Annotated in this window: 113 protein-coding genes (2 of these 113 running past the window's edge); 36 read left to right on the top strand and 77 right to left on the bottom strand. The window is 68.7% G+C overall.

Going from position 1 to position 114,054, the window contains the following annotated elements; all coding sequences use genetic code 11:
- The 3 genes in view from G6N35_RS03185 to G6N35_RS03175 are tightly spaced (each overlapping or abutting the next) and all read right to left on the bottom strand, a layout consistent with a single transcriptional unit that may run on beyond the window.
- Positions 1-238 carry the 5' end (the start) of a winged helix-turn-helix domain-containing protein gene (locus G6N35_RS03185; protein WP_163802929.1) on the bottom strand. It extends 971 nt beyond the left edge of the window, so the window shows 238 of its 1,209 coding nt (coding positions 1-238); its start codon is at positions 236-238; its stop codon lies beyond the left edge, outside the window.
- Positions 235-726, bottom strand: a complete 492-nt coding sequence (locus G6N35_RS03180; RefSeq protein ID WP_163802928.1) for a dihydrofolate reductase — start codon at positions 724-726, stop codon at positions 235-237. The genes G6N35_RS03185 and G6N35_RS03180 overlap by 4 nt, the downstream gene beginning before the upstream one ends.
- Positions 723-1,523, bottom strand: a complete 801-nt coding sequence (locus G6N35_RS03175) for a thymidylate synthase (protein ID WP_163807443.1) — start codon at positions 1,521-1,523, stop codon at positions 723-725. The genes G6N35_RS03180 and G6N35_RS03175 overlap by 4 nt, the downstream gene beginning before the upstream one ends.
- 55 nt (positions 1,524-1,578) lie before the next feature.
- On the opposite strand from G6N35_RS03175, the gene G6N35_RS03170 reads away from it, so the two are divergent.
- A complete protein-coding gene (locus tag G6N35_RS03170) occupies positions 1,579-2,319 on the top strand; it encodes a dienelactone hydrolase family protein (protein WP_163802927.1) in 741 nt (246 codons plus the stop codon).
- Here G6N35_RS03170 and G6N35_RS03165 read toward each other — a convergent pair.
- Together G6N35_RS03165 and G6N35_RS03160 are read right to left on the bottom strand one after the other, a co-directional pair.
- Positions 2,308-2,763 (bottom strand): hypothetical protein, encoded by a 456-nt coding sequence (locus G6N35_RS03165; RefSeq protein WP_163802926.1) that lies wholly within the window; start codon positions 2,761-2,763, stop codon positions 2,308-2,310. The genes G6N35_RS03170 and G6N35_RS03165 overlap by 12 nt on opposite strands.
- A 51-nt stretch (positions 2,764-2,814) precedes the next feature.
- Positions 2,815-3,273: a flavodoxin family protein gene (locus G6N35_RS03160; protein ID WP_163802925.1), complete on the bottom strand. Its 459-nt coding sequence runs from the start codon at positions 3,271-3,273 to the stop codon at positions 2,815-2,817.
- A 79-nt stretch (positions 3,274-3,352) separates the two neighbouring features.
- Between G6N35_RS03160 and G6N35_RS03155 the strand changes: the two genes are divergently transcribed.
- Positions 3,353-4,702: a WS/DGAT/MGAT family O-acyltransferase gene (locus G6N35_RS03155; RefSeq protein ID WP_163802924.1), complete on the top strand. Its 1,350-nt coding sequence runs from the start codon at positions 3,353-3,355 to the stop codon at positions 4,700-4,702.
- A gap of 13 nt (positions 4,703-4,715) precedes the next feature.
- Here the strand turns inward: G6N35_RS03155 and G6N35_RS03150 are convergent, their stop codons facing one another.
- From G6N35_RS03150 to dapB, 3 genes are read right to left on the bottom strand one after another with little or no spacing between them, the layout of a single operon-like run.
- Complete coding sequence (locus G6N35_RS03150) at positions 4,716-5,105, bottom strand: PPOX class F420-dependent oxidoreductase (RefSeq protein WP_163802923.1); 390 nt, start codon at positions 5,103-5,105, stop codon at positions 4,716-4,718.
- 42 nt (positions 5,106-5,147) lie between these two features.
- Positions 5,148-5,606, bottom strand: a complete 459-nt coding sequence (locus tag G6N35_RS03145) for a hypothetical protein (RefSeq protein WP_179967310.1) — start codon at positions 5,604-5,606, stop codon at positions 5,148-5,150.
- Entirely contained in the window at positions 5,603-6,337 is a 735-nt protein-coding gene (gene dapB / locus G6N35_RS03140) for a 4-hydroxy-tetrahydrodipicolinate reductase (RefSeq protein ID WP_163802922.1), read from the bottom strand. The genes G6N35_RS03145 and dapB overlap by 4 nt, the downstream gene beginning before the upstream one ends.
- 36 nt (positions 6,338-6,373) lie before the next feature.
- On the opposite strand from dapB, the gene G6N35_RS03135 reads away from it, so the two are divergent.
- Positions 6,374-7,330, top strand: a complete 957-nt coding sequence (locus G6N35_RS03135; protein WP_163802921.1) for a haloalkane dehalogenase — start codon at positions 6,374-6,376, stop codon at positions 7,328-7,330.
- A gap of 46 nt (positions 7,331-7,376) precedes the next feature.
- Positions 7,377-8,321: a PE-PPE domain-containing protein gene (locus G6N35_RS03130; protein ID WP_163802920.1), complete on the top strand. Its 945-nt coding sequence runs from the start codon at positions 7,377-7,379 to the stop codon at positions 8,319-8,321.
- A gap of 65 nt (positions 8,322-8,386) precedes the next feature.
- On the opposite strand, the gene G6N35_RS03125 is transcribed toward G6N35_RS03130, so the two are convergent.
- Positions 8,387-8,899, bottom strand: coding sequence for an HTH-type transcriptional regulator AldR (locus G6N35_RS03125; protein WP_163802919.1), 513 nt, complete (start codon positions 8,897-8,899; stop codon positions 8,387-8,389).
- A 94-nt stretch (positions 8,900-8,993) separates the two neighbouring features.
- Between G6N35_RS03125 and ald the strand changes: the two genes are divergently transcribed.
- Positions 8,994-10,109: an alanine dehydrogenase gene (gene ald, locus G6N35_RS03120; RefSeq protein ID WP_163802918.1), complete on the top strand. Its 1,116-nt coding sequence runs from the start codon at positions 8,994-8,996 to the stop codon at positions 10,107-10,109.
- Positions 10,110-10,191: 82 nt separating this feature from the next.
- Here the strand turns inward: ald and G6N35_RS03115 are convergent, their stop codons facing one another.
- The 3 genes from G6N35_RS03115 to G6N35_RS03105 all read right to left on the bottom strand — a co-directional run bounded on the left by G6N35_RS03115 (position 10,192) and on the right by G6N35_RS03105 (position 15,973).
- Positions 10,192-10,992 carry a VOC family protein gene (locus G6N35_RS03115; protein ID WP_163802917.1) on the bottom strand — a complete coding sequence of 267 codons (801 nt, stop codon included), beginning with the start codon at positions 10,990-10,992 and terminating at the stop codon, positions 10,192-10,194.
- A gap of 86 nt (positions 10,993-11,078) precedes the next feature.
- Positions 11,079-13,958, bottom strand: coding sequence for an aminotransferase (locus G6N35_RS03110; protein ID WP_246224186.1), 2,880 nt, complete (start codon positions 13,956-13,958; stop codon positions 11,079-11,081).
- Positions 13,955-15,973 carry an amidase gene (locus tag G6N35_RS03105; RefSeq protein ID WP_163802915.1) on the bottom strand — a complete coding sequence of 673 codons (2,019 nt, stop codon included), beginning with the start codon at positions 15,971-15,973 and terminating at the stop codon, positions 13,955-13,957. The genes G6N35_RS03110 and G6N35_RS03105 overlap by 4 nt, the downstream gene beginning before the upstream one ends.
- 135 nt (positions 15,974-16,108) lie before the next feature.
- Here G6N35_RS03105 and G6N35_RS03100 point away from each other — a divergent pair, with 135 nt between their 5' ends.
- Both G6N35_RS03100 and G6N35_RS03095 read left to right on the top strand, forming a co-directional pair.
- The gene (locus G6N35_RS03100; RefSeq protein ID WP_322790635.1) at positions 16,109-16,756 is read left to right on the top strand and encodes a TetR/AcrR family transcriptional regulator; all 648 of its coding nucleotides are present in this window, start codon (positions 16,109-16,111) and stop codon (positions 16,754-16,756) included.
- 92 nt (positions 16,757-16,848) lie between these two features.
- The gene (locus G6N35_RS03095; RefSeq protein WP_163802913.1) at positions 16,849-17,877 is read left to right on the top strand and encodes an agmatine deiminase family protein; all 1,029 of its coding nucleotides are present in this window, start codon (positions 16,849-16,851) and stop codon (positions 17,875-17,877) included.
- Between the two features lie 7 nt (positions 17,878-17,884).
- On the opposite strand, the gene G6N35_RS03090 is transcribed toward G6N35_RS03095, so the two are convergent.
- The 6 genes from G6N35_RS03090 to rpsO form a co-directional block, all read right to left on the bottom strand.
- The gene (locus tag G6N35_RS03090; protein ID WP_163802912.1) at positions 17,885-18,274 is read right to left on the bottom strand and encodes a YchJ family protein; all 390 of its coding nucleotides are present in this window, start codon (positions 18,272-18,274) and stop codon (positions 17,885-17,887) included.
- A gap of 5 nt (positions 18,275-18,279) precedes the next feature.
- Positions 18,280-19,203 (bottom strand): class A beta-lactamase, encoded by a 924-nt coding sequence (bla, locus tag G6N35_RS03085; RefSeq protein ID WP_407664501.1) that lies wholly within the window; start codon positions 19,201-19,203, stop codon positions 18,280-18,282.
- Complete coding sequence (locus G6N35_RS03080; RefSeq protein WP_163802910.1) at positions 19,200-20,222, bottom strand: nitronate monooxygenase; 1,023 nt, start codon at positions 20,220-20,222, stop codon at positions 19,200-19,202. The genes bla and G6N35_RS03080 overlap by 4 nt, the downstream gene beginning before the upstream one ends.
- A gap of 3 nt (positions 20,223-20,225) precedes the next feature.
- Positions 20,226-21,566, bottom strand: a complete 1,341-nt coding sequence (locus G6N35_RS03075; protein WP_163802909.1) for a M16 family metallopeptidase — start codon at positions 21,564-21,566, stop codon at positions 20,226-20,228.
- The gene (locus G6N35_RS03070) at positions 21,544-23,802 is read right to left on the bottom strand and encodes a polyribonucleotide nucleotidyltransferase (RefSeq protein ID WP_163802908.1); all 2,259 of its coding nucleotides are present in this window, start codon (positions 23,800-23,802) and stop codon (positions 21,544-21,546) included. The genes G6N35_RS03075 and G6N35_RS03070 overlap by 23 nt, the downstream gene beginning before the upstream one ends.
- A 293-nt stretch (positions 23,803-24,095) precedes the next feature.
- The gene (rpsO, locus tag G6N35_RS03065) at positions 24,096-24,365 is read right to left on the bottom strand and encodes a 30S ribosomal protein S15 (RefSeq protein WP_059020502.1); all 270 of its coding nucleotides are present in this window, start codon (positions 24,363-24,365) and stop codon (positions 24,096-24,098) included.
- Between the two features lie 163 nt (positions 24,366-24,528).
- Here rpsO and G6N35_RS03060 point away from each other — a divergent pair, with 163 nt between their 5' ends.
- Positions 24,529-24,882, top strand: a complete 354-nt coding sequence (locus G6N35_RS03060; protein ID WP_163802907.1) for an ArsR/SmtB family transcription factor — start codon at positions 24,529-24,531, stop codon at positions 24,880-24,882.
- Positions 24,883-24,885: 3 nt separating this feature from the next.
- Complete coding sequence (locus G6N35_RS03055; protein WP_163802906.1) at positions 24,886-25,371, top strand: SRPBCC family protein; 486 nt, start codon at positions 24,886-24,888, stop codon at positions 25,369-25,371.
- 20 nt (positions 25,372-25,391) lie between these two features.
- Here G6N35_RS03055 and G6N35_RS03050 read toward each other — a convergent pair whose 3' ends face one another.
- Positions 25,392-26,366 (bottom strand): bifunctional riboflavin kinase/FAD synthetase, encoded by a 975-nt coding sequence (locus G6N35_RS03050; protein ID WP_179967309.1) that lies wholly within the window; start codon positions 26,364-26,366, stop codon positions 25,392-25,394.
- Positions 26,367-26,428: 62 nt separating this feature from the next.
- On the opposite strand from G6N35_RS03050, the gene mntR reads away from it, so the two are divergent.
- Positions 26,429-27,154, top strand: a complete 726-nt coding sequence (gene mntR, locus G6N35_RS03045; protein WP_179967308.1) for a manganese-binding transcriptional regulator MntR — start codon at positions 26,429-26,431, stop codon at positions 27,152-27,154.
- Positions 27,155-27,215: 61 nt separating this feature from the next.
- Here the strand turns inward: mntR and G6N35_RS03040 are convergent, their stop codons facing one another.
- Positions 27,216-28,532: a cytochrome P450 gene (locus G6N35_RS03040; RefSeq protein ID WP_163802903.1), complete on the bottom strand. Its 1,317-nt coding sequence runs from the start codon at positions 28,530-28,532 to the stop codon at positions 27,216-27,218.
- A 73-nt stretch (positions 28,533-28,605) separates the two neighbouring features.
- On the opposite strand from G6N35_RS03040, the gene G6N35_RS03035 reads away from it, so the two are divergent.
- Complete coding sequence (locus G6N35_RS03035) at positions 28,606-29,640, top strand: AraC family transcriptional regulator (RefSeq protein ID WP_163802902.1); 1,035 nt, start codon at positions 28,606-28,608, stop codon at positions 29,638-29,640.
- Here G6N35_RS03035 and truB read toward each other — a convergent pair.
- The 3 genes from truB to G6N35_RS03020 are packed head-to-tail and all read right to left on the bottom strand — an operon-like array spanning position 29,621 to position 32,111.
- The gene (truB, locus tag G6N35_RS03030) at positions 29,621-30,514 is read right to left on the bottom strand and encodes a tRNA pseudouridine(55) synthase TruB (RefSeq protein WP_163802901.1); all 894 of its coding nucleotides are present in this window, start codon (positions 30,512-30,514) and stop codon (positions 29,621-29,623) included. The two genes, G6N35_RS03035 and truB, sit on opposite strands and share 20 nt — an antisense overlap.
- A complete protein-coding gene (pptT, locus tag G6N35_RS03025; protein WP_163802900.1) occupies positions 30,511-31,179 on the bottom strand; it encodes a 4'-phosphopantetheinyl transferase PptT in 669 nt (222 codons plus the stop codon). The genes truB and pptT overlap by 4 nt, the downstream gene beginning before the upstream one ends.
- Positions 31,176-32,111, bottom strand: coding sequence for an ACP phosphodiesterase PptH (locus G6N35_RS03020; RefSeq protein ID WP_163802899.1), 936 nt, complete (start codon positions 32,109-32,111; stop codon positions 31,176-31,178). The genes pptT and G6N35_RS03020 overlap by 4 nt, the downstream gene beginning before the upstream one ends.
- A 65-nt stretch (positions 32,112-32,176) precedes the next feature.
- Between G6N35_RS03020 and G6N35_RS03015 the strand changes: the two genes are divergently transcribed.
- A complete protein-coding gene (locus G6N35_RS03015) occupies positions 32,177-33,892 on the top strand; it encodes a CocE/NonD family hydrolase (protein WP_246224183.1) in 1,716 nt (571 codons plus the stop codon).
- Here the strand turns inward: G6N35_RS03015 and G6N35_RS03010 are convergent.
- Both G6N35_RS03010 and G6N35_RS03005 read right to left on the bottom strand, forming a co-directional pair.
- Positions 33,851-34,396, bottom strand: coding sequence for a DUF1802 family protein (locus tag G6N35_RS03010; protein WP_163802898.1), 546 nt, complete (start codon positions 34,394-34,396; stop codon positions 33,851-33,853). The genes G6N35_RS03015 and G6N35_RS03010 overlap by 42 nt on opposite strands.
- Positions 34,393-34,659: a DUF2277 domain-containing protein gene (locus G6N35_RS03005; protein WP_163802897.1), complete on the bottom strand. Its 267-nt coding sequence runs from the start codon at positions 34,657-34,659 to the stop codon at positions 34,393-34,395. The genes G6N35_RS03010 and G6N35_RS03005 overlap by 4 nt, the downstream gene beginning before the upstream one ends.
- A 75-nt stretch (positions 34,660-34,734) precedes the next feature.
- Here G6N35_RS03005 and G6N35_RS03000 point away from each other — a divergent pair, with 75 nt between their 5' ends.
- The 3 genes from G6N35_RS03000 to G6N35_RS02990 all read left to right on the top strand — a co-directional run bounded on the left by G6N35_RS03000 (position 34,735) and on the right by G6N35_RS02990 (position 37,820).
- Positions 34,735-35,340 (top strand): TetR/AcrR family transcriptional regulator, encoded by a 606-nt coding sequence (locus G6N35_RS03000; RefSeq protein WP_163802896.1) that lies wholly within the window; start codon positions 34,735-34,737, stop codon positions 35,338-35,340.
- 184 nt (positions 35,341-35,524) lie between these two features.
- Positions 35,525-36,904 (top strand): hypothetical protein, encoded by a 1,380-nt coding sequence (locus G6N35_RS02995; RefSeq protein ID WP_163802895.1) that lies wholly within the window; start codon positions 35,525-35,527, stop codon positions 36,902-36,904.
- 157 nt (positions 36,905-37,061) lie between these two features.
- Positions 37,062-37,820 (top strand): enoyl-CoA hydratase, encoded by a 759-nt coding sequence (locus tag G6N35_RS02990; RefSeq protein ID WP_163802894.1) that lies wholly within the window; start codon positions 37,062-37,064, stop codon positions 37,818-37,820.
- A gap of 7 nt (positions 37,821-37,827) precedes the next feature.
- Here the strand turns inward: G6N35_RS02990 and G6N35_RS02985 are convergent, their stop codons facing one another.
- From G6N35_RS02985 to rimP, 8 genes are all read right to left on the bottom strand, one after another.
- Positions 37,828-40,500: a Calx-beta domain-containing protein gene (locus G6N35_RS02985; protein ID WP_246224182.1), complete on the bottom strand. Its 2,673-nt coding sequence runs from the start codon at positions 40,498-40,500 to the stop codon at positions 37,828-37,830.
- A 482-nt stretch (positions 40,501-40,982) separates the two neighbouring features.
- Entirely contained in the window at positions 40,983-42,311 is a 1,329-nt protein-coding gene (locus G6N35_RS02980) for an MATE family efflux transporter (protein WP_163802893.1), read from the bottom strand.
- 101 nt (positions 42,312-42,412) lie between these two features.
- Entirely contained in the window at positions 42,413-43,411 is a 999-nt protein-coding gene (locus G6N35_RS02975) for a DHH family phosphoesterase (protein WP_163802892.1), read from the bottom strand.
- Positions 43,386-43,883, bottom strand: a complete 498-nt coding sequence (gene rbfA, locus G6N35_RS02970; protein ID WP_163802891.1) for a 30S ribosome-binding factor RbfA — start codon at positions 43,881-43,883, stop codon at positions 43,386-43,388. The genes G6N35_RS02975 and rbfA overlap by 26 nt, the downstream gene beginning before the upstream one ends.
- 36 nt (positions 43,884-43,919) lie before the next feature.
- Positions 43,920-46,721 carry a translation initiation factor IF-2 gene (gene infB / locus G6N35_RS02965; protein WP_163802890.1) on the bottom strand — a complete coding sequence of 934 codons (2,802 nt, stop codon included), beginning with the start codon at positions 46,719-46,721 and terminating at the stop codon, positions 43,920-43,922.
- Between the two features lie 80 nt (positions 46,722-46,801).
- Positions 46,802-47,044, bottom strand: a complete 243-nt coding sequence (locus tag G6N35_RS02960; protein ID WP_407664598.1) for a DUF448 domain-containing protein — start codon at positions 47,042-47,044, stop codon at positions 46,802-46,804.
- A 165-nt stretch (positions 47,045-47,209) separates the two neighbouring features.
- Positions 47,210-48,244 (bottom strand): transcription termination factor NusA, encoded by a 1,035-nt coding sequence (nusA, locus tag G6N35_RS02955; RefSeq protein ID WP_163802889.1) that lies wholly within the window; start codon positions 48,242-48,244, stop codon positions 47,210-47,212.
- Complete coding sequence (gene rimP, locus G6N35_RS02950) at positions 48,241-48,774, bottom strand: ribosome maturation factor RimP (RefSeq protein WP_246224181.1); 534 nt, start codon at positions 48,772-48,774, stop codon at positions 48,241-48,243. The genes nusA and rimP overlap by 4 nt, the downstream gene beginning before the upstream one ends.
- A 73-nt stretch (positions 48,775-48,847) precedes the next feature.
- Between rimP and G6N35_RS02945 the strand changes: the two genes are divergently transcribed.
- Together G6N35_RS02945 and G6N35_RS02940 are read left to right on the top strand one after the other, a co-directional pair.
- Positions 48,848-49,384, top strand: coding sequence for a hypothetical protein (locus G6N35_RS02945; RefSeq protein ID WP_246224180.1), 537 nt, complete (start codon positions 48,848-48,850; stop codon positions 49,382-49,384).
- The gene (locus G6N35_RS02940; RefSeq protein WP_163802887.1) at positions 49,381-49,848 is read left to right on the top strand and encodes a ferritin-like domain-containing protein; all 468 of its coding nucleotides are present in this window, start codon (positions 49,381-49,383) and stop codon (positions 49,846-49,848) included. Before G6N35_RS02945 ends, G6N35_RS02940 begins: the two co-directional genes overlap by 4 nt.
- A gap of 1 nt (position 49,849) precedes the next feature.
- Here G6N35_RS02940 and G6N35_RS02935 read toward each other — a convergent pair whose 3' ends face one another.
- Positions 49,850-51,604 carry a proline--tRNA ligase gene (locus G6N35_RS02935; RefSeq protein ID WP_163802886.1) on the bottom strand — a complete coding sequence of 585 codons (1,755 nt, stop codon included), beginning with the start codon at positions 51,602-51,604 and terminating at the stop codon, positions 49,850-49,852.
- A 25-nt stretch (positions 51,605-51,629) separates the two neighbouring features.
- A complete protein-coding gene (locus G6N35_RS02930) occupies positions 51,630-52,301 on the bottom strand; it encodes a 4a-hydroxytetrahydrobiopterin dehydratase family protein (protein ID WP_163802885.1) in 672 nt (223 codons plus the stop codon).
- A gap of 195 nt (positions 52,302-52,496) precedes the next feature.
- Here G6N35_RS02930 and G6N35_RS02925 point away from each other — a divergent pair, with 195 nt between their 5' ends.
- From G6N35_RS02925 to G6N35_RS02900, 6 genes are all read left to right on the top strand, one after another.
- On the top strand, positions 52,497-53,150 hold the full coding sequence (locus G6N35_RS02925) for an ATP-binding cassette domain-containing protein (RefSeq protein ID WP_246224541.1): 654 nt from the start codon (positions 52,497-52,499) through the stop codon (positions 53,148-53,150).
- Positions 53,151-53,153: 3 nt separating this feature from the next.
- A complete protein-coding gene (locus tag G6N35_RS02920; RefSeq protein WP_246224179.1) occupies positions 53,154-55,160 on the top strand; it encodes a YhgE/Pip domain-containing protein in 2,007 nt (668 codons plus the stop codon).
- 82 nt (positions 55,161-55,242) lie between these two features.
- Complete coding sequence (locus G6N35_RS02915) at positions 55,243-56,577, top strand: purine-cytosine permease family protein (RefSeq protein WP_163807436.1); 1,335 nt, start codon at positions 55,243-55,245, stop codon at positions 56,575-56,577.
- Between the two features lie 165 nt (positions 56,578-56,742).
- The gene (locus G6N35_RS02910; RefSeq protein WP_246224178.1) at positions 56,743-57,687 is read left to right on the top strand and encodes a metal ABC transporter solute-binding protein, Zn/Mn family; all 945 of its coding nucleotides are present in this window, start codon (positions 56,743-56,745) and stop codon (positions 57,685-57,687) included.
- Between the two features lie 17 nt (positions 57,688-57,704).
- Positions 57,705-58,526 (top strand): metal ABC transporter ATP-binding protein, encoded by an 822-nt coding sequence (locus tag G6N35_RS02905; RefSeq protein WP_163802883.1) that lies wholly within the window; start codon positions 57,705-57,707, stop codon positions 58,524-58,526.
- Positions 58,523-59,452: a metal ABC transporter permease gene (locus G6N35_RS02900; protein ID WP_163802882.1), complete on the top strand. Its 930-nt coding sequence runs from the start codon at positions 58,523-58,525 to the stop codon at positions 59,450-59,452. Before G6N35_RS02905 ends, G6N35_RS02900 begins: the two co-directional genes overlap by 4 nt.
- Here G6N35_RS02900 and G6N35_RS02895 read toward each other — a convergent pair.
- The 8 genes from G6N35_RS02895 to mqo all read right to left on the bottom strand — a co-directional run bounded on the left by G6N35_RS02895 (position 59,449) and on the right by mqo (position 69,737).
- Entirely contained in the window at positions 59,449-60,942 is a 1,494-nt protein-coding gene (locus G6N35_RS02895) for an MFS transporter (protein ID WP_163802881.1), read from the bottom strand. The genes G6N35_RS02900 and G6N35_RS02895 overlap by 4 nt on opposite strands.
- 86 nt (positions 60,943-61,028) lie before the next feature.
- Positions 61,029-62,606, bottom strand: a complete 1,578-nt coding sequence (locus G6N35_RS02890) for an MFS transporter (protein ID WP_163802880.1) — start codon at positions 62,604-62,606, stop codon at positions 61,029-61,031.
- 33 nt (positions 62,607-62,639) lie between these two features.
- Positions 62,640-63,848 carry a uroporphyrinogen-III C-methyltransferase gene (cobA, locus tag G6N35_RS02885; protein ID WP_163802879.1) on the bottom strand — a complete coding sequence of 403 codons (1,209 nt, stop codon included), beginning with the start codon at positions 63,846-63,848 and terminating at the stop codon, positions 62,640-62,642.
- Positions 63,845-65,218 carry a cobyrinic acid a,c-diamide synthase CobB gene (locus tag G6N35_RS02880; protein ID WP_163802878.1) on the bottom strand — a complete coding sequence of 458 codons (1,374 nt, stop codon included), beginning with the start codon at positions 65,216-65,218 and terminating at the stop codon, positions 63,845-63,847. Before G6N35_RS02880 ends, cobA begins: the two co-directional genes overlap by 4 nt.
- Complete coding sequence (gene cobO / locus G6N35_RS02875) at positions 65,215-65,829, bottom strand: cob(I)yrinic acid a,c-diamide adenosyltransferase (RefSeq protein ID WP_163802877.1); 615 nt, start codon at positions 65,827-65,829, stop codon at positions 65,215-65,217. Before cobO ends, G6N35_RS02880 begins: the two co-directional genes overlap by 4 nt.
- Positions 65,830-65,848: 19 nt before the next feature.
- Positions 65,849-67,672, bottom strand: coding sequence for a magnesium chelatase subunit D family protein (locus G6N35_RS02870; protein WP_163802876.1), 1,824 nt, complete (start codon positions 67,670-67,672; stop codon positions 65,849-65,851).
- On the bottom strand, positions 67,669-68,139 hold the full coding sequence (locus G6N35_RS02865; protein WP_163802875.1) for a GNAT family N-acetyltransferase: 471 nt from the start codon (positions 68,137-68,139) through the stop codon (positions 67,669-67,671). Before G6N35_RS02865 ends, G6N35_RS02870 begins: the two co-directional genes overlap by 4 nt.
- Entirely contained in the window at positions 68,136-69,737 is a 1,602-nt protein-coding gene (mqo, locus tag G6N35_RS02860) for a malate dehydrogenase (quinone) (protein ID WP_322790634.1), read from the bottom strand. The genes G6N35_RS02865 and mqo overlap by 4 nt, the downstream gene beginning before the upstream one ends.
- Positions 69,738-69,819: 82 nt before the next feature.
- Between mqo and G6N35_RS02855 the strand changes: the two genes are divergently transcribed.
- Complete coding sequence (locus G6N35_RS02855) at positions 69,820-70,845, top strand: alpha/beta hydrolase (RefSeq protein WP_163802873.1); 1,026 nt, start codon at positions 69,820-69,822, stop codon at positions 70,843-70,845.
- An 8-nt stretch (positions 70,846-70,853) separates the two neighbouring features.
- Positions 70,854-72,263 carry a mycothione reductase gene (gene mtr, locus G6N35_RS02850; RefSeq protein ID WP_163802872.1) on the top strand — a complete coding sequence of 470 codons (1,410 nt, stop codon included), beginning with the start codon at positions 70,854-70,856 and terminating at the stop codon, positions 72,261-72,263.
- A gap of 78 nt (positions 72,264-72,341) precedes the next feature.
- Here mtr and G6N35_RS02845 read toward each other — a convergent pair whose 3' ends face one another.
- The 5 genes from G6N35_RS02845 to G6N35_RS02825 all read right to left on the bottom strand — a co-directional run bounded on the left by G6N35_RS02845 (position 72,342) and on the right by G6N35_RS02825 (position 75,334).
- The gene (locus G6N35_RS02845; protein ID WP_163802871.1) at positions 72,342-73,082 is read right to left on the bottom strand and encodes an energy-coupling factor ABC transporter ATP-binding protein; all 741 of its coding nucleotides are present in this window, start codon (positions 73,080-73,082) and stop codon (positions 72,342-72,344) included.
- Complete coding sequence (cbiQ, locus tag G6N35_RS02840) at positions 73,079-73,855, bottom strand: cobalt ECF transporter T component CbiQ (RefSeq protein WP_163802870.1); 777 nt, start codon at positions 73,853-73,855, stop codon at positions 73,079-73,081. The genes G6N35_RS02845 and cbiQ overlap by 4 nt, the downstream gene beginning before the upstream one ends.
- A gap of 5 nt (positions 73,856-73,860) precedes the next feature.
- Positions 73,861-74,202 carry a PDGLE domain-containing protein gene (locus tag G6N35_RS02835; RefSeq protein ID WP_163802869.1) on the bottom strand — a complete coding sequence of 114 codons (342 nt, stop codon included), beginning with the start codon at positions 74,200-74,202 and terminating at the stop codon, positions 73,861-73,863.
- Entirely contained in the window at positions 74,199-74,885 is a 687-nt protein-coding gene (locus tag G6N35_RS02830; protein WP_163807434.1) for an energy-coupling factor ABC transporter permease, read from the bottom strand. Before G6N35_RS02830 ends, G6N35_RS02835 begins: the two co-directional genes overlap by 4 nt.
- A gap of 116 nt (positions 74,886-75,001) precedes the next feature.
- Positions 75,002-75,334 carry an ArsR/SmtB family transcription factor gene (locus G6N35_RS02825; RefSeq protein WP_163802868.1) on the bottom strand — a complete coding sequence of 111 codons (333 nt, stop codon included), beginning with the start codon at positions 75,332-75,334 and terminating at the stop codon, positions 75,002-75,004.
- A 78-nt stretch (positions 75,335-75,412) separates the two neighbouring features.
- On the opposite strand from G6N35_RS02825, the gene G6N35_RS02820 reads away from it, so the two are divergent.
- Positions 75,413-76,117, top strand: a complete 705-nt coding sequence (locus G6N35_RS02820; protein WP_163807433.1) for a zf-HC2 domain-containing protein — start codon at positions 75,413-75,415, stop codon at positions 76,115-76,117.
- Positions 76,118-76,340: 223 nt separating this feature from the next.
- Here the strand turns inward: G6N35_RS02820 and G6N35_RS02815 are convergent, their stop codons facing one another.
- Positions 76,341-76,619, bottom strand: a complete 279-nt coding sequence (locus G6N35_RS02815) for a hypothetical protein (RefSeq protein WP_163802867.1) — start codon at positions 76,617-76,619, stop codon at positions 76,341-76,343.
- A 17-nt stretch (positions 76,620-76,636) separates the two neighbouring features.
- On the opposite strand from G6N35_RS02815, the gene G6N35_RS02810 reads away from it, so the two are divergent.
- Positions 76,637-77,239 (top strand): hypothetical protein, encoded by a 603-nt coding sequence (locus G6N35_RS02810; RefSeq protein ID WP_163802866.1) that lies wholly within the window; start codon positions 76,637-76,639, stop codon positions 77,237-77,239.
- 60 nt (positions 77,240-77,299) lie between these two features.
- On the opposite strand, the gene G6N35_RS02805 is transcribed toward G6N35_RS02810, so the two are convergent.
- Positions 77,300-77,959, bottom strand: a complete 660-nt coding sequence (locus G6N35_RS02805) for a DUF5134 domain-containing protein (RefSeq protein WP_163802865.1) — start codon at positions 77,957-77,959, stop codon at positions 77,300-77,302.
- A gap of 110 nt (positions 77,960-78,069) precedes the next feature.
- Between G6N35_RS02805 and G6N35_RS02800 the strand changes: the two genes are divergently transcribed.
- Positions 78,070-80,013, top strand: a complete 1,944-nt coding sequence (locus G6N35_RS02800) for a cytochrome c oxidase assembly protein (RefSeq protein WP_163802864.1) — start codon at positions 78,070-78,072, stop codon at positions 80,011-80,013.
- 7 nt (positions 80,014-80,020) lie between these two features.
- Here the strand turns inward: G6N35_RS02800 and G6N35_RS02795 are convergent, their stop codons facing one another.
- The 5 genes from G6N35_RS02795 to G6N35_RS02775 all read right to left on the bottom strand — a co-directional run bounded on the left by G6N35_RS02795 (position 80,021) and on the right by G6N35_RS02775 (position 83,864).
- Positions 80,021-80,284 (bottom strand): hypothetical protein, encoded by a 264-nt coding sequence (locus G6N35_RS02795; RefSeq protein WP_163802863.1) that lies wholly within the window; start codon positions 80,282-80,284, stop codon positions 80,021-80,023.
- Positions 80,285-80,311: 27 nt separating this feature from the next.
- Positions 80,312-80,923, bottom strand: a complete 612-nt coding sequence (locus G6N35_RS02790) for a superoxide dismutase (RefSeq protein ID WP_163802862.1) — start codon at positions 80,921-80,923, stop codon at positions 80,312-80,314.
- A 127-nt stretch (positions 80,924-81,050) separates the two neighbouring features.
- Positions 81,051-81,359 (bottom strand): WhiB family transcriptional regulator, encoded by a 309-nt coding sequence (locus tag G6N35_RS02785; protein WP_163802861.1) that lies wholly within the window; start codon positions 81,357-81,359, stop codon positions 81,051-81,053.
- A gap of 39 nt (positions 81,360-81,398) precedes the next feature.
- Complete coding sequence (locus G6N35_RS02780) at positions 81,399-81,611, bottom strand: heavy-metal-associated domain-containing protein (protein WP_163802860.1); 213 nt, start codon at positions 81,609-81,611, stop codon at positions 81,399-81,401.
- Between the two features lie 3 nt (positions 81,612-81,614).
- Complete coding sequence (locus tag G6N35_RS02775) at positions 81,615-83,864, bottom strand: heavy metal translocating P-type ATPase (protein ID WP_163802859.1); 2,250 nt, start codon at positions 83,862-83,864, stop codon at positions 81,615-81,617.
- A 191-nt stretch (positions 83,865-84,055) separates the two neighbouring features.
- Between G6N35_RS02775 and sigC the strand changes: the two genes are divergently transcribed.
- Together sigC and G6N35_RS02765 are read left to right on the top strand one after the other, a co-directional pair.
- Positions 84,056-84,610 carry an RNA polymerase sigma factor SigC gene (gene sigC / locus G6N35_RS02770; protein WP_163802858.1) on the top strand — a complete coding sequence of 185 codons (555 nt, stop codon included), beginning with the start codon at positions 84,056-84,058 and terminating at the stop codon, positions 84,608-84,610.
- 32 nt (positions 84,611-84,642) lie between these two features.
- Positions 84,643-85,179 (top strand): hypothetical protein, encoded by a 537-nt coding sequence (locus G6N35_RS02765; RefSeq protein ID WP_163802857.1) that lies wholly within the window; start codon positions 84,643-84,645, stop codon positions 85,177-85,179.
- Here G6N35_RS02765 and G6N35_RS02760 read toward each other — a convergent pair.
- The 5 genes from G6N35_RS02760 to G6N35_RS02740 are packed head-to-tail and all read right to left on the bottom strand — an operon-like array spanning position 85,124 to position 90,164.
- Positions 85,124-85,846 carry a FadR/GntR family transcriptional regulator gene (locus G6N35_RS02760; protein WP_163807432.1) on the bottom strand — a complete coding sequence of 241 codons (723 nt, stop codon included), beginning with the start codon at positions 85,844-85,846 and terminating at the stop codon, positions 85,124-85,126. The two genes, G6N35_RS02765 and G6N35_RS02760, sit on opposite strands and share 56 nt — an antisense overlap.
- 47 nt (positions 85,847-85,893) lie before the next feature.
- Positions 85,894-86,679: a 3-oxoacyl-ACP reductase gene (locus G6N35_RS02755; protein WP_163802856.1), complete on the bottom strand. Its 786-nt coding sequence runs from the start codon at positions 86,677-86,679 to the stop codon at positions 85,894-85,896.
- Positions 86,676-88,040, bottom strand: coding sequence for an aldehyde dehydrogenase family protein (locus tag G6N35_RS02750; protein ID WP_163802855.1), 1,365 nt, complete (start codon positions 88,038-88,040; stop codon positions 86,676-86,678). The genes G6N35_RS02755 and G6N35_RS02750 overlap by 4 nt, the downstream gene beginning before the upstream one ends.
- Entirely contained in the window at positions 88,037-88,774 is a 738-nt protein-coding gene (locus G6N35_RS02745) for a gamma-glutamyl-gamma-aminobutyrate hydrolase family protein (RefSeq protein ID WP_163802854.1), read from the bottom strand. The genes G6N35_RS02750 and G6N35_RS02745 overlap by 4 nt, the downstream gene beginning before the upstream one ends.
- Before the next feature lie 7 nt (positions 88,775-88,781).
- Entirely contained in the window at positions 88,782-90,164 is a 1,383-nt protein-coding gene (locus G6N35_RS02740) for a glutamine synthetase family protein (protein ID WP_281356960.1), read from the bottom strand.
- Positions 90,165-90,365: 201 nt separating this feature from the next.
- Between G6N35_RS02740 and G6N35_RS02735 the strand changes: the two genes are divergently transcribed.
- Positions 90,366-91,937, top strand: coding sequence for an amino acid permease (locus G6N35_RS02735; protein ID WP_163802852.1), 1,572 nt, complete (start codon positions 90,366-90,368; stop codon positions 91,935-91,937).
- Between the two features lie 80 nt (positions 91,938-92,017).
- Here the strand turns inward: G6N35_RS02735 and G6N35_RS02730 are convergent, their stop codons facing one another.
- The 6 genes from G6N35_RS02730 to G6N35_RS27060 are packed head-to-tail and all read right to left on the bottom strand — an operon-like array spanning position 92,018 to position 97,232.
- The gene (locus G6N35_RS02730; RefSeq protein ID WP_163802851.1) at positions 92,018-92,872 is read right to left on the bottom strand and encodes a sulfurtransferase; all 855 of its coding nucleotides are present in this window, start codon (positions 92,870-92,872) and stop codon (positions 92,018-92,020) included.
- A gap of 5 nt (positions 92,873-92,877) precedes the next feature.
- On the bottom strand, positions 92,878-93,786 hold the full coding sequence (locus G6N35_RS02725) for an ABC transporter substrate-binding protein (RefSeq protein ID WP_163802850.1): 909 nt from the start codon (positions 93,784-93,786) through the stop codon (positions 92,878-92,880).
- Positions 93,783-94,340 (bottom strand): nucleoside/nucleotide kinase family protein, encoded by a 558-nt coding sequence (locus G6N35_RS02720; protein WP_163802849.1) that lies wholly within the window; start codon positions 94,338-94,340, stop codon positions 93,783-93,785. The genes G6N35_RS02725 and G6N35_RS02720 overlap by 4 nt, the downstream gene beginning before the upstream one ends.
- Positions 94,337-95,155, bottom strand: a complete 819-nt coding sequence (locus G6N35_RS02715) for an energy-coupling factor transporter transmembrane component T family protein (protein WP_163802848.1) — start codon at positions 95,153-95,155, stop codon at positions 94,337-94,339. The genes G6N35_RS02720 and G6N35_RS02715 overlap by 4 nt, the downstream gene beginning before the upstream one ends.
- A complete protein-coding gene (locus G6N35_RS02710; RefSeq protein ID WP_170313109.1) occupies positions 95,155-96,621 on the bottom strand; it encodes an ABC transporter ATP-binding protein in 1,467 nt (488 codons plus the stop codon). Before G6N35_RS02710 ends, G6N35_RS02715 begins: the two co-directional genes overlap by 1 nt.
- 2 nt (positions 96,622-96,623) lie before the next feature.
- Positions 96,624-97,232: an ECF transporter S component gene (locus tag G6N35_RS27060; RefSeq protein WP_170313108.1), complete on the bottom strand. Its 609-nt coding sequence runs from the start codon at positions 97,230-97,232 to the stop codon at positions 96,624-96,626.
- Positions 97,233-97,726: 494 nt separating this feature from the next.
- Between G6N35_RS27060 and G6N35_RS02705 the strand changes: the two genes are divergently transcribed.
- The gene (locus G6N35_RS02705) at positions 97,727-99,526 is read left to right on the top strand and encodes an N-acetylglutaminylglutamine amidotransferase (protein ID WP_163807431.1); all 1,800 of its coding nucleotides are present in this window, start codon (positions 97,727-97,729) and stop codon (positions 99,524-99,526) included.
- Positions 99,523-101,262 carry an N-acetylglutaminylglutamine synthetase gene (gene ngg, locus G6N35_RS02700; protein ID WP_163802846.1) on the top strand — a complete coding sequence of 580 codons (1,740 nt, stop codon included), beginning with the start codon at positions 99,523-99,525 and terminating at the stop codon, positions 101,260-101,262. The genes G6N35_RS02705 and ngg overlap by 4 nt, the downstream gene beginning before the upstream one ends.
- Before the next feature lie 2 nt (positions 101,263-101,264).
- Here the strand turns inward: ngg and G6N35_RS02695 are convergent, their stop codons facing one another.
- The 5 genes from G6N35_RS02695 to G6N35_RS02675 form a co-directional block, all read right to left on the bottom strand.
- Positions 101,265-101,828, bottom strand: coding sequence for an alpha/beta fold hydrolase (locus tag G6N35_RS02695; RefSeq protein WP_163802845.1), 564 nt, complete (start codon positions 101,826-101,828; stop codon positions 101,265-101,267).
- Positions 101,829-101,888: 60 nt separating this feature from the next.
- Positions 101,889-102,560 (bottom strand): hypothetical protein, encoded by a 672-nt coding sequence (locus tag G6N35_RS02690; RefSeq protein ID WP_179967306.1) that lies wholly within the window; start codon positions 102,558-102,560, stop codon positions 101,889-101,891.
- Between the two features lie 9 nt (positions 102,561-102,569).
- Positions 102,570-104,075 (bottom strand): cobyric acid synthase, encoded by a 1,506-nt coding sequence (locus G6N35_RS02685; RefSeq protein ID WP_163802844.1) that lies wholly within the window; start codon positions 104,073-104,075, stop codon positions 102,570-102,572.
- 73 nt (positions 104,076-104,148) lie between these two features.
- Positions 104,149-105,009, bottom strand: a complete 861-nt coding sequence (gene map / locus G6N35_RS02680; RefSeq protein ID WP_163802843.1) for a type I methionyl aminopeptidase — start codon at positions 105,007-105,009, stop codon at positions 104,149-104,151.
- Positions 105,010-105,018: 9 nt separating this feature from the next.
- Complete coding sequence (locus tag G6N35_RS02675) at positions 105,019-105,594, bottom strand: DUF1707 SHOCT-like domain-containing protein (RefSeq protein ID WP_163802842.1); 576 nt, start codon at positions 105,592-105,594, stop codon at positions 105,019-105,021.
- A gap of 61 nt (positions 105,595-105,655) precedes the next feature.
- Here G6N35_RS02675 and G6N35_RS02670 point away from each other — a divergent pair, with 61 nt between their 5' ends.
- A complete protein-coding gene (locus tag G6N35_RS02670; protein ID WP_163802841.1) occupies positions 105,656-106,042 on the top strand; it encodes a QcrA and Rieske domain-containing protein in 387 nt (128 codons plus the stop codon).
- A 3-nt stretch (positions 106,043-106,045) separates the two neighbouring features.
- Here G6N35_RS02670 and G6N35_RS02665 read toward each other — a convergent pair whose 3' ends face one another.
- Positions 106,046-106,612, bottom strand: coding sequence for a TetR/AcrR family transcriptional regulator C-terminal ligand-binding domain-containing protein (locus G6N35_RS02665; protein WP_163802840.1), 567 nt, complete (start codon positions 106,610-106,612; stop codon positions 106,046-106,048).
- A 68-nt stretch (positions 106,613-106,680) separates the two neighbouring features.
- Here G6N35_RS02665 and G6N35_RS02660 point away from each other — a divergent pair, with 68 nt between their 5' ends.
- Positions 106,681-107,334 (top strand): TetR family transcriptional regulator, encoded by a 654-nt coding sequence (locus tag G6N35_RS02660; protein ID WP_163802839.1) that lies wholly within the window; start codon positions 106,681-106,683, stop codon positions 107,332-107,334.
- Here the strand turns inward: G6N35_RS02660 and G6N35_RS02655 are convergent.
- The 5 genes from G6N35_RS02655 to dxr form a co-directional block, all read right to left on the bottom strand.
- Complete coding sequence (locus tag G6N35_RS02655; RefSeq protein WP_163802838.1) at positions 107,322-109,145, bottom strand: penicillin-binding transpeptidase domain-containing protein; 1,824 nt, start codon at positions 109,143-109,145, stop codon at positions 107,322-107,324. The genes G6N35_RS02660 and G6N35_RS02655 overlap by 13 nt on opposite strands.
- Before the next feature lie 119 nt (positions 109,146-109,264).
- A complete protein-coding gene (locus G6N35_RS02650) occupies positions 109,265-110,119 on the bottom strand; it encodes a GNAT family N-acetyltransferase (RefSeq protein WP_163802837.1) in 855 nt (284 codons plus the stop codon).
- A gap of 46 nt (positions 110,120-110,165) precedes the next feature.
- Positions 110,166-111,305, bottom strand: a complete 1,140-nt coding sequence (gene ispG / locus G6N35_RS02645; RefSeq protein ID WP_163802836.1) for a flavodoxin-dependent (E)-4-hydroxy-3-methylbut-2-enyl-diphosphate synthase — start codon at positions 111,303-111,305, stop codon at positions 110,166-110,168.
- Positions 111,306-111,352: 47 nt separating this feature from the next.
- On the bottom strand, positions 111,353-112,591 hold the full coding sequence (locus G6N35_RS02640; protein ID WP_163802835.1) for a M50 family metallopeptidase: 1,239 nt from the start codon (positions 112,589-112,591) through the stop codon (positions 111,353-111,355).
- Entirely contained in the window at positions 112,588-113,754 is a 1,167-nt protein-coding gene (gene dxr / locus G6N35_RS02635) for a 1-deoxy-D-xylulose-5-phosphate reductoisomerase (protein ID WP_246224177.1), read from the bottom strand. Before dxr ends, G6N35_RS02640 begins: the two co-directional genes overlap by 4 nt.
- A gap of 157 nt (positions 113,755-113,911) precedes the next feature.
- Between dxr and G6N35_RS02630 the strand changes: the two genes are divergently transcribed.
- Positions 113,912-114,054, top strand: the 5' end (the start) of a protein-coding gene (locus tag G6N35_RS02630; RefSeq protein ID WP_163802833.1) for an iron ABC transporter substrate-binding protein. 883 nt of this gene lie beyond the right edge of the window; only the first 143 of its 1,026 coding nucleotides appear in the window; its start codon is at positions 113,912-113,914; its stop codon lies beyond the right edge, outside the window.

Below are 114,054 nucleotides of genomic sequence, written 5' to 3'. Positions count from 1 at the left end.
CACTGTGGCTCCACGCGGCCTTGTCGAGCACGTCGCGGTCATACGGCCCGAGCCGGCTGAACACCGGTGCGTAGTGGGCGCGCACTGCCACCGACACCGAATCCAGTTGCAGCACCTGGATTCGCGAGATGAGCCGGCGCAGATGCGCACGGGTGACCGGTCCGCTCGGCTTCGGTTCAGCCAGACCCTGAGCCGCGACGGCGATCCGCCGGGCCTGGTCGGCGGTCAGCCGCGTCATGCCCGCAGGTAGTGATGGAACCGGTAGCGCAGACCCGAGCTACTGGTCTGCCAGTCTCCCGATGCCCCCACCCACGATTCGTCGAGCATCGGGGCCAGCGCATCTTCGTCCTCGACCCGCAGGTCGACCTCGACCTCGGTCACCTCGCAGCGGGTCGTCATCGGCAGGGCCAGGTGATAGATCTCCGACCCGCCGATCACCCACACGTTGTCCTCCTCGAGCGCCTGCTCGAGGTCGCTCACCACCGTCGCTCCGTCAGCCACGTAGTCAGCTTGCCGGGTGAGTACGACATTTTTGCGTCCTGGCAGCGGGCGCACCGCGGCAGGCAGCGACTCCCAGGTGCGCCGGCCCATCAGCACGGTGTGCCCCATGGTCAGGCCCTTGAAGCGGGCCAGGTCTTCGGGCAGACGCCAGGGGATGCCGCCGTCGCGGCCGATGACCCCGGAGGTCGACTGCGCCCAGATCAGGCCGACGCCGGAGGGCGTCATACCGCGACCGGCGCCTTGATCGCCGGGTGCGGATCGTAATTGCGGATCTCGATGTCGTCGTAGGTGTAGTCGAAGATCGAATCACGCTGGGCGAGAACGAGTTCCGGGTAGGGTCGCGGGTCGCGGCTGAGCTGCTCGGTGACCTGCTGGACGTGGTTGTCGTAGATGTGGCAATCGCCGCCGGTCCAGACGAACTCCCCCACGGCCAGCCCGGCCTGCGCGGCCATCATGTGGGTCAGCAGCGCGTAGCTGGCGATGTTGAACGGGACGCCGAGAAACAGGTCGGCGCTGCGCTGGTAGAGCTGACAGCTCAGCTTGCCGTCGGCCACGTAGAATTGGAACAGCGCGTGACAGGGCGCCAGCGCCATCTGCGGGATCTCGCCGACGTTCCAGGCCGAGACGATGTTGCGCCGGGAATCCGGATCGGTGCGCAGCAGCTCCAGTGCGTTGCTGATCTGGTCGACGTGTTCACCGGACGGAGTGGGCCACGACCGCCACTGCACACCGTAGACCGGCCCGAGATCACCTGTCGGAGAAGCCCATTCGTCCCAGATCGTCACGCCGTGCTGCTGCAGCCAGGACACGTTGGAGTCACCGCGCAGGAACCACAGCAGTTCGTAGACCACCGACTTCAGGTGCACCTTCTTGGTGGTGATCAACGGGAACCCGGCGGACAGGTCGTAGCGCAGTTGGTGACCGAACAGGCTGCGGGTACCGGTGCCGGTGCGGTCGGCTTTGGGCGTGCCCGTCTCCAGCACACGTCGCAGCAGGTCCTCGTAGGGTGTCGGAACTGGCACTGAGATCGGCACGCCGATCAGCTTACGTGCGCAGCGCAGGTGTAGAAACGATGCCATGCCGACCATCTCTGACACCGTCACCACCGCGGACGGGAGCTGCCCCGTCACCGTGGCCATCCCCGAGGGAACTGGTCCGTGGCCCGGCATCGTGATGTACCCCGACGCCGGTGGTGTTCGCGCCGCGTTCCGCGACATGGCCGCGAGGCTGGCCGGCCTGGGCTACGTGGTGCTGCTTCCCGACGTGTACTACCGGCACGGCCAGTGGGCCCCGTTCGACATGAAGACGGCGTTCAACGACGACGGCGAGCGGCAGCGGCTGTTCAGCATGCTCCGCAGCGTCACCCCTGAGGCGATGGAGACCGATGCCCGGGCCTTCTTCGACTACCTCGCGGCGCGGCCGGACGTCTCCGGTGAAGCGTTCGGCACCACCGGCTACTGCATGGGTGGGCGGACGTCACTGATCGTGGCCGGGCGGGTGCCCGAAAGGGTGGCCGCGGCGATGTCATTCCACGGCGGCGGGCTGGCCTCCGACGACGAGGGCAGCCCGCATCTGCTGGCCGACCGGATCCGCGCCGCGGTCTATGTGGGCGGAGCTGCCGACGACGCGTCGTTCACCGAGGACAACGCCGCGACGCTGGACACCGCGCTGACCGACGCTGGAGTCGAGCACACGATCGTCTGGTACCCGGCGCTACACGGCTTCGCGGTGACCGACAACGCGCCCTATGACGAGGCCGCCGCCGAGAAGCACTGGGCCGCCATGACGGATTTCTTCGGGGCGCACCTACCCCGCTGAGTCCTTCCTTCGCAGGCCACGCAGCGCGTTGATGGCGCCGCGCGCGGTGTAGAAGAACACCACGACCGACAGCAGGATCAGGAACACGAACATCGGCAGCCAGTTCGAGCGGCTGTGCGGGACATCCCACCAGACCATGGCGAACAGCACCGTACAGACGAACAGCACGACATCGCGCCAGTTGCCCTTGTAGGACACCGCGACGTCAAGCAGGTCGCGGCTCTTGTCGGTGCTGGCGATGAGGTCCCGGATGCGGCGGTCGATGCTGGCCTTCAGACTCGCGCGCAGCTCGGCGTCCTCCGGTGGGATCTTCTCGAGAAGGTCGAGATCCGAACTGATCATCCCGCGGAAGTCCGGGCCTTTCATACTGCCGGCCGCAAGACCCATCAGCGCCCCACCGGCGATCGGGGCCGCCCCAAGTGCCAGCTCAGCGATACCCGGCATCACACCGTCCTTCCGTCGCGCGTTCCCCCAGAGGGTAATGGTCGATGGGTCCTACCCCATCAGCTGCGCGGCGAGCGTCGCGCCCAGGTTCCAGCACGCCTCGAGGTCGGCCTTGGCCGGCTTTCCGGAGACCACGACAGTCTGGGCAGCCTTCTCCCAGCCCAGGCCGGTGGTGATGGCGTCGACGCCACGCTGCGCACCTTCGGTGCCCTCGTTGCCGTGTAGGTACAGCCCGAACGGCCGGCCGCGGGTGCTGTCCAGGCACGGGTAGTAGCAGACATCGAAGGCGTGCTTGAGTGCGCCGCTCATGTAGCCGAGGTTCGCCGGCGTGCCGAGCAGATAACCGTCAGCGGCCAGCATGTCGGCCGGCGATACGGTCAACGCCGGCCTGCGCACCACCTCGACCCCCTCGATGTCGGGATCGGTGGCTCCGGCGAGCACCGCCTCGAACATTTCCTGGCAGTGCGGCGACGGGGTGTGGTGGACGATCAATAGGCGCTGTACAGGCATTTTCCAGCCTTCGCAGAATGAATACATTTTCGCAGGGTTTCGCTGCGTCGGAGTCCCCGCAAGGTTACTGTGCCCAGCAGTGACGCTGTCCACGAACCACGGGGGAACGGGCGCCCACGAACCGCATGCGCCCGTCGTCACGTCACCCGACCGCCGCCGCTTGAATCGCCGTTCAGGCGAAGCGGGGCGGCGATTGGCCCCGGCCGATGCCTGGTACATCTTCGCCAAGGGCCTCAGTACCGACCAGCTGCTGGTCTATGCGTTCGACGGCATACCCGACTCGGTGGAGCACGCGGTCGAGGAGGTCTTGGCGCGGGCGCGTTCGTGTGAGGAACTTCGGCTGCGGGTTCGGCTGCGACCGGCCACCGTCGGATTCCCCTGCTGGGTGGCCGGGGAGGTGACCCACGAGCAGGTCGTGGTGCACAACGGCGCCGAACTCGACTGGTCGCACTGTCTGACAGCGGCCGGCGGAATCATCGAGGACCACCAACTGGATCCCCACCGCACGATGTGGCGGCTGCACGTCTTCGTCGGGGTCCATGGCGTTCCCGGCAGCACCGGTGGCCCCTCGACGGTGGCCATCGCGCAGATCAGCCACGCCCTGGCCGACGGCATCCGGGCTGCCGCCCTGGCCGGCTTCCTGTTCGGGCGGACCTCCGGACTGCAGCAGGTGCAACCACTGCATGTCCGATGGTCGGTATCCCGCACCATGCAGGCAATACGATTGCGGCACAGGTTGATCGAGGACACCGAGCAGGGTGAGGTACCCGCCGCAGCCGCGCCGGTTCCGGCGCTGAGTACCAACCTGAGCGCGCCCGGCCCGCCGATCCTGCACACGCTGGTACGGCATCGCTCCCAGCTGGCCGGCCCGTCGGTCACCGTCGCCGCACTGGTGGCGATCTCCGAGGCGCTGTCCGGCAATCTGCGCGAGCATGGTGAGGATCCCTCACAGCTGGCCGCGCTGGTTCCGATGGCGTATCCGGGTATGGCGCGCGCCCACAACCATTCCGGGCCCGAGTTCATCGGGCTACATCCCCATCTGGGGCGAGCCGAACGCGCCGAGCTGATCGCCACTGAGTTCGCCGACCGCAGGCGCCGCCATCACCATCCCGCGTTCGCCGCCGAGAGAGCCGCTCTCGAGTCGATGCCCGGACCGCTGCTGCGCTGGGTCGGGTCGCGGCCGAAACCCCTTGCGGTGCTGGGCAACACCGCGGTGTCCAGCGTCAACCGCGGCCCTGCTGACGTGCACTTCGGCGGCTGTCCGGTGTTCCTCAGCGCCGGGTACCCGTTCCTCACCCCCGTGATCGGACTGGCCCACGGCGTGCATGGTCTAGGCGACAGGGTGGCGATCAGCATCAACACCACCGAGTCGGCGATCGCTGACGTCGCGGGCTATCTCGACCGGCTCAACGCCGCATTGGGGCCGTGAGCCGAACGCGAGCTCAGCCCTGTGCGACGACTCGCGTCGGCCGCAAGGTCACGGCTACCCGGCCCTCGCGCGGCGCCGGGAAGGTTTCCGGATCCTGGCCATAGTGGCGGACCACCCGCTCGAACAGCTCGAGGCCGGGATCTTCACCCACCTCGACGACACCACGGATCTCCAGCGTCCGGAACGGGTTCTGCGGGTCGATGATGAACAGCGTCGCCTGCGGGCGGGCGACGACGTTCTTGTACTTCTGTCGGGCCGTCACCAACGACGTCTTCACGGTGTCACCGTCGAGGACGAACCAGATGGCAGTCACCTGCGGCGTTCCGTCGGGTCCGATGGTGGACAGGGAGGCGACGAGCGGCGCCTCGGCGAGGTCGTGGTGCGATTCGGGGATGGCGGTCATGCGGGAAACAAACCACGCCGACCGACAGTCCATTCCCACGCGTTAGGACTGTCCCGCCTGCATGCTCACCGCGGTGCGCATGGTCTCGCGGGCTCGGGTGCGATCACCGGCATAGTCGTAGGCCCGGGCCAGCCGGTACCAGCGCAGCCAGTTGTCCGGGTCAGCCTCGAGTTCCGCGCGCACCGTCTCGAACAGGGCGTCAGCGGCGTCGCGCTCGATGCGCCCGGACGGGCGCCGTGGCAGACCGCTGACGTCGAGCTCCATCCCGCTTTCGGAGGCCAGCGCCGCCAGTCGCTGGTGGGCGAAACCGGCCCGCAGCGTGGCGACCATCGCCCACAACCCCACGATCGGCAGCAACAGCACCCCGATACCCAGCGCGATGCCGGTGGCCTGGCCGGTGGCGATCAACGCCACGGCGGTGCGGCCCAGCAGCACGAAGTACACCAGCAGGGCCACGCACATCAGCCCGATGAGCAGTTGGACGCGCAGTGCGCGGTTCACAGGTCCAGCAGTGGTTCGATCCCGATGGTGAGCCCCGGCCGCTTGGCGATCTCGCGCACGCCGAGCAGCACGCCGGGCACGAATGAGGTGCGGTCCAGGCTGTCGTGGCGGATGGTCAGCGTCTCCCCCAGCGTGCCGAACAGCACCTCCTGATGGGCCACCAGTCCGGTGAGCCGTACCGAGTGCACCGGGATGCCGTCGACGTCGGCGCCACGCGCGCCCTCAAGGCCGGTACTGGTGGCATCGGGGTTGGGCGGCAAGTCTTTTCGCGCCGCAGCGATCAGCTTGGCGGTACGGGTGGCGGTACCCGACGGCGCGTCGGCCTTGTGCGGGTGGTGCAGCTCGATGACCTCCACCGACTCGAAGTACGGCGCGGCCTTCTGCGCGAAGTGCATCGAGAGCACCGCACCGATGGCGAAGTTCGGCGCGATCAGCACACCGGTGCCCGGCTTGGCGTCCAGCCAGGCCTGCACCTGCTCGATGCGCTCGTCGGTGAATCCGGTGGTGCCGACGACGGCGTGGATGCCGTTGTCGATGAGGAACGCCAAGTTGTCCATGACCACGTCGGGGTGGGTGAAGTCGATGACCACCTCGGTGCCGCTGTCGGTCAGCAGGGTCAGGTCGTCACCGGCGTCCACCTCGGCGCTCAATGTCAGATCGTCGGCGTCGCGCACCGCGCCACACATGGTGGTGCCGACCTTGCCCTTGGCACCCAGTACCCCAACTCGCATGGGGTCAGCCTAATTGCCGCAGGTTAGTGTGCGGGAATGCAGGTACTGCGCACCCCCGACGAGCGGTTCGCGAATCTCCCGGACTACCCGTTCGCGCCGAACTACCTCGAGGTGCAGGCCCGCGGGCTCCCATCCCTGCGCATGCACTATGTCGACGCCGGACCCGCCGACGGCCCGGTGGTACTGCTGATGCACGGCCAGCCCACCTGGTCCTTCCTGTACCGGCACGTCATCACCGCACTGGCCGATGCGGGTCTGCGGATGATCGCGCCGGACAACATCGGCTTCGGCCGATCCGACAAACCCGAGGACCCGACGGCCTACACCTTCGCCCGCCACGTCGGATGGGCCCGGTCCCTGGTGACCGGACTGAACCTCACCGAGGTGACGCTGGTGGTCCAGGATTGGGGCGGCCCAATCGGTTTGAGTGTGCTGGCCCGCGAACCGGATCGGTTCGCCCGCGTGCTGGCCACCAACACCATCCTGCACACCTGCGACCCGGCGCTGGCGGGCATCCTCGGCTGGGCTCACCACGGTGTGGACGGCAACCGGATGCTGCTGCAGGAGACCCTGCTGGACTACATCGCCTTCTATGCCCGCACACCCGACATCACCGCGAGCATGTTCGTCGACGCCGTCGCCGGGCCGCTGGCCGCCGGGGTGCTGGCCGGCTACGACGCGCCGTTCCCAGACGCCCGCTACCAAGCCGGCCTGCGGCAGCTGACCGCGCTGATCCCCCTGACCCGCAACGACCCCGGCGCGGCGATCGGCCGGGCAACCATGGCAGTGCTGAACGAGTGGGAAAAGCCTTTTCTGACAGCCTATTCCGACGGTGATCCGGCCACCCGCGGATGGGAGCGGGTGTTCGCCGAGCAGGTGCCCGGCGCGGGCGGACGCCGGCATCCGACGATCACCGGCGCCGGCCACTTCGTCCAGGAACAGCGGGGCCCCGAACTGGCCCGCATCATCACCGAGTTCGTCACCGAATCCTGACCCGAGCGCGCCCCTCGCGGCGTTAGGCTCGGCGCGGGGAGGTCAGATGCTCAAACACGCGGCACTGGCAACGGTGGTGAGCGCAGCCCTGATCGCGGCGGCTCCGCCGGGTCGCGCCGCTACCGTCTTGACGCTCGAGGGTGGACTCGTGGGGATGCAGCATCTGCTGCATTTCACCCCGCACCAGCTCCGGGGTGATCTGTGTGCGTCGCCCAACCGCTGCCAACCGGTCGACTACTTCGCCTTGCCCGGCGGCGCCTTCACCGATCAGGGCGCCGCCAACGTCCGAGCGGCCATCGCCGGACTTCCCGCCGACGAGCAGGTGGTGCTGTTCGGCCACAGCCAGGGCGGTCAGGTCATCTACTCCGACCTGCGGACGTGGGCTGCCGACCCGGCGCACGCCCCCGACCCCGCGCGGGTGTCGTGGGTATCGATCGGTAACCCGGAGAACCCGTACGGGGGACGGCGGCTGAGCACCGACGGTAAGGGTGTGACATGGCTGCCGCCGGACACCGCCTACCGGGGCACCGAGGTCATCCGGCAGTACGACGGCTGGGCGGATTGGCCCGATGACACCTCGAACCTGCTGGCGGTGGCCAATGCCGTCGTCGGCATGTTCACCACCCACACAGCCTATTGGAACGTCGACCTCAACGATCCGCGCAACGTCCGCTACACCCCCGACGTGAATGGCGCCCCAGGGATGGTCACCTACGTCTGGGTGCCCAACGACACGCTGCCCCTGGTCGCCTGGGCCGGACCGCTGGCACCGGCGTTGGACAACGCACTGCGTCCCATCGTCGAGAAGGCCTACCACCGTCCCGTGGAGATCCCCGATCCGACACCGCCCGCCTCGGCGGCGACGGCGACCCGATCGGCCCGGGCAGACTCGCGGCCGACGAGCCGTCCCGCCAAGGCGGCAAACGCCCACAAGGTGACCAGAGCACACACCGCCGCCCGATCAACCGGATCCTCGGCTCGCCGACAGTAACCTCACGGCGGCTTTTGGGGAGTTCGGCCGCCGTGAGGTTACTGTCGCGCCGCACCACCGCCGCACTACAGCGGGGCGGCACCTCGCAGATGCTCGAAGATCAGCGAGGTCTGGGTGCCCGCCACATCCGCGTCGGCGTTGAGGTTCTCCACCACGAACGCACGCAGATCGTCGGTGTCGCGCGCGGCCACGTGGATGATGAAGTCGTCGGCGCCGGCCAGGAAGTACACGTCCATCACCTGCGGCTTGCGCCGGATCTGCTGGATGAAGGTGCCGATCTTGCCACGGGCATTGGACTGCAGGCTCACCGAGATCATCGCCTGCAGCGACAACCCGATCGCGACCGGATCAATGTCGGCGTAGAACCCGCGGATCACCCCGAGATCCTGCAGCCGTCGCACCCGGCCGTGGCAGGTCGACGCGGCGATGCCGACGGCGTCAGCCAGGGCGCTGTTGGAAATCCGGGCGTCGGAGTGCAGCAGGGCCAGGATGCGCCGGTCGACATCGTCCAACTCGGCCCGAACATCCTTCGGCGCAACCCCAGAAGTGCTCAACGATTTCGCAGATCCTTCACCCATGGCGACACTCTAGTGAATTTTTGTCAACCTCGTTGCTTAAACTCCGCAGCTTCTTCACAATTCTTACAAGCCACCATCCGAACAAGGAGCGATCATGCGCGTCGGCATCCCGACCGAGATCAAGAACAACGAGTACCGCGTCGCCATCACCCCGGCCGGCGTGTCCGAACTGGTCCGCCGCGGCCACGACGTGCTGGTCCAGGCCGGCGCGGGTGACGGCTCGGCCATCACCGACGACGACTTCAAAGGTGCCGGCGCCCAGATCGTCAGTAGCGCCGACGACGTGTGGGCCCAGGCCGATCTGCTGCTGAAGGTCAAGGAGCCCATCGAGGCCGAATACGGCCGGATGCGCAAGGGCCAGACCCTGTTCACCTACCTGCACCTGGCGGCGTCGCGCCCGTGCACCGATGCGCTGCTGGCCTCCGGCACCACCTCGATCGCCTACGAAACCGTCCAGACTGCGGACAACGCGCTGCCACTGCTGGCCCCGATGAGTGAGGTCGCCGGTCGGTTGTCCGCTCAGGTCGGCGCCTACCACCTGATGCGCACCCAGGGCGGGCGCGGTGTGCTGATGGGCGGTGTCCCCGGTGTTGCCCCGGCCCGCGTCGTGGTGATCGGTGGCGGTATGGCCGGCGACAACGCCGCCGCCGTCGCCTGGGGCATGGGCGCGCACGTCACCGTGTTCGACCTCAACGTCAACATCCTGCGCAAGATCGACGCCGAGTACGGCGGCGCCATCGAGACCCGCTACTCCTCGCGGCTGGATCTGGAGGATGCCGTCAAGCAGGCCGATCTCGTGATCGGCGCGGTGCTGGTGCCGGGCGCCAAGGCGCCCAAGCTGGTCACCAATGAGACTGTGGCTCAGATGAAGCCGGGTTCGGTGCTGGTGGACATCGCCATCGACCAGGGTGGTTGCTTCGAGGATTCCAAGCCCACCACGCACGACAACCCGACGTTCACCGTCCACAACTCGGTGTTCTACTGCGTAGCCAACATGCCCGGCGCGGTGCCGCGCACCTCGACCTACGCGCTGACCAACGCCACCATGCCGTACGTGCTGAAGCTGGCCGACAAGGGCTGGCAGAACGCCTGCCTGGCCGACCCGGCGCTGGCCAAGGGCCTGTCGACCCATGAGGGTCAGCTGCTCAACGCCGAGGTTGCCCACGACCTCGAGCTGCCCTTCACCGATCCGGCCGGCCTGCTGGCCTGAAACCTCATGTGAGCCAACGGCTCACTGCCCCACAGCGGACCGGGACAGCTCATGGAGCGTCCCGGTTCGTTGCTGTTCGGGCTCAAGCCATTTCGGCCGGCGGATGGCCGAGGCAGATCAGCGCCCCCAACGGGTCCTTGATCGCCGCCAGGGTTCCGTAGGGGGTGTCCTCGACGGGCATCAACAGCTGTGCGCCGAGTGCTTCGCTGCGCGCCACCGTCACGGCCACGTCGTCCACCGTGATGTAGACCTGCCAGAATGACGGCACCTCGGCGGGCATGAGCGAGGCCGCGTCCATGATCCCCGAATACGCACTCTCGCCGATGAAGACCTGCCCGTAGCGGTCCGGGCCGACGGCATCCGGGTCGCCGCCCGTTCCAATCTCATCAATGCGGGCACCGAGCACGGTGCGGTAGAACGCCAGCGAGGCCTCGTAATCCTTGCTCTGGCATTCGAACCAGTAGGGCGCGCCGTGCTCACCCCAGGCGGTGAACCCCGGATGGGTGCCAGGCTGCCAGAATCCGACGGCGGCACCCGCCGGATCCACCAGCACCGTCATCGATCCCAGCTCGCCGACCGCCATCGGCGGCACGATCACCGTGGCGCCCGCGGCCTGCGCTGCCGACACGGTGGCCTCAGCGTCGCTGGCGTGCAGGTAGACCGACCACAGGTTGACCGGGCCGGTCTCCGACATCCGCGGAGCCAGCCCAGCGACCCGCGCGCCGTTGAGGGTGAAGTTCCGATACCCGCCGAACTCCGGGTGCGCGGGTTCCTCGAGCTTCCAGCCGAAGATGTCCTCATAGAAATCCGCGGCGCGCGACGGATCACTGCTGACCAGGTCGAACCAGATGGGGGCTCCGACGGGGGCGTTGTACTGACTCACGGGCTGATCCTCTCGGCGATGTGTCGATCCGTAGTGGATTGACTGCCGGGGCCCCGAGAAATCATCGCGCCCGGGAAACTTGGTGGCTACCAGCCGGTGCTCAGCACCCGATCGAGCGCATCGACGAAGTAGTCGACCGATTCCCGCGACACGCACAACGGCGGTTTGATCTTCAGCACGTTCTGGAAGTCACCGGTCGGCTGCATGATCACGCCCAATGTCAGGAGGCGATCACAGATCGCGGCCGTCTCCTCGGTGGCCGGCTCCAGGGTGGAGCGATCTCGCACGAACTCCAGGCCGAGGTACAGGCCAGTGCCGTGGACTGCGCCGACAATCGGATAGTGCTGGGCCAGCGACAGCAGGCGGTCCTTGAGGTGCCCACCGGTGACGCGGGCGTTGTCCTGCAAGCCCTCCCGCTCGATGACATCGAGCACGGCGATGCCGATGGCGCAGGACACCGGCGAGCCGCCCGTGGAGGAGAAGAAGTATCCCTGCGTGCGGTAACGCTCGGCCAGCGCACGACGGGTGATCACCACGCCGATCGGCTGTCCACTGCCGACCGACTTCGCGACCGCGACGATATCGGGCAGCACGCCCTGCTGCTGGAAGCCCCAGAACCACCGACCCAAGCGGCCGTAGCCGACCTGGACCTCGTCGGCGATCGCGACACCGCCGTGGCGGCGCACCGCCGCATAGACCTGCTGTAGGTAGCCGTCGGGAAGTGCGACGCCACCGGCGTTGCCGAAGTACGGCTCACAGATGAAACCGGCCGGTGGGGTTCCCGCAGCGGCCAGGTCGTCGATGACCTGCACGGCTTCCGGCGCATAGCGCACGGCGTCGGCGCCCCGGTGCACCCCGCGGTAGGCGTTCGCGGCGTCGACGGTGTGCACCCAGGTCGGCCGGCTGGACAGGGCGTTCGGGTTGTCGGCGATCGAGGTCGACACCGCGTCGCTGGCGAAGGTCCAGCCGTGGTAGGCCTCTCGCATGGCGACCACGTCGGAGCGCCCCGTCGAGGCCATCGCAAGCCGGATGGCGAGATCCGTTGCCTCCGAGCCGGAATTGACGAAGAAGACGGTGTCGAGCTCGTCGGGCAGCGTGGCCGAGATCCGTTCGGCGAACTCGGTGATGACGCGATAGTTGAAGCGCGAGTTCGTGTTCAGCAGCCGCATCTGGTCATGAGCTGCGGCCACCACGCGCGGATGCGCGTGTCCGACGGAGGTGACGTTGTTGACCATGTCGAGGTAGACACGGCCGTCGGTGTCGGCCAGGAATTCCCGCCAGCCCCGTTCCATCTGGGGTGGATGGTCGTAGTAGTGCTCCTGTACCTCGGCGAGCACCCGCTCCCGACGCTCCAGGGTGTCGTCGGCCGCGTCGGCTGCCACGGCCGGCAGCCCGAGAACCGGCGCGGGATCGCCGGCCACACCGCGCCAACCGTCGGCATAGCGCGGTTCCACCCGCAGCGGGACCTCACCGGCAGCCGCGTGAGTGAGCTGGACATCGATCGCGGTTCGCGCCGGCAGCACGGGTCCGGTTGCGGTGAACCCGGTGAACCGGACGACCTGCTCGCCCGACGTCACGGTCAGGCCGCTTTGGGTCCGCTGCCACATGCCATCCGCGGGAATGTCGAGGGTGGTGTCATGGGCGAACCAGACGGTGAGACCGGTCGGGACCGTGGCCGGCACCGACGGGGTCCGGGCCGGTGCACCGGCGAGTCGCGGCAACCACGCCGGCGCCACCGCCGCGACGGCCCCGCTGTCCACTGCGGCAAGCGCGGCAACGGTCAACGCCGACGGCGTGAGCCACCGCCCCTCGTCGTTGATCGACGATGTCGTGGTGGCGTCGAGGATTACCGCCGCAGCCGCCGTGGGAATCAGTGGCGGTGCAGTCCATCTCGGGCGGGACGGGGCCGGGAAACCCAACGCCCGTCGGACCACCGCCGTCATCACCTCGAGTGGAACCGAAGCAGCCTGCTCGAAGATGCGGAACTCGCGGTCCAGTGCGGCACGGGCGTAGGCATTGCCCTCGTCGACTCGAACCTGTTGGCGCCCGCTGAGCACGAGTACGGCGCCCCGCAGGACCACCAGCGGCCACAGCGCCTCGGTTTCCGCATCACTGAGTGGCCGCAGCGAATGGAAGCCGTCGATAGCCGGCAGGGCGTCGGCCGGTGCCAGACCGTCGTGATGCAGTAACGACGAGACGGTAACGGCGATCTCATTGACCGCCCAGGATTCACTGACGTCACCGAAGTCGATCACGCCGTCGGGCAGCGGGCACGGTCCGTCGGCGAGCACGACGTTGTCGTCGGTGATGTCGAAGTGCCCGATCTGCATGGGCAGCTGCGAGGAGACGGCGGCGAGCTGCGACAGAGCCGGTTCGACGGCCGCACCGATCACACCGCGGACTGTCGAATCAGGCTCGTCGTCAAGGAGTTTCGCAATTACGCGGTCGGCATGCCGCAGGTCCCACTGCAGCACTCGACCGGAGGACGCGTGCTGCACACCGCCGAGCGCGACGCTGACTCTGCCGGCCAACTCCCCCATCCGCCGCACCGTCGCCGGCGACAGATACTTCGAGCCGGTCAGGGTGGACCCGCCGATGTGCTCGATCACACGAGCATGGAGGCGGCCCTGCGAGGTGTTCCACCATGCCGACAGCGGCCCGCGGGGTCCGTCGACCACCCGGGCGATACGCAGTGTCGGCTCACGCTCGGCGACGGTTCTGGCGGCGAGTTCCTGCAGCTCGATCTCGGCTTCGGTGAACGCTGGATTGCTGAGCTTGAGCACACCGAGCGGTGCGGCGCCCCCGGCGTCGGCAATCAGGAAGTTCTGATCCTGCTGGCTGCCCAGTTCGCTGACATCGCCGGTCAATCCGAAGCTGTCGGACAACAACTGGCGCACTTCATCGACAGCGAGGGTCGGCGCCGCCAATGCGTTCTGCTGGAAGAGGTCGAAGACGTCCGTCGTCACAGCGGCGAACCCTCCGTGGTGGCGACGGCGCCGGCGACGGCGCCGTCGTGGCTGTGCACGACCGCGACGATCAACGGCCCGTAGGGCGGACGCCATTCACTGTGTGCACCGTCGCTGGCGCCCAGTACCACCCGAGCGGTCGCGTGGCCGGGTGCACCCTCCAGGGGTACCCGAACGCCGTTGACGAACGCTGCGATCTCGTCGGCCGCACCGCGGATCACCTCGACACCGAAGGTGAGCACCGCGCCGTCATCCCCCGCGCTCAGGTGCACGTCGAGGATGTCGACCGACAGCTCGCCGTCTGCGGGTGAACCGCTCTGGTGGAAGACGGTCTCGTCATCGAGCCGCGGTGTGCGGGTGGGTGCGGTGCGCCGCGGGCGTACCGCCTCGACCGCGCGGGCCAGCCGCAACAACGTGGTGTCCGAGTACGCGGCGCCGGCCAGCGTCAGCCCGACCGGCATCCCGATATCCGCCATGGTCCCCATCGGAATCGTCACCGTGGGCAGACCCAGATGACGCGGCACCAGGTTGCCGTTGGCCACCCAAACCCCGTTGCGCCACGCCAGATCCGCCGCCGCCGGGTCGACATCGGCGGTGGCGGGGCCGACGTCGGCGACAGCCGGAAAGACGACCGCATCGATGCGGTTCTCGACCAGCCACGTCTCGAAGTCGACCTGCCGGGTGTGCTCGAGGCCGCGCAACCCATCCTCGATCGACGGGATCTCATTCCAGGGCGCGACGCCCTCGCGGGCACGCGGCACATACTCGGCGAGATCGTAGGCGATGTCGAACGCAAAGACACCGTACCGGTCGGGCAACGCACCCGTCGGAGCCGGGAAAATTCGGTCCCCGTCGACGGCTGCCAAGCCGGGCAGATCAGCCTGGCCGATAGACCGAAGGAAGGTGTCGAATGCCCAGATCGACAGCTCTCCCAGCTCCCTGTCGAGGAATTCGGCTGGCACAAAACCACGTTCGACCATCGTGCGCGAGTCGGGGTGCAGCCCTTCGTAATTCTCGACGACAGGAAAGTCGGTCTCGACGATCTCGGCACCCGCGGCCGTCAGGTCGTCGCGGATGCGATTCCACAGCGCGATGACCGAATCGCGGGTGTGGATCGGATAGGCACTGTCGGGGTCACCGTTGATGTACAACCGTGGCACCGCAAGCCGGACTCCTGCCAGCGCGAGTTCGGGCAGATCCGGGTAGGACTCAGGCCGCACATCGGAGACCGCCGGCAGGTCGATCCAGTCCTGCAGGCGCCACAGGTCGCCGTCGCGGATCGGATCATCGGCGACGACGGTGTCCAGTAGCTGGAGCAGATCATCGACGGAACGGGTGTGGGGCACCACAACATCCATCGTCGGCACTAACGGCCAGTTGCCGCGCACCGAGATCACCCCGCGCGACGGGGTGTAGGCGACCAGCGCGTTGTTCGACGCCGGAGCCCGCCCCGATGACCAGGTCTCCTCGCCGAGGCCGAAGGCCGCGAAGCTCGCCGCGGTGGCGGTGCCCGAGCCGTTGGACGAGCCAGACCCGAACGCCGCGGTGAGAAAGTCCGCGTTGTAAGGGCTTTCAGCGCGCCCGTAGAGGCCACGTTGCATGCCACCGGCCGCCATCGGCGGCATGTTCGTCAGTCCCAGACAGATCGCTCCGGCCGCGCGCAACCGGCTCACCGCGAAGGCGTCGTCGTTGGCCAGCAGATCCGCGAAGGCCGGCGAACCGGCCGTCACCGGCAGCCCGCGCACCTTGTAGCTGGCTTTCGCGGTGTACGGGATGCCGTCCATCGGACCGTACGCCTGCCCCCGCGCGCGGCGCAGATCGGCCTCCCGCGCCTCCTCGAACGCCGCGGGATTGAGTACCGGGACCGAGTTCAGCAGGATGCCGGACCGGTCGTAGCGGCCAATCCGATTCAGGTAGCGCGCAACGAGTTCCACGCTGGTCACCGTGCCGTCCTCGAGGGCACGCCGAAGCTGTGCGAGATCGGCTTCCACCACGGTGAACGAGCCAGCGATCATCGATCCGCCTTGCCTGAAGGGATGAACACGGTCAAACGCGCACCCGGTGCGCAGCGTCTCCGCCGCCTAAAACATACACTGTCGGTTTGAATCCGTCGATAGACCTGCCGGTCAGCGCCCCGCGACGGCGGTACCCTGGGTAGGCCCGAGAGGAGACCGGCCATCGCTCGACCACCTCGTCCGATACTCAACCGAGATCTCATCGCCAGGACCGCACTGGCGCTGGTCGATCGATTCGGTGCCGACGGCGCGAGCATGCGACGGGTGGCACAGAAGCTGGGCGTCAACCCGACCTCGCTGTACAACCACGTGCCCGACCGAGCGGCGATGGTCGAGGACGTCCGGGCATTGGTATCCGCCAAGATCGATTCGGCTCCCCTGCGCGAATTGCCCTGGGAGGACGGCTTGCTCGCATGGGCGCGGTCCTACCGGCGGGCCTTCGCCCGGCATCCCCGGGCCATCCCGCTGCTGATGACCACCCGCGCCTCCGCGCCGGTGCTGTTGGCGGGCTACGAGGACTTCGTGATCGCGGCCGAATCCGTCGGATGGCCGAGCGCCGAGGTACTCCCGCTGCTGACGGCGTTCGAATCGTTCATCCTCGGCAGCGTTCTGGACATGTCCGGGCCCACTGTCGTCTTCGATCCGACCGGGCAGGAGGAGCACTTCCCGCGCTTCACCGCCGCGTACTCGACCTTGCAGAACGAGGACCCCGACGATCCGATTGCCACCCGGGCATTCGAGCGCGGGCTGTCCATGCTGGTGGCCTCCGCACGGCCCGCCTAGCACGCCGGCACCCAGTTGACGTAGCCGCAAGCCGCCTAGTACGTTGCGGCGCAATGGCCCACGCGGCCGACTCGGAAACGAAGCAGGTATCGATGTCCTGGCGGATGCCCTCAGAAACTGCCCCCCACGACAAGACGTGGATCGCCTTCCCCCGCGAGGGCTACACCCTGGGTGACACCGATGCCGCACGGCAGGAGGGCTATTCCGCCTGGGCGGAGGTCGCGCACGCGATCGCCGAGTTCGAACCGGTCAGCATGATCGTCGACCCCACCGAAACCGTTCGGGCACAACGGATGTTGTCGGCAGACATCGAGATCGTCGAAGCTCCGGTCGACGAGTTCTGGTTCCGCGACTGCGGACCCACCTTCGTGGTCGACGACGACCGTCCCGGAGTCCTGGGCGCGGTGGACTGGATCTTCAACGGCTGGGGATCGCCGCAATGGGCCGAGTGGACCAAGTCGGCCAAACTCGGGCGGCTCATCGCCGCACACGAGGGTGCCGAACTGGTGAGCTCGCTGCTGGTCAACGAAGGCGGGGGCATCCACGTCGACGGAGCGGGAACCGTCCTTCTCACCGAGACGGTCCAGCTGGACCCGCGCCGCAACCCGCACGCAGACAAGCAGCGGGTGGAGGCCGAGATGGCCCGCACGATCGGGGCCACCCATGCGGTCTGGTTGCCGCGCGGGCTGACGCGCGACTACCAGGACTTCGGCACCAACGGCCACGTGGACATCGTGGCGACCATCCCGTCGCCGGGCCGGCTCCTGGTGCACGCTCAGCCCAACCCCGAGCATCCCGACCACGAGATCACCCGGGCGCTGCGGGCCGTCCTGGAGACGACGACCGACGCCGCCGGGCGCAGCTGGGAGATCATCGACATCCCGGCTCCGGCAACGATCCGCGACGAGGCCGGCTTCGTCGACTGGAGCTATATCAACCACCTCGTCGTCAACGACGGTGTGATCGCCTGCGGTTTCGGCGAGCCCGAGGCCGACGCGCACGCCCGTGACCTTCTTGCCGAGGCCTACCCGGGCCGCCGGGTGGTCACCGTCGAGGCGCGCCCGATCTTCGCCCGCGGCGGCGGCATCCACTGCATCACCCAACAACAGCCGCGGGTCTAGCCGTACCTCAGTCGAACAGGTCGCCGTCGACGTAGAACCAGCGCCGGGCCCGCACGGCGAACCGGGAGCGCTCGTGCAGCGTCCCGGTCCGGCCGCCGGCGCGGTAGCGGGCGCGGAATTCGACCTCACCGGTCTGGTCCCCCGGCTGGCCGTCGACGGTGTCGAGGATCTGCAGACCGATCCAGATCAGGCCGGGATCGGAACCGAGCTCGGCGGGCCGGGTGCGCGGATGCCAGGTCTGCCAGACGTAGTCGAGATCGCCCACGGCGTAGCCGCTGTAGCGGGCCCGCATCAGCGCTTCGGCGGTCTGGGCCTGCGTCTCGCCCCGGTGCAGCGGCAAGCAGCAGCGGCCGAACGGTTCACCGGAACCGCAGGGGCAATCGTCCGTCGGGTGCACCGCCGTCAGCCCTGTCCCCGCAGGGTCGGCAGCACCAGCGTCGTCACCTCGGCGATCAGCGGCCGCAGCGCCTCGGCGTCGGCGTTGTCCGACCGGGTGCGGGTCATGACCGCCAGCAGGATGCGTTCCCCGTTGGGCCCGAACACGATTCCGACATCGTTGGTGCTGGCGAAGGCACCGCTGCCGGTCTTGTCGGCGGTGGCCCAGCCCGGCTGCAGGCCGGCTCGCATGCTCGAGGTGGTATTGCCGCGCATCCAGTCCTCCAACTGGCGGCGATGCACCTCGTCGAGCACATCGCCGGTGAGGATGGCACGGAAGCCACCGCCGAGTGCGCGCGGGGTGCTGGTGTCACGCGGGTCGCCGGGCAGTGCCGAGTTCAGCTCGGTCTCCCAGCGGTCCAGCCGGGTGCGCTCATCACCGATCGAGCGTGCGAACGCGGTGATCTCCTGCGGACCACCGATCACGGTCAGCAGCATGTTGGCGGCGGTGTTGTCACTGCGCTGCAGAGCGGCCTGGCACAGCTGCGCCAACGACAGGGCGCTGCCTGCCTTGGGACCCGTGATCGGCGAGTTGGGCAGCACCGCCGTGGGGTCAACGACCAGAGTGTCGGTGATCCGCAGTTCACCGCGCTGGGCTTTCTGCAACACCCGAGCCGACAGGTAGGCCTTGAAGGTGGAGCACATCGCAAACATGTCATTATCGCGATGTGCCACAGTGTATTTCGCGTCGAGGTTCGCACCGTAGACACCGACGACGGCGTTGTGGCGCCGCTCCAGCATGCCGATTCGCTCGTCCAGTGGCGGCGGCGGTTCGGCGGGGTCACTGTGGTTCGGCGGGGTGTAGCTGGGTTTCCCGCATGCCGCAGCGGCGGTAGTGGCCGCCACGGTGGCGGTAGCGAGCAGGAGTCGGCGACGCGAGAACGTCATCACAGCTCGTCGGTCAGGGCCGCCACGATCTGGGCGGCGCTACCCGGCGTGGTCCTCCGCCACGCCGTGCCCGCCCACAGATTGGTGCCGTCCGCGTCGCCGGCGGCCACCGCCGCGCGGCGCATGGCCCCGGTCATCTGGTTGACCTCCGGGTAGCCCAGCGGAGCGATCGGATCGAAGCGGTCCGTGAAGCCGTTGGCCAGGCCGCGGGCGTAGCGCCCGGAGAACGCGCACGTGACCACCGTGTGGGTGAACCGTGGGTCCGACAATGCTTGCCGGTGAATGGGATTGGTGCCCGCCTCGTCGCTGAGCAGGAATGCGGTCCCGGCCTGGGCGGCGTGCGCACCCAGCCTGAGTACCCGGCGTACGTCGGCGGCGGTGGCGATCGCGCCCGCGGCGATCACCGGGATGTCGTGGACCGCGACGACCGCGCTCAGCAGTGAATCCAGCGGCTGGTCACCGGGTGTTCTCGCCGGATCGAAGGTGCCGCGGTGCCCACCGGCCTCCGGTCCCTGCACCACGAGGGCGCCGGCTCCGGCGGCCACCGCGACCCCCGCCTCGTCCAGCGAGGTCACCGTCACGGCGGTCAGCACACCTCGGTCAGCAAGTGCGGCAAGGATTTCCGGCTCCGGACAGCCGAAGGTGAACGAGGCGACCTCCGGCACAAGATCGGCCACCACCTCGAGCTTGGCCTGCCAGGCGTCGTCGTCGGGGCGGGTGGCGCCGGGCTCGGCGCCGTAACTGTGCGCCAGCGGGGTCAGCTGCTCGCGGTAGCGCGCCAAGGCTTCGGCGTCGGCCACCGAGGGTTGCGGCACGAAGAGGTTGACCCCGAGCGGCCCACCGGTCAGCGCGCGAGCCGCGGCGATGGAGTCGGCAAAGGCCTGTGCGCTGAGATATCCCGCGGGCAGGAAGCCCAGCCCACCGGCACTGGACACGGCGGCAGCCAGAGCCGGCGTGCTGGGACCGCCTGCCATCGGCGCTCCGAGAAGGGGAACGGCCAGATCAGGCAGGCTGAAAGTCAAGCGCTAACTCGCAATCCGTCGAAGTGGTTTCGGCAGGGACCGTTTCGATCGTACCGGCCCCAGAACAGCGGCCCCGAAGGGACGTGAGAGCAGTTCGCGGGCTATTGCGTTGACCTCGTCGAGCGTGACGGCGTTGATCTGGTCGAGGGTGCTGGCCACGCTGCGGTACTCACCGTAGTTCAGTTCGCTACGGCCCAGCCGGTTCATCCGCGAGGCGGAGTCCTCCAGGCCCAGCACCATGCCGCCGCGGATCGACCCCTTGGCGATCCGTACCTCGGCCTCGGTCAGACCGTCGCGGGCGACAGCCTCGAGAACCTCGGTGGTCAGCCGCACCACTTCGTCGAACCGCTCGGGCAGGCAACCGGCGTACACCGATAGGGCGCCGCTGTCGCAGAAGGTGTCGATGCTCGAGTACACCGAGTACGCCAGACCGCGGGACTCCCGGATCTCCTGGAACAGTCGCGAGCTCAGCCCACCGCCGAGGGCGGTGTTGAGCACCGACAGCGCCCAGCGGTGCTGCCAGTGCCGGCCCGGCACCCGCACGCCCAGTGACATGTGGGTCTGCTCGGCGTCCCGGTTGAGCAGCACCAGTCCGGGCCGCCCGGGTAACCGGGCGCTGCCCTTGCGCGGTGGCCGCGGCGCGCGGCCGCGAATCAGCTTGGCGCCGAAGTATTCCCGTACCAGCCTGACGACCTCGTCGTGGTCGATGTTGCCGGCCACCGCCACCACCATCCGCTCCGGGATGTAGCGGCGGACGTGGAAGGAATGCAGTTGGGTGCGGGTCATCGACGACACCGAGTCGACGCTGCCGATCACCGGCCGCCCGACCGGGTGGTCGCCGAACATGGCCGACAGGAAAACGTCCCCGAGGGCGTCCTCCGGGTCGTCGTCGCGCATGGCGATCTCTTCGAGCACCACGTCGCGTTCCAGTTCGACATCGTCGACCGCACAGCGGCCGTTGAGCACCACATCGGCCACCAGGTCGACGGCCAGTTCCAGATCCTCGTCGAGCACGTGCGCGTAGTAACAGGTGTGCTCCTTGGCGGTGAACGCGTTCAGCTCACCGCCCACGGCGTCCACCGATTGCGCGATATCCACCGCGGTGCGCGTCGGAGTGGCCTTGAACAGCAGGTGCTCCAAGAAGTGCGCGGCACCGGCCACGGTGGGGCCTTCGTCGCGGGAACCCACGTTGACCCAGACTCCCACCGAGGCCGACCGCACCGACGGCACGTATTCGGTGACGACGCGAAGACCGCCCGGAAGCACGGTCCGCCGAACCGCGGCCGGCGCCTCATCGGCGTGCCGGCCGCGGCGAAGCGCGTTAGCTGCTGGCAGTCGCGGCATCGGCATCGACAGGCGCCGGTGCGTCTGCGGGAGCGGCTGCCCCTTCTTCGTCGACCAGGATCAGCGAGATCTTGCCGCGGTTGTCGATGTCGGCGATCTCCACGCGGAGCTTGTCACCGACCTTGACGACGTCCTCGACCTTGTTGATCCGCTTGCCCTTGCCCAGCTTGGAGATGTGGACCAGGCCGTCGCGACCGGGCAGCAGCGAGACGAAGGCACCGAAGTCAGTGGTTTTCACCACCGTTCCGAGGAACCGCTCGCCGACCTTGGGCAGCTGCGGGTTGGCGATGGCGTTGATCTTGTCGATCGCCGCCTGCGCCGACGGGCCGTCGGTGGCACCGACGAACACCGTGCCGTCGTCCTCGATGGAGATCGAGGCGCCGGTCTCCTCGGTGATCGCGTTGATCATCTTGCCCTTGGGCCCGATGACCTCGCCGATCTTGTCGACCGGGATCTTGATCGCCGTCACGCGCGGGGCGTACGGGCTCATCTCGTCGGGGGCGTCGATGGCCTCGGCCATCACCTCGAGGATGGTCAGCCGCGCGTCCTTGGCCTGCGCCAGCGCACCGGCCAGCACCTGCGACGGGATGCCGTCGAGCTTGGTGTCCAGCTGCAGTGCGGTGACGAAGTCCTTGGTACCGGCGACCTTGAAGTCCATGTCGCCGAAGGCATCCTCGGCACCGAGGATGTCGGTGAGCGCCACGTAGCGGGTCTCACCGTCGACCTCGTCGGACACCAGACCCATCGCGATACCGGCGACCGGGGCCTTGAGCGGCACACCGGCGTTCAGCAGCGCCAGGGTGGAGGCACACACCGAACCCATGGACGTCGAACCGTTGGAACCCAACGCCTCGGACACCTGGCGGATGGCGTACGGGAACTCCTCGACGCTGGGCAGAACCGGGATCAGCGCCCGCTCGGCCAGCGCGCCGTGGCCGATCTCGCGGCGCTTGGGCGAGCCGACACGGCCGGTCTCACCGGTCGAATACGGCGGGAAGTTGTAGTGATGCATGTAGCGCTTGGAGGTCTCCGGCCCCAGCGAGTCGATCTGCTGGGCCATCTTGACCATGTCAAGGGTGGTGACACCCATGATCTGGGTTTCGCCACGCTCGAACAGCGCACTACCGTGGGCCCGCGGAATCACGGCGACCTCGGCGGACAGCGCCCGGATGTCGGTGATGCCGCGACCGTCGATGCGGAAGTGGTCGGTGATGATGCGCTGGCGCACAAGCTTTTTGGTCAGCGAGCGGAACGCGGCGCCGATTTCCTTCTCGCGACCGGCGAAGTTCTCGCCGAGCTCGCCGAGCACCTCGTGCTTGATCTCGTCGGTGCGCTCGTCACGCTCCTGCTTGCCGGCGATGGTCAGCGCCTGCGACAGCGGCTCGGAGGCGACGTGCGCGACGGCGTCGTAGACATCGGCGGCGTAGTCGGGGAACACCGGGTAGTCGGCGGTCTCCTTGGCGGCGCGGGTGGCCAGTTCACTCTGCGCGGCGCACAGCGCGGCGATGAACGGCTTGGCGGCCTCCAGGCCTTCGGCGACCACGCTCTCGGTCGGCGCCTGCGCGCCACCGGCCACCAGCTCGATGACCTTCTCGGTGGCCTCGGCCTCGACCATCATGATCGCTACGTCTTTTTCGTCGCCATCACCGACTGTCCGGCCGGCCACGACCATGTCGAAGACGGCGTTCTCGAGCTGCTCGACGGTCGGGAAGGCAACCCAGGTTCCCTCGATGAGCGCGACGCGCACGCCGCCGACCGGGCCGGAGAACGGCAGGCCGGCGATCTGGGTGGACGCCGAGGCGGCGTTGATCGCCAGCACGTCGTAGAGATCCTTGGGATCCAGGCTCAGCACCGTGACCACGACCTGGATCTCGTTGCGCAGCCCCGAGACGAACGACGGGCGCAGCGGCCGGTCGATCAGGCGACACGTCAGGATCGCGTCGGTGGACGGGCGGCCCTCACGGCGGAAGAACGAACCGGGGATGCGCCCGGCGGCATACATGCGCTCCTCGACGTCGATCGTCAAGGGGAAGAAGTCGAAGTGCTCCTTGGGGGCCTTGCTGGCGGTGGTCGCCGACAACAGCATGGTCTCGTCGTCGAGGTAGGCGACAACCGAGCCGGCGGCCTGCTGGGCCAGCCGGCCAGCCTCGAAGCGGATGGTGCGGGTGCCGAAGCTCCCGTTGTCAATGACGGCGGTCGATTCGAACACGCCTTCGTCGATTTCTGCGACAGACATAGACGTCCGTACAGCCTTTCTGCATTCAGCTGTTTCGCGATGTCACAGATGAACCCAGAGATCTGGGTACGACGATGCTTGCACCGTGATGCGGCTACGGCCGTCGATCGAAGCGGCCGGGCACTCCCCGGGTTGAGATTGGGGCCCGGCAGCCACTACCGAAGACCGCCCGATCAGGGAAGCTTCGCTATGACACGCGGGAACGGGACACGCGGATGTGCGTGAACCGCACCCGATTGTTCGCGCCGCTAGGCGGCGCGCAACGACCCCATGTTACACGGCGGGGTATGCGCTCAGCGGCGCAGACCCAGCCGTTCGATCAGCGAGCGGTAGCGCGCGACGTCGACATCGGCGACGTACTTGAGCAGCCGGCGGCGACGGCCGACCAGCAGCAGCAGACCGCGCCGCGAGTGGTGGTCGTGCTTGTGCTGCTTGAGGTGCTCGGTGAGGTCGGAAATACGCTTGGTGAGCAGCGCGACCTGCGCCTCCGGCGAACCGGTGTCGGTCTCATGCAGACCGTAGGAGCCCAGGATTTCTTTCTTCTGCTCGGCAGTCAACGCCACGAAAACATCTCCATCAATCGGTGCCGCGTTGGGGATTCGGTCAAGGCCGCCGCGGACTGCAGCACATGCCGTGTCGCCCAGAACTGTAGCAGCGGGCCCACCGGGATCTGAAATCGCGGCAGGTCAGCGGCCAACCTTTGACAACATACAACTAATCGGTTGTATGTTGTCAGGTGTGATCGTGGACGAGGAGGACCGGGCCGACGCCCTGTTCCATGCACTGGCCGACCGGACGCGACGCGACATCCTGCGCCGCGCCCTGGCCGGTGAGCACTCGGTGTCCGCGCTCGCACTGAAATACGAGATGAGCTTCGCTGCCGTCCAGAAGCACGTTGCCGTGCTGGAGAAGGCGGGGCTGCTGACCAAACGACGGCACGGACGCGAGCAGTTGGCGCGCGGCGATGTCGACGCGGTCCGGTCGGTGGCCTCGATGCTCGGCGAGCTGGAGCAGATCTGGCGGGGACGCGTCGCGCGCATTGACGAACTCATCTCATCGGACCCGACCCAGGAGGACTGACCCATGCCCGTGACCGATGTGCAGCACGACCTCGACAACCTCAGCTTGACCATCACCGCCGATTTCGCCGCACCGGTGGCGCGGATCTGGCAGATCTACGCCGATCCCCGCCAGCTGGAGAAGGTGTGGGGGCCGCCGAGTTACCCGGCCACCGTCGTCGACCACGACCTTCGCCCCGGCGGACGGGTCACCTATGTCATGACCGGACCGCAGGGCGACCAGCACGCCGGGTACTGGGAGATCACGTCCGTCGACGAGCCGAGGAGCTTCACCTTCACCGACGGCTTCGCCGACCTGGACTTCACCCCCAACCCCGAGCTGCCGGTGGCGTGCAACGTCTTCACCTTCACCGAGCACGACGGCGGCACCCGCGCCACCTATGTCACCACCTACGCCTCAGCCGAGGCGCTGCAGACGGTGCTGGACATGGGCGTGATCGAGGGCGCCACCTCGGCGATCAACCAGATCGACGATCTGATCGCCAGCTGAATGCGCACTGAGTACGGCTACTACGACGTGGACAGGATCTGGCGAGCCTTGTCGGTGTCCTTGCCCATCGCCAGCACCAGGTCGTCGATCGAGTCGAACCGCAGCTGACCACGCAGACGGCTGACGAAGTCGACCGCCACATGCTGGCCATAGAGGTCAGCCTCGGAATCCAGGACGAACGCCTCCACAGTGCGGGTGCGACCGGAGAACGTCGGGTTGGTGCCCACCGACACCGCTGACTGGTAGCGCTCCCCCGGGATCACCGACCCCGTGATCGGGCCGTGGCCCAGCACGGTGAACCAGGCGGCATAGACGCCGTCGGCCGGGATCGCCGAATACATCGGGGGTGCGACGTTGGCGGTCGGGAAGCCAAGCCCGCGGCCCCGGCCGTCACCGCGGACCACCACACCTTCCACGCGGTGCGGGCGGCCTAGCGCCTCGGCCGCGGCCACCACGTCGCCGGCGTCGACACAGGAGCGGATGTAGGTCGACGAGAAGGTGACGGACTCGCTGCGGTGATGTTCGGAGACCAGCGACATACCCTCGACGGCGAACCCGAACCGCTCACCGGCCTTGCGCAGGCCGGCGACGTTGCCCGCGGCCTTCTTGCCGAAGGTGAAGTTCTCCCCGACCAGCACCTCGACGACGTGCAGCCGCTCGACCAGCAGTTCGTGGACGTAGCGCTCCGGGGTGAGCTTCATGAAGTCGGTGGTGAACGGCATCACCAGGAAGACGTCGATGCCGAGTTCCTCGACCAGCTCGGCGCGCCGCGCCAGCGTGGTGAGCTGAGCCGGGTGGCTTCCGGGAAAGACCACTTCCATCGGGTGCGGGTCGAACGTCATCAGCACCGTCGGCACACCGCGCTCCCGGCCGGCCTTGACCGCGCGGGCGATCAGTTCGGCATGTCCACGGTGCACACCGTCGAACACCCCGATGGTCAGTACGCACCGGCCCCAGTCCGAGGGGATGTCTTCCTGTCCCCGCCACCGCTCCACGTGGCCAAGCCTACGACCCATGGTCGCCGACCGGAGCGCTAGATCCCCAGATCAGGTAATGAATGCCTAAACTTTCGGGTGTGAGTCCTGACCAGAACCCCAACATCGGGGTGCGTGACCTGACCATGGTCGCCCAGGACTACCTCAAGGTCATCTGGACCGCCCAGGAGTGGTCGCACGAGAAGGTGAGCACCAAGCTGCTCGCCGAACGGCTCGGCGTGTCGGCCAGCACCGCCTCGGAATCGATCCGCCGGCTGGCCGATCAGGGCCTGGTGCATCACGAGAAGTACGGCGCCGTGACGCTCACCGAGCGCGGCCGCGCGGCCGCGCTGGCGGTGGTGCGCCGGCACCGGCTGCTCGAGACATTCCTGATGCGTGAACTGGGCTACGGCTGGGACGAGGTGCACGACGAAGCCGAGATCCTCGAGCACGCGGTCAGCGACATGATGCTCGATCGCATCGACGCCAAGCTGGGACACCCGACCCGAGACCCGCATGGCGACCCGATTCCGGGCGCCGACGGCCGGGTACCCACCCCGCCGGCCCGCCAGCTATCGGCGTGCTCGGACGGCGACATCGCGACCGTGGCGCGGATCTCCGACGCCGACCCGGAGATGCTGCGCTACTTCGACGCCGTCGGCATCAGCCTGGACTCTCGCCTGCAGGTCATCGCACGGCGCGACTTCGCCGGCATGATCTCGGTCTCGGTCCAGTCGGCCGACGGAGAACTGAGCACTGTCGAGTTGGGAAGCCCTGCCGCCCAAGCGATCTGGGTCGTCGCCTCCTAGGCTGCCCGATGCGCCGAGTGTGCGCTCATTGCGGTTTTGCGGCCGGCTTTTCGCAGTGGCTTCACAGTCGACGCCGGATCCGCACCGGCAGGGTGGCCGGCCCCTGCAGCGACGGCGTGGTCCCCCACCGCACCGGTCCCGCCACCTCGAGTCCGTCGACCGCGTCGAGCAGGTGGTTCACCGCGGTGATCGTCTCCAGCCGGGCCAGGTGCGCTCCGAGACAGAAGTGCAGGCCGTGACCGAACGCCAGATGCCCGGTGGTGTCGCGGTGGACGTCCAGCCGATCCGGCTCGGGGAACTTGTCCGGGTCGCGGTTGGCCGAGGCGTACAGCAGCATCACCCTGCCGCCGGCCGGAATCACCGTCCCACCCACCTCATAAGGGCGGGTGGCAACCCGCGTCACCCATTGCACCGGTGACCCCCATCGGGCGGCCTCCTCGACCGCGTTCGGCACCAGCTCGCGGTCAGCCTTGAGCGCGTCGAACAGGTCCTGATCCTGGGCCATCCGCATCAGCAGCATGCCCAGCAGGTTGGTCGTGGTCTCGTTGCCGGCCACCAACAGGATCACCGAATACAGGAAAGCCTCGCTCGCGGAGAGCTCGCCGTTGGCCCGGCCCGCCTGGAGCCTGGTGAGCAGGTCCTCAGCCGGATGGGTTGTCCGGCGCCGCATTTCGGACTCCATCAGGGCATGCATCTGCAGATACCCCTGAAGGCTCGACCCGATGGTCCGGGTCACTTCCCACAACGACCGGGGCGCGAAAACCTGGGCAAAGCGATTGGACACCTCGCGGAAGGCCGGCCACTGCCGACGCGGCACACCGAGGATGGCGGCAATGACGTTGATCGGCATCGGAACGGTGAGTGCGTCGACCAGATCCACGACCTCGCCACTGCGCAACGCCGCAATGGACTCATCGGCGAGGGTTTCGATGTCCGAGGCCAACTGGTTGACCGCTCGTTTGGTGAACGCCGGTGCCACCACCCGGCGCAACCTGGTGTGGTCCGGTGGATCGGCGAGCAACACCACCTTCGGGCTGTAGCCGCGCAGGGTGATTCCCTCCCGTGACGACAGCGCTTCGCTGTTGCGTGCGGCGGCGTGCACGTCGTCGTGGCGGCCGAGCATCCACACCCCGAGACGCTCGTTGACGACGACGGGGTGTTCGCGGATCCGCTCCAGCGCCGGATAGGGGTTGGCGATGTTGTCGGGCAGCGTCGGATCGAAGGTCGTGCGCGGCAAACCGGGCGAGGCGGCCTGAGCGCGCGGCCGGCGAATGTCGCGGTAGGCGCCGGTGGCGACGGGCCGCCACAGATCGGACACCGAGGATCGGGCAGCCGCGGCGATGGCACGGGGCGGCGTTCTCAACACGTCAGTCGACATACCGATGAGGCTAGGAACATGCCGCGGTCGAAAGAATGCCCGATTCAGACATCATCTTGATACTTTCGGACACATGGCTGCCCTGTCCGGACTCGAGATCGCGCGTCCGTCGGCAACGGGCCGCCATGTGGTCGAGGTGGCCGCACAGCACGGACTCGATGCCGCGATCTGCCTGGCCGGAACCGGCCTGTCCGCCGACGACCTGCTCGACCCGACCGGGGAGATCAGCCCGACGCAGGAACTGGCCATCATCCGAAACATCATCGCCCGCTTGGGAAATCGGGCCGGATTGGGAATGGAGGCCGGATCGCGCTACAGCCTGGCCGACACCGGGATCCTGGGCTACGCCCTGATGTCGAGTCCCACGTTCGGCGACGCCGTCGACGTCGCCTGGCGCTACAGCGCACTGTCGGCCTCCTACCTGAGCCTGGCCGCACCCGAGATCATCGGGAACGAAGCCGTCGTCGCGATCGATGACACCCAAATCCCCTCCGACGTCCGGCAATTCCTGATCGAGCGGGATTTCGCCATGGCGGTGCGACTGTTCCCGATGCTGATCGGGTCGCAGCACCCGCCGATGTCGTTTCGCGTCGAACTGACCAATCTGAGGCTGCCGGTCGACACCGTCGAGACCGGCTCGCTGACCATCCGCGTCAGGACCGGACCACGCAACGCCCTAGTGTTCCCCGCCGACCTCGTCGATCAGCCCATGCCCGCGGCCGACCCCCAGACCGCGGCCATCTGCATCCGGGAGTGCGAGCAACTGCTCGACCGGCGGCGGACCCGTCGCGGTGTCGCCGCGGCGGTGCGATCGCGAATCATCCAGAACTCCGCGCAGATTCCGTCGATGGCCGAGGTGGCCCGCGGGCTGTGCATCACCGAGCGCACCCTGCACCGCAAGCTCACTGCCGAAGGAACCAGCTTTCGCGCCCTGCTCGACGAGGTTCGCGCCACGCTGGCCGCCGAGCTGCTGGACTCCGGCTTCACCGTCGAGGAGACCGCCCGGCGGCTCGGCTACTCCGAGACGGCGGCCTTCACCCGCGCACACATCCGCTGGACCGGCCAGCCCCCGAGCCGGCGCGGCTCCTCTAGAGCGTGGCGGGCCTGATCACCACCACCGAGGTGGTGCGAGATCCCTTGTCGCGCAGCAGAGCGATCACCCGTCCGTCCGGGGCTGTCGCGGCGTAGACACCGTCGATACCCGCCGGTGGCAGCGGCCGGCCGTGGCCGGCGTCGTCGGCCTGCTCGGCGGTGATATCACGGCGCGGGAACGCCAGCAGACAGGCGTCGTCGAGGGAGTAGCTGAGCTGGGGGTCCTCGGCCAGCGCCTCGAGGGTGCGGGCGTGGTCGAGACCGTACCCGCCGACCCGGGTACGCCGAAGCGCCGTCAGATATCCCCCGACGCCCAGGCCGTCGCCGAGGTCGCGGGCCAGCGCGCGGATATAGGTTCCCGAGGAACAGTCCACCTCCACGTCGAGGTCGACGAACGGACCGTCGCGTCGGGTGTCCAGGGTGTGAAACCGGTCGATGCGCACGGGACGTGCCGCCAACTCGACCTCTTGGCCTTCGCGGGCCAATTGGTAGGCGCGCTTGCCGCCGATCTTGATCGCGCTCACCGACGACGGCCGCTGCGCAATGTCGCCGCGCAGCGCCGCGATCCCCGCCTCGATCTGCCCGTCGGTGACGTGTTCGGCGCAAACATCCTGCAGTACTTCACCTTCGGCGTCATCGGTGCTGGTGGACCGGCCCAGCCGGATGGTGGCGGTGTAGGTCTTGGAGGTGGCCGTCAGCAGGCCCAGGATCTTGGTGGCCCGCTCGATGCCGATGACCAGCACACCGGTGGCCATCGGGTCCAGGGTGCCGGCGTGGCCGACCTTGCGGGTGCCGAATATCCGCCGGCAGCGGCCCACCACGTCGTGGCTCGTCATGCCGGCGGGTTTGTCGACGACAACGATTCCGGGTGCTGGGGCGGGCGCGCTCACAGCACGATCGCCGTCAGTGCCAGGCCCCCACCCACCGACCAGCGGCCCTCGAACTGACTCAACGGCGGGCCGGACCGGGCGGCCGGGTCGATGAGGATCCGCGACACGAAGCGGCCCCGCAGGCCGGTGGCGTCGACGTCGAAGGTGATGTGGGCGTCCTCGAACCCCAGCCATCGCTGGGTCAGCGGGAACCAGGCCTTGTAGGTGGCTTCCTTGGCGCAGAACAGGATCCGGTCCCAATGCAGCCCGCCGGGCAGCGTGGCGATCTCGTAGCGTTCGGCCGGCAGGCTGATGGCGTTGAGCACCCCGTCGGGCAGCACTCCGTGCGGTTCGGCGTCGATGCCCACCGATCGCACCGACTCGCTGCGGCCGACGACGGCCCCGCGGTAGCCCTGGGTGTGGGTGAGACTGCCGACCACTCCGTCGGGCCAGCAGGGCTCGCCCTTGTCCCCCTTGAGGATCGGAACCGGTGGTAGGCCAAGTTCCGCCAAGGCCATCCGGGCGCAGTGGCGCACCGTGACGAACTCGTTGCGCCGCTTGTCCACCGACTTGGCGATCAGGGGCTCTTCCTCGGGAAGCGGCGCAAGGTCGGGTGGATCGTCGTACAGTTCCGCGTAGACCAGGCCGGTGATCTCGGGCAGTACCGCCCGCATGAGCTCGCTCATCCGCGACGGCTACGCAGCCGGTCCCGGAACTTCTCGGACTGCTCCTTCATCTCCTGGGTGATGACGAAGTGTCCGCCGAAGTCGTTGAGGTAGCCGGGCGCGTATTGCGGGTCGGGCAGGATCTGGCGCATCCATCGATAGGGCTTGCGGCGCCGCCACTCTCGTGGGTATCCCACCGAGACCTCCTCGAAGCGCACCCCGTCGTACCAGGTGGTGCGGGGAATGTGCAGATGGCCGTATACCGAGCAGACCGCGTTGTACCGGGTGTGCCAGTCGGCGGTCTCGACGGTGCCACACCACAGCGAGAACTCCGGATAGAACATCACGTCACACGGTTCGCGGCGCATCGGGAAATGGTTCACCAGCACCGTCGGCGTCATCCAGTCCAGATCTTCCAGGCGTTTCCTGGTGTAGGACAACCGATCCCGGCACCATGCGTCGCGGGTCGCGTACGGCTCGCTGGACAACAGGAACTCGTCGGTAGCCACGATGTTGGCGGCCTTGGCGATCGCCAGTCCCTCGGCCTTGGTGGTCGCACCGGCCGGCAGGAATGTGTAGTCGTAGAGCAGGAACATCGGCACGATGGTCGCCGGGCCGCCCTGTTCGGTCCAGACCGGGAACGGGTGCTCGGGTGTGACGACACCCATCTCGTCGCACATGTTGACCAGGTAGTCGTAGCGGGCCCGGCCGAAGATCTGCATCGGGTCCTTGCCGGTGGTCCACAACTCGTGGTTACCCGGCACCCAGATCACCTTGGCGAACCGGCGGCGCAGCAAGTCCAGCGACCACCGGATCTCGTCGGTGCGCTCGGCGACGTCACCGGCGACGATCAGCCAGTCATCCGGTGACGACGGGTACAGCGATTCGGTGACCGGCTTGTTGCCGGTGTGACCCGTGTGCAGGTCACTGATCGCCCAGAGTGTGGGAGCCACGACAGTCCAGCCTACTGGGCGCAGCGGCAGACGGCCGTGGCCGGGCGCTCCCTATTCTTGACACCGTGACCAACCCCGTCGCCCGCGCCAACTTCCGGCCGGCCCGCACCCGAGTCCGCCAGTTCGCCGACCGGGCCGTCGGGCGGGCGCTGAAGTTGCCACCGCCCAGCACCGACTACGTCGTGCACCGCGGGGTCGGGATCCCGATGCGCGACGGCGTGACGCTGCGGGCCACCCGCTACGCCCCGCTGACCACCGCCCCGCGGGGCACCATTCTGGTGCGCGGGCCCTACGGCCGTTCCTTCCCGTTCTCGCTGATCTACGCACAGCTGTATGCCGCCCGCGGCTACCACGTGCTGTTGCAGAGCGTGCGGGGCACCTTCGGCTCCGGCGGCCAGTTCGTGCCGATGGTGCACGAGGCTCCCGACGCCGCCGACACCGTGGTGTGGCTACGCGAACAGGACTGGTTCACAGGCTCTTTCGCGACCATCGGGTTGTCCTATTTGGGCTATACCCAATGGGCGCTGCTGGCCGACCCGCCGCCCGAACTGGCCGCGGCGGTGATCACCGTCGGCCCGCACGATTTCCACGCCTCGTCCTGGGGCACCGGCTCGTTCTCCCTCAACGATTTCCTCGGCTGGTCGGACATGGTGGCGCACCAGGAGGCGCCACCACTGCAGCGGCTGGCCTACCAGGTGATCGCCGGGCGCCGGCTGGAACGCGGTGTGCTCGGCCTGCCGTTGGGCGGGGCCGGCCGGGAGTTCCTGGGCGCGGGCTCACCGTGGTACGAGTCGTGGATCGAGCACCCCGAGGTGGACGACCCGTTCTGGGAGACCATGCGGATGACGACCGCGCTGGATCGCTGCGAGGTGCCTGTGCTGTTGCTCACCGGCTGGCAGGACCTGTTCCTCGAGCAGACCATTCACCAGTACCGGCACCTGCGCGCCCGCGATGTGGACGTGGCGCTGACGATCGGGCCGTGGACCCATTCGGACATGGTCACCAAGGCGGCCGGGCAGGCGGCCAACGAGACCCTGACCTGGCTGGGTGCCCACCTGGCCAAGACACCGACGCGACAACGGCCCGGCCGGGTGCGGATCTACGTCGACCACCACGGCTGGGTGGATCTGCCGGACTGGCCACCGGCCACCGGCGAGGGCGTGATGTACCTGCAGCCGGCGGGCCGGCTGGCCGCCGCACCCCCGCCCGGGGACGGCACTCCGTCGACGTTTCGCTATGACCCGGCCGATCCGACTCCGACGCTCGGTGGGCGGCTGCTGGCCCGCACGAGCGGTTACCGGGACGACACCGCCCTGGCTCAGCGTGGTGACGTCCTGAGCTTCACCAGTGGGCCGCTGGATTCCGATCTGTATGTGTGTGGCAATCCGGTGATCGAATTGGCCCACGAGTCCGATATCGCGCACTTCGACCTGTTCGTGCGGATCAGCGAGGTCGACGCGCGCGGCCGGTCCCGCAATGTCAGCGACGGCTACCGTCGGTTCACCGCCAACCCCGACGGCCCGATCCGTATCGAACTCGACGCGATCGCCCATCGCTTCGCGGCAGGCACCCGCATCCGGGTGCTCGTCGCCGGCGGCTCACATCCCCGCTACGCCCGCAACCTGGGCACCGGCGAGCCGGCCATCAGCGGTCAGCGGATGGTCGCCTCGGTGCACACCGTCCATCACGGTGCCGGCGGCGTGTCCAGGCTGATCCTGCCTGCCTCGGATGTGCCGCCCTCAGCCGACGGCGGCACGAACCCGCGCCGCGACCGCGGCTAGCTCATCGGCGTCGTGGACGGGCTCGGCCAGCTGACCGCTGGCCGGTAATTGCACCCAACTGGTGCACCCGCCGTACTGCGGTTCACGGGCCAGCCGGATCGGCTCGACGAGCGCACACGCCTGGACCACCAAGACCGTCAGCCGGTGCTTGGGCCGGAAGTCCAGCCGATCCGCGCGCACCGATTCCGCAGTCCAGATATGCAGGTCTTCGATGTCACCGAGGCCGGCGTCCCGCATAACAGCCACGGCGGCAACGACTTTGGCGGCCGCACGAACCACGACCAGATCTTCGGTGCTGTCCGGCGCAGCCACGTCCAGCAAGTCGCGATGCTGCGGGCGAACCCGCTCGGCATGGCTGTGCGCGACCGTCGGGAACAGCAGGAACTCCTGGGCGGCAACCTCGAAGCGCTTCTCGCCGATACCGCCCTTGCGCAGCAGCACCGTCTGCCTGCCGTCGAGCAGCGCGTGCACCGCAGCACTCCACTCTTTGAGAGCCGAGGTCATCGGGCCGCCATCCGGGCCCGGACCTCGGGACGGCGCAGCGGCGGGATGGTCTTGGGCGGCTGGCGCCGCGGCGGCAGGTCGGCGAGCAGTCGGGTAGTGGCCGCCGCGACATCGGCAACCGCGGCCTCGAAGGCCTCCGACACCACGTCGGTCGGCCTGCTGATACCGCTGACCTTGCGCACATACTGGCGAGCAGTCGCGGTGATCTCCTCGGCGGTGGCCGCCGGCTCCAGGCCGCGCAGTTCGGTGATGTTCCGGCACATCACTCCAGGATGCCTCTGATTCGATTGCTAGGCCGTACACATCTGGCTCACACGTTCGCGTCTTACCGTGACCCCATGGCTTCCAGGCTGGCTCTGGCCGACGCACCGTATACACCGCAGCACCGCCCTACCGAGCGCACCCTGCGGCCGGTGCCGCCGGTGGGCACCCGCCGGGTCGGCCGCCCCCGCGGCTCGAACAGCGACGCACGCCGTCAGATGATCGTCTCGGCCGGTATCCAGGTCTTTGCCGCCCGCGGTTATGACGCGGCCACCCTCAAAGAGGTCGCCGACCTGGTCGACGTCACCCGTCCGGCGGTGCACCACTACTTCGCCGGCAAGGCCCCGCTGTACCAGGCGGCTCTGGAGCGGGCCCGCGAGATCGTGCTGTCCAACTGGTCGGGGTCGACATCCGGCCTGCTCGACGGCCGGCCCTGCGACGACGAGGTGCGCTTCGCCTGCGCGCTGCTGGGCACATCGCTGGCCCAGAGCCGCCGACTGGCTGAGATCGCACCCATGATCACCGAGATCGCCGACGAGGTCAGGCAGCTGTGCCGGTCGGCCACCACCCCGGCCGGGCTCGCCGGCAGCAAGACCAGCACCGAGATCCTGACCGCCACGATCATCGGCCAGTGGGTGCTGACCGCCGCCGCACTGCCGGAGTTGGACTCCGCCCGGTCCTGACCGAGACGGCTGTCCTGGGGTTTCAGGGATCAGTCCTGCTCAATGGCGGCAACGTTCGCCTTTTGTTCGCCCTTTTTATCTGTCGCACGTGTAGATTTATCGCCGACTGTCTTTTCTACGAGGCTGGAGGCGCAGATCTGTGGATCCGGCACGGGTGGGCCCCCGACAGCGACGCGGAATCCGCGTGGTGTCGGCTGTCGCGCTGCTCGCCGGTGTCACCGCGGTGGCGCCGGGCTGCGGCGCGCCGGGCAGCCTCACCCAGGTCGCCAATGACCTGCAGGCCGCCCTGCTGTCCATGCCGGGGGTCAGCGATGCCTGGGTGTACCACGAGGAAAGCTACGCCGAGGGCGTCATCTTCAACATCGCCGTCGATGTTCCCGCCGCCACCCGCCAGCAACTGGTCGATATCGCCGACCGTATCGACACCAACCGCATCGGCCTGATCTCCAACTACACCCAGAACGTCGAGTTCTGGGTGACGCCGAACCGGCCGGTGACACTGCGGCGCCAGGCCCACTTCGACCCGAGCCAGGTCGCCGACGACGCCCAGCAGCTGCGTACGCTCGCCGCGGGCAGCGACGGGCGCATCGACTGGTTCCGCAGTGAGGACGGGTCGGCCAACCAGCTCTCCATCGAGCAGGGCCGCGGTCCCGGTGCCGCCCTGCTCGACGTCGTCCGGCAGACCGCAGGCCAGACCGGTGTGACGATGTCGGTGACACCGGCCGCCCCGTCGCGGCAGAACCCTCGGCTGGTGGTCACCTTCCCGTTCGCCGCCGACCAGCAGGCCGCAGTGGCGCAGCTGGTCAATCAGGTGCCCGTCGACGTGTTCGGCATGCGGATCGACGCCGGTGCCGTGCGTGCCATGGAGGTCATGACGCACGATCCGGCGACCGCCGAGCAGGAGCTGACCGCCGTCATCGACGCCGGCAAAGCCGTCTCAGCCAAACCCATGTGGCTGGCCTGGTACTACCCCACCTTCAACGGCGCCCCGGTCTACGGCGGCGTCGTCGAGGTGCACGACTGCTCGGTACAACCCGCGACCGGTGTGCAAAACGTCGCCGTGCACAGCGACGCCGCAGGTGGCGTCTCGACGCTGCAGACCCGGCTGCAGGCCAAGATCGACACGTGCCCGGCGCCGGCACCAGCAGCGCCTGCCGAATCCTCAAGGCCGGCAAAGACTCCCAACGAAGCGGTGCAGGTGGCGGTGCCGGAACTGCGCAGCCAGATCGCCGAAGGTACCCGCCAGACACCGTCGCCGAAGTACGCCCCGTGCATCGGTCAGCCCGGTTGCGTGACCGCCGGGCCGGGGCGGGTGGCGGTCGGCGGTGGCGGCGGCCGCCAAAGCTTCCCGTCACCGCAGCCGGTGCTGCCCGGGTCCGGGCTGCCGGTGCTGAACCTGCCGCTGCCGGCCGCGGGCCTGCCTTTCTTCCCGTTCCCGCCGACGTCCACGCCGGTGCCGCCGTCGTCGAGCGTGACCGCGGATCCCTCCACCAACTCCTCGAGCCGTACCAAGACCTCGACCCGGTCGTCCACCGGCGGTTCAGCCCGCACCTCCGGCGACTGAGCTCGGCGTTTCTCAAAGCTGACGCTTAACTAGCGTGGCTATCGTCGGCCATGTCCCCAGTGGTCCCCTCCCACCGGATCGGGGATAGAGGGCCTGGCCGTCCCCCCGAGCCAGGCCCTTTCCCGTGCCGCCGGAGTGCTGCCGATACGGTGTCGCTATGACCAGCGACGACATTCTGCTCATCGACACCACCGACCGGATTCGCACGATCACCCTCAACCGGCCGGGTGCGCGTAACGCGCTCTCCTCGGCGTTGCGCACCCAGTTGTTCGCGGCACTGGCGGCCGCCGAGGTCGACGACGACGTCGACGTCGTGATCTTCACCGGGGCCGACCCGGTGTTCTGCGCCGGTCTGGATCTCAAGGAGCTCGGCGACACCACCGAGCTGCCCGACATCTCCCCGAAGTGGCCGCCGATGACCAAACCGGTGATCGGCGCCATCAACGGCGCCGCCGTGACCGGCGGGCTCGAATTGGCGCTCTACTGCGACATTTTGATCGCCTCCGAGCAGGCCCGGTTCGCCGACACCCACGCCCGGGTCGGACTGATGCCAACCTGGGGACTGTCCGTGCGCCTGCCGCAGAAGGTCGGTGTCGGGCTGGCCCGGCGGATGAGCCTGACCGGTGACTACCTGTCGGCACAGGAGGCGCTGCGGGCCGGGCTGGTGACGCAGGTGGTGCCGCATGCCGAATTGCTCGCGACCGCGCGATCGGTAGCCGCGACCATCGCCGGCAACAACCAGAAGGCGGTTCGTGCGCTGCTGGCGTCCTACCACCGCATCGACGAGGACCAGACGAACTCCGGGCTGTGGATCGAGGCGATGTCGGCGAAGGCATGGATGGCCTCGACGAGCGGTGACGACATCGCGGCCAGCCGGGCCTCGGTGATCGAACGGGGCCGCGCCCAGGTCAACTGACCGACCGCTACACGGCTTTCGCCGCGGCTAGGATGCTCTGCCACTTCGCCAGGGTGGCAGGGTCGTTGGCGGCGATGTTGCCGATCTGGAGTTGACGCAGGGTCACCCCCTGCAGGGTGTAGGTGTGGTTGTTGCCGACCACCGAGATCACCACCGATCCGGACTGCTCGGTCACCTCGAACTCGGTCGGCTGCATCCAGACGAAGTCCAGCCTGTCGGTGGCGGGGTTGAACGCGATGACCGGATTGGATCCCCAGCCCCAGGTGATCGTCGTCGTGGAGCCCCCGGTCACCGGCGTGCCGGTGCCACCGGTGCTTCCAGTGCCACCGGCGCTTCCGGTGCTCGAGCCGTAGTTGACGACATTGATCGTTCCGTAGTCGTTGAACACCGCGCTGAAGCTGCCTGCCGGATCGCTCAACCCCGACGCACTGACCGAGGCTTGCCCGAGCGTTCCCGGCGTGTCGCGCAGCACCTGCCACATCGACAGCATGCCGATTCCCTTGGCGCGCGCGAAGTCCTCCAGCGCCTGCGCATCGGCCACCGTGAACACCTCGGTGACGATGTCGTTGACACCGAGCATCGGCGTGACACCGATCTGGCTCCAGGCGAACGTCTTCGAGTACTTGCCGTACAAGGCCGACAGCTGGGTGTAGGTCGACTGCGCGGACTGAATCGCATACGCGCCCATGGTCTTTGCATTCGACCCGCTGGTCGGTGCGGCGGACTCGCCGTAATCCATCGCCATCACGTTGACGCCGTCCAGCGTGACCCCGGCCTTGACCGCTGCGTCCACCACGTTGAGACCGTCTGCGGTCAGTCCGGTGGGCAGCACCGGCAGCGTGTACCAGATGTGCAGCTCGGGCTTGGCCTTCTGCAGCAGTGCCAGCGCTTGGCTGTTGAGCGCGATCGATGCCCGGTCGGCCACCGCAGCGCCCTCGATGTCGAAATCGATGTGGGTCAGACCATAGGTGTCGACCACCGCGGCGTAGGCGTTGGCCAGGTCCTGGGCACTCTTTCCTTTGGCCGCGTAGGCCTGCGCGATGCTGGTGCCCGAGGCTCCGCCGAACGAGACCATCACATCACCGCCGGCCGCCTTGAAGGTGGCGATCGAGGTGTTGATCGCCACCGCCTGATCGTTGGTCGAATTCGGTTCCAGCGCAGCCAATCCCGCCCAGGCCAGGGTGCCGTTCTGGTCAGCCTGCATGAAGCCCAGCGTCATCAACGACGTGCCGAAGGTCTTGGACAGCGCCAAGAGATTCGGCACCGGCCACGCCCCCATGTCGACGTAGGGAGCGAAGAAGCTCGTGCCCCACTTGGCGGTGCTGCTGGGCGGTGCCGCCGTGTCATCGTCGGTGATGGTGCCGGTTGCCGAGGCTCGGCTGATCGTGGCGCCAGATGCGTTGGACAGCGTCACCGTCACAGTCTCGCTGGGCTCGGCGGCGGTGTCGCCGAGAACCCCGACGGTGATCACCTGTGACACCACGCCGGGTGCGAATGTGATGGTGCCAGAGGTGGCGACGTAGTCCTGGCCGGCTGTCGCAGTGCCGTTGGACGTCGCGTAGTTCAGGGTGACCGGCGTCGTCGACGGCTTGGACAACGTCACGGTGAACGCCATGGTGGAGGTGCCACTGTTGCCCTCGGGCTGGGTGGCATCGGCGATCGACACCGTCGGTGGTGTGACCGGAGCGGCGTCGTCGTTCTTGATGGTTCCCGTCGCGGTGGCGCGTGCAATCGTGGCGCCGGACGGGTTCGACAGCGCGAGGGTGAACGTCTCGTCGGGCTCGTAGGTGGTATCGCCGAGCACGCCGACGGTGACCACCTGAGAGACCACGCCCGGCGCGAACGTGACAGTGCCCGAAGCACTGAGGTAATCCTGTGTCGCCGTGGCGGTACCGTTCGCGGTGGCGTAGTTGACCGTCACCGCCTTGGTGGACGCCTTGGACAGGGTGAGGGTGAACACGGCTTTAGCGGTGCCGGTGTTGCCTTCGGTCACGCTGGTATCGGCGACCGAGATGCTGGGCAGCGCGGTCTGGGCGCCGTTGATCAGCGACTGCCAGGTGGCCAGGGTGCCGGCATCCTTGGCCACGATATTGCTCATCTGCAGCTGGCCCAGGGTGACGCCCTGCAGGGTGTAGGTGTGGTTGTTGTCGACGACTCCGATCACCACCGATCCCGACTTCTCGGCGACGGTGAACTGGTTGGTCTGCATCCAGCCGAAGTCGAGTTTGTCGGTGGCCGGATTGAATGCGAGCACCGGGTTGCTGCCCCAGGCCCAGGTGATGCTCGTCGTCGTCCCGGTTGCGGCCGACGTGCCGGCCGACAGGCTGGTGGTGGTCGCTGGATGGATCAACGCCGCGATCTGGTTGACGACGTTCTCGATCTCCCGCCGGATCAGGGCCAGCGCGCCGGCCAGTAGCTGGAACGGGGCAGGCGGCTGGCCGGTGCCCGTGCCGACAGGGGCGAGCCCGAGGGCCGAGAGGAAACCGGACAGGAGGTCGGTGGGGCGCAGCGCAGCGGCCGCAGCCTGCCGGACCGGTGCCACGACGCGGCTCACCGACACCGCCGGTGCGGCGGAGGCAGCAGCGGCGACGCCACCGGGGAGGGAGTCCGGTCCGGCGTCCGGCTCGGCGGCGGTGGCGGTGTCGGAGGCGGGATGCCGGGGCTGTGTCGCCGGTTGCACGGCCGTGCCGGCCGCGGGCTCGCCGGTCGCGGTCTCGGCACGGCTCGCCGCAGCCGAGCCCGAGCGTGCGCCCGATACCGTGCTGGTGGCTTTCTTCGGACCACCGGTCGCACTGCCGGGATGTGCCTGCGCGGATCGCCGCGACGTACCGACCGAACGGGGAGCCGCCCCCGGGGCGGTGGACCCGCCGGCTGTTTCGCTCGAGTTTGACGAATTCGACGGCTGCGACGTAGATCCCTGGTCGGAGGGGTCAGCTACCGCTACAGCGGGGTTGCTGGCGACCGCCAACCCCAGCCCCATCGCAAACGCTGCGGATCCAACACGTAGGCCAAACCCATTCGAACCCATAGCTCCCCCGAATCCACGAGCTGCATCAGCAACGTCCATTAGTAGCGCATCATCAGCCCGCTCGCTGCGCAGTCAGCAAAAATTGACACCGTCGTCGACAGCTGGTCACTTCGCTAGTGCCCACATCCGTGGCGTCAGCGGGTGCCCGTCACCAGCCAGCGCCCCGAGAACGCCCGCCAGCCCACGAACACCAACCGCAGCACCATGAAGGCGCTGAGGCCGGCCCAGATGCCGAGCAGCCCCCAGCCGAACGCCAGTGACAGCCAGATCAGCGGCAGGAACCCGACCAGCGCACTGATCAGGGTGGCGCTGCGCATGAACGCGGCATCACCGGCGCCCAGCAGTACACCGTCGAGAGCGAACACCACACCGGCGATCGGCAACTGGGCGACCATAAACCACCACGGCACCCCCACCGCGTCCAGGACAGAGCGGTCGTCGGTGAACAACGCGGGCAGCGCCGAGGACCCGGCGGCGAAGACGGTCGCCAGCGCCGCCGCCGCGACCGTCGAGAACACCGTCACCCGCAACGCCACCGACTTGGCGTGCTCGGTGTGGCCAGCACCGAGGGCCGCACCGACCAACGACTGTGCCGCGATCGCCAACGAATCCAGAACCAGCGCAAGGAAATTCCACAGCTGCAGCACTACCTGGTGGGCGGCGACGGCGGCCGCGCCGAACCGGGCGGCCACCGCGGCGGCCGAGACGAAGCAGGCCTGGAACGCCAGGGTGCGCACCACCAGATCGCGGCCCATCACCACCTGCGCGCGCAGCACGGCGACGTCCACCCGCAGCGGCACCTTCTCGGCGAGCAGGGCGCCGGCGAACAACACCGCGGCCAGCCACTGCCCCACCAGGTTGGCCACCGCCGAGCCGGCCAGCTCCAGCCGTGGCAGCCCGAGCCAGCCGTACACCAGCAGCGGACACAGCACCGCCGAGGTACCGAAGCCGACCAGGACGTAGCGCAGCGGCCGCATGGTGTCCTGCACGCCGCGCATCCACCCGTTACCGGCTGCCGACACCAGGATCGCGGGCACGCCGAAGATCGCGATGTGCACCCAGGGCAGCGCGGTTGCCGCGATATCCCCGCCGGCCGACTTGCTGCCGGCAAGGGCCGAAACCAGCGGTTCCGCAGCCAGTTCGACGCCGACGACGATCACCGCGCCCATCGCGAACGCCAGCCAGGTGGCCTGCACCCCCTCACCGACGGCGGCGGCCCGGTTGCCCGCGCCGTAGAAACGCGCCGAGCGGGCGGTGGTGCCATAGGACAGGAAGGTGAGCTGCGCGCTGACCACCGACAGGATCAGCCCGCCGATCGCCAGCCCGGCCAACGCCAGCGCACCCAGCCGGCCGACGACCGCGATGTCGAACAACAGGTAGAGGGGTTCGGCTGCCAGCACGCCGAGGGCCGGCAGGGCCAGCGCCGCGATCCGCCGCGGGGACGCCGCGTCTGCGTCAGTCACTTCAGACCACCGTCATCATCGAGATCGAGTTTCACTTTTTGCACTCGAAGTGCGAGTAGATCCCTACCAAAGGTGAAATTCGATTGCGGGCGACGGCCTGGTCAGCCGAGTGCGGCGGTCAACTGCGCCACCACATCGTCGATCGGGCCAGCGGTCGAGTAGCCGGCGGCCAGCCGGTGCCCACCGCCGCCGAAGGTGCCGGCAACCGTGGTCAGGTCGAAGCTCTTGGCACGCATCGACACCGACCAGTGCTGCGGCTCGATCTCCTTGAACACCGCGGCCACCTCGGCCTCGTGCGCGGTCCGGACGATATCGACGATGCTCTCGATCTCCTCGGAGCGGTTGGTCAGCCAATCATCATGAGTGACCACGACGTACACCAGACCGTCACCGGCGGCCGCGGCCGGCACCAGCCGGGCCGTCGACAGCACCCGCGACAGCAGCGGCAGCCAGACGAAGGGATGGGTGTCGAACAGCTCGCGGCTGATCGCCGCGTTGTCGACACCCAGCTCGACGAGCCGCGCCGCCAGGCGCAGTGCCCGCGGAGTAGCCCACCGGAACGATCCGGTGTCGATGGTCAACCCGGCATACAGGCAAGACGCCACGTCCCGGTCGATCGTCTTATCCCAGGCGTCCAGCAGCTCGGCAACCAGCATGGTGGTCGAATCCGCCTTCGGGTCAACGAAATTGGCGCTGCCGAACAGGGTGTTGGACTTGTGGTGGTCGATGACCAGCACCTCGCGGTCGCCGTCGACCAGCGCAGCCAGGCCGCCGAGCCGGTTGAGGCTCGGGGCATCGACGGTCACCACCAGATCTGTATCGCGGCGCATGTCCGCCGGGGCCACCATCAGATGACCGCCGGGAAGCATCTGCAGCGACTCCGGCAACGTCGACGGCGTCGCGAAGCTCACCTCGACCTCGGTACCCGCCCGGTCGAGGATCAGCGCCAGCGCCAGACCGGCACCGACACTGTCGGCATCGGGATGCACGTGACAGATCACCGCGACCGACCGGGCGGCGGCCAGTACCTCCACCGCGCCATGGGCGTCCACCCGCCTGCCGAGGCGAGTGATCTCAGTCGTCGAGTCGATCGTCGTCACCGGTGTCCTGTGCGTCCTCTGCCCCCCGCAGTTCCCCCTCTTCTCCTACCACACGGTAGGGCTGCGCGTCTCCTGCAGGAGTCGCACCAGCTCGAATCCGGGCGACATCGGCGTCGGCGGCACGAGCCCGGGCCAGCAGCTCCTCCATCTTCAGCGCGGTGTCGGGCACCTTGTCCAACACGAACGACAGCGTCGGAGTGAACCGCACACCGGTACCGGCGCCCACCTTGCTGCGCAGCGTGCCCTTGGCACGTTCGAGCGCGGCAGCCGCGGCCGCATAGTCCGGCTCCTCGTCGAGGGTGCTACCGCGCACCGTGTAGAACACGGTGGCGTCGTGAAGGTCACCGGTCACCTTGGTGTCGGTGACCGTCACGAACGCCAGCGGCGGATCCTTGATCTCGTACTCGATCGCGGAGGCGACGATGGTGGCGATGCGCTTGGACAGCCGCTTCGCCCGGGCAGGGTCGGCCACCTTAACTCCGGCCTTCGGTCTTCTTCGCTTCGCTCATCAGACCCGCGCCTTCTCGACCAGCTCGTAGGTCTCGATGATGTCGCCTTCCTTGATGTCGGAGTACGTCAGCGTCAGACCGCATTCGTAACCCTCGCGCACCTCGGTGGCGTCGTCCTTCTCGCGCTTGAGCGAGGAGACCGTGAGGTTCTCGGCGACGACGACGTTGTCACGCAGCAACCGCGCCTTGGCGTTGCGCCGCATGATGCCCGACTGGACGAGGCAGCCGGCGATGTTGCCGACCTTCGACGACCGGAAGATCGCCCGGATCTCGGCGCGGCCGAGCTCCTTCTCCTCGTAGATCGGCTTGAGCATGCCCTTGAGGGCCTTCTCGATCTCGTCGATCGCCTGGTAGATCACCGAGTAGTAGCGGACCTCGACACCCTCGCGGTTGGCCAGCTCGGTGGCCTTGCCCTCGGCACGGACGTTGAAGCCGATGATGATCGCATCCGAGGCCGACGCCAGGTTGACGTTGGTCTCGGTGATGCCACCGACACCGCGGTCGATGACCCGCAGCTCCACCTCGTCGTCGACCTGGATGCCCAGCAGGGCCTCCTCGAGGGCTTCGACCGTACCGGCGTTGTCGCCCTTGAGGATCAGGTTCAGCTGGCTGGTTTCCTTCAGCGCCGACTCCAGGTCCTCCAGGCTGATCCGCTTGCGCGCCCGGGCGGCCAGCGCGTTGCGCTTGCGCGCGCTGCGCCGGTCGGCGATCTGACGGGCAATGCGGTCCTCGTCGACAACCAGGAAGTTGTCACCGGCACCCGGCACCGACGTGAAGCCGATGACCTGGACCGGACGCGACGGGTACGCCTCTTCGACGTCCTCGCCGTGCTCGTCGACCATCCGGCGCACTCGCCCGTAGGCGTCGCCGGCCACCACCGAGTCGCCGACGCGCAGGGTGCCGCGCTGGATGAGCACGGTGGCCACCGGACCGCGACCGCGGTCCAGGTGCGCCTCGATCGCCACGCCCTGGGCTTCCATGTCGGGGTTGGCGCGCAGGTCCAGCGCCGCGTCGGCGGTCAGCAGGACCGCTTCTTCCAGCGCCTTGATGTTGGTGCCGTTCTTCGCCGAGATGTCGACGAACATGGTGTCGCCGCCGTAGTCCTCGGCCACCAGGTTGTATTCGGTCAGCTGGGCCCGGATTTTGGCCGGGTCGGCGCCTTCCTTGTCGATCTTGTTGACCGCGACCACGATCGGTACATCCGCCGCCTGGGCGTGGTTGATGGCCTCCACCGTCTGCGGCATCACACCGTCGTCGGCGGCGACCACCAGGATCGCGATGTCGGTGGCCTTGGCACCGCGGGCACGCATAGCGGTGAACGCCTCGTGACCCGGGGTGTCGATGAACGTGATCAGGCGCTCGACACCGTCGTGCTCGACGCTGACCTGGTAGGCACCGATGTGCTGGGTGATACCACCGGCCTCGCCCTCCCGGACGCTGGCCTTGCGGATGGTGTCCAGCAGGCGGGTCTTGCCGTGGTCGACGTGGCCCATGACGGTGACGACCGGCGGACGGATCTCGAGATCGTCTTCGCCGCCCTCGTCCTCGCCGTAGCTCAGGTCGAAGGACTCCAGCAGCTCGCGGTCCTCGTCCTCGGGCGAGACGACCTGAACGTTGAAGTTCATCTCGCTGCCCAGCAGTTCGAGGGTCTCGTCACCCACCGACTGGGTGGCGGTGACCATCTCACCGAGGTTGAACAGCGCCTGCACCAGGGCCGCCGGGTTGGCGTCGATCTTCTCGGCGAAATCGCTCAGCGACGCGCCGCGGGCCAGCCGGATGGTCTCGCCGTTGCCGTGCGGCAACCGCACGCCACCGACGACCGGGGCCTGCATGTTCTCGTATTCGGCGCGTTTCGCCCGCTTCGACTTGCGGCCACGACGGGGCGCGCCACCGGGACGACCGAACGCACCGGCCGCGCCACCGCGCTGACCGGGGCGGCCACCGCCGCCACCACCGGGGCCTCCACCGCCGGGACGACCACGGAACCCACCTGCCGCGGCGCCGCCACCGGCACCGCCGCCACCGGGACCACCGGTGCGGTAGTTACCGCCGCCGCCGCCACCGGGACGACCACCGCCACCGGGACCGGGGCGAGGTCCGCCACCGGGCCGCGGGGCACCGGGGCGACCGGGCGCACCGGGACGCGCGCCCGGCGGACGCGGCGGCATGTTGCCGGGTGTGGCACCACCGGGCCGCGGCGCACCGGGACGGGGACCGCCGGCGCCGGGGCCGGGACGGGGCCCCTGCGGGCGCGGGGCCGGCCGCTCGACCGGCTGCGCGCTGGAGAACGGGTTGTTCCCGACCCGCGGCGGCCGGGGCATGCCGGGCTTGGGGGCGGCGGGCCCGGGACGCGGTCCGGGCGTGGGGCCCGGCTGCGACGGCGCGGGAGCCGCGGGGGCCGAGGGAGCTGAAGCCGGGGCGGGAGCCGCCGATGCTGCGGGAGCGGCCGGAGCCGGGGCCGGGGTGGGCGCCGGGGCCGGGGCCGGCGGCGCGGCCGGGACCGGGGCGGACGGCCGGGGACCGGGAACCGGCGGGGCGGTCACGACGGAGCCGCCGCCAGCCGCCGGGGCCGGGGTGGGGGCGCCGTTGCCGGCGGCCCTGGCCGGAGCCGGCTTCGCCGGGGCGCTCGACTTGCCGCCGCCAAACGATTCACGAAGGCGCCGTGCGACGGGAGCTTCGACCGTCGAGGACGCCGACTTGACGAATTCGCCCTGCTCACTCAGGCGGGCGAGAACTTCCTTGCTACTGACACCGAGTTCCTTCGCTAACTCGTGTACGCGAGCCTTACCGGGTGCTGCCACTGAATCTCCTACTCAAGAGGCGTCAGCGGTGGTAGGCCGCGCCTCGGGTTTAGCTACGACGCATGGTCATCGTCGGGACTTCACGGTGTGCTCATGTTCTTCGCTACCTGTTCTTCATGGGCCGTGGCGGCCGAGAGGTACTCGACCACCGCGGTGGGGTCCGGTGAACCGGTGATGCGCAACGCTCGCGCAAAAGCTCGCCGTCGAATCGCTGCCTCGAGGCACCGATCATCGGGGTGCAACCACGCACCCCGCCCCGGGAGGTTACCTGCTGCGTCAACGGTCACGGCCGATTGTCCGTTCCCGTACGACACCGCCACCATTCGGAGGAGATCGACGGCCAACTCTCGCTTCCGGCAACCGATGCATGTCCGCACCGGTCCTTCGGTACGTCGATGCCGGTTTTCGGTGACCGGAATCTCGCGTTGGATCACGGCACAGTCTACCGTCACCGCGGCACTGCTCAGTACCAACCCGGGGTGCGCCCTCTACTGTCCGGCTCCGGGCGCGCCGCCGCGATCGGCAGCCTCGTCCGCGGCGGCATCGTCGCTGCGGATATCGATCCGCCAGCCGGTCAGCCGGGCGGCCAACCGGGCGTTCTGCCCCTCCTTGCCGATGGCCAGCGACAGCTGGAAATCGGGCACGACCACCCGCGCCGCCCGCGCGGTGGCGTCGATGACGCTGACCGAGACCACCTTGGCCGGCGACAGCGCGTTGGCGACGAACCGGGCCGGGTCCTCGTCGAAGTCGATGATGTCGATCTTCTCGCCGGACAGCTCGCTCATCACGTTGCGCACCCGCTGCCCCATCGGCCCGATGCAGGCGCCCTTGGCGTTGAGCCCGGCGACCCGGGAGCGCACGGCGATCTTCGAGCGGTGCCCGGCCTCGCGGGCCACCGCGACGATCTCCACCGAGCCGTCGGCGATCTCGGGGACCTCCAGGGAGAACAGCTTGCGCACCAGGTTGGGGTGGGTCCGCGAGAGGGTGATCACCGGCTCGCGGGCGCCGCGGCTGACGCCGACGACGTAGCAACGCAGCCGCTCGCCGTGGTCATAGCGCTCGCCCGGGACCTGCTCGGCGGCCGGGATCACGCCGTCGGCGCCCTTGGCCTCGCTGCCGAGGCGCACGACGACCAGGCCGCGCGCGTTGGCGCGGGCGTCGCGCTGGATCACCCCGGCCTGGATGTCACCCTCGTGGGCGGCGAACTCGCCGAAGCTGCGCTCGTTCTCGGCGTCGCGCAGGCGCTGCAGCATCACCTGGCGCGCGGTGGTGGCCGCCACCCGGCCGAAGCCCTCCGGGGTGTCGTCCCACTCGGTGATGACATTGCCGTCGTCGTCAGTCTCCCGGGCGATCACCTGCACCGCGCCGCTCTTGCGATCGATCTCGATGCGCGCGTCGGGCTGATGTCCCTCGGTGTGCCGGTAGGCGGTCAGCAGCGCCGACTTGACGGTGTCGAGCAGCTCGTCGACCGTGATGCCGCGGTCGATCTCGATCGCGTGCAGTGCAGCCATGTCGATGTTCATGCTCCGGCCTCCGTTCCGGGAGCTCCGGCCAGCTCCAGTTCCCGTGGATTCGGTGGCGAAAACTCCACCTGCACAACGGCTTTGCGAATAGTAGTGAGCGGGATCCGGCGCACAGACCAGTCCCCGCGGGTCCGGACGACGAGTTCGACGTCGCCATCGGCGACCGCGCCGAGACGGCCCTTGACCGTGCTCTCGTCGTCGAGTTCGACCTCCACCAGCCGGGTACGGGCACGGCGGAAGTGCTTCTCTTCGGTCAACGGTCGATCCACCCCGGGCGAGGTGACCTCCAGAACATAGGGCTCGCTGCCGGTGTCGAGTTCATCGAGCAGGGCCGCAGCCGATCGGGACAACTCGGCGACGGTGTCCAGGTCCAGGGGGGTGTCGCCGTCGGCGGTCACGATGATGCGCGCCGGACGGGTGCGCGCGTTGATCGTGACATCTTCGATTTCATAGCCGGCGCGCGCGAACTCGTCATCGAGTAGCTCGATCACCTGCTGCGGGGACGGCAATCCCGTTGACCGGCCAGTCACGGCGAGCTCCTCATCTTGAGTTGTGCAGATCAGCACCCAACGATACGCCAGCGCTGCCGGTGGCAATGGCAGGATGATTCGCGTGCTCATGCAGGACGGCGGCCCCGGTGCCGCGATCAGCCGGCGACGGGTGCTCGCCGACGGCGGCCGCGGGCTGGTGCTGTTCGCGCTGCTCGGCGGGGTGTTGACCGCATGCGGATCAGGCCCGCCACCGGCCCCGGACCCACTGGAGGAACAGGCCCGCTCGGCCCGCCACGACAGTGAGTTGGCCACCGCGGCAGCCATGGGCGCCCCAGCCGCACTGGCCCGGACGCTGACCGAGGTGGCTGCCGAGCGGTCGCGGCACGCCACCGCCCTGATCGAGGAGATCGCCCGCGCGGCGCGCACCCCGGTGCCGAGCACCACATCGCCGACCACCACCACCTCGGCTGCGGCCGCCCTGGCACCGAGCGTGGACGACGTCGTCGCCGCTCTGCGCAGCTCCGCCGAGAGCGCCACCACGGTGGTGCCGACGCTGTCGGGGTACCGGGCCGGCCTGCTCGGCTCCATCGCGGCGTCCTGCACCGCCCTCTACTCGGTGGCGCTGCCGGCCCGGAAGCCGGCGTCATGACCGCGCCGACCCCGGACCCGAATCGGCCGCCGCAAGCCGACAAGGCGGCCCTGTTCGACGCGGTGGCCGCCGAGCACGCCGCCATCTACGGCTATGGCATCGTGTCCGCGCACAGCTCACCCGAGGAGAACCCGCTGGTATCCGATGCGCTGGCCCAGCACCGCGAACGCCGGGAGGCGGCGATCGCGCTGCTCACCGGCCGGTCGACGGCGGTGCCGCTGCCCGCGGTCGGCTACCGACTGCCCTTTGCCGTCATCGATCCCGACAGCGCGGCCACACTGGCCGTTCAGATGGAGGACGACTGCGCGGTGGCGTGGCGCGCGGTGATCGAGCAGGCCACGGAGCAGGACGATCGCCGGTTCGGCGGCACGGCGCTGACCGAGAGCGCCGTGCTGGCCGCACGGTGGAAACAGGTGCTCGGGGCGTGGCCGGTGACGGCCGCCTTCCCCGGCGGCAGCGAGTAGCTCAGGGCTGCGGCTCGGCCAGCGCGGCGACCACGGCGGTCGCCGCGTCGTCGATGCTGACGGTGCGGGTCTCCCCGCTGAACCGGTTGCGCAGTTCCACCACGCCGTCGGCCCAGCCGCGGCCGACCACCACGATCCACGGCACGCCGAGCAGTTCGGCGTCCTTGAACTTGACCCCGGGTGACGCGGTGCGGTCGTCGAGCAGCACGTCCAGACCCAGCCGGTCCAGGGCGGCGGCCAGCTCCTCAGCCCCGGTGCGGGCCTCGGGATCCTTGTTGGCGATCACCACGTGCACGTCGAACGGTGCCACCGAGGACGGCCAGCGCAGGCCCAACCCGTCATGGTGCTGCTCGGCGATCACCGCCACCAACCGCGATACGCCGACGCCGTAGGAACCCATCGTGAGCCGGACCGGCTTGCCGTCCTCGCCGAGCACGTCGGCAGTGAACGCATCGGTGTACTTGCGGCCCAGCTGGAAGATGTGACCGATCTCGATACCGCGCGCCGAGACCAGCGGCCCGGCGCCATCGGGTGACGGGTCACCGTCGCGCACCTCGGCGGCCTCGATGGTGCCGTCGGCGACGAAGTCACGGCCGGCCACCAGCCCGACCACATGCTTACCGGTCTCGTCGGCGCCGGTGATCCAGGCTGAACCGTCCACCACCCGCGGGTCGACCAGGTAGCGAACACCGTTGGCCAACAACGCTTTCGGGCCGATGTAACCCTTCTTCAGGAACGGGTTCCTGGCGAAGTCGGCATCGTCGAGCATCGCGTACTCGGCAGGCTCGAGCGCCGCGCCGAGGCGCTTGTCGTCGACTTCGCGGTCCCCGGGCACGCCGATGGCCAGCAGCTCCCAGTCACCGCCGGGCTGGCGGACCTTGAGCAGCACGTTCTTCAACGTGTCGGCGGCGGTGATCTCGCGCCCCAGACCCGCCGAGTTGGCCCAGTCGACCAGGGTGGCGATGGTCGGTGTGTCACCGGTGTCGTGGACCGTCGGCTCGGGCAGTCCCTCGAACGGGATCGCGTCGGGCACCGCGGTGGTGACGGCCTCGACGTTGGCCGCATACCCCGACTGCAGGCACCGCACGAAGGTGTCCTCGCCGATCTCGCTTTCGGCCAGGAACTCCTCGGAGGCACTGCCGCCCATGGCGCCGGATACCGCCGAGACGATGACATAGCGAATTGCCATGCGCGCGAACATGTTCTGGTAAGCCTCGCGGTGCGAGTGGTAGGCCGTCTTGAGCCCGCCCTCGTCGATGTCGAACGAGTACGAGTCCTTCATGATGAACTCGCGCCCCCGAAGGATGCCGGCCCGCGGACGCGCCTCGTCGCGGTACTTGGTCTGGATCTGGAACAGCGTCAGCGGGAAGTCCTTGTAGGAGGAGTACTCCCCCTTCACCGTCAGGGTGAAGAACTCCTCGTGGGTGGGGCCGAGCATGTAGTCGTTGTCCCGGCGGTCCTTGAGCCGGAACACGCCGTCGCCGTATTCGGTCCAGCGGTTGGTGGTCTCGTACGGCGCCTTGGGCAGCAGCGCCGGGAAGAGGATCTCCTGGCCACCGATGGCGACCATCTCTTCGCGCACGATCTTCTCGATCTTGCGCAGCACCCGCAGGCCCAGCGGCAGCCAGCTGTACAACCCCGGCGCGATCGGCCGGACGTAGCCCGCCCGGATCAGAAGTTTGTGGCTGGGCACTTCGGCGTCGGCCGGGTCATCGCGCAGAGTGCGCAAGAACAGCTCGGACATGCGGGTGATCACGGTGGACCAGCCTAGCCATGGGCGTTCAGTCGCGACCCTGCCAGGTGCAGATGCAGACCTCGTTGCCCTCCGGGTCGGCCAGCACCCAGAACGCCGGCGCCGCGGCGTCGGACACCAGCCGGCCACCGGCGGCCAGCGCGGCGGCCATCCGGTCGGCTGCGGCGTCGTGGGCGACGTCGAGGTCGAGGTGGATGCGATTGCGCTGCGGGCGCGGGGCGTCCATCTGCTGGAACCAGATCGCCGGACCGCGGCCCGCCGGATCGATCAGCCCGTCGCTGAGGTCAGAGGGCCCCGGCTCGTCGACGTACCCGGTGACCGCTTGCCAGAACGGCCGCACGGCGCCGATGTCGAGCGCGTCGATGGCGATCTCGATCGCCGCGACGGTGCCCGGCTGCAACCGCCAGCCCCGCCCGCCGAGCGCCGCCGCCAGCGTGCGGGCCGCGCCGATCTCCACATCGGTGACGGCACCGGCGGCCGCCGACTGCAACCGCAGCACGACGCGGTCGGTGCGGACGTCCATCCCGAGGCGTCTGTCAGCGGCGTCACCGAGCACCTCGACGGCCAGCCGGGCTACCTCGGCACCCAGAGCCAGGGTCCCCGTCTCGACCTCCCCGTAGAGCGCGCCCAGCACCAGCCGCCAGCCGATGTCACCGACGGCGTCGGAGATGTGCTGACTCGACGGCGTGGTGGGGCTCATGGCAACCGAGGGTAATGACATGCGGTGACATCTCTCTCTCCGCTCGCCGTGGCGCTGGTTTTCCGCGCGCTCGCGCATCCGCGCGTGTTGTGATGTGCGGGATACCAACGAACGGGGAGGGTCGCAGTGTCATCGGAAGTATCCGACCAATCCGAGGAGTCCAGCCCCCCGGCCGTGACCGCCCGCGGCATCCGGATGCGCGGGCCGTGGGGGCCGGTCTACGGACCGGTCGACCTCGAGATCCCGCGCGGCGGACTGACCGTCCTGGTCTGCCCGGCGGGTTCGGGTCGAACGGCGCTGCTGATGACGATCGCCGGCCGGATGGCACCCGAATCCGGCGAACTCGACGTGTTCGGCGCCCACGACGCGCGGCAGATCTTCGCCAACTCGGCGATCGCCGGTGTCGACGAGGTGGACACCGTTCCCGAGTCGGTCACCGTACGGGACCTGATCACCGAGCAAATGCGTTGGGACGCACCGTGGTACCGGATGGTGCGGCGCGCCGACGACGCCGCGCTGACGACGATGTGTCAGCGGGTGTTCGGCCCGCACCCGCTGCCGCCCTTGGACGAGTACTTCGAGGAACTCGCCGAACTCGACCGGTTACTGCTGCGCATCGCGCTGGCCAACACCAAGAGCCCGGCACTGCTCGTGGTGGCCAACCTCGACTTCGTGACCAGTGACGTCAACCGCGACCTGCTCATCGAGCGGCTCATCGATCTGGGCGCCGACCAGACGGTGGTGACCGCAACGGTCAACGGCGTCACCGGCCACGCCGTGCGATCGCAGATCGAGGTGGCCAACACCGACCGGGCCGAATTGTCCACCAGCAACCAGGAAACGGGGTAACTGATGCTCGCCGGAATGTCGCTGGGCACCGACCTCAAGCGGTACTCGCGAGGCCTGCTCCCCCGCATCGCCTTGATGACGATCGTGCTGATGCCGCTGCTGTACGGGGCCATGTATCTGTGGGCGTTCTGGAACCCCTTCGCGGCGGTGAACAAGGTGCCCGCCGCCCTGGTCAACGCCGACACCGGCGCACAGGTGCAGGGCAAGCCGCTGCGCGCCGGTGATCAGGTGGCCAAAGCGCTCAAGGATTCCGGCGATCTTCTGCTGCATGAGGTTTCGGCTGCTGATGCCGCCAAGGGACTGGCCGACGGCACCTACTACTTCACGATCACCATCCCACCGGACTTCAGCACCCACATCGCGTCCCCGTCCGGCGGCAGCCCGGCGCAGGCCGACCTGCGGTTCACGTTCAACGACGCCAACAATTACCTGGGCTCGATCATCGGGCAGAACGCCGCCCGCGAGGTGATCAACCAGGTCAATGCCAGCGTCGGTGAGCAAACCGTGGGCACGGTGCTGACCGGGCTGACCGATGCCGGTGCGGGCCTGACGGCAGCCGCCGACGGCGCCGACCGGCTGGCCTCCGGCCTGGTCACCGCGGACGGCGGCGCACACCAGCTCGCCACCGGCTCGGCCACGCTGGCCAGCAGTATGGCGACCGCCCGCGACGGTGCGGCGCAATTGGCCTCGGGCACCCGCCAGCTGAGCACCGCGGTCACCACCGCGACCGCGCCACTCGTCGACGTGCTGGCTCGTGTCGACGGACTCGGCTTGGACCCGGCCGAGGTCGGGGCGGCCGCCGAGCGACTCAGTGCAGCGGTGCGCTCCACGACCGACCGGGTCGCGGCGCTGAACATCGATCAGACGCAGGCGGCGGCGATCATCGATCAGGCGATTGCCACGTTGTCGGCAAATCCCGATCCGACGGTGCGCGACGTCGGCGGCGTGCTGGCCGGAGCGCAGCGGCTGCTGAAAGCCCAAGGGATCGATCCGGCTACCGATGACGGCCTGAACCGGTTGCGTGACAGCGCATCCCATCTCGAGAACGAGCTTGGCGATCCGAACAGCAAGCTGCGCATGCTGCTGACCCACGCGGTGGACGGCAGCTTGCGCGCCGACGTCCTCAGACTGCAGTCCGGCGCCAGGCAGCTCGACTCCGGCGCGCAGCGCCTCAGCTCAGGCCTGGTCGCGCTGACCGACGGCAGCCGCCAGCTCGCCGCCGGTGCCCAGCGGCTGGCCGACGGCACCGGCCAGCTCAGGGCGGGCAGTCAGGAACTGGCGGGCAAGCTCCGCCAGGGCTCGACCCAGGTGCCGTCGTGGACACCGCAGCAACGCCAGGCGGTGGCCAAGACGGTGGCCTCCCCGGTCAAACTCGATCTGGTCACCCACAACCCGGCCGCCACCTTCGGCACCGGCTTCGCCCCGTTCTTCCTGCCGCTGGCCCTGTTCATCGGGGCGCTGATCATCTGGATGTTGTTGACGCCGTTGCAATCCCGGCCGATCATCAACGGACTCGGCGCGCTTCGGGTGGTTCTGGCGTCGTACTGGCCCGCACTGCTGGTCGCGGTGTGCCAGGTCGTCGTCATGTATGCGGTCGTGCACTACGGTGTCGGCCTCAAGGCGCGCTACCCGCTGGCCACTGTCGCTTTCCTGATCCTGGTGATCGCCGCCTTCCTGGCGATCATCCAGGCATTCAACGCGGTGTTAGGGGTGGCGGTCGGGCGGGTGGTGACACTGGCGTTCCTGATGCTGCAACTGGTCTCGGCCGGCGGCATCTACCCGGTGGAGACCACCGCCAAGCCGTTCCAGATCATCCACCCGGCCGATCCGATGACCTACGCCGTCAACGGTTTACGCCAACTCATCAACGGCGGTGTCGACCATCGGCTGTGGGTATCGGTGGCGGTGCTGGCCGGGGTGCTGGCGGTATCGATGGCGGCCACCGCCTGGGCGGCGCGCCGCAACCGGCAGTACACCATGGAACGGCTGCACCCGCCCATCGAGGTGTAGGCGCGAGGGCAACTAGTGTGGTCGGGTGACAGCTGACACATCCTCGGGTTCGGCGCTGGCGGGTCGCAGCTACACCGGCCGGATGCCGGCCCGTGCCGGTGACATGGCGGTCGAGTCGCACGGCATCGCCCCCATCCCCGCCGGTAACCGCTACGGCAGTGCGCGCCGATTGTTCACCGTGTGGTTCGCACCGCAGGTGAATATGACGGTGGTGTTCACCGGCACGCTGGCGGTGGTGCTGGGCCTGGGGTTCTGGCTCGGGATGCTGGCGATGGTGATCGGAACGGTGCTCGGCTGCGTGGCCGTCGGCTACCTGTCCACCTGGGGCCCGCGGACTGGTACCGCCCAGCTTCCCAACGCGCGCATGGCCTTTGGCGGCACCGTGTCGGTAGTGGCCGTGATCCAATGGCTGTCGTCGATCGCGTGGGACGGCCTGGTCGGCCTGTTCGGCGGTGAGGCGCTCGCCGAACTGCTCGGCTTGCCGTTCTGGCTGGCGGTGGTGATCGTGCTGGCCGCCCAGGGGGTGGTCGGGGTGTTCGGCTACGAGGTGATCCACCGGGTGCAGGCGGTGATGACGGTGATCCTCATCGTCACGTTCGCGGTGTTCGCCTGGAAGCTGATCGCCGGGCATCAGGTGATCTCGCTGCCCACGCTGTCCGGGGCCGACCTCGGCGGTGCGTTCGTCCTTGAGGTCACCATCGCGCTGAGTCTGGCCATCTCGTGGGCCAGCTACGCCTCGGACTACAGCCGCTACCTGCCGGTGACCACCTCGCGTACCGCGGTCTTCGGCTACACCTTCGGCGGTCTGGCGGTAGCCTATATCGCCGTACAGGCCATCGGGGTGGCGGCGGCGGGAACCTTGACCGACCAGACCGCGGCCGGCGTGCGCGAGATCATGGGCGGCGGAGTGCTCGGGGCGGTAGCGCTGCTGGTGATCGCGCTCGGGTCGGTGGCCTCCAACGCGATGAACGACTACAGCGGGTCGCTGGCGTTGCAGACCGTCGGGGTGCGGGTGCGCAGGCCGGTCTCGGCGGTGGTGGTCGTGGTGATCGCGTTCGCGCTCATCATGTGGCTGCACTCCGGTGACTTGACCGCCCGCTTCCAGGGCGTACTGCTGTTCGTCAGCTACTGGATCCCCGCCTTCGTCGCGATCGTGGCCATCGACTGGCGCCACCGCAGCGCCGGCCGCGACGCGGTGAACCCCGCCCAGGAGGTCACCGGGCACCGCGACGCCGTGGTGGCACTGGTGAGTTTCTTTGCGGCATTCGCCGCGGCCGTGCCGTTCATGCACACCAACCTGATCGTCGGTCCGGTGGCCACCGCACTGCACGGGGCGGACCTGGCCTACTTCGTGAACTTCCTAGTGGCAGCGGCGGCATACGGCGGCTACCGCCGGTGGCAGGCGCGTCGCGCCTGAGGTTCGCGGCCAGCCCTGACGCATCCTCGCATGGCACGAAGACTCCTTTGCGCGCCGCATTGACAGGCCTTTCCCAGCGCCCGAGGTGTACATCCTGGGCCGCGAGGACCTACAGTACGCATAATGGTTCTCGTTTTCATTAATCCCAATGCCGAGGAGTGCTCCGTGGTCGTATCTGTCCGTCGTCGTGTTTCGACCGTTGCCATCGCGACCGCGCTGGTTGCGGCAGCAACGGCGTGCAGCTCGACATCGACACCGGCGCCGTCGTCGACCGCCGCTGCGCCGACGAGTGGGACCAGCTCCAGCCGGATCGACGTGGTGGCCAGCACGAACGTCTGGGGCGACATCGTCAAGCAGATCGGCGGCGACCACGTGAACGTGGTGTCGATCATGTCCGACCCCAACGCGGACCCGCACGAATACCAGGCCGATGCCAATACCGCAGCAGCCCTGGCGAAATCGCAACTCGTCATCGAAAATGGCCTGGGTTACGACGATTTCATGGACAAGCTGCTCTCGGCATCGCCCAACCCGGCCCGCAAGCTGATCAACGCCGCCGACGTGATGAAGTTCAGTGGAGCGGATACGAATCCGCACATCTGGTATGACATCGCCAAGATCCCGGACGTCGCCGGCGCGATCGCCTCCGAGCTTGGATCACTCGATCCGGCCGACGCCAGTGCATTTACCACCAATGCCAAGACCTTCGACGACAGCCTTGCGCCGATCGACGAGGCGATCGCAGACATCAAGACCAAGTACTCCGGAGCGCCGGTCGGCTACACCGAACGCGTTCCCGGCTACCTCGTCGATGCCGCCGGACTGACCCTGGCCACACCCGCCTCGTTCGCCCAGTCGATCGAAGACGGCAACGATCCGAGCGCCGCCGACAATGCCGCGATGGACGCCGCCCTGTCCGGCAAGAAGATCAAGGTTCTGCTGTACAACGGCCAGGTCACCAGCCCCGCTACCGACGCCGTCAAGAAGCTGGCCCAGGCCAACGGCATTCCGGTGGTCGGCGTGACCGAGACGCTGCCCCCCAGCGACAAGGACTTCCAGGCCTGGCAATCCCGCCAAATCGCTGAAATCGCTGCAGCACTGGGCAAGTGACGCTCACCAACCCGGACATGCCAGCCGCACCGGTGGTGACGCTGCGCGGCGCCGGACTGTCCTACAGCACGCGTCGACTATGGCAGGACGTCGACGTCACAATCGGGCCCGGCGAGTTCGTCGCGGTCCTGGGACCCAACGGCAGCGGCAAGACCTCACTGGTCAAAGTGCTGCTCGGGTTGACCGCCCTCACGACGGGCTCGGTTCAGGTTTGCGGCGCTCCCCCGACCCGGGGCAGTACCCGGATCGGTTACGTGCCACAGCAGAAAGGGTTCGATCGCGACGTACCGATCGAAGGTGTCGACCTGGTCCGACTCGGGCTGGATGGACATCGTTGGGGCATCGGACTTCCCAGCTTCCGGCGTCGCCAGAAGGTGCACACCGCATTGGCTGCGGTCGGTGCCACCGGCTTCGCGCATTCGCCGGTGGGCCGGTTGTCCGGAGGCGAACAGCAGCGGTTGCGCATCGCTCAGTCGCTGCTCGGCGATCCGCGCTTGTTGCTGTGCGACGAACCTCTGCTGTCCCTGGACCTGCGGCATCAACGCGAGGTGGTCGAACTCATCGACGCCCAGCGCCGCGCGGCGCAGATCGCAGTGCTGTTCGTGACCCATGAGATCAATCCGATCCTTCCGTATGTGGACCGCGTCCTGTATCTGGTCGGATCTCGGTGGACGATCGGCACCCCCGAGGAGGTGCTGACCAGCTCGACACTGTCCGAGCTGTATGGCACTGATGTCGAAGTCCTGCGAGCCGGTGGCCGGCTGATCATCGTGGGCGCTCCGGACACCGCACAGTCGCAGCCCGCTCCGGTGGCCGGAAGCCAAGGACCCCTGCTGTGACGCTCGCCGACTACCTGTCTGAATCATTCGTCCGCAATGCCCTGATCGCGGCCACGCTGGTCGCGATCACCTCGGGCCTGATCGGACCTTTCGTGATCATGCGTGACCTGGCGTTCGCCGTCCATGGCAGCGCAGAACTCGCGTTCACCGGCGCCGCCGCCGGACTGGTGGCGGCCAACGACGCGATCCTAGGCGCGTTGCTGGGGTCCCTGGTGGTCGCCACGGCGATCGGACTGCTGGGAGACCGTGAGCGAGAACGCAATTCGTCGATCGGAGTGATCCTCGCCTTCGGTATCGGGGTCGGGGTGTATCTGCTCTCGCTCTACCAGGGGTTCGCGACGACGGCCACCAACATCCTGTTCGGGCAGATCTTCGGCGTCAGTCCCGGTCAGATCACCCTGCTGACCGGCATCGCACTCGGTGTGCTGGCCACGATGGCGGTACTGTACCGGCCACTGCTGTTCGCCTCCGTCGACCACGAACTGGCGGTGGCCCGCGGAGTGCCGACCCGTCTGGTCGGCCTGTTGTTCGTCTACATCCTGGCCATCACCGTCACCGAAGCCGCCCAGATCGTGGGCACCCTGCTGGTGCTCAGCCTTGCCATCACACCGGCGGCGGCGGCCAGCCGACTCAGCGCGCGCACCCCGGTCGTGATTGCCCTGTCGATCGGATTCGCCTTGCTGGCCGCCGACGGCGGACTGCTGCTGAGCCTGGTCCACGGCAACGTCAAGGCAAGTGTGTTCATCGCGACCATCAGTTTCGTGGTGTACCTCGCGGCGCGGGTCGGGGCCCGCTGGCTGCGCCCGCGCATCGAGGCACGACGCCGGACGACGAACTCCGCGAGCCACGCGGTCGAGCACTCCGCCGAGGATCCGGTCAGACCGTCCGCCGTCATGGTCGGTGATGCTCGGGGTAGACCCGCCTAGAGTTCGCCGGCCTCGACGGCTTCCCGGGTGTGCTGGGCGGTCGCGATATCGCTGGAGGTGTAGCCGATGCCGAGCGCGGCGACACCGACCAGCACGGCAATGCCCGCCACCCACAGCAGCGAGTAGGTGTAGCCATGGCCGAGGGCGTCGAGCTGGGCCGACGTCATGTACTTCGCCGGACCGGTGGTTCCGCCCAGGTACAGGGTTCGTGAGGTCTGCACCGCCTGGATGACCACCAGCACCAGCGGACCGCCGAGGTTGAAGACCATCAGGGTGATCGACGACACCGGACCGATCTCGCGCGGACCGACATTGGCCAGCGTGCACAGCGGCAGGATCACCGAGATCACCCCGATTCCGAAGCCACCCACCACGATCGGCACGAACAGGTCCGGAAAGTACGGAATCGTGCGGGTCAGCGTCGAGCCGTACAGCATGGCCGCCAGCACCAGCAGCCCTCCGCCGAGGATCACCCAGCGCGGCGCGACACGCGGCGCCAGCCGGGTGGCGACCACATTGCCCAGCACGAAGGCCACCGCGAACGGCATGAAGCACACGCCGGCCCGCAGCGGTGAATAGCCGAGCACGTCCTGCACCAGCAGACCGATCATGACGCTCAGGGTGAGCATGACTCCACCGGCCAGGAAGTACGCCAGGAATGAGGCGACCCGGCTGCGGCTGTCGAACACCGAGAACGGCACCAGCGGGTTGTCAGCACTGCGCTCCACGATCAGGAAGGCGACGAAGAACACCACGGCGGCGACGCCGGCCCCGATCACCCAGGGATCGACCCAGCCTCGCGGTGGGCCCTGGGTGAAGACCAGCACCGCGGCGCTGCAGCCCAGCGTGGCCAGCAGCGCGCCGGTGACGTCGAGCTTGAGGCGTTCGTGGCGGGTTTCCTCGAGCCGGGTCAGGCCGATCGCGATGATCAGCACGCCGATCGGCACGTTGACCAGGAATGCGAGCCGCCAGGACAGGCCCGTCAACGCCCCACCCAGGACCAGGCCGAGCACCGAGCCGAGGCCCTGCATGGCCGCCGACACCGCCATCGCCTGGTTGCGCGCATGCCCGACGGCGTAGGTGGTGGCGATCAGCGCGAGCCCGGTCGGCGCCGCGACCGCGGCGCCGATCCCCTGCACCGCACGCGCGATGATCAGGGTCCACTGTTCGGTGGCGACCCCGCAGGCCAGCGAGGCGATGGTGAACACCCCGACACCGGAGATGAACGCCCGCTTGTGGCCGATGGCGTCACCGACCCGGCCACCCAACAGCAGCAGACCACCGAAGGTGAGGACATAGGCGGTGATCACCCAGCTCTTGCTGGCGTCGGACAGCCCGAGCTCGGCCTGCATCCGCGGCAACGCGACGATCACTATCGTGCCGTCGAGCGTGGACATCAGCTGCATACCGGTGATCGCCACGATCGCGACACCGAGTACCCGGGAGGACAGCGTTCCGGCAGCCGGTTGCGGACCGCGCGCGCCAGACATGGGTAGCTACCCTACCGAGGGGCATCCTCGCGGTGTGATTTCGGCGCGCTCATCGTCTCTGGGCGACGCCGGGCGCGCCGAAATCGCTAGATCTCGCCGGCGTCGATCGCTTCCTTGACTTCCTGCGCGTGCGCCACCTGTTCGGCGGTGTAGCCGATGAACAGCGCCACCGCGCCCACGATCACCGCGACCGCCGCCACCCACAGCAACCCGTAGGTGTAGCCCTGGTCAAGAGCGTGCAGCTGCGCGGGGTTCATGTTCTTGACCGGGCCGGTGGTACCGCCCAGGTACAGGGTGCGCGAGGTGATGACGGCCTGGATGATGGCCAGCACGACCGGCCCGCCCAGGTTCTGCAGCATGAGCGCGATCGCCGACACCGGGCCGATCTGGTCGAAGCCCACACCGGCGATGGCCGACACCGTCAGCGGCACCACGATCATCCCGATGCCGAGCCCGCCGACGGTGATCGGCAGGACCAGATTGGGGAAGTACGGAATGCCGCCGTTGAGCGTGGAGCCGTAGATCATCGCGGCCAGCACCAGCACGCCACCGGCGATCACCAGCACCCGCGGGGGGAACTTCGACACCAGCTGCGATGACACCCCCAGGCCGATGCCCAGGGCGATCACGAACGGGATGAACCCGATCCCGGCGCGCAGGGCGCTGTACCCCATGATGTCCTGCACGTACAGGCCGATCAGCACGGTCAGCGTGAACATCACCCCGCCGGCCAGGAACACCGCGGCGAAGGTCGCCAGCCGGTTGCGGTCGCGGAACAGCGAGAACGGCACCACCGGGTTGACGGCACGGCGCTCGACGAACACGAAGGCCACGAACGCGACCGCGGCGGCCCCGGCCGAGACCATGGTGACCGGCGTCAGCCAGCCGTTCTCCGGAGCCTGGGCGAAACCGAACACCGCTGCGGTACAGCCCAGGGTGGCCAGCAGCGCGCCGGCGGCGTCCAGCTTCATCCGCTCGCGTTGGGTTTCCCGCAGCGTGGTGCGCGCCAGGTAGATCATCAGTAGACCGATCGGCACATTCACCAGGAACGCCAGCCGCCAGGACACCTCCACCAGAGCGCCGCCGACGACCAGACCCATGACCGAGCCGATACCGGTCATCGCGGCGAAGATCGCCGTAGCGGCATTGCGGGCCGGCCCCTTGGGGAAAGTGGTGGCGATCAGCGCCAGGCCGGTCGGCGAGGCGATCGCCGCCCCGACACCCTGCAGCAAACGCGCGATGACCAGCGTCACCTCGTCCCACGCGATCCCGCAGAGCACCGAGGCGATGGTGAACAGCGCGACACCGACGATGAAGGTCCGCTTGCGTCCGATGGTGTCGCCAAGGCGGCCACCGAGCAGCATCAGACCGCCGAACGTCAGCACGTAGGCGGTGATCACCCAGCTGCGGCCCGCATCGGACAGGCTGAGTTCGTCCTGGATCTTCGGCAACGCCACGATCGCCACCGTGCTGTCCATGGTGGCCAACAACTGCATACCGCCGATGGCGATGACAGCGGCGATGAAGCGCCAGGATGGCAGCCAGTCCGGGTAGAACTTGCTGGTCTTGGTCAGAGCCTTGGGCTCGAGGCGCATCGGGAGGGCGCGCTCTGAACTGTCGGCGTGGCGATTCATCGCTCGCTCCGCATCGTTGAGAGCCGTCATAATTGGCTACCCTACAGTAATTTTAAGAGGACTTTAAGTGGCGAAGCCCGCCACCGGGCCGATCACGACGATTGCCGGCGGCCGAATACCGTCGGTTCGAATTCTCATCGGCGCATCCCCGAGCGTAGTCGTCAGGATCCGCTCTGCGGCCGTTGTGCCGTGCTGGACCACAAGAACCGGCGTTTCCGCTGGTCTACCGCCTGATATCAGCGCGTCGGCAAACAATTCAATGCGCTCGACGGCCATCAGCAGAACTAACGTCCCCGACAATTGCGCCAGCGCATTCCAATTCACTAACGATTCCGGATGATCCGGTGCTAAATGACCGCTGACCACGACGAACTCGTGATTGACCCCGCGATGCGTGACCGGAACTCCGGCCATTGCCGGCACCGCGATGGCACTGGTCACACCGGGGACGACTGTGACCGGAATCCCAGCCTCGGCACAGGCGAGAACTTCCTCATAACCACGGGCGAAGACGAACGGATCACCACCCTTGAGCCGCACCACGAACTGGCCGGCGCGGGCCCGTTCCACCAGCACGTCGTTGATCGCATCCTGAGCCATCGCCCGCCCGTACGGGATCTTCGCGGCGTCGATCACCTCGACGTGCGCACCCAGTTCGGCCAGCAGTTCCGGCGGTGCCAGCCGGTCGGCGACGACGACGTCGGCGCGGGCCAGGAGCCGGCGACCGCGCACGGTGATCAGTTCCGGATCGCCGGGGCCACCGCCGACCAGGGCCACCCCGCCGCGCATCACATCGGAAGTGTCCGGGTTGATGACACCCTGCTGGAAAGCCTCCCGGATGGCCGAGCGGATGGCCGCCGAGCGGCGGTGCTCGCCGCCGGCCAGCACGCCCACCAGCAACCCGTCGTAGTCGAAGGACGCCGGCGTCACGGCGGTGCCCTCGCGGGCCACGTCGGCCCGCACGCAGAAGATCTGCCGGCTCTCGGCCTCGGCGACGACGGCGGCGTTGACCACCGGATCGTCGGTGGCAGCGATCGCGTACCAGGCACCCTCGAGGTCGCCGTCGCGGTAGTCGCGCAGTTGCAGGGTGATCCCGGGCTTCTGCTCGGCGAGTGCCTCCACGGCTGGGGTGGCGGCCCTGGCGATCACGTGCACGTCGGCGCCGGCGCCGATCAGCACCGGGACCCGCCGCCGCGCGACGGTTCCGCCGCCGACCACGACGACCTTCTTGCCGGTCAGCCGCAGGCCGACGAGGTAGGCGTTCTCGGTCACCCGGCGAGCTTAGTAAGTGAGGCGGCGGTGCTGACAAACCGCGCGACCGCGCCGGGCTGGGCGGCGGCGTGGGTGTGCAGATACGACGCGTGCACCCCGCCCCGGATCGCACCGTCGGAGACCGGGGTGCCGTCGGAGCCGCGGAACACCCACGCGGGTTGCTCAGCGGTGGTGAATTCGACTGCGGTGCGGTGGAATTCGTGCCCGACCACCCGCTGCCCGGCCGGATGCAGTGGCGAGTCGGCCACCGCCACCGCATCGCGATAGCCCAGCGTCAGCCGCGGGGTGAACCGGGCGGCGCCGTCGAGCACATCACACATCGGGTGGCCGTCGAGTTCGCTCATCAGGTAGGCCAGTCCCCCGCATTCGGCATGGATGGGCGCATACCCGGCCAGCTCACGGATCTGGGCGTGCAGGCCGGCGTTGGCCGACAATTCCGGCAGGTACTGCTCGGGGAACCCACCCGGCAGCACCAGCGCCGCGGTGCCCGCCGGCAGGCCGTCACCGAGCGGATCGAACGGGACCACCTGCGCGCCTGCGGCGGCCAGCAGCTCGGCGTGTTCGGTGTAGCCGAAGCTGAACGCCCGTCCGGCGGCCACCGCCACCACCGGAGCAACATCGGCGGGCTCGCCGATCACGTCATGCGGCGACCAGGCCGGACTGGCCACCCCCGAGGCGGCCAGTGCGACCACCGCGGACAGATCGACATGGCGGGCCACCAGTGCCGTCATCGCAGCCACCGCCGCATGGGCCTGCTCACCGTGTTCGACGGCGGTGACCAGACCCAGGTGCCGCGAGGGTACCGAGAGTTCGTCGTGGCGCGGGATCGCGCCCAGCACCGGCACACCCGTGGCCTCGCAGGCCTGGCGCAGCACCTGTTCGTGGCGCGCCGACCCGACCCGGTTGAGGATCACCCCGGCCACTCGCACCCCGTGATGGAAGCTCGAAAAGCCATGCAGCACAGCGCCGATGCTCTGGCTCTGGCCGCGGGCGTCGACCACCAGCAGCACGGGGGCACCCAGCGCCTCGGCAACGGCCGCGGTGGAACCGCGCGCCGGGATCACCGCCCGCTCGTCGATGCGGCCGTCGAACAAGCCCATGACACCTTCGACCACGGCGATGTCGGCATCAGCCGTTCCGTGCCGGTACAGCGGGCCGATCAAGTCCTCACCGACCAGCACCGGGTCCAGGTTGCGGCCCGGCCGGCCCGCCGCCAGCGCGTGGTAGCCGGGGTCGATGAAATCGGGTCCCACCTTGAACGGTGCGACCCGGTGACCGGCTTGCCGAAGAGCACCGATCAAACCCGTTGCGACAGTGGTCTTTCCACTTCCCGACGAGGGCGCGGCGATGACGACGCCCGGCGTGCTCACCATTCGATTCCGCGCTGGCCCTTACGGCCGGCGTCCATCGGGTGCCTGACCTTGGTCATCTCGGTGACCAGATCGGCGGCATCGAGCAGGCGCTGCGGGGCGTCCCGCCCGGTGATCACCACGTGCTGACCGCCGGGGCGGCCAAGCAGGACATCGACCACCTCGTCGACGTCGACCCAGCCCCATTTCAGCGGATAGGTGAACTCGTCGAGGACGTAGAAGTCATGACGTTGTTCGCTGAGCCTGCGGGCGATCTCGGCCCAGCCGTCGGCGGCGGTCGCGGCGTGGTCGTCATCGGTGCCGGACTTGCGTGACCAGGACCAGCCGGAGCCCATCTTGTGCCACTCCACCGCGCCACCGACACCCTGCTCGGTGTTGAGCCGGCCCAGCGCGGCGAACGCCGACTCCTCGCCGACCCTCCACTTGGCGCTCTTGACGAACTGGAACACCGCGATGCTCATCCCGGCGTTCCACGCCCGCAACGCCATTCCGAACGCCGCGGTGGACTTTCCCTTACCCGGGCCGGTGTGCACGGCCAGTACCGGCGTGTTACGCCGGGCACGGGTGGTCAGGCCGTCTGCGGGTACGACGAGCGGTTGCCCCTGCGGCATCGGCTGTCCCCTTCCAGACTCAGGCGGCGTGGCGCACGGCGTGCGCCAGATAGTCCGCGCGCAACTGCTCGAGCCGAAGCACCGGGGCCGCCAGTTGATCGGCCAGCTCACCGGCCAGACCCAGCCGCACATACGAAGTTTCGCAGTCCACCACCACCGAAGCCACGTTCTCGGCCACCAAAAGCGCTGCGGCACTGCGGCTGCGGCCCAGCGGATCCGGACCGCCGGTGGCGCGGCCGTCGGTGAGCACGACCACCAGCGGCCGGCGGGTGCGGTCACGGGCGCGTTCGCGCAGCACCACGTCGCGGGCGGCCAGTAATCCCTTGGCCAGCGGCGTGGTGCCGCCGGTGTCGAAGCGGGTCAGCCGCCGGGAGGCGATGTAGGCCGATGTCGTGGGGGGCAGCACCACCCGGGCGTCGTCGCCGCGGAAGGTGATGACCGCAACCTTGTCCCGACGCTGATAGGCGTCGCGCAGCAGCGACAGCGCCGCACCGGTGACAGCGGACATCCGGTCGCGTGCGGCCATCGAGCCGGAAGCATCCACCACGAAGATGACCAGGTTGCCCTCCCGCCCGACGCGCACCGCCCGGCGGATGTCGTCGGGTTCGGGGCGGCGACGGCCCTGCCCGGCCGCGCTCAGCACCGTCGCGAACAGGTGCAGACCGTGGCCGGTCTGCGGCTGGTCAGTTGCGGTGATCACCGCACCGGAGCGGTTACGGGCCCGCGACCGTCGGCCCGGGTTGCCCTCCCCGACACCGGGCACCCGCAGCGCCCTGGCCCGAAACGTCGCCGCGGGCGGTGCGGACGGACGCGTGGTCGATGATGACGAATTCTGTTGTGGGACAGCTTGTCCGGTGTCGCCGCCGGCCGACTGGCCGCCGCCGGGCGGGTCGGGCTCCGGCTCGGGATCCGGGCCGGCCTCCGCGCCGGCGGCCAGCGCCTCGTCGAGCTGATCCGGATCCAGGCCAGGGTCGTCGAACGGGTCACGGCGGCGACGGTGTGGCAGCGCGAGCTCGGCAGCCACCCGGATGTCTTCCTCGGCAACGCGCGCCGCGCCACGCCAGGCGGCATGCGCCACAGCGGTACGGGCCACCACCAGGTCGGCCCGCATCCCGTCGACGTCGAATGCCGCGCACAGCGCGGCGATCCGGGTCAGCTCGGCATCGGGCAGTTCCACCTGGCTGACGCGGGCCCGGGCGGCGGCGATCCGCACCGCCAGTTCACGGTCCTGCTCGGCGTAGCGGGCGGCAAACCCGGACGGGTCGGCCTCGTAGGCCAGCCGCTGGCGGATCACCTCGCTGCGGACCGCCACATCGCGGGAGGCCTGCACGTCGACGGTCAGGCCGAACCGGTCGAGCAACTGCGGACGCAGTTCGCCCTCTTCGGGATTCATCGTGCCGATCAGCACGAACCGAGATTCGTGCGAATGCGACACCCCGTCGCGTTCGATGTGGACCCGGCCCATCGCGGCGGCGTCGAGCATGATGTCGACCAGATGGTCGTGCAGCAGGTTGACCTCGTCGACATAGAGCACGCCGCCGTGGGCGCGGGCCAGCAGGCCGGGCGAGAAGGCGTGCTCCCCGTCGCGCAGTACCTTCTGCAGATCCAGCGAACCGACCACCCGGTCCTCGGTGGCACCGATCGGCAACTCCACCAGCCGCGAGCCGGCGTCGACCTGGGCCAGCACGGCGGCCAGCGCCCGCACGGCTGTCGACTTCGCCGTCCCCTTCTCACCGCGGATCAGCACGCCGCCGATCTCGGGGCGCACGGCACACAGCACCAGGGCCAGGCGCAACCGGTCATGCCCGACGATGGCGCTGAGCGGGTAAGCGGGTGTGCTCACTGCTGCCCGGCTTCGAGTGTGGTGCGGCGCACCATCGGCACATGCGGGATGCCGTCCTCGACGAACTCGTCGCCGTCGACGACGAAACCGTGCCGGGCGTACATCTCGGCGAGGTAGGTCTGGGCGTTGATCCGGCACGGGTGATCACCGACGTCGGCCAGCGCCGCCGCCATCAGCCGGGCGGTATGGCCCTGGCCGCGCTCGGAGCGGCGGGTGCAGACGCGCCCGATGCGGAAGGTCTTCTCACCGCCGGCGTGCTCCTCCATCAGGCGCAGTGTGGAGATCACCGCACCATCGGGCCGCTCCAGCCAGAAGTGCCGCGTCTCGGCCAGCAGGTCACGGCCGTCGAGCTCGGGATACGGGCAGGCCTGCTCGACCACGAACACCTCGACGCGCAATTTGAGCAGCTCGTAGAGGGTGGCCGCATCAAGGTCCTTGGCCCAGGAGCGGCGCAGGGCGACCGTCACACCACCCCTGCCGGCTCCGGATCACCGGCGGCCGGGGTGGAATCCGGGCCGACCGCCGCACCGGCAGCGCCGGCGTCGGTGCCGCTGCCCAGGCCGAGCACCTTGGTGCCGTAGGACCACACCTCGTCGAACAGCTGCGGGTTCTCCGAGAGCTTGACGCCCAGCGAGGGCACCATCTCCTTGAGCTTGGGCTCCCAGCTCTGGTAGCGGTCGGGGAAGCAGCGGTGCAGCACCTCGATCATGGCGGGCACCGCGGTGGAGGCACCCGGCGATGCGCCCAGCAGGCCGGCGATCGAGCCGTCGCCCGCGGCCAGCACGGTGGTACCGAACTCCAGTACGCCGAGCTTCTTGGAGTCGCGGCGGATCACCTGAACACGCTGGCCGGCGATGTCCAGCTCCCAATCGGAATCCTTTGCGGTGGGCGCGAATTCACGTAGCGTGTCGACCCGGTCTGCCTCGCTCAGCGCAAGCTGTCCGATCAGGTACTTCAGCAGGCCGAACTCGGTCAGGCCCACCCCGACCATCGATGCCAGGTTGTTGGGTTTGACCGACAGCGGCAGGTCGGTGACCTTGCCCTCCTTGAGGAACTTCGGCGACCACCCGGCGAACGGGCCGAACAGCAGCCAGGACCGGCCGTTGATGACGCGGGCGTCCAGGTGCGGGACCGACATCGGCGGGGCGCCCAGCGGGGGCATGCCGTACACCTTGGCCTGATGGGCGGCGGCCAGATCGGCGTCGCCGGTGCGCAGCCACTGCCCGCTCACCGGGAACCCGCCGAAGCCCTTGGCCTCGGAGATGCCCGCCTTCTGCAGCAGCGGCAGCGCACCGCCGCCGGCGCCGACGAAGACGAACTTGGCCGACAGCGAGCGCTTCTGGCCGGTGCGCCGGTTGACCACCTTGACCGTCCAGCTGCCGTCGGACTGACGGTCCAGATCGCGCACATCGTGGCCGAACAGGGTGGTCATGCCGCGCTGGGTACCGAACCCGAGCAGCTGGCGGGTCAGCGACCCGAAGTCCACGTCGGTGCCGTCGGTGGTCCAGTTCAGCGCCACCGGCTCGGTGAAATCGCGGCCCTTGGCCATCAGCGGCAGCCGGCGGGCGAACTCGTCGGCGCCGTCGATGAACTCCATCGTGGCGAACAGCGGGTTGCGCACCAGGGTGTCGCGGCGGCGCCGCAGGTAGTCGATGTTCTCGGCGCCGTGCACGAAGCTGACGTGCGGAACGGGATTCAGGAAGTTGCGGACGTCGGGCAGGATGCCGTTCTGAACCGCGTAGGTCCAGAACTGACGAGTGACCTGGAACTGCTCGTTGACGGTGACGGCCTTGGCGATCTCGATGCTGCCGTCGGCCTTCTGCGGGGTGTAGTTGAGCTCACACAGCGCCGAGTGCCCGGTTCCTGCGTTGTTCCACGGGTCGCTGCTCTCGGCGGCGGCCGCGTCGAGGCGCTCCACCAGCGTGATCGACCAGTCCGGCTGGACCAGTCGCAGCAGCGCTCCCAGGGTGGCGCTCATGATCCCGGCGCCGACCAGCACCACATCCGTTTTGGTGGATTCAGACACCAGTTCGTCCTTGTCTCGTGACGGCTGTACTACTGCCAGGTTATCCCGTGCCACCCCGAACTATTCGGCCGAGTCGCCAGCACCACACCGCCGCCGTGCGAAGGTCACTAAGGTAGGCCTCGTGACGGCTGCGCACGCCGAATGGTCTGACGACGAGCTGGTGGGCTTCCAGCAGACCACCCTGGCGCTGGGACCCGACCCGGACGGTGAGGGCGACCTGTTCGCCACCCTGGTGCGCCGCGGCGGCGACGCCGAACCGGCTGCGCACTGTGTGCTCGCGGTCCACGGCTTCACCGACTACTTCTTCAACACCGAGCTCGCACACCACTTCACCGCTCGCGGGTTCCGGTTCTACGCCCTCGACCAGCACAAGTGCGGCCGGTCCTGGCGCAGCGGGCAAACCCCGCACTTCACCACCGACCTGGCCCGCTACGACCGCGAGCTGGAGCGGGCCCTGGCCATCATCACCGCCGAGAATCCGGGCGCCCGGGTGCTGGTCTACGGCCATTCGGCCGGCGGCTTGATCGTCTCGCTGTGGCTGGACCGGGTGCGGCGGCGCGGCGCGACGCAGCAGCTGGGCATCGGCGGGCTGGTGCTCAACAGCCCGTGGCTGGATCTGCACGGCCCGGCCATCCTGCGGACCCGGCTGACCTCGACCGCGATCGGCGCCCTGTCCCGGGTGCGCAAGACCTCGGTGATCCGGGGCACCGGCAACGGCGGCTACGGGCTGACCCTGCACCGCGAGTATCACGGCGAGTTCGACTACAACCTGCAGTGGAAGCCGCTCGGTGGCTTCCCGGTGACCGTCGGCTGGATCCACGCCATTCGCCGCGGCCACGCCACGTTGCACCGCGGACTGGACGTCGGAGTACCCAACCTGATCCTGCGCTCCGATCACAGCGTCCGGGAAACCACCGTGCCGGAGACGATGCAGCGCGGCGATGCAGTGCTCGACGTGAGCCAGATCGCCCGCTGGGCCGGGTGCATCGGCAACCGGAGCTCAGTGGTGCCGGTGGTCGACGCCAAGCACGACGTGTTTCTGTCGTTGGCGCAGCCGCGGGCCGCGGCCTACCGTGAGCTGGCCGGCTGGCTGGACTCCTACCTCGCGCACTGCGCCCAGACAGCATCGGCCGCCGGCCGGGATTAGGGGATCTTGTGGAGCACTTCGACATCGCGATCATCGGAACCGGTTCGGGCAACAGCGTTCTCGACGAGCGCTACGCCGACAAGAAGATCGCGATCTGCGAGGAGGGCGTGTTCGGTGGCACCTGCCTGAACGTGGGCTGCATCCCGACGAAGATGTTCGTCTACGCCGCCGAGGTGGCCGCGACGGTCCGCGACGCCACCCGCTACGGGGTCGACGCCCACATCGACGGTGTGCGCTGGTCCGACATCGTCTCGCGGGTCTTCGGGCGTATCGACCCACTGGCGTCCGGCGGTGAGCACTACCGGCGCTCCTCCCCCAATGTGACCGTCTACGACACCCATACGACGTTCGACGGCCGGACCGACGCCGGCTATCGGCTGCGCACCGCGGGTGGCGAGGAGTTCACCGCCGCGCAGGTGGTGATCGCGGCCGGGGCGCGGGCGATGGTCCCGGACGCGATCGCCGGTTGCGGGGTGGACGTCCACACCAGCGACACCATCATGCGGATGGCCGAGCTGCCCGAGCATCTGGTGATCATCGGCGGCGGATTCGTGGCGGCCGAGTTCGCGCACGTCTTCTCCTCGCTGGGATCACGGGTCACGATCGTGATCCGCGGCGGCACCATGCTGTCGCACTGCGACGACACCATCTGCGAACGGTTCACCGACATCGCGGGCAAGAAGTGGGAGATCCGCAGCCATCGCAACATGATCGGTGCGCGTACCGACGGCTCGCAGACGGTGATCGAACTCGATGACGGCTCACAGGTGACGGCGGATGCGGTGCTGGTGGCCACCGGCCGGATCCCGAATGCCGACCTGCTCAACCTCGAGTCGGTCGGCGTCGAGGTCGAAGACGGCCGGGTGCTGGTCGACGACTACCAAAGAACAACGGCCCGCGGCATTTTCGCACTCGGCGACGTCAGCTCGCCGTATCAGCTCAAGCACGTCGCCAACCACGAGGCCAGGGTGGTCAAGAACAACCTGCTGGCCGACTGGGACGACACCGCGGCCCTGATGCCGTCGAATCACCGGTTCGTGCCGTCCGCGGTGTTCACCGATCCGCAGATCGCCAGTGTGGGGTTGACCGAGAACGAGGCGCGCGCAGCGGGGTACGACATCCGGACCAAGATCCAGGATTTCGGTGACGTGGCCTACGGCTGGGCCATGGAGGACACCACCGGCTTCGCCAAGGTGATCGTGGAAGCCGGCACCGGCACGATTCTGGGCGCGCACATCATGGGCCATCAGGCCTCGTCGTTGATCCAGCCGTTGATCCAGGCGATGAGCTTCGGGCTGGCCGGCCAGGACATGGCCCGTGGCCAGTACTGGATCCATCCGGCGCTGCCGGAGGTCATCGAGAACGCACTGCTGGCGCTGTGCGGCGAGCCGCCCTGGCCGCCGGCCAAACGGCACTAGTCCCCGGCCGCGAGCAGACGCAAAATCGCACGAACAGCCCTCGAATCGTGCGATTTTGCGTCTGCTCGCGAAGAGATGTCAGTGCGTGGGAACCACGAAACCCCAGGGCAACTCCAGCCGGTGGGCGGCCAGCAGTTCGGTGTTGGACAGCACCGCGGTGACGGTGTCGTCGGCGACCACCGTACCGCGGTCCAGCACGATGGCGCGCTCGCACAGCTGCGCGGCATAGGGCAGGTCGTGGGTGACGATCAGCATGGTCGCCGGCAGCGTGGCCAGCGTCTGCGCCAACTCCCGGCGGGCCACCGGGTCGAGGTTGGCCGACGGCTCGTCGAGCACCAGGATCTCTGGTTCACACGCCAGCACCGTGGCCAGGGCCGCGCGCCTGCGCTGGCCCACCGACAGGTGCGCCGGGCTGCGTTCGGCGTGCTCGGTCATCGACACGGTCTGCAGTGCGGCGTGCACGCGGGCGGCGAGTTGCTCTCCGGTGACCCCGAAGTTGGCCGGGCCGAAGGCGACGTCCTGGGCGACGGTCGGCATGAACAGCTGGTCGTCGGGGTCCTGGAACACCAGCCCGACACGGCGGCGAATATCGCGAATAGTCTTGCGGTCCAACGTGATTCCGCTGATCTCGACGGTTCCCGAGGTGGCGGTGAGGACACCGTTGAGATGCAGCATCAGGGTGGTCTTGCCCGCCCCGTTGGGTCCGAGGATGGCCACCCGCTCACCGGGGGCGACGGTCAGGTCGACACCGTCGAGCGCGACCCGGCCGTCCGGATAACGGTGGCGCAGGCCCTGCACCCGGATCGCCGGGGTGCTCATCGCAGGATCCATGCCGCACCCGCCACCGTGATCGCGGCCGCGGCGGGCGTCAACGCACCTATCCACTGCACCGAGGTCGCCCGCGGCCGGGCACCGACGATGGCCAGCTCCGGCACCCGGCCGTCGAAACCACGCGAGGTCATTGCCAGGTACACCCGCTCACCGCGCTCATAGGACCGAAGGAACAGGGCACCAACACCTTTGGCAATGGCACCGGCCTGGTGCAGGGCACGCGGCGAGTCACCCCGGGAGATCCGCGCCATCCGCATCCGGCTGATCTCGGCCGAGAGCAGGTCGATGTAGCGGATCATCAGGACGAGCATGGAGGTGATCAGTCCGGGCACCCCGAGCCTGCTCAGCGCCAGCGGCAGTTCCCGCGCCGACGTGGTCGCGGCCACGGTCAGCGACGCGGCGACGCCCAGGGTTCCCTTGACGACGATGCCCCAGGCCGCCCACAGCCCGGCCACCGACAGCTGCAGTCCGGCGACATGAACCCGCTGGCCGCCCTCGGCGAACGGCAGCAGCACCGCCAGCACCAGGAACGGTGCTTCGATGAGCATGCGGGGCAGGATCCAGCGCAAGGGAATCCGCGCCACCCGCCACACGACGAGCACGATCACCGCGTACAGCGCGAAGGGCCAGATCATCTCCCGTGGCGTGGCGACCACCGCCAGCACGAACGCAACAAGCCCGGCGATCTTGACCTCGGCGGGCGCGTGGTGCACCACCGAGTGCCCGTCGCGGTACAGCGGATGGGAATGGCCCGCACCCATCAGCGTCAGCTCCCGGAGCGGCGGCTGCGGGCCAGCAGCCAGAACGCACCGCCGGCCAGCGCGAGCACCACCACGGCGCCGATGATCCCGGCGGCGCCCACGCTGCCGGCGTGCCCGAACACCGTGTAGTCGGCCAGCGGAGACACCGACAGGGGGTGTTCGGTGGCGTGCTGGGCGATGCACTGTCCGGTCAGCTGCTCACCGTGGTCGGTCGCCACCACCTGGCAGCCCTGCAGGGTGGCCGAGTCCAGCCCATCGGGGCTGGAGCTGGCGAAGTAGGACACCACCCCGGCGATCAGCACGATGGCCGCGGCGAACCCCGCCCAGAACCGCCAATGCCGCCTCACGCCGGGACCACCGTCTCGGTACGGGTGCGCCGCAGCAGGTACACCAGGTCCGGCCGGGCCCGGGCCACCGCCATGACGGTGACCGCGGTGATCACGCCTTCACCGATGCCGATCAGCACGTGCGTGCCCAGCATGTAGGTGGCCACCGTCGTCAACGACACCGGCGCGGCACCACCGATCGCATATTCGATGACGAAACCCATTGCTGCACAGACTGTTCCGATGACAGCAGACAGGAAGGCGACGACTCCGAGCGCCGGCACCGATCGGCCATTGCCGCGCCGGCGGACGACGGCGAACAGCAGCACCGCGGTCGAGTAGCCGGCCGCCACCCCGATCAGGGCCATGTTGGTGATGTTCATCCCGAGCGCGCTCACACCGCCGTCGGCGAACAGCAGCGACTGGACCACCAAGACGATCGCGATACACAGCACGCCGGTGAACGGGCCGACCAGGATCGCGGCCAGCGCGCCGCCCAGCAGATGGCCGCTGACGCCGGGCAGGATCGGGAAGTTGATCATCTGCACCGCGAAGATGAAAGCCGCGACCAGACCGGCCAGCGGAACGGCCCGCTCGTCGAGTTCGGTGCGCGCCCGCCAGGCGCACAAACCCACCGCCGCGATCGCCAGCGCCGCGAAGAGCACCGAGGTGGGAGCGTTCACCAGACCGTCACTCATGTGCATAGCGGTGATCTGGACGCTCAACCCGGGCTCCTCGGCTCGCAGGCACCCGTCCGGCGCCCGCATCCAACCTAGCGCCGCCGGCAGTCATCTGTCTACATGTTCAGATGAACTGTCGGTTACTCGTTGTGTGCCGCGCCGATCCAGTGCAGCAGATCGTGGACGGTGTGGTCCTCCAGCCGGTAGCTGACCAGCCGGCCGACCCGGGTCGAGGTCACCCAGCCCTGCTGACGCAGTACCCGAAGGGCCTGCGAGACGGCGTTCTCCGACCGGCCCAGCGCCGAGGCCAGGTCGCCGACGCAGATGCCGGGAGCACGGTGCAGGCAGAGCAGGATCTCCAGCCGATGTGGATCACTGAGCAGGTCGAAGCGCTGAGTCCAGCCGTGGATGTCGACGTCGGCCAGCGCCGAGGAGGCGCGTTCCACCGTCACCTCGTCGCCTGGCCCGTGCATAGCTAAGGAATCTAGTCGAGCACCGGGCCAATTCTGATCAGCTGGAACAATCGGGCCGTCGTGCGCGACTATTGGATCGTGGACTGCGAGGTCGCCAGAGAGGCGCTGTCGGCTCGGATCGACGGGGAACGCGAGCCCGTGCCGGGCCCCCGTGTCGACGAGCACGTCGCCACCTGTGACGCCTGCCGGGACTGGTACACCCGTGCCGTCGACCAGACCCAGCTACTGCGCCGACTGGCCGGCCGCTCCCAGGTGCAGGCCGTCGCCGCACCCGCCGTCCCGGCCCGACGGACGCTCCCCCTGGGCACGGCGGTGATCTGGCGACGCTGGGCGCTCGGAATCGTCGGTGGCATCCAGCTCGCCCTGGCCGCCGCGCAGGGCTTCGGCGCCAACGTCGGCACCTCGGCCGGTCACCACGCCATGATGAGCGGTCACCTCCTCAACGAGTCGACCGCATGGTCGGCGGCGCTCGGCGCGGTGATGGTGATCGCCGCACTGCGGCCGACGGCCGCCGCCGGACTGGCCGGAGTGCTGACCGTGTTCACCGCGGTCCTCACCGTTTACGTCGTCAACGATGCGATCGCCGGAGCGGTCACCGTGGACCGGATCCTGAGCCACCTTCCCGTCCTGCTCGGCACCCTGCTGGCACTGCTGGTGTGGCGCGATACCCGCACCCCCGGGCCCCAGGGCAGTGCCGAGGCCGCAGATCTGGTACTGCCCGACAACGCCGTTCGTGGACGCCGCCGCGGCCACCTCTACCCCACCGACGGCTCGGCCGCCTGATCTCGGCGGCCTGCCCCACGGCGGCGAGGAACTTTTCGCCCTACGGCACGACTGATTGTCTGTGCGGATGCTGGGAGTTGCCTGTGGGCACGCGCCACAGCCGCATACCGAATGAGTAGCTAGCCACTCCGCACACCCGATCGCGGGACCGCTACACCCTGAACTACTACACACGGTAGTAGTTCTCGACCTCAGGAGCATCCATGCAGCACAGACGAAGTCGTCACATCACACGCCTGCTCGCGGCGGCGCTCAGCGCAGGAGCGCTGACCCTGACCGCGCCCGCCGGGCCGGCGACGGCCCATCCCGGCCACGACCACGGATCCGACTCAGGCAGCGACAGCAACAGCGGTGGCGGTAGCGGGGGCAGCGCGAAGGCAGGCGGCGGCAAGACCAGCAGCTCCGGCAACAGCGGCAACGGCTCGAAGTCGGTGTGCGCCGACGGCACCACCCGCTCCGCCAGCACTCCCTGCGACTCCGCGGCCCGCTGATCCCACCTCAACGAAAGGCATCGAATCCATGACTACCGCGACCATCGCCCAGCACCGCACCTCGCATCGCTTCCTCGTCGGATCCGTCCTGGGCGCCACCGCGCTGGCCACCGCTCTCACAGTGGTCGCCCCGGGCGCAGGCACCGCGTCGGCCCACGGCTACAGCACTCCGTCGGGCGATGCCGTCGGGCGCCCGGGCTTCGGCAGCGAGAGCGCGCCGGGCAACCCGGCTCCCGGTGTCCGCATCGTGCAGGCACTCGGTGACCGGGTGTTCAACCAGAGCACGCCGTTCAACAAGGCTCTCGACGACTCAGCGCTCGGCGTGGGTTACCACACCGCCTTCGGCACACCGAATTACGACCACCCCACCCACGGATCCAACGGGACGTTCGTCAGCCTGCTCAACGGCGGCCTGATCAAGACCGCCTACGACAGCCTGCAGGCACAGGGGGTGCGACTGCCCGACGAAGCAGATCTGGACGCGACCTTGATCAGGGCGTTGTCCGGAGTGTCGGCCAGCACCACCCCGCACCGCACGACCGCGGTCACGCCGGCAGCAGCAGCCGGCAAGTCCAAGGCATGCACCGTCAAGGCGGCGAAAACCACCCTGCGGGCGCAGGGTTCCTGCTAGGACGACGCAGCTGCGGCCCGGTCGGCGACCGGGCCGCAGCGCCTACCGGATCACGAGTGCCTACAGCATCACGCCGAACATGACGGCCATGCCGATCGCCATCATCGCCTGGCTGAGCAGCCCGAGTTGATGCACCGCGTCACCGTCCGAACGCGATTGGCGCGCAGCAAGATAGCGGATCAGCCAGACCACGGCCGCAACGGCGAAGCCGATGGTGCACACCCAGTTCAGCGCGGCGATCCAGCCGGGATGCCCGGTGGCGGCGGCGGTCGAGTCCCCCATGTCCATGCCCGGCATGTCCCCCATGTCCATGCCCGGCATGCTGGCGTGCCCGCCGTGATGGCCGCCGGCGGCCGCGGACGGCGCGGACCCGGCGGGTAGCAGCCGGCCGTTCATCACCGCGTACATCCAGGCCATCGCGAGCATCATCAGCGCGTGGTAGATCGTCGCGATCCGATGGCCGGACCCCGCGGCGGTAGCGGCGATCACGATGAACCAGACCGTCGCGAGCGCAAAGAACACCATCGGCGGGATCGTCGGCAGGGCGGCACCGCGCGGCCACGCCATCACCGCCATCGCCACCGCCATGATCGCGTGTAGGGAGTAGCTGATGACGCTGGGCCACCGCCGATGCCCGACGGCGATCGCGAAGACGCACTCGGCGGCGCTCAGGACGAACAACAGCGTGACGATCCAACGCAACGTCAGATCCTGGATCACCGGGCATCCACTTTCGTCTCGGGAACGTGTCTGGAATTGGTCGAGCCGCGGCGGCCCGAAGTTCCCACCGCACGGGATTGACTACGACGAAGAGTCGTAGACTAGCGGCGATGAAGTCGAGCCGCACGGGCAGCCGACCGGCCGGCAGATGGGTCCTGGTCGGCGGATACCTCGCCATGGCCGCAGCGCTGGCGGGTTATGCGGTGGCGTCCGGAGCCGCCCGATTCCGGGAGACCGGTGACTCGTTCCCCGGCCTGCCGACCAGCATCGGTGAACTCGTGGGTCACTTCACCGCGACCCTGGCCGGTGCCGGGTGCCTGGGCGGGCTGGTGTTCATCGTGATCACCGCACGCCCCGACGAGCGGGGCCTGCTCGACGCGGACTCCTTCCGGGTTCATCTGCTCGCCGAACGCATCGCCGGGCTGTGGGTGCTGACCGCCGCGGCGATGGTGGTAGTGCAGGCGGCCGCCGATTCCGGCATCCCGGTATCCCGCCTGGTGAGCAGCGGCGCGATCGGCACCGCGGTGGGCGCATCGGAGCTGGCCCGCGGCTGGGTCGCGGTGGCGATCTTCGCCGCGGTGGTGGCGGCGGTGCTGCGGCTGACGGTGCGATGGATCTGGCATGTGGTGCTCCTGGTGCCCGGCCTTATCGCGGTGATCGCGATCGCGGTCACCGGCAACGCCGGCCAGGGTCCGGACCACGACTACGCGACCAGTGCCGTCATCGTCTTCGCGCTCGCGGCCGCGGTGCTGGCCGGGATGAAGATCAGCGCCGTGATCGCCCCGCCCCGCGACGACCTGCGGCGCCGGGTGCTCCTGGTCGAGGTGATGGCCGGCGCGGTGGGGCTGGTGTACGGCGGGCTGCTGCTGTTGCTGCTGACCGATCCCGGCTCGCTGCTGCACTCGGACTACGGGCGGTTGGGCCTGCTGGCTGCAGCGGTGCTGCTGATCACCTGGCTGGTCGACGTCACCAGGCTGCGGACGCGGGCCGAGACGCGGCGCGGTCCGGTCGGCGCGGTGGCGATGATCGTGTTCTTCGCCGCGGTGGCGGCGATGGCGGTGCAGACGGCGCCGCGCCTGCTGTCCCACAGGTTCACCGCGTGGGATGTCTTCCTCGGTTACGAGCTGCCGCAGCCCCCGAATGTGGTTCGGCTGCTGACGATGTGGCGCTTCGATGTCCTGCTCGGTCTCGGCGCGGTGGTGCTGGCCGCGCTGTACGTGGTGGCGGTGGTCCGGCTGCGCCGCCGCGGCGACGCCTGGCCGCCGGGCCGAACGGTCGCGTGGCTGTTCGGCTGCCTGGCCCTGCTGTTGGCGACCAGTTCCGGGGTTCGGGCCTATGGCTCGGCGATGTTCAGCGTGCACATGTCCGAGCACATGGCGCTCAACATGTTCATCCCGGTCTTCCTGGTTCTCGGCGCCCCGATCACCCTGGCCCTGCGGACGCTGCCCGCCGCGGCCGCCGACCAACCGCCCGGCCCGCGGGAATGGCTGCTGTGGCTGGTGCACTCACCGGTGTCGAAGTTCCTGTCCCATCCGGCCACGGCGTTCATCCTGTTCGTCGGGTCGCTGTATGCGGTGTACTTCACCCCGCTGTTCGACACCCTGGTGCGCTACCACTGGGGCCACGAGTTCATGAGCGTGCACTTCCTGATCACCGGCTACCTGTTCTTCTGGGGCATCATCGGCATCGACCCCGGACCGCGCCGGTTGCCGTTCATCGGCCGGCTCGCGCTGTTGTTCGCAGTCATGCCGTTTCACGCGTTCTTCGGCGTCGCCACCATGACCATGACCTCGATCATCGGCGAGAACTTCTACGGCCAGCTCGACTTGCCTTGGCTGTCCAGCCTGCTCGACGATCAGCATCTTGGCGGCGCAATCGCTTGGGGTTCCAGCGAATTGCCGATCATCGTGGTGGTGATCGCGCTGGTGGTGCAGTGGACGCGCCAGGACCGCAAGCTCGCCACCCGTACCGACCGGCACGCCGACGCACACTACGACGACGATCTGGACGCCTACAACGCGATGCTGCAGGAGCTGTCCAAGACGCGGCGCTGAGGACGGCCTAGGAGTCGCCCGGTGTGTGTTCGTGCCGCGACAGCGTTGATGCGATCGCCTGCAGTATCTCGGGGGTGGCCTTGCCGGTAGTGGCCTCCAATCCCATGAGCAGCAAGCTGGACAGATTAACCAAACCGGTGATCAGCCCCGGCGCCCCGCCAGGTTCGCTGAGATACTCGTCGATACGGTCATGCATGAAGTCGTCGCGCTCAGCGTGCGCCCAGGCCGTCATCACGTCGATGGCCCAGCGGGTCTTCTCGTCGTCGGCCATGATCAGAAAGCTCTGCCGGACAACGCCTTACACACCATGGCGCATGGTTGCCGCGGTGAACCGTTCCTGCACATCAGCCCAGTTCACCACGTTCCAGAATGCCGTCACGTAGTCGGCCTTGACGTTCTTGTACTGCAGGTAATAGGCGTGCTCCCACATGTCCACCTGCAGCAGCGGTGTGATCCCGGGCGGCACATTGGCTTGCTGGTCGTAGAGCTGAAATGTCAGCAGCCGGGCGCTGGCACTCTCGTATCCCAGCACCGCCCAGCCGGATCCCTGCAAACCGTTGGCGGCCGCACTGAATTGAGTCCGGAAGGCATCGAAAGATCCGAAGCCATCGTCGAGGGCGGCGGCCAGGTCCCCGGTAGGTTTGTCACCGCCGTCCGGCGAGAGGTTCTTCCACCAGATCGAGTGGTTGACATGACCGCCGAGATGGAAGGCCAGGTTCTTCTCATTGAGGAAGATCGCGCCATGATCCTCCTTGGCGCGCGCCTCCTCGAGTGTGGCCAGCGTGTCGTTGAGGCCCTTGATATAGGCCGCGTGGTGCTTGCTGTGGTGAATCTCGTTGATCTCGCCGGAGATGTGGGGCTCCAGCGCGCCGTAGTCGTAATCAAGCTCGGGTAGGACGTACTCGGCCATGAACACCCTCTCATCAGCATGTGGTCACCGTTGGGATCGCTGGCTGAAGTGGTGATCAGCGCCCGACTGCCACAATACCTGTTTATCTGAACAGATGAAGTGATCGATGCTGGATCAGTCCGTGGACTTACAACGCGATGCTGCAGGAGCTGTCCACGTCGCGGCGCGCAGGCCGCGACAGCTGCGCGCGCTCCGATGCCGAGAGACCACCCCAGATGCCGTAGGGCTCGCACGCGTTGAGGGCATGGCTCCGGCATTTGGCCAGCACGGGGCAGCCGTGGCAGAGGTTCTTGGCGATCTGTTCGCGGCGGATACGCGCGGCTCGCGGCTCGTGGTCAGGTCCGAAGAACACCGACGAGTCGGCGGCGCGGCACACCCCGCGGCGCTGCCAGTCCCATTCGTCGGCCGACGGACGCGGAAATCGTTGTCGCCTCACGCTCTATCTGGTCGTGGGGCAACGGGATTCAGTTCCCGGTCAGGCGACGACGGAGTATTCGCCCTCTTCGTCGAGGGCGGCCTGGACCTGCGCGACGGACAGGTCGGAGTCGGCCTGTACCCGCACGATCGACGGCTCGCCGAGGTCCACCGCGACGCCGCTGACGGCGGGCAGCGCCTCCAGCGCGGCGCTCACCACCCGCACGCAGCTCTGGCAGTGCAGTCCTTCGACCTTGAACGTCTGCTCCGACACCATTCAGCCTTTCCGACCGGGAGTCCCGAAGGTGCGCAGCCGCAAGCTGTTCGAGACGACGAAGAACGAGGAGAACGCCATCGCCGCACCGGCGATGAGCGGGTTGAGCAGGCCTGCCGCGGCGATCGGGATGGCCGCCACGTTGTAGCCGAAGGCCCAGAACAGGTTGACCCGGATGGTGCGCATCGTGGCGCGGGCCAGATCGAGTGCCTGCGGGACGATGTCGAGATCGTCGCGCACCAGGATGATGTCGGCCGCCCCGATCGCGACGTCGGTGCCGCGCCCGATCGCCAGGCCCAGATCCGCCGACGCCAGGGCGGGGCCGTCGTTGATCCCGTCCCCGACCATCGCGACCACCTGGCCACCGTCGCGCAGTTGCTCGATGACGTCGACCTTGCCGTCGGGCAGCACCTCGGCGATCACCTCGTCGATACCGACCTGGGCGGCTACCGCAGCCGCCGCCGAGGCGTTGTCGCCGGTGAGCAGCACCGTGCGCAATCCCCTGCTGTGCAGGTCCGCCACCGCTTGGGCCGCCGACTCCTTGACCGCGTCGGCCACCGCGACCGCACCGCACACCTCGCCGTCCACCGCGACGAAAACGACTGTCTCCCCGCGTGCTTCGCCCGCCCGCCAGAACCCCTCGAGCTCGGCACCCAATGCCGAGTCACCGCGCACCCACGACGGGCGGCCGACCGTGACATGGCTTCCCGAGACGTGACCGGTGACGCCTCGTCCGGCAGAGGAGCGGAAGTCTGCAACGTCGCGGTGGTCGGTCACCGCACCGGCGATGGCCACGGCGACAGCGTGTTCGGAGGCCGCCTCGACGGCCGCCGCCATGGCGAGCACCTCGTCGGCGACCCAGCCCGGTGCGGCGCTGATGCCGGTGACCGTGAGGTGTCCGGTGGTCAGGGTGCCGGTCTTGTCGAACACCACGGTGTCCACGGCGCGAATGGCCTCCAGCGCGCGGTAGCCCTTGAGGAAGATGCCGAGCTGGGCGCCCCGCCCCGAGGCCACCATCATCGCCGTCGGAGTCGCCAGGCCCAGGGCGCAGGGGCAGGCGATCACCAGCACCGCCAGCGCCGCCGAGAATGCGCGATCGGCACCGGCCCCGGACAGCAGCCAGCCTGCGGCCGTCACCGCGGCGATCACGAACACCGTGGGCACGAACACCGCGGCGACCTTGTCGGCCAGCCGCTGCGCGTCGGCCTTCTGCGCCTGGGCCTCCTCGACCAGACGCACCATGCCGGCGAACTGGGTGTCGGCGCCCACTGCGGCGGCCTCGACGATCAACCGGCCGTCGAGCACCACGGTGCCACCGATCACCTGACCACCGGGATGGGCTCGGGCCGGTGTTGATTCGCCGGTCATCGCGCTCACATCGATCGCCGCGCTGCCCTCGACCACCAGGCCGTCGGCGGCGATGGTCTCGCCGGGGCGCACCACGAAGCGCTGCTGTTCTTTGAGTTCGTCGGCCGGAATCACCATCTCGGTGCCGTCGGCGAGCAGAACCGTGACGTTCTTGGCGCTCAGCGCCGCCAACGCGCGCAGGGCGCTGCCGGCCCGCGACTTGGCCTTGGCCTCGAAATAGCGGCCGGCCAGGATGAACACCGTGACACCGGCGGCGACTTCAAGGTAGATCGCGTCACTGCCGAGCAGGGCGTCCCAGATCCCGTGGGTCTGGCGCTGACCGTGGCCGCCGAAGATCGTGGCCAGCGACCACAGCGTCGCCGCGGTGACGCCGACCGAGATCAGCGTCTCCATCGACGCGGTGCCGTGTCGGGCATTGCGCAGCGCGACGCGGTGGAACGGCCAGGCCGCCCAGGTGACGATCGGCAGCGCCAGCGCGGTCAATACCCAGGCCCATCCGGTAAATCGGGTGCTGGGGACCACGGCGAACATCACCGACAGATCGGCCAACGGCACGAACAGCACCGCAGCGATCGCCAGGCGGCGCAGCAGGCTGCGCGCGGTCTGCTCGTCGGGGTCGGCCATCTCGACAGGCGTCGCGCTGCGCGGCGCGGCGTCGTAGCCGGCCCTGCGCACCACCTCACACAGGTCGTCGGTGGCCACCGAATCGGCGGCGTCGATGGTGGCCACCCGGGTGGCGTAGTTCACGGTGGCGTGCACGCCGTCGACCTTGTTGAGCTTGGTCTCGACGCGGGCAGCGCAGGCCGCACAGGACATTCCCGAGACGTCGAGTTGGACCCGGCGGACGTCGGTGTCGGCGACGCCGCCGACGACGGATGCCGTCATCGTCCTCCTCGTCGATCGACAGTGTTCGGCTCGAGTCGATTGGTCGGATGCCGACGGCGTTCGGTTCCCGGGAAAAAGAAATCCCTGGTGCCGGGCGGTACGACCCCCTCCAAAGTACTCCCGGGGGTGCCGCGTCCGGTGCGACGGGCCTGGCTGTGTGGGCCCGGCGGCGATCCCCTAGTCTGCTTGTCGTGGCTGAACGCGACGACGACCAGGTGACCTCATGGGCGCTGGCCGCCGGACGCGGTGACAACGCCGCTCTCGACTCGTTCATCCGGGCCACCGAGCGCGATGTGTGGCGCACCGTCGCCTTCCTCGGCGACCCGGGCAACGCCGACGACCTGACCCAGGAGACCTACCTGCGGGCGCTGGGTTCGCTGCCCCGGTTCTCCGGGCGCTCCTCGGCCCGCACCTGGCTGCTATCCATCGCGCGACGCGTGGTGGTCGACCAGATCCGGCGCAACCAGGCCCGCCCCCGCAACGCGGGCTACACCGTCGACCTCGATCAGGTACTCGACACCCGCCGCAGCGCGGCCCGCTTCGAGGACATCATCGAGATCCGGCTGCTGCTCGACGGCCTGGACGAGGATCGCCGGCAGGCGCTCATGCTCACCCAGGTGCTCGGGCTGTCCTATGCCGAAGCCGCCGAGGTCTGCGGGTGCCCGGTGGGCACCATCCGCTCTCGGGTGGCCCGGGCCCGCGATGAGCTGATGGTCGCCGCCAACCGCGACGACCAGGTGGGCTGAGCCGGGAACCCCGACGCCTCGGGATCCGACCAGTGAACGTGCCCACCCGCAGCCACGGCCACCTGGACGCAATGTTCCGGCGTATCGAGCGCCAGGTGCTCGACGACATCTGGATCAGTCGGCGCCGCGCCCGCGCCACCGGCGTGGCGGTTGCGGTCCTGACGGTGGCGGCGCTGTTGGGCTGGTCAGATGTGCACACCCGCGCCATGCGCGCAACGCCGGGCATCGCGATCTGTTCGGTGGCGCTGACACTGTTCAGCGCGACAGCCGTGCTGTCCTCGATCGCCCTGCTGCGCAGGCAATTTCGCTGGTGCACCGGGGCCGCCTACAGTGGCGGGCTGGGCACCGCGGCCGGCCTGGGCGTGGTGTGGTGGCACCAGACCACACCGTCTACCCAGTGCCCGGGCCCGGGTCCGTGGATGGTGGCCGGCGTGCTGTCCTGCGCAGCGCTCACCCTGCTGTGGCTGCGGGCCGTCCTCACACCGCTGGACCGGTCACAGCCCGATCTGCGACTCAGTCCAGGAAGCCGTGCAGCAGCGCGGCAGACCCCGCGACGTGGGCCCGCATAGCCGACTCGGCCGCCGCGACGTCACCGGCGAGGATCGCGATAACGATCGCTTCGTGCTGCTCGTCGGAGTGAGTGATGTTGCGCCGCAACAACGGAATCTGATCCAGCAGCGCATTGAGCCGCATCCGGTTCTCGGCGACCAGGGGCACCAGCGACGGTGAGCCGGCGGCTTCGGCGATCGCCAGATGCAACCGCGAATCCAGCCGCCGGTAGTCGTCGGGGGCGGCGGCTCGCACATCGGCCAGCCGCGACCACAGGCCTTCCCGCTCGGCCGCGGTCAGGGTGCGGCTGGCGGCCATCCGGGCGGCACCGACTTCGAGGATCTCGCGCAGCAGCAGCGCGTCGTCGAGGTCGGCCCGATTGACCCGGACCGCTTCGTCGCTCGGGGCGGGCAGTTCCTCGGCCAGGAAGGTTCCGCCGTAGCGGCCGCGCCGCGACACCAGGTAGCCGGCGTCGGCCAGCGACTTGATGGCCTCACGCACGGTGTCGCGGCTGACGCCGAGCCGGGCGGCCAGTTCCCGCTCTGGCGGCAGCGAGTCCCCCGGAGCGAGCACACCGAGCCGGATGGTCTGCAACAGCCGGCTCACAGTGTCCTCGAAGGCGTTACCGGGCCGCACCGGACGCAGCAGCGCCTCAGAGGCCTGCTGCGGTTCCGGTGCTCCGACCAACTCCGGAGTCGCTTCGCTCCTGCCCGCCGCGGTCACGGTGTCATCCCCTACAGCGGTGTCACGTAGGCCGAGCTGATGCCACCGTCGACCAGGAACGTCGACCCGGTGATGAACGAGGAGTCGTCACTGGCCAGGAACGCCACCGCCGCGGCCAGTTCCTCGGGCTCGGCGAAGCGCCCCAACGGGATGTGCACCAGCCGCCGCGCCGCCCGCTCGGGATCTTTGGCGAACAGTTCCTGCAACAGCGGGGTGTTGACCGGTCCGGGGCACAGCGCGTTCACCCGGATGCCCTGCCGGGCGAACTGCACACCGAGCTCGCGCGACATCGCCAGCACGCCACCCTTGGAAGCGGTGTAGGAGATCTGCGAGGTGGCCGACCCCATCACCGCGACGAACGAAGCGGTGTTGATGATCGATCCCTTCTTCGCGGGCACCATGTGCCGCAGCGCCGCCCGGCAGCACAGGTAGACGCTCTTGAGATTGATGTCCTGCACCTTCTGCCAGGCCGGCAGTTCGGTGTTCTCGATCAGGTCGTCATCCGGCGGCGAGATGCCGGCGTTGTTGAACGCGATGTCCACCGAGCCGTGGGTGGCCGCGGCGGTGTCGAAGAGGTTGTTGACGGCATCCTCGTCCGAAACATCGACCTGGACAAAGGTTCCGCCCAGTTCGTCGGCGACATCCTTACCGGTGGTGGGATCGATGTCGCCGACCACGATGGTGGCGCCCTCGGCGTGCAACCGCCGGGCGGTGGCCAGCCCGATACCGCTGGCGGCACCGGTGATGACGGCGACCTTGCCGGACAGCCGTTGGGTCAGATCGACTTTCGAGGTCATGCTTCTCCGATCGCGAAAAAGACGTTCTTGGTTTCCGTGAAGTGCAGCGGGGCGTCGGGACCGAGTTCACGGCCGAGCCCGGACTGCTTGAACCCCCCGAACGGGGTGTTGTACCGCACCGACGAGTGCGAGTTCACGCTGAGGTTACCCGCCTCCACCGCGCGCGAGACCCGCAGGGCACGAGACAGGTTGTCGGTCCAGATCGAACCGGACAGACCGTATTCGGTGTCGTTGGCCAGCGCGATGGCGTCGGCCTCGTCCTCGAAGGGCAGCACGGTGACCACGGGTCCGAAGATCTCCTCGGTCACGGTGCGGTCGGTGCGCGACGGGGTCAGCACCGTCGGGGGGAACCAGTACCCGGGCCCCTCGGGCGCCGAGCCACGGAAGGCCACCGGGGCGTCGTCGGGGACGTAGGCGGCCACCGAGTCGAAGTGCTTGCGCGACACCAACGGACCCATCTCGGTATCCCGGGCGGCCGGGTCACCGACGACCAGCCCCTTCACCGCGGGTTCGAGCATCTCCATGAACTTGTCGAACACGCTGCGCTGCACCAGGATCCGGCTGCGGGCACAGCAGTCCTGCCCGGCGTTGTCGAACACCCCGTACGGCGCCGTGGCGGCGGCCTTCGCCAGGTCGCAGTCGTCGAACACGATATTGGCGCTCTTGCCGCCGAGTTCCAGGGTCACCCGCTTGACCTGGGCGGCGGCCCCGGCCATCACCTTCGTGCCGACCTCGGTGGAACCGGTGAACACGATCTTGCGGATGTCGGGGTGGCTGATGAAGCGCTCCCCCACCACCGATCCCCGGCCCGGCAGCACCTGGAACAGGTTGGCGGGCAGGCCCGCCTCCAGCGCCAACTCGCCAAGCCGGATCGAGGTGAGCGGCGTCCATTCGGCGGGCTTGAGCACCACCGCATTGCCGGCCGCCAACGCCGGGGCGAACCCCCACACCGCGATCGGCATCGGGAAGTTCCACGGGGTGATCACCCCGATCACGCCCATCGGCTCGTTGAACGTGACGTCGAGGCCGCCGGCCACCGGAATCTGCTTGCCGGACAACCGCTCCGGGGATGCCGAATAGAACTGCAGAACGTCTCGGACGTGTCCGGCCTCCCATTCCGCGGCCCCGATCGGATGCCCGGAGTTCGCCACCTCGAGGGCAGCCAGTTCACCGACGTGGGTGTCGACGATCGCTGCGAAGGCCCGCAGCGCGGCGGCCCGTTCGGCGGGTGCCTGTGCGGCCCAGGCTTTCTGGGCCACCTTGGCCCGCGCGATCGCGTCGTCGACACCGGCGACGTCGGTCAACTCGACGCTGCGCAACACCTGCTCGGTGGCGGGATTGATCAGCTCAGTAGCGGTCACAGGTCAACTCTCTCCGTCGTGTATGCCCGCGCGGCGTCCACCAGTCCGGCGAACACCCGCAGGTCGTCCAGGGTTTCCTCGGGATGCCACTGCACGGCGAGCACGAAGTCGTCGCCGGGCATCTCGACGGCTTCGATCACGCCGTCGGTGTCTCGGGCGCTGACCACCAGTCCGTCCCCAAGGCGGTCGATGGCCTGGTGGTGGTAGCACTGCGCAGTCGTGTCCGCGCCGATCAGTCCGGCCAGCCTGCTGCCGGCCACGGCGCGGATCGAGGACGTACCGAACACGGCGTTGCCCTGCTGATGACGGGCGTGCCCGACGATATCGGGCAGGTGCTGATGCAGCGTGCCGCCCAAGGCGACGTTGAGTACCTGCGCGCCGCGGCAGATGCCGAGCACCGGCAGGCGCCTGCGCAGCGCGGCGCCGATCAGGGCGAACTCCCAGACATCGCGGCCGCAATCCGGCTCGTCGGTGGTCGGGTGCGGATCGTGCCCGTAGGACGACGGGTCGACGTCCCTACCGCCGGTGACGATCAGGCCGTCGATCCTGTCGAGGATGCGGTCGGCGATGTCGGCGTCCACCGGTTGCGGCGGCAGCAGTGCGGGGATGCCGCCGGCCAGCGTCACCCCCTCGAGGTAGATGCCCGGCAGGAAGGCGGCCCGCTTGTCCCAGATACCCGACTTCGCCTGTTGCAGATAGGTGGTCAGGCCGATCACCGGACGTAGCCCGGTCACAGCGGAATCAGAGGCGTTCAAAACCACGTACCCTCTCCCAGTCGGTCACCGCGGAGTTGAACGCCGCCAGTTCCACGCGGGCATTGTTGAGGTAGTGCTCGACGACCTCGTCGCCGAACGCCTCCCGCGCCACCGCGGAGGATTCGAAGAGTGCGGCCGCCTCGGCCAGCGTGGTCGGAAGCTTCTCGGCGCCACTGGTGTAGGCGTTGCCGGCGAACGCGTCCGGGAGCTCCAGACCCTGGTCGATACCGTGCAGACCACCGGCCACCAGGGCGGCCACGGCCAGATACTGGTTGACGTCCCCGCCGGGGGCGCGGCATTCCATCCGCATCGAGTGTCCGTGGCCCACCACCCGCAGCGCGCAGGTGCGGTTGTCCAGCCCCCACGCGATCGCGGTGGGCGCAAAGCTGCCTTCGACAAATCGCTTGTAGGAGTTGATGTTCGGCGCGTAGAACAGGGTCAGCTCGCGCAGCGTGGCCAGCTGTCCGGCGATGAAGCTGCGGAACATCGGTGACATGCCGAGCGGCTCGTCGGCGTCGGCGAACACCGGGCTACCGTCGGTGCCGCGCAGCGAGATGTGGATGTGACAGCTGTTGCCTTCGCGCTCATCGAATTTCGCCATGAACGTCAGGCTCTTGCCGTGCTGGTCGGCGATCTCCTTGGCGCCGTTCTTGTAGATGGTGTGGTTGTCACAGGTGACCAGGGCACTGTCGTAGCGGAACGCGATCTCCTGCTGGCCGAAGTTGCACTCGCCCTTGACGCCTTCGCAGTACATCCCCGCGCCGTCCATACCCAGCCGGATGTCGCGCAGCAGTGGCTCCATCCTGGTCGAGGCGTGGATGGCGTAGTCGACGTTGTAGTCGGTGGATTTCGTCAGGCCGCGGTAGCCTGCCGCCCACGCCTCACGGAAGGTGTTGTCGAACACCATGAATTCCAGCTCGGTGCCGACGAAGGCCTCCAGGCCACGCTGGGCCAGCCGGTCGAGCTGGGCGCGCAGGATGCTGCGCGGCGCCGCGGGCACCGGGCCGCCGTCGACGAACGACAGGTCGGCCATCACCAGAGCGGTGCCGGGCAGCCAGGGCAGCAACCGCAGCGTCGAGAAGTCCGGGGTCATCACCATGTCGCCATAGCCGGACTCCCAGCTCGACATGGCGTAACCGTCGACGGTGTTCATGTCGACATCGACGGCCAACAGATAGTTGCAGCACTCGGCGCCGTGCGCGGCGACCTCCTCGACGAACAGCCGGGCTGCGACCCGCTTGCCGGTCAGCCGGCCCTGCATGTCGGCGAAGGCGACAATCACGGTGTCGATCTCCCCGGCGGCCACCAGGGCCTCCAGGTCGACCTGAGTCAGCAGCCCGGACCGACGGGCACCACCAGCAGGCGTCACGCGCGTCCCCTTCGACGATGAATGTTTCGGAAAGTCAACCATTAGGGCTCATCCACCGGTGCGCCCTGCCACCAGATTTACATAAACGTCACTCCAAAGGTAGGACACCAGACCAATAGCACTCTAAAGTCCCTACCCAGAGGGCGCCGGTCGACGCCTCCCTGCCAGCAACGCCCAGAACGGATCAGAAGGAGAATCGCTGTGCCAGAGGGCCACGAAATACTCGACGAGGACGAACGACACCTCGCGAGCCTCGGTTACTCCCAGGAACTACATCGGTCCTGGTCCAGTTTTTCCAACTTCGCCATCTCGTTCTCGATCATCTCGATCCTGGCGGGTTGCTTCACCTCGTTCGGCCTCGGCTGGAACAACGGCGGTCCGGCCGCCATCGCCTGGGGCTGGCCCATCCTGTCGGTCTTCATCCTGTTCATCGGGTTGTGTATGTCCGAGCTGGTGTCGGCGTACCCGACGTCCGGCGGAATCTATTGGTGGGCAGCCAAACTCGGCGGCCCCAAGGCCGGGTACTACACCGGCTGGCTCAATCTGGTTGGCCTGATCGCCATCCTGGCGTCGGTGGCCTACGGCTCTGCGACGTTCCTGGACCTGACACTGGGCACGTTCAGCGAGAGCTGGCTGGCCGGCTACAGCCTGACCCGCACCTTCATCATCTTCCTGGTGATCCTGGTGATCGTCGCGGTCATCAACATCTTCTCCAGCCACCTGCTGGCGGTCATCAACAACATCTCGGTGTGGTGGCACGTCATCGGCGCTGCCGCCGTGATCGTCATCCTGTGGGCCATCCCTGCGCAGCACGCCAGCTTCTCGACGGTGTTCGCCACCACGGTCAACAACACCGGGTTCTTCGGCGGCTCGACCTCCGGGATCGGGTTCCTGATCTTCGTGCTGCCGATGTCGGCGATCCTGACCCAGTACACGATCACCGGGTACGACGCCTCGGCGCACCTCTCCGAGGAGACCAAGAGCGCCGCCGACGGCGCTGCCAAGGGTATCTGGCGCTCGATCTTCTACTCGGCGATCGGCGGCTGGATCCTGCTGCTGACCTTCCTGTTCGCCGTCCAGGACGTCGATGGCGTCACCAAGGGTGGCGGCGCGGTGGCCACCATCTTCGCCCAGGCGATGGACTCCAAGTGGGTGGCGATCGTGCTCTTCATCTCGACGGCCGGTCAGCTGTTCTGCACCACCGCCTGCCAGACCAGCGCCTCGCGCATGCTGTTCGCCTTCAGCCGCGACCGCGCGGTGCCCGGCCATCAGCTGTGGTCGAAGGTCAACGCCAACAAGGTGCCGGCCAACGCGGTGATGATCACCGCCGGCATCGCCGCCATCCTGACGCTGCCCGCCCTGGTCGAGGTCGACATCAACGGCGCTCCGGTGCCGATCGCCTTCTTCGCGGTGGTCTCGATCGGCGTGGTCGGTCTGTACCTGTGCTTCGCCGTCCCGATCTATTTCCGCTGGAAGGCCGGCGATTCGTTCCCGCTGGGCAAGTGGAACCTGCGCGGTCACCACAAGTGGATGGCCCCGCTGGCGCTGGTCGAGATCATCGTCACCTCGATCATCGCCATGTTCCCGACGTCCATCAGCGGTGCGCCGTGGGATGCCAGCTTCGAATGGAAGTTCGTCAACTACACCCCGCTGGTGGTGGGCGGTGTGCTGATCCTGTTGTGGATCTACTGGCACGCTTCGGTCAAGAAGTGGTTCACTGGCCCGATCAAGCAGGTGGATGTCACCGGTGAAGAACTGGAGGGGGTTTCCTAGCCAAGGAGACGTCATTTCCAGGCCCGCCGTGAGGCGGGCCCCGCGCCCCTCGTGCCTTTCGGCCGAGGGGCGCGGTTTATCTAGGCCACCGTCAGGGCGGTGTCGGGATCAGCGGCCCACTGCTCGAGCGACCCGTCGTAGATGCGGATGTCGGCGATGCCGGCCACCGTCAGGGCCAGCGCATTGAGGCTCGCCGAGATACCGCCACCGCAGTAGAGGACCACCGGGTACGACGAGATTCCCGCATAGGCCCTGCGCAGCGCCTCGGCGGGCAGCAACAGCCCGTCCGGGCCGACATGGGCCCGCGCCGGGACGTTGACACTTCCGGGAATGTGGCCGCGCCGTCGGTAGCGGGACGCGACCGTACCCGCGAACGCCTCGGCGGCCAGCCCGCACACCAGGGTCCCCGGTGCGCGGCCCGCCGCGATCGCGGCGACCTCCGCCTGATCGGCCCAGACGTCGAGGGCCCGCTCCGGGGTCCACGGGTCGGCCGGCTCACGCTGTGGCCCGCTGCGGGATGCCACCGGATACTGCGACAGCCAGGCCGGCAGGCCGCCGTCGAGCACCCGCACGTCGATGCCGATCCAGCGCAGGGTCCACCACAACCGGGCGGCCCACAGCATGTCGCCGCGGTCGTAGGCCACCACCGTGGTGTTCCGGCCGATGCCCCGCCGGGCCAGCCGGGCGGCCAGCTCGGCCGGCTCGGGTACGGCGAAGTGGTAGTCGGCGGTGCGGTCGTGGAGTTCGGCGACCAGGTCCAGGTGGATCGAGCCGGGAATGTGGGTCTGGGCCCACAGCGGGCGTCCGGAATGTGCCTGGTGGTCGCCGTCGAAACGTGGACTCGGCAGGTCCACCGAGGCGTCTGCCACCACCACGTCCGCGTCCCCGTGCCGGCGTAGCGCCGCCAGCTCTGCCACCGAGATCAGGTCGGCCATCTCGGTCACACCGCCGCTTGGAAGGTCGCCACAACCGAAGGCCACACCGCGGCGTCGGGGATGATCCGTTGTCGCGCAAGCCATTGCGCGTAGGGGCCGATGAGCTCGCCGCGCAGCGTCCCCCAGCGCCCGTCCACCAGCCACGTGGTCGACACCGCCCGCGCCGAGGCGAGCAGAAGCCGCCGGGAGAAATACGGGGTGATCGTCTCGTAGAGCTGCGCGGCCGAATCCGGATCCTCGGCTGCAGCCCGGTAGCCGCGTGCGGTGGCCGCCACCAGGGCCTGGACCGTGGCCGCGTCGTCCACCGCGGTGTCATGGCGGACCGCCAGGACATAGTTGTGGTAGCTCACGCCGAGGTGTTCGTCGACGTGCCACACCAGCGAGTCGGTGGCCTCGTCACGGAGGTTGTCCCACACCCAGTACGAGCCGAAGGTGGCATCGACGTGGCCGTCGGCGATCTCGTCGAGCGTCAGCTCCCGGCTGCCCAGGTCGACGACCTCGATACTGTCCGGGTCTCCCCCGTCGCGCTCGACGAGGGTGCGGATCACCGCCAGCCCGCGCGGTGTCGGGTTGAGTCCGACCCGGCGGCCGCTGAGGTCGGCCAGCCGGGTGATGCCGGTCGCGGCGACGGTGCGCACGGTGTCCAGGGCACGCTGGTTGACCGCCGCGACGGCCACCACGGGCTGCCCCGCGCTGCGCCGCTGCAGCAGCCGGTTGAGCGGGACGACGGCCGCCTCGGCATCACCGCGCAGCAGGTAGTGCAGGCCGTCACCAACGCCGGGATCGGGCTGCAGGAACTCCAGGTCGATCCCCGCCTCGGCGTACCAGCCGGCCGCGCGGGCCAGATAGAAGCCCGCCGAGTTGGGCCAGGGGTGGAAATATTCGTTGACGACGCGGATCCTTCTGATACTCAACGCTTTTCCCCCACCTCGATGATGATGTCGGCACGTTCGGCGGGCCGGTGCCGATCGATGAACGCGTCCTCGGCCTGCGCCCACCGGCCCCAGTGCGGGTGGTAGAGCTCGCCGTCCCTGGCCAGCGCCCGGCGCCGGCGCAGATCAGCGGGAGCCTCCAGCCACACCCGCCAGCTGGCCTGCGGTGCGCTGTCCGCCGACAGCGCACCGACGCCCTCGATCAGCACCGGGCGGCCCGGCTGCGCGGTCTGCTGCGGACCCGGCGCATCGCGATGCCAGTCGTAGGTCGGCCACCGTGCGGCGCGCCCGGCGGCCAGCGGGCCGATGATGTCCGCGGCGAGGATTCGAATGGCCTCGTCCAGCCCGTCCCAGCCCGGGTAGATGTCCTCCATGTGGATCAGCTGCACCGAAACACCCTGCCGCGCAGCATGTTCGACGACCTGCTGAGCCAGTGTCGACTTCCCGGATCCGGATCTGCCGTCGATCAGCACGATCGCGTCGGGCGCCAGGACGTGCGGCAGCACCGCTTCGACCCAATGCTGCGGCGCGCTCACACCGTCCGCCAGGTGCCTGCGTACACCGACACCCCGACCGCGGCCACCGCGGTCAGTACCGCGACTGCGACAAGCACCGCATCAGCCCAGGACAGCGGCGACGGCCGCGCCCACGTCCGCTTGGCAGCAGCCCCGAAACCCTTGGCCTCCATGGCCGTCGCAAGCTTGCTGCCGCGGCGGATCGCCAGGATCAGCAGGGTGAAGGCCTGCGCGGCGGTGCGGCGGATCCGCGTCACCAGGTTCCATCCGTCGTCGACACCACGCGCCCGGCGGGCCAGCGACAGGTAACGCCAGTCCTCGACGAACAATCCGACCAGGCGCAACCCGGCCAGGCCGCCGAGGACGAACCGCGCCGGCAGCCGCAACCGCTGGGCCAGCGCGTCGGCCAGATCGGTCGGGTCGGTGGTGGTGAACAACACCACCCCGGGAAGTCCGATGGCCAGGATCCGCAGCGCGGTGGCGACGGCCAGCCGTACCGACCCGTCAGAGACGGTGACCGGGCCCCAGGAGAAGTGCACCGCCCCGCTGACCTGCCCGTACAACACGGTGGTGACAGCCGCCATCACCGCACTGAGCCAGACCGGCCAGGTCATCACCAGCCAGCGCGGGTTGCCCCTGGCGACCCAGCCCAGCCACAGCGCCTCGCACGCCAGTGCCACCGCAGCCGACACCCAGTCGATCGAGAGCAACAGCACGACCGTGACGATCAGCACCGCAACGAGTTTCGCCGCGGGGTTGATCCAGAATCCCGCCGGCCGTGCGGGCACGGCGTGAGCCTCGGAGTAGGAAGCCACGGTTTCACCGGTGTCAGTCATCACGCCGCCGAGGTGCGGGGGTAGGCGGCCAGTTCGACGATGTCGTCGGCCACCGTGCCCACGAAGTCGTCATCGTGGGTGACCGCGACCACCGCATGTCCGTCGGCCAGCAGCGACCCCAACAGATCGACCAGCTCGCGCCAGGTCCGCGCGTCCTGCCCGAACGTGGGCTCGTCCAGGATGATCACCCGGGGTCTGCTGGCCAGCACGGTCGCCACCGACAGCCGGCGTTTCTCCCCACCGGACAGCGTGAAGGGATTGGCCTGCGCCAGCGCGGTCAGACGAAGCCGCTCGAGCAGATCGTCGGTGCGGCCCCGGATCTCGTCCTCGGAAAGCCCCAACGCACGCGGACCCACCTCGAGTTCGGCGCGCACGGTGGTGCTCAGGAACTGATGCTCCGGTTCCTGGAAGACGGTGCCGATCCTGGTGAGCAGATCGCGGGCCCGCCACCGGATGGGGTGCGGGCCCAGCCCACCGGCAAGACCGTCCGCAGCATCCAGCGCGCCGGAGGCCGGGCGCAGCAGACCCGCCAAAGTCAGTGCGAGCGTGGACTTTCCGGCCCCGTTCGGCCCGGTGACGGCAAGTGCCCGACCGGCCCGGACCTGGAAGTCCAGCGAATGCCCCAGCGGCTCGCGCCGGGACCGCTCGACACCGAGCCCCGCCGCGGACAGCAGCACCTCGGACCCCGGCGTGCGGTCACGGCGCGGCGGCACGCTGTGCCGGCCCGGGACCCAGACACCGGCGGCGGCCAGATCGTCGGCCTGCGCGCTCAGCACCTGCTCCGGTGGCCCGTCGGCCACCACGCCCGAAGCGGCGTCGACCACGATGACCCGGGTGATCACGTCGAGCCACACCTGCACCCGGTGCTCGACGACCACCAGCGTCGAGGTGGTGTCGTCGAGAATCCGGGCGACCGCGTCGCGCACCTCGACCACGCCGGCCGGGTCGAGGTTGGCGGTCGGCTCATCGAGCAGCAGCAGTCCGGGCCGCAGCGCCAGGATTCCGGCCAGCGCCAGGCGTTGCTTCTGCCCGCCCGACAGTGCCGCGGTCGAGGAGTCCAACCCGACGTCCAGCCCGACCGCGTCCAGGCACTGGCGGACCCGCTGCCAGATCTGCGGCCGAGGGACGCCCAGGTTCTCCGGCCCGAACGCCACGTCGTCCCCGACCCGGGACAGCACGACCTGGGAATCCGGGTCCTGCATCAGCAGACCCACCGATCCGCGCCGGGACTGCGGTGCGGTCCCGTCGATCAGTAGCTCGCCGTGCTGCTCACCCTCCTCCGCCCCGCCGAGGACTCCGGCCAGGGCGTGCAGGAACGTCGACTTCCCCGCTCCCGAGCGGCCCAGCAACAGCACCCGTTCGCCGGGCTCGATCGTGAGGGTGACCTCGCAGAGCGCGCGGGCCTTGCGTCCGGCATGGCGCCAGCCCCATCCGCGCGCCTCGACCCGAACTCCGCCGGTGGGCACGGTCAGACCTCCCGGGTGACGTCCCGCCCGGCCGCAAAGCGGCTCAGGACACCGGCGCGGGCCAGCGCCGCGACCAGATAGAAGCCCAGCACTCCGGCGATCAGTGCGCCCGAGATCAGCGAGCCCACCACGTAGACCACCCGGAACGTCCCGGTGACGCCCGGGTACCACAGCACAAGGTCGTTGATGGCCAGCGCCAGACCGGCGGCGGCACCGGCCAGGGCCGCCACCCGCACGCCGAATCGGCGGTACAGGAACGCGGCGAACACCAGCTCGGCGCCCAGCCCCTGAACCGCGCCGGACACCAGGGTGAGAAAGCCCCACTGGGTGCCGACGACGGCCGACACCACCGCGGCGAGCAGCTCGGTGTAGATGGCCGCACCCGGCTTGCGGATGACCAGACCGCCGGTGACGCCGGCGATGAGCCAGACACCGCCAAGGATCGAGGACAGGCCGGGCAGCACTTGCAGGGGCGTGCTCAGCCCGTTGTAGGCGATGCCCCACGCCCAATAGACGACGCCGAAAGCAACTCCGATGACGCTGGCGACGACGATGTCGACCACCCGCCATGTCGGCGTGGATGCGGTGGATGCAGAGGTGTCCGAAGACATGACGAATTTCCTTTCGACCTGGGATCGGGGACGGCCAGGCCCAACGCGGGTCGGCCTGATTATTCACTCGAACGGGGAACGGCGTTGCACGACGAACGTGTCAAGCCAGGCAACACAGCGGCATCAGACCTCCAGTGAAGTGGTGGTCCCATCCCTTCGACGAGCGGCTCGTAGGCGAGTCTCGGCTCATCCAGGTTCTACGGGTCAGCGAGGCCGTCGATGGCCTGCTCTCTCAGCGGTGCACCCCGTGGGTCCTGCGTGCCGCGAACGCTAACACCGCAACCGGCGCACGCCGGGTGGTCACAGTGCGGTTTAGACCGCCGCGGCGACCCAGAAGACCAGGACAAAAGGGGTGCGCCGATATTGCTCACGCTGAGCACAACGCCAGCCGCCCCACCGGCGCGAGTGTGAGGACCGTCTCGGCGCTGATTGAGAAATCCGTCCCGCGGGTAAATACCAGCGGCACACAAGCGACAGACGGGATGACCGCAACGATGTGTGGAGCGACCGGCGAAGTCCGGCTCGACGGCCAGACGCCAGACGTGGCAGCAGTGGCGGCGATGGCGCAGACGATGTCCCGACGCGGCCCGGATGGTTCCGGGGTGTGGTCGGCGGGGCGGGTGGCGCTGGGCCACCGGCGGCTGAAGATCATCGACCTGTCCGAGGCGGGCGCCCAGCCGATGACCGATCCCGAACTGGGCCTGACCATCTGCTGGAACGGCTGCATCTACAACTACGAGGCACTGCGCGCAGAGCTGACCGGCCAGGGCTACCGCTTCTTCTCGCACAGCGACACCGAGGTGCTGCTGAAGGCCTACCACCACTGGGGGGACGCATTCGTCGAACGCCTGCACGGGATGTTCGCCTTCGCGATCGCCGAGCGGGACAGCGGCCGCGTGGTGCTGGGTCGCGACCGGCTCGGTATCAAGCCGCTCTACCTCAGCAGCGACGCGCACCGGATCCGGTTCGCCTCGACACTGCCGGCCCTGCTGGCCGGCGGCGGCGTGGACACCCGGATCGATCCGGTTGCCCTACACCACTATCTGAGCTTCCACTCGGTGGTCCCCGCGCCGCTCACGATCCTGCGCGGCGTGCGTAAGCTGGCCCCGGCCACGCTGCTGGTCATCGAACCCGACGGCACCCGGACCGAGCGCACCTACTGGCAGCCCGACTTCACCCGTCGCGCCGACCGGTCGGACTGGACCGAACGGGATTGGCAGGACGCCGTTCTCGAGGCGCTGCGCACCGCGGTCAAGCGGCGGCTGGTCGCCGACGTCCCGGTCGGCTGCCTGCTGTCCGGTGGGGTGGACTCCAGCCTGATCGTCGGACTTCTGGCCGAGGCGGGTCAGCACGGGCTGTCGACGTTCTCGATCGGATTCGAATCGGTGGGCGGGGTCAAGGGCGACGAGTTCGTCTACTCCGATATCGTCGCCCAGCGGTTCGGCACCGACCACCACCAGATCCGCATCGACACCGCCCGGATGCTGCCCGCCCTCGACGGCGCGATCGGGGCGATGAGTGAGCCCATGGTGAGCCACGATTGCGTGGCGTTCTACCTTCTGAGCCAAGAGGTTTCACGCCACGTCAAGGTGGTGCAGTCCGGTCAGGGCGCCGACGAGGTGTTCGCCGGCTACCACTGGTATCCCCCGATGGGTGAGCCGGATGCGGCCGCCCTGGACGGTTCGGTGCGCCGCTACCGCGGGGCGTTCTTCGACCGCGACCACGCCGGACTCAATGCACTGCTGTCCGAGGAGCTGGCCACCGACGCCAGCCTGGCCTTCGTCACCGACCACTTCGCCCGGCCCGGCGCCCACACCGGGGTGGACCGCGCGCTGCGGCTGGACACCACGGTCATGTTGGTCGACGATCCGGTCAAGCGGGTGGACAACATGACGATGGCGTGGGGACTGGAAGGCCGCGTGCCATTCTTGGACCACGAGCTCGTCGAACTCGCCGCCAGCTGCCCGCCGGAACTCAAGACCGCCCACGGCGGCAAAGGTGTCCTCAAAGAGGCTGCCCGCCAGGTCATTCCGGCAGAGGTGATCGATCGGCCGAAGGGCTACTTCCCGGTCCCGGCGCTGACCCACCTGGAGGGGCCGTACCTGGACCTGGTCCGCGACGCGCTGTACGCGCCACAAGCCAAGGAACGCGGCCTGTTTCGCCCGGACGCCGTCGACCGGCTGCTCGCCGACCCCAACGCGACGCTGACCCCGCTGCGCGGCAACGAGCTGTGGCAGTTGGGTCTGCTGGAACTGTGGTTGCAACAGCACGGCATCACCGGGGCGGCGGTATGACTCACACTGAGGCCATCACGCTCCGCCTGCACGACGCGTCTCCGCCTGAGCTCGTCGATGCGATGGACAACGATGTGGTGCTCGAATTGGGTTGGGGTCGTTTGATCTTCGGCCAGACCTTCAGTGACGCCGATACGCTGGCCGGTGTGCTGCAGCAGGAGGAGCAGGGCCGCCGCGACATCTGCATCTACGCCCGCGAATCGCACGTCCTGGTGGCCAAGTCGCCGGCCGAGCTGTTCATCGACCCCAGCCACACCTACCGCATGCGCTTCACCGAGGACTCCCCCGCGCCGCGGCCGATCGGCTTCACCGTGCGGCCCCTGCACGACAAGGCCGAGGCCGACGCGATGAACCGGGTATACGTGCGGTGCGGCATGGTGCCCGCACCTACCGACCTGATCTGGGACAACCACCTGCACGCCGAGGCCGTGGAATACCTGGTGGCCGTGCGCGACGACGACGGTTCAGTGGTGGGCACCGTCACCGGGGTCGACCACCGGCGGTTGTTCCATGATCCCGAGGACGGCGCCAGCCTGTGGACACTGGCTGTCGACCCGACTGCCAGTCTGCCGGGAATCGGAGCCGCGCTGACCCAGTCACTGGCTGTCCTCTTCCGCGGACGGGGCCGCGCCTACCTGGACCTGTCGGTGGCCTACGACAACGATGCCGCCATCGGTCTCTACGAAAAACTGGGATTCCAGCGGGTTCCGGTGCTGGCGGTCAAGCGCAAGAACGCGATCAACGAGCCGCTGTTCACCCCGGCGTCGGAGACCGTGGACGACCTGAACCCGTACGCGCGGATCATCGCCGACGAGGCGATGCGCCGCGGTATCCACATCGAGGTGCTCGACGCCGAGACCGGTGAGATGCGGCTGTCCCACGGTGGCCGCAGCGTGGTGACGCGGGAGTCGTTGAGCGAGTACACCTCTGCGGTGGCGATGAGCCGCTGCGACGACAAGCGGCTGACCCGGCGCATCGTCGCCGAAGCCGGGATCACCGTGCCCAGGGGCAGGCTGGCCACCTTCGATGCCGAGGATCACGCCTTCCTCACCGAGGTCGGTGACGTGGTGGTGAAACCGACCCGCGGTGAGCAGGGCAAGGGCATCACCGTCGGGGTCGACGGCCCAGAGGCCCTTGACGCCGCATTGGCCCGGGCTCGCGAACAGCACCCGGAGGTGCTGATCGAGCAGCGCGCCCAGGGCGACGACCTGCGCCTGGTGGTCATCGACGGGAAAGTCGTTGCTGCGGCGATCCGCAAGCCCGCAGAGGTGGTGGGCACCGGGCGCCACACCATCGGCGAGCTCATCGAGACCCAGAGCCGGCGCCGGGCCGCCGCCACCGGCGGTGAGTCCAGTATTCCGCTCGACGCCGTCACCGAGGCCACCGTCGCCGAGGCAGGCTGGAGCTTGGACGACGCGCTGCCGGAAGGACAACGGTTACGGGTGCGCCGGGCGGCCAACCTGCACCAGGGCGGCACCATTCACGATGTGACCGCGCAGGTCCACCCGGAATTGCGCCGGGTGGCGGTGGTCGCCGCGGCGGCCATCGGCATCCCGGTCACCGGCATCGACCTGCTGGTGCCCGACGTGACCCGGGAGGAGTACGTGTTCATCGAGGCCAACGAGCGCCCCGGCCTGGCCAACCACGAGCCGCAGCCCACCGCGGCGGCGTTCGTCGACTTCCTGTTCCCCGGCAATCCGGGAATTCCGCAGGCCTGGACGCCCGACGGGGCGTGAGCTCACCAGGTGCTGGTGCGCAGCACGATCTCGGCGGCCAGCTGAGCGGTGGACTCGGCGGCATTGCGCCGGCCGGTGAACTCGACGACGCGATAGTCGCTGTAGACGTAGCGCTGGCTGGCCTTGGCCAGGGCACGGGCAGCCGGGCTGCTGACCAAGGCGGTGGTGTTGATCTCGACCGGCGGACAGTCCTCGTCGCGGATCACACCGTTCTGATCGGGTACCCGGGGATGACCGCGATCGACGACGACCAGTCCGGTGAACCGGTCCAACCGGGTGGCGGCCAGTTCCCAGGCGATGTCGGCTCCCGCGCGGTCCCCGACGAGCACACCCCAGCGCACGTCGAGCGTGTCCAACAGACCGACCACAGCCTTGGGATGCAATTGAGGGTCGTGGCCGATGACGACGGTGCGGACTGATGCCGTGTGCAGCCGTTGGCAGACGGCGTCGTAGGCCGCGGGCGCGTGCTGGGCGGCACCCAGCACGACCACGTAGGGACCCTTCTCCGGGCCGGTCACGCTGACCTGCACGGGGAACCCGTCGACCGTCACCATTGTCGAAGGCATTTCGACACGCTACTCCGAAATCCGGGGGCGGCGAGCCGTTTCACGAAGCTTCCTCAGCCACTACTCAGGTACCCGCATCTTGGCGCTTTGCTTGGCGAACAGATCCAAGAAGGTCTGTGGCAGTGACGCTTTGACCGGAATGCCGGGATTCGGTGTGGGAAAAGCAGTTCCGAACACCGCAAGCTTGCCGACATTTTCGAATGCCATGTAAACGCTGCTCGAGGCGCCGCCGAGTTTCATCGTCTGCTGATACGCCAGTACACCATCGGGCGCTCCGGGCAGTTCGGTCGTGGTGATCGGAATGCCCGGACCCGCGCGGTCGAACAACGCCTCGAATTGTGCGCACCGCTGCGCGGCTGCCCGCAGCTTGTCCATGTCCAACGGCCACGAGACGACCGTCATCAGGATGCGCGCCCCGTTGTAGCCCACCACGTACTTCAGCGCGCTGCCGGGCCCACGCTCGGCGGACTGCGCAATCACGTTGGTCAGCGCGTTGGCGCAACCCTCCGGCCGCGACAGCATCGACGGCGGCCCGCCGGCGCCGTCGGGCTTGCCCGGATTCTCGGGGATCCGGGCGAACTGGACCCCGGCCGGGACGTCGGCGGCGGTCAGGGCGACCCTGGCCAGAGTTGCGCCCGGCCAGGTAGCCGTGCCGGCCACCGTCGACCCGCATCCGGCGGTCGCGAGAACGACCGCCGCCATCGTGGCCACCATCGCCCGTCGACCCACCATGGCACCAGGCTACCGACGCAGCGCGGTGGTGACGGTGGGGCGCACCGGGGCGCCACCGTCCATCAGTGCCAGCACCGCGTCGATGTCCAGGTGGTCGGCCAGCAGATCGGCCATCACGTCCAGCTGGGCGTCGCGGCGGGCGGGCACGCTGACGTCGTCGGCGACCACGAACCCGTGCCGTCCAGCAGCCGCGGCCGCCTCGGCCAGCCATCGGCGGCGCAGCTCGTCGTTGTCCAACAGGCCGTGCCAGTGGGTGCCGTAGACCGAACCGCGCCGGTAGCCGTGCGCGGTGCCGTCGATGTCGAACCAGGTGTCTTCTGCGCAGCGAGCGAGTCGGCCGTGATGGATCTCGTACCCCGACAGCGTTGTCTCCCAACGGCACAACACCTTGTCGGGGGCGAACACGATCTCGGCGTCGAGCAGGCCCAGACCCGGCGTCTGGCCGGTGCGGGTCTCGACCGGATCGTCGATCCGCCGGCACAACATCTGGAATCCGCCGCAGATGCCCAACACCGCACGTCCGGCGCGGGCGTGTGCGGCGACGGCGTCGGCCAGCCCCCGCTCGCGCAGCCAGTTCAGGTCGGCCACGGTGGCCTTGCTGCCGGGGATCACCACCACGTCGGCGTCGGCCACCTCGGCGGGGTCGCTGGCCCAACGCACCAGCACTCCCGGCTCGCACGCCAGCGCCTCGACGTCGGTGGAGTTGGAGATCCGCGGCAAGCGGATCGCGGCTACCCGCAGCCAGTCCCGGCCACGCGGCGGGGCGGGGGCGCCGACGAGCTCGCGGGCCACCACCGACACCGAGTCCTCGGCGTCCAGCCAGAGGTCGTCGCAGTACGGCACCACGCCGTAGGTGGGCCGCCCGGACAGCGCCTGCAGCTGATGGAGCCCGGGGGCCAGCAGCGCCGGGTCGCCGCGGAACTTGTTGACGATGAAGCCCGCGATGAGTGCCTGGTCCTCGGGATCGAGGACCGCCACCGTGCCGAACAGGTGAGCCAACAGGCCGCCGCGGTCGATGTCGCCGACCACCACCACCGGCAGACCGGCCGCTCGGGCCAGCCCCATGTTCGCCAGATCCGTTGCCCGCAAGTTGATTTCGGCTGGCGAGCCGGCGCCTTCACACAGCACGACGTCGAATTCGGCTCGCAAACCGGCCAGTTCGTCGGCGACCACCCCGGCCAGCTGATCGCGGTGCTCGATGTAGTCGACCGCGCTGACCTGGCCGACGGCACGGCCCCGCACCACCAGCTGGGAGGTGCGGTCACTGCCCGGTTTGAGCAGGACGGGGTTGAACCGGGTACTGGGCGCCAGGCCGGCGGCACGCGCCTGCATCCCCTGCGCCCGGCCGATCTCCCCACCGTCCACGGTGACCACCGAGTTGTTGCTCATGTTCTGCGCCTTGAACGGCGCCACCCGAATTCCCTTGCGCGCCAGCAACCGGCACAGCCCGGCAACCACCATCGACTTGCCGGCATCGGAGGTGGTACCGGCGATCAGCAGCGCGCCGCCGCTCACGTCGCCACACCGAGTGTGCGGTGTCGTACGCGACACGCCGGCGCCGGCGTACGGAAACGCACACCCGCCACGACTACGGGGCCAGGGTCAGGATCTCGGCGCCGTCGTCGGTGACCACCAGGGTGTGCTCGAACTGGGCGGTCCATTTGCGGTCCTTGGTGGCCACCGTCCAGCCGTCGTCCCAGATCTCGTAGTCCAGTGCACCGAGGTTGATCATCGGCTCGATGGTGAACGTCATGCCGGGCTCCAGGATGGTCTCCACCTCGGGCTGGTCATAGTGCAACACCACCAGACCGTTGTGGAATGTGGTGCCGATGCCGTGTCCGGTGAAATCGCGAACCACGTTGTAGCCGAAGCGGTTTGCATACGACTCGATGACACGCCCGACCGCCGAGAGCGCGCGGCCCGGTTTGACGGCCTTGATGGCCCGCATGGTGGCCTCGTGGGTGCGTTCGACCAGCAGGCGATGCTCCTCGGCGACGTCACCGGCCAGGAAGGTGGCGTTGGTGTCGCCGTGCACACCGTCGATGTAGGCGGTGACGTCGATGTTGACGATGTCACCGTCCTCGATGACGGTCGAGTCGGGGATGCCGTGGCAGATGATCTCGTTGAGCGAGGTGCAGCACGATTTCGGGAAGCCCTTGTAACCCAGTGTGGACGGGTAGGCCCCGTGGTCGACCATGTACTCGTGGGCGATGCGGTCCAGCTCGTCAGTGGTGACGCCGGGGGCGACGGCCTTACCGGCCTCGGCGAGCGCCGCGGCGGCGATCCGGCCGGCCACCCGCATCTTCTCGATCACCTCGGGGGTCTGCACCCACGGCTCGGAGCCCTCCTGGACCGTTGGCTTCCAGACGTACTCCGGGCGCTCGATCGACTTGGGAACCGGCAGGGTCGGCGAAACCACTCCGGCACGAAGAGCGCTGCGTACGGTCATGATCAAAGCCTAGCGGCGACGCAACAGTGGCCGCTTGGGGCCGCGCACGTTGACCATGCCCATCACGACCCGGCCGGTGAGCACCACATGCGGGGTGCCTTCGGCGGGGGCATCCTTGCGACGGTCCCGCGCGCTGCCGCCGTAGACGGTCACGTCGTCGATGGAGGCGCTGGCCCCGTCGGGCAACCGCAGGTCAAGCGAGCCCCGCACCAGGTCCAGTTCGATCACCACGACGGGTCCGGCGAACCGGGCGCTGGTCAGGTCGAGTTCGACCGACCCGACCCGGCGAACCAGGGCCAGCCGGGTCGGCACCGTCCACTCCCCCTGCCGCTTGAGCGAGCCCAGCCAACCGCGCAGTTCGACGCGGTCGGCTGCCGAGGTGACGATCGCCCCGGGCCCGGGCAGGTCGTCGACCAGGACATCGAGTTCGGTACGCATGCGGGCCGAGGAGACCTGCGCGGAACGCTCCTCGAACTCGCCGATGTCGATCAGCCCGAGGGCGACGGCGTTGTGTAGCCGCCGCAGGGTCCCGTTGCGGTCGGCGTCGGATACCCGCAGCGCGGGCGTGTTCTCGATTCCGGTCATGACCTGTCCACGGTACCTGCGTGCGGCTGCGCCTGGTGGTGCTGCACTAACCTGACGTGCGATGACTGAACTGAGCCGGCGCACCGTGCTGATCGCCGGGGCCGCCGTACCGCTGGCGGCTTGCGGTGGCGCCAATGACAAGATCCGCCCGGCCACGCCGCCGGTGCCGGGCCAGGCGCTGTCGTCCACCACCGACATCCCGGTCGGGTCGGGCAAGGTGGTCGGCGACACCATCGTCACCCAGCCCACCGCCGGGCAGTTCGACGCCTTCATCGCCCGCTGCACCCATGCCGGGTGCGTACTGCCGTCGGTCAGCGGCGACACCATCGACTGCCCATGTCACGGAAGCCGATTCGATCTGTTCGGTGCGGTGCTGCGCGGGCCCGCGATGGCGCCCCTGACACCGGTGAAGGTGGCCGTCAAGGGTGGACTGATCGTCGCCGAGTGAGGCTCAGACCGGCGTCTTGCTGATCCCCCGGATGAAGATGTCCAGCAGTTGTGTCACGAATTCGGGCCTGATCGGGGCATCGACGAACACCACGTCGAACAGCGAGGCGCCGGAGAAGACTTTCATCGCCTCCAGGACGTCGACGTCGTCGCGCAGCTCGCCGCGCTCGGCGGCCCGGCGCAGCACCACGGTGAGCTCGCCGAGCCGGACCCGCCAGAAGTCCGCGCGGACCTCCGACAGGTCCGCATCGCCGGCGGCGGCGAGGAACCGATGAAGTGCCCGCCGGCCGCCGACGGTCTCGGACAGTTCGATCTGGGATTGCACCAGCGCCAACAGGTCACCGCGCAGTGTGCCGGTGTCGGGAATCGGCACCCGCCGCGCTGAGCTGCTGAGCTGGGCGTCCAGAAGCAACACCCGGCGGTCACCCCAGATCCTGGTGATCACCTCGGTGTCGACGCCGAGCCGCTTGGCGACGCGCTCGACGGTGAAGTTGTCGATCCCGACGGTGATGATCTCGGCCAGCGCGGCGTCGAGCACGGCCTGCTTGTCGAGCGGTGCCGCGTTGTCCATGACGCCATTTAACTCACACCTCTGACGGTATCGTCAACGACAGCTACCGACCCGATCAGAGGCACGACATGCAGGCACGGGCTCAGGCAACCCGCGACGCGATCATCGGAGCGGCCGTCGAACTCGTCAACGGCGTGGGCTACGGCGACACCGGAATCGTGGACATCCTCGCCAAGGCGGGGGTCACCAAGGGTGCGTTCTACTATCACTTCTCCACGAGGGAGTCCGTCGCGTCGGCGATCGTCGCGCAGGGGTCCGAGCGGATCCGTGACATCGTGGCGGCCATCCTGCTCGACTCGGAATCATCCGCGCTGGAAAACCTGATCCGATCGTCGTTTGCGGTAGCCGAGTGCCTGCGGACAGACGAGCTCGTCCAGGCCGGACATCATCTGCGCCTGACGATGCCGGTCGGCAAGGCGGTCGACACGGCGGGATTCGTCTCGCGCAGGGCGCTGTTCGTCGACGCAGTGGAAGCGGCCAAGCGGCAAGGGGACGTCCTCGAGGATGTCGATGCTGTCGAGGTTGCCGATACGATCCGCGCCGCGATCGTCGGCATCTCCGGCATCGTCGCGATCACCGACCGCACCGTGTTCACCTACCTGGCCGAAGTGTGGCGGGTCGTGCTGCGCGGCATCGTCGGCGCCGAGTCGCTGCCCTACTTCCGCGAGTACGTCAGCCGGATCTCGCAGCTCTACCTGGTGGCAGCCGATCAGGCCAGATAGTCCGCGGGCAGTTCGTCGAGCATCATCTTGACCATCCGCACGGCATACTCCGAACTGCCGCCGCCGACGATCAGGGATGCGAACGCCATATCGCCGCGGTAGCCGGTGAACCAGGCATGCGAGCCGCCGGCGAACTCGGCCTCACCGGTCTTGCCGCGGACATCGCCGGAGCCCAGGATGTCCTTGGCGGTGCCGTTGGTGACCACCAGGCGCATCATGTCGCGCAGACCGTCGAGCATCGCCGGGCTGATCTGCGGATGATCGCCCGTCTCGGTGGTCTGCTTGCCGACGATGAGGTGCGGTGTGGGCGTCTTCCCCGCCGCGACGGTGGCCGCGGCCAGAGCCATCCCGAACGGCGTGACCAGGACCTTGCCCTGCCCGAAACCGTCCTCGGTGCGTTCGGCGAGGTTCACCGTGGGCGGCACGGTGCCGGTGACGGTGGTCAGCCCGTCGATGGTGTAGTCGGGGCCGATGCCGTACTGCGAGGCGGCCACGGTGAGTGCGGTCGGCGGCATCCGGCTGGCCAGTTCGGCGAACGTGGTGTTGCACGAGTTGGCGAACGCCTTGGCCATCGGCACCGTGCCCAGGTCGAACTTGTTGTAGTTCGGGATGGTGCGGTTGCCGATGTCGATCTGGCCCGGGCAGCCCAGCAGAGTGTTCGGGGTCGCCATGTTGCGGTCGATGGCCGCGCCGGCGGTGATGATCTTGAAGGTCGAGCCCGGCGGGTAGAGGCCGGTGGTGGCGGCCGGACCGTCGGCGTCGGCCGCCGCGTTCTGCGCCACCGCCAGGATCTCGCCGGTGGACGGCTTGATCACCACGATCATCGCCTTGCGGCCCTGCATGTTGACGGCGTGCTGGGCGGCGTTCTGCACCGAGCGGTCCAGGGTGATCGAGACCGAGGGCGCCGGCTGGGCGGCCACCTCGTTGAGGACGTCGACGTCATTGCCATTCTGGTTGACGCTGACCACCCGCCAGCCGGCCTCGCCGTCGAGCTCGTCGACGACGGACTTCTTGACCTCGTTGACGATCGCGGGAGCGAACGTGTCGTCGGTGGGCAACAGGTCGGCCTGCGGGGTGACGACCACACCGGGCAACGCGTCGAGCGCCCCGGCGACCTTGTCATGGTCGGCCGGCCGCAAGGTGATCAGGTCCAGCGCCTTGCTCGACGAGCTGGACTGCTCGGCCAGGCGCTGCGCGTCGAGGGTGTTGTCGAACTGGCGCAGCTGGTCGGCGACCACCCGCGCGGTAGACATCAGGTCACCACCGGCCCGGGCGGCGTCGAGCTGGTAGCGGTAGAGGTTGCCCGGCACCAGCACGTCGGTGCCGCCGAGCTCGTTGACCGATGCGCGCCGTGGCGGGTCGGTCCGCAGCGCGAAGGTCTGATGCTCACCGAGCTTGGGGTGCAGGTCGCTGGCCAGCCAGCGAACTCGCCAGGTGCCCTCGTCCCGGATCATCTGCAGCACACCGTCATAGGTCCAGGTGCGCTTCTTGGGCAGCTGCCAGGTGAAGCGGTAGTTGATGCTGCCGGTGTCTTCGGCGTAGCGCGTGCTGAGGATCTGGGCGTCCAAATGCTTGGCCTGCAGCCCGGCCCACGCCTCGTTGAGCGCGGCCTGGGCGTCGGACGGCCGGTCGGACAGCTGCGCCGCCGACGAGGTGTCACCCTTGGCCAGATCGGCGAGGAACTGCTGGGCGGTCGGGGCGGGGCCGTCCGGGCGCGGCGTGCACGCCGAGAGCGTTGCGGACGCCACCACCACCGAGAGCACCGACAGCGCGCCTGTGACTCGTGTTGCTAGTGAGGTGCATGTAGCCATTGGGACAGATGTTATGAGTCTGTGACCCCGTCCGGTCGGAGGCGCACCGGAACGACGGCAACCAACCTCAGCGCGGCACGTGAAACCGCTATGGCGCCAACGCCCAAACCGACCGACGGTCAGTCGAGCAGCACGGTCGCGAACGTCCCTACTTCGGCGAAACCCACCCGCGCATACGCCGCCCGGGCCACGGTGTTGAAGTTGTTGACGTACAGGCTGGCGACCCGGCCGCCGTCCACCACCGATGCGGCCACCGCCGCCGTCCCGGCGGTCCCCAGTCCCCGGCCGCGGTACTCGGGATGCACCCAGACGCCCTGGATCTGGCCCACCACCGGGGACTGCGAGCCGACCTCGGCCTTGAACACCACCTGGCCATGGTCGAAGCGGGCGAACGCCCGGCCCGCCGCGATCAGGCTGGCCACGCGGCGGCGATAACCCCGGCCGCCGTCACCGATCCGCGGGTCGATCCCCACCTCCCCGATGAACATGTCGATCGCGGCCACCAGGTAGGCGTCGAGTTCATCGATCCGCACCCGGCGCACCGCCGGATCGAGGGCGCACGAGGGCCGCACACCAAGGGCCATCAAGGGCTGCCGGTCGCGCACGTCGCGCGCCGGACCCCACGCGTGCTGCAACCGGTCCCACATGGGCAGCACCAGTTGGGCCCGGCCCACCAACGAGGAACAGCGCCGCGCGGAGCTCATCGCCTTGTCCGCGAATGCGAAAAGGTCAGCCTGCGATCCGCGTAGCGGGATCAGGTTGGCCCCGGCGTAGCAGAGCGACTCCTCGGCGCGCCTGCGCGTCCAGAGTTCGCCACCAATGGCCTGCGGGTCGACACCGTGCTCGGCGACACGGGCAGCCACCATGCAGGAGCCCACCGGATCGTCGGCCAGCACCCGGTCTACCGCCGCCGCATCACGTGCCACCGACACCCGTCGCTCATCGACCAGGCGGAACAGTGGCGGTGCCGACATGGGCTTACTTTCTGCGGAGGTGAAAGCCGCTGCGCGGGCTACCCGCTCAGCTTACGGTCACCACCGGAGAACCGCTGGCAGATGCATCCGTGCCGCGCTGTTGCTCGGCAAGTCGCATCGCCTCTTCGATCAAGGTCTCGACGATCTGCGCCTCGGGGACGGTCTTGATGACCTCACCCTTGACGAAGATCTGCCCCTTGCCGTTGCCGGACGCGACCCCGAGGTCAGCCTCACGCGCCTCGCCCGGACCGTTGACCACGCAACCCATCACCGCCACGCGCAGCGGCACATCGAGGCCGTCCAGGCCGGCCGACACCTCGTTGGCCAGTGAGTAGACGTCGACCTGGGCGCGTCCGCAGGACGGGCAGGACACGATCTCCAGGCCGCGCGGGCGCAGGTTGAGCGATTCCAGGATCTGGGTGCCGACCTTGACCTCTTCGACCGGCGGCGCCGACAGCGACACCCGGATGGTGTCGCCGATGCCGTCGGAGAGCAGTGCACCGAAGGCGACCGCGGACTTGATCGTGCCCTGGAAGGCGGGTCCGGCCTCGGTCACCCCGAGATGCAGCGGGTAGTCGGTCTTCTCGGCCAGTAACCGGTAGGCCGCGACCATCACGACCGGGTCGTTGTGCTTGACGCTGATCTTGATGTCGCCGAAGCCGTGCTCCTCGAACAGCGAGGCCTCCCACATCGCGGACTCGACGAGCGCCTCCGGCGTGGCCTTGCCGTACTTCTCCAGGAAGCGCTTGTCCAGCGAGCCGGCGTTGACGCCGATCCGGATCGGGATACCCGCGGCGCCGGCGGCTTTGGCCACCTCGGCAACCCGGCCGTCGAACTCCTTGATGTTGCCGGGATTGACGCGCACGGCAGCGCAGCCGGCATCGATCGCGGCGAAGATGTACTTCGGCTGGAAATGGATGTCGGCGATCACCGGGATCTGACTCTTCTTGGCGATGGCCGGCAGCGCGTCGGCGTCCTCCTGACGCGGACAGGCCACCCGGACGATGTCGCAGCCCGCCGCGGTCAGCTCGGCGATCTGCTGCAGCGTGGCGTTGACATCGTGGGTCTTGGTGGTGCACATGGACTGCACCGAGATCGGGTGGTCGCTGCCCACGCCCACGTTGCGCACCATGAGCTGGCGGGTCGTGCGCCGCGGCGACAGCACCGGAGCGGGCGGGGCGGGCATTCCCAGACCTATCGAAGTCACTGCATCATCTCCACGGTTCGGGCCGACTACTGGAACAACCTGATCGGATTGACCAGGTCGGCGGTCACGGTCAGCAGCATGTAGCCGACCACCACGACCAGGATCACGTAGGTGGCGGGCATCAGCTTGAGGTAGTTCACCGGCGCCGCGGCGACCTTGCCGCGCGCCGATCGGATCATGTTGCGGATCTTCTCGAAGAAGGCGATCGCGATGTGGCCGCCGTCGAAGGGCAGCAGCGGCACCAGGTTGATCGCCCCCAGCACGAAGTTCAGCTGGGCCAGGAAGAACCAGAAGGCCACCCACAACCCGTGATCGACGGTGTCACCGCCGATGATGCTGGCGCCGACCACGCTGATCGGGGTCTCCGGGTCGCGTTCTCCGCCGCCGATGGCGTGCACCAGCGCACCCACCTTGGTCGGGATGGCAGCCAGCGACTTGCCCAGTTCGACGGCCAGGTCGCCGGTGAAGGCGAAGGTCGCCGGTACCGCGGTCAGCGGGTTGTACTGCGTGGGGCCGAAATTGGCGGCGGCGATACCGACGGCGCCGACGTTGGACGGGGCGGACTCCTTGCTGCCGTCCTTGGTGGTCCAGCGCTGGGTGGGCACGACGTCGACGTTGGTGGTGAACTCGTAGACGTCACCGTTCTGGGTGCGCTGCACCACGAACGGCGTGGGGCCCGAGGCCTTGCGCACCGCGGCGACCATCTCGTCGAAGTTCTTCACGGTGGTGTCGCCGACCTTGACGACGGCGTCGCCGGGCTTGATGCCGGCCATCGCCGCCGGGCCGGGGCCGGTGCACGGCTCGAGCTTGCCCTTGGTGACTTCGGCTGCCACACAAGCGGTTTCGCCGACGATGGCCTTGGTCGGCGGGTGCAGGTTGGGCAGACCCCAGATCACCGCGATCGCGTAGATGAGGACCAGGCCGATCAGGAAGTTCATCCCTGGGCCGGCGAACAGCACCGCGACCCGCTTCCAGGTCTTCTGCTTGTACATCGCGTACGGCTCGTCCTCGGGGGCGAGTTCTTCCACCGACGTCATGCCCGCGATATCGCAGAACCCGCCGGCCGGGACGGCCTTGAGGCCGTACTCGGTGTAGCCGATCTTGTTGGGCCGAAAGGTCGACCACAGGGTGGGGCCGAAGCCCACGAAGTAGCGGCGCACCTTCATACCGGTGGCGCGGGCCACCCACATGTGACCGCACTCATGCAGGGCCACCGAGATGAGGATGGCGAGGGCGAACAGCACGATGCCGAGAGCGAACATCATCGGATTGACGCAACCTCCTGTGTGACGGCGGCACGGGCGCGTTGCCGGGCCCAGTGCTGCGCGTCCAGTACTTCTTCCACGGTAGCCGGTTCGGCGGCCCACTGGTCGGCGGCGTGCAGGACGTCAGCGATTGTTCGCACAATCGCCGGGAACCGGATCTTGCCGGCCAGGAACGCCTCGGCAGCCTCCTCGTTGGCGGCGTTGTAGACCGCCGTCATGCATCCGCCGGTCTGACCGGCATACCTGGCCAGGTCGACGGCCGGGAACACAGCGGTATCCAGCGGCTCGAATTCCCACCTGGAGGCGGTGCTGAAGTCGCAGGCGGCGGCCGCTGCAGCCACCCGGTCGGGCCAGCCGAGGGCCAGCGAGATCGGCAGCTTCATATCCGGCGGGCTGGCCTGGGCGATGGTGGAGCCGTCGGTGAACGTCACCATCGAGTGCACGATCGACTGCGGGTGGACCACCACGTCGATGCGGTCATACGGGATGCCGAACAGTAGGTGGGTTTCGATGAGTTCCAGGCCCTTGTTGACCAGGGACGCCGAGTTCAGCGTGTTCATCGGGCCCATGTTCCAGGTGGGATGGGCGCCGGCCTGCTCGGGCGTGACGGACGCCAGGTCGGCGGCGGCCCAACCGCGGAACGGGCCGCCGGAGGCCGTCAGCACCAGCCGGGCGACCTCCTCGGGGCGCCCGGAGCGCAGGCACTGCGCCAGCGCGGAGTGCTCGGAGTCCACCGGCACGATCTGGCCGGGCTTGGCGGCGCGCAGCACCAGCGGGCCGCCGGCCACCAGCGACTCCTTGTTGGCCAGCGCCAGGCGGGCACCGGTCTCCAGCGCGGCCAGTGTCGGTTCCAGCCCCAGCGCCCCGACCAGGGCGTTGAGCACGACGTCAGCCTCGGTGTCCTGCACCAGGCGGGTGACCGCGTCAGGTCCGGTGTAGCTGACATCGCCGACCTTCGCGGCGGCCTCGGGGTTGGCGACGGCGATGGCGCGCACCTGCGTCTCGGCGCGCTGGCGAGCCAGTAGGTCGGGGTTACCGCCACCGGCGGCCAGGCCCACGACCTCGAAGCGATCCGGGTTCTCGGCGATGACCTCCAGGGCCTGGGTGCCGATCGAGCCGGTACTACCCAGGATCAGGACCCGGAGACGGTTGGCGGAGTTCACCGTCCCATTGTGCCGTCTGTGCCCGAGGTTCCTTTCGTGAGCAGACGCGAACTCGCACCGATGAGCGGGCAATCGTGCGACTTTCCGTCTGCTGGCGATGCACCCGAGCCGTAGTTGTATGGTTAGCCAAACCTTATGGACAACCGAAGGGACTGACATGCGCCGGTGCTGGAACTCCGTCCGGGTCGCCGCGGCGCTGATCCTCGCGGCGGTCCTGGCCGCCACAGGCACCGCATGCTCCTCCTCCGCCGGGGGCGACGAGCTACTCGTCTACAACGCCCAGCACGAGTCGTTGACCAA

The organism is Mycolicibacterium anyangense (genome assembly GCF_010731855.1).
Taxonomy (GTDB): Bacteria; Actinomycetota; Actinomycetes; order Mycobacteriales; family Mycobacteriaceae; genus Mycobacterium; species Mycobacterium anyangense.
The sequence above is the reverse complement of the archived record's forward strand: the minus strand, read 5'-3'. Positions and strand labels throughout refer to the sequence as shown.

Excerpts from the sequence above, each read along its gene's own strand:
- G6N35_RS03135 (WP_163802921.1), top strand. The coding sequence starts at position 6,374 with ATGCAGGTACTGCGCACCCCCGACGAGCGGTTCGCGAATCTCCCGGAC.
- G6N35_RS02660 (WP_163802839.1), top strand. The coding sequence starts at position 106,681 with ATGCAGGCACGGGCTCAGGCAACCCGCGACGCGATCATCGGAGCGGCC.
- G6N35_RS02705 (WP_163807431.1), top strand. The coding sequence starts at position 97,727 with ATGTGTGGAGCGACCGGCGAAGTCCGGCTCGACGGCCAGACGCCAGAC.
- dapB (WP_163802922.1), bottom strand. The coding sequence starts at position 6,337 with ATGCGAGTTGGGGTACTGGGTGCCAAGGGCAAGGTCGGCACCACCATG.
- G6N35_RS03040 (WP_163802903.1), bottom strand. The coding sequence starts at position 28,532 with ATGTCGACTGACGTGTTGAGAACGCCGCCCCGTGCCATCGCCGCGGCT.
- G6N35_RS03150 (WP_163802923.1), bottom strand. The coding sequence starts at position 5,105 with ATGACCGCCATCCCCGAATCGCACCACGACCTCGCCGAGGCGCCGCTC.
- G6N35_RS02775 (WP_163802859.1), bottom strand. The coding sequence starts at position 83,864 with ATGACGGCATCCGTCGTCGGCGGCGTCGCCGACACCGACGTCCGCCGG.
- G6N35_RS02695 (WP_163802845.1), bottom strand. The coding sequence starts at position 101,828 with ATGCCTTCGACAATGGTGACGGTCGACGGGTTCCCCGTGCAGGTCAGC.
- cbiQ (WP_163802870.1), bottom strand. The coding sequence starts at position 73,855 with ATGGGTGCGGGCCATTCCCATCCGCTGTACCGCGACGGGCACTCGGTG.
- G6N35_RS03125 (WP_163802919.1), bottom strand. The coding sequence starts at position 8,899 with ATGGGTGAAGGATCTGCGAAATCGTTGAGCACTTCTGGGGTTGCGCCG.
- G6N35_RS03180 (WP_163802928.1), bottom strand. The coding sequence starts at position 726 with ATGACGCCCTCCGGCGTCGGCCTGATCTGGGCGCAGTCGACCTCCGGG.
- G6N35_RS02940 (WP_163802887.1), top strand. The coding sequence starts at position 49,381 with ATGACCGCGCCGACCCCGGACCCGAATCGGCCGCCGCAAGCCGACAAG.
- ald (WP_163802918.1), top strand. The coding sequence starts at position 8,994 with ATGCGCGTCGGCATCCCGACCGAGATCAAGAACAACGAGTACCGCGTC.
- G6N35_RS02830 (WP_163807434.1), bottom strand. The coding sequence starts at position 74,885 with ATGCACATGAGTGACGGTCTGGTGAACGCTCCCACCTCGGTGCTCTTC.
- G6N35_RS03055 (WP_163802906.1), top strand. The coding sequence starts at position 24,886 with ATGCCCGTGACCGATGTGCAGCACGACCTCGACAACCTCAGCTTGACC.
- G6N35_RS02670 (WP_163802841.1), top strand. The coding sequence starts at position 105,656 with ATGACTGAACTGAGCCGGCGCACCGTGCTGATCGCCGGGGCCGCCGTA.
- G6N35_RS03160 (WP_163802925.1), bottom strand. The coding sequence starts at position 3,273 with ATGCCTGTACAGCGCCTATTGATCGTCCACCACACCCCGTCGCCGCAC.
- G6N35_RS02895 (WP_163802881.1), bottom strand. The coding sequence starts at position 60,942 with ATGTCTGGCGCGCGCGGTCCGCAACCGGCTGCCGGAACGCTGTCCTCC.
- G6N35_RS02675 (WP_163802842.1), bottom strand. The coding sequence starts at position 105,594 with ATGACCGGAATCGAGAACACGCCCGCGCTGCGGGTATCCGACGCCGAC.
- G6N35_RS02845 (WP_163802871.1), bottom strand. The coding sequence starts at position 73,082 with ATGAGCACCCCGGCGATCCGGGTGCAGGGCCTGCGCCACCGTTATCCG.
- G6N35_RS03060 (WP_163802907.1), top strand. The coding sequence starts at position 24,529 with ATGTTGTCAGGTGTGATCGTGGACGAGGAGGACCGGGCCGACGCCCTG.
- G6N35_RS02715 (WP_163802848.1), bottom strand. The coding sequence starts at position 95,155 with ATGACTGACACCGGTGAAACCGTGGCTTCCTACTCCGAGGCTCACGCC.
- G6N35_RS03130 (WP_163802920.1), top strand. The coding sequence starts at position 7,377 with ATGCTCAAACACGCGGCACTGGCAACGGTGGTGAGCGCAGCCCTGATC.
- ngg (WP_163802846.1), top strand. The coding sequence starts at position 99,523 with ATGACTCACACTGAGGCCATCACGCTCCGCCTGCACGACGCGTCTCCG.
- G6N35_RS02755 (WP_163802856.1), bottom strand. The coding sequence starts at position 86,679 with ATGACCTCGAAAGTCGATCTGACCCAACGGCTGTCCGGCAAGGTCGCC.
- G6N35_RS03075 (WP_163802909.1), bottom strand. The coding sequence starts at position 21,566 with ATGCCGCGACTGCCAGCAGCTAACGCGCTTCGCCGCGGCCGGCACGCC.
- G6N35_RS03170 (WP_163802927.1), top strand. The coding sequence starts at position 1,579 with ATGCCGACCATCTCTGACACCGTCACCACCGCGGACGGGAGCTGCCCC.
- G6N35_RS02925 (WP_246224541.1), top strand. The coding sequence starts at position 52,497 with ATGCGCGGGCCGTGGGGGCCGGTCTACGGACCGGTCGACCTCGAGATC.
- G6N35_RS02810 (WP_163802866.1), top strand. The coding sequence starts at position 76,637 with ATGACTACCGCGACCATCGCCCAGCACCGCACCTCGCATCGCTTCCTC.
- G6N35_RS03000 (WP_163802896.1), top strand. The coding sequence starts at position 34,735 with ATGGCTTCCAGGCTGGCTCTGGCCGACGCACCGTATACACCGCAGCAC.
- mntR (WP_179967308.1), top strand. The coding sequence starts at position 26,429 with ATGCCTAAACTTTCGGGTGTGAGTCCTGACCAGAACCCCAACATCGGG.
- G6N35_RS02825 (WP_163802868.1), bottom strand. The coding sequence starts at position 75,334 with ATGCACGGGCCAGGCGACGAGGTGACGGTGGAACGCGCCTCCTCGGCG.
- G6N35_RS03005 (WP_163802897.1), bottom strand. The coding sequence starts at position 34,659 with ATGTGCCGGAACATCACCGAACTGCGCGGCCTGGAGCCGGCGGCCACC.
- G6N35_RS02790 (WP_163802862.1), bottom strand. The coding sequence starts at position 80,923 with ATGGCCGAGTACGTCCTACCCGAGCTTGATTACGACTACGGCGCGCTG.
- G6N35_RS02930 (WP_163802885.1), bottom strand. The coding sequence starts at position 52,301 with ATGAGCCCCACCACGCCGTCGAGTCAGCACATCTCCGACGCCGTCGGT.
- G6N35_RS02640 (WP_163802835.1), bottom strand. The coding sequence starts at position 112,591 with ATGATGTTCGCTCTCGGCATCGTGCTGTTCGCCCTCGCCATCCTCATC.
- G6N35_RS03165 (WP_163802926.1), bottom strand. The coding sequence starts at position 2,763 with ATGCCGGGTATCGCTGAGCTGGCACTTGGGGCGGCCCCGATCGCCGGT.
- G6N35_RS02920 (WP_246224179.1), top strand. The coding sequence starts at position 53,154 with ATGCTCGCCGGAATGTCGCTGGGCACCGACCTCAAGCGGTACTCGCGA.
- G6N35_RS02960 (WP_407664598.1), bottom strand. The coding sequence starts at position 47,044 with ATGGTGGCGGTGTCGTACGGGAACGGACAATCGGCCGTGACCGTTGAC.
- G6N35_RS02655 (WP_163802838.1), bottom strand. The coding sequence starts at position 109,145 with ATGGCTACATGCACCTCACTAGCAACACGAGTCACAGGCGCGCTGTCG.
- ispG (WP_163802836.1), bottom strand. The coding sequence starts at position 111,305 with ATGCCCGCCCCGCCCGCTCCGGTGCTGTCGCCGCGGCGCACGACCCGC.
- G6N35_RS02690 (WP_179967306.1), bottom strand. The coding sequence starts at position 102,560 with ATGGTGGGTCGACGGGCGATGGTGGCCACGATGGCGGCGGTCGTTCTC.
- G6N35_RS02800 (WP_163802864.1), top strand. The coding sequence starts at position 78,070 with ATGAAGTCGAGCCGCACGGGCAGCCGACCGGCCGGCAGATGGGTCCTG.
- G6N35_RS03105 (WP_163802915.1), bottom strand. The coding sequence starts at position 15,973 with ATGATCGCTGGCTCGTTCACCGTGGTGGAAGCCGATCTCGCACAGCTT.
- G6N35_RS03035 (WP_163802902.1), top strand. The coding sequence starts at position 28,606 with ATGGCTGCCCTGTCCGGACTCGAGATCGCGCGTCCGTCGGCAACGGGC.
- map (WP_163802843.1), bottom strand. The coding sequence starts at position 105,009 with ATGACCGTACGCAGCGCTCTTCGTGCCGGAGTGGTTTCGCCGACCCTG.
- G6N35_RS02665 (WP_163802840.1), bottom strand. The coding sequence starts at position 106,612 with ATGGACAACGCGGCACCGCTCGACAAGCAGGCCGTGCTCGACGCCGCG.
- G6N35_RS02990 (WP_163802894.1), top strand. The coding sequence starts at position 37,062 with ATGACCAGCGACGACATTCTGCTCATCGACACCACCGACCGGATTCGC.
- nusA (WP_163802889.1), bottom strand. The coding sequence starts at position 48,244 with ATGAACATCGACATGGCTGCACTGCACGCGATCGAGATCGACCGCGGC.
- G6N35_RS02890 (WP_163802880.1), bottom strand. The coding sequence starts at position 62,606 with ATGACGGCTCTCAACGATGCGGAGCGAGCGATGAATCGCCACGCCGAC.
- cobO (WP_163802877.1), bottom strand. The coding sequence starts at position 65,829 with ATGCCGCAGGGGCAACCGCTCGTCGTACCCGCAGACGGCCTGACCACC.
- G6N35_RS02795 (WP_163802863.1), bottom strand. The coding sequence starts at position 80,284 with ATGGCCGACGACGAGAAGACCCGCTGGGCCATCGACGTGATGACGGCC.
- G6N35_RS02945 (WP_246224180.1), top strand. The coding sequence starts at position 48,848 with ATGATTCGCGTGCTCATGCAGGACGGCGGCCCCGGTGCCGCGATCAGC.
- G6N35_RS03010 (WP_163802898.1), bottom strand. The coding sequence starts at position 34,396 with ATGACCTCGGCTCTCAAAGAGTGGAGTGCTGCGGTGCACGCGCTGCTC.
- G6N35_RS02650 (WP_163802837.1), bottom strand. The coding sequence starts at position 110,119 with ATGTCGGCACCGCCACTGTTCCGCCTGGTCGATGAGCGACGGGTGTCG.
- G6N35_RS02915 (WP_163807436.1), top strand. The coding sequence starts at position 55,243 with ATGCCGGCCCGTGCCGGTGACATGGCGGTCGAGTCGCACGGCATCGCC.
- G6N35_RS02730 (WP_163802851.1), bottom strand. The coding sequence starts at position 92,872 with ATGGCCGACCTGATCTCGGTGGCAGAGCTGGCGGCGCTACGCCGGCAC.
- G6N35_RS27060 (WP_170313108.1), bottom strand. The coding sequence starts at position 97,232 with ATGTCTTCGGACACCTCTGCATCCACCGCATCCACGCCGACATGGCGG.
- pptT (WP_163802900.1), bottom strand. The coding sequence starts at position 31,179 with ATGAGCGAGCTCATGCGGGCGGTACTGCCCGAGATCACCGGCCTGGTC.
- G6N35_RS03095 (WP_163802913.1), top strand. The coding sequence starts at position 16,849 with ATGTCCTGGCGGATGCCCTCAGAAACTGCCCCCCACGACAAGACGTGG.
- G6N35_RS03070 (WP_163802908.1), bottom strand. The coding sequence starts at position 23,802 with ATGTCTGTCGCAGAAATCGACGAAGGCGTGTTCGAATCGACCGCCGTC.
- G6N35_RS02905 (WP_163802883.1), top strand. The coding sequence starts at position 57,705 with ATGCCAGCCGCACCGGTGGTGACGCTGCGCGGCGCCGGACTGTCCTAC.